The sequence below is a fragment of the Pleionea mediterranea genome (assembly GCF_003148745.1).
In the GTDB taxonomy this organism is placed as follows: domain Bacteria; phylum Pseudomonadota; class Gammaproteobacteria; order Enterobacterales; family Kangiellaceae; genus Pleionea; species Pleionea mediterranea.
The window spans coordinates 1-115,343 of the sequence record NZ_QGGU01000002.1; the positions used below are offsets into that span (position 1 = coordinate 1).

Annotated in this window: 103 protein-coding genes (1 of these 103 running past the window's edge); 69 read left to right on the forward strand and 34 right to left on the reverse strand. The window is 42.2% G+C overall.

The window, feature by feature from the left end:
- The 4 genes from C8D97_RS02090 to C8D97_RS02105 form a co-directional block, all read left to right on the forward strand.
- Positions 1-153, forward strand: a 153-nt coding sequence (locus tag C8D97_RS02090; RefSeq protein WP_280951647.1) for a transposase, incomplete at its 5' end; no start/stop codon positions are given.
- A gap of 269 nt (positions 154-422) precedes the next feature.
- Complete coding sequence (locus C8D97_RS18250) at positions 423-1,178, forward strand: hypothetical protein (RefSeq protein ID WP_210204828.1); 756 nt, start codon at positions 423-425, stop codon at positions 1,176-1,178.
- Positions 1,179-1,306: 128 nt separating this feature from the next.
- On the forward strand, positions 1,307-2,893 hold the full coding sequence (locus C8D97_RS02100; protein WP_109761690.1) for an ABC-F family ATPase: 1,587 nt from the start codon (positions 1,307-1,309) through the stop codon (positions 2,891-2,893).
- 216 nt (positions 2,894-3,109) lie between these two features.
- On the forward strand, positions 3,110-3,934 hold the full coding sequence (locus C8D97_RS02105) for a putative porin (RefSeq protein ID WP_109761691.1): 825 nt from the start codon (positions 3,110-3,112) through the stop codon (positions 3,932-3,934).
- Positions 3,935-3,963: 29 nt separating this feature from the next.
- Here C8D97_RS02105 and C8D97_RS02110 read toward each other — a convergent pair whose 3' ends face one another.
- From C8D97_RS02110 to C8D97_RS02125, 4 genes are read right to left on the reverse strand one after another with little or no spacing between them, the layout of a single operon-like run.
- Positions 3,964-4,704, reverse strand: coding sequence for a glycerophosphodiester phosphodiesterase family protein (locus C8D97_RS02110; protein ID WP_109761692.1), 741 nt, complete (start codon positions 4,702-4,704; stop codon positions 3,964-3,966).
- Positions 4,705-4,758: 54 nt separating this feature from the next.
- Positions 4,759-5,289 carry a GNAT family N-acetyltransferase gene (locus C8D97_RS02115; protein ID WP_109761693.1) on the reverse strand — a complete coding sequence of 177 codons (531 nt, stop codon included), beginning with the start codon at positions 5,287-5,289 and terminating at the stop codon, positions 4,759-4,761.
- 24 nt (positions 5,290-5,313) lie between these two features.
- The gene (locus tag C8D97_RS02120; protein ID WP_109761694.1) at positions 5,314-5,850 is read right to left on the reverse strand and encodes a hypothetical protein; all 537 of its coding nucleotides are present in this window, start codon (positions 5,848-5,850) and stop codon (positions 5,314-5,316) included.
- A 32-nt stretch (positions 5,851-5,882) separates the two neighbouring features.
- Positions 5,883-9,440 (reverse strand): hydantoinase B/oxoprolinase family protein, encoded by a 3,558-nt coding sequence (locus C8D97_RS02125; RefSeq protein ID WP_245411378.1) that lies wholly within the window; start codon positions 9,438-9,440, stop codon positions 5,883-5,885.
- 235 nt (positions 9,441-9,675) lie between these two features.
- On the opposite strand from C8D97_RS02125, the gene C8D97_RS02130 reads away from it, so the two are divergent.
- Both C8D97_RS02130 and C8D97_RS02135 read left to right on the forward strand, forming a co-directional pair.
- Complete coding sequence (locus C8D97_RS02130) at positions 9,676-11,010, forward strand: amidohydrolase (RefSeq protein ID WP_245411379.1); 1,335 nt, start codon at positions 9,676-9,678, stop codon at positions 11,008-11,010.
- A gap of 74 nt (positions 11,011-11,084) precedes the next feature.
- Positions 11,085-11,729 carry a TIGR02444 family protein gene (locus C8D97_RS02135; protein ID WP_109761696.1) on the forward strand — a complete coding sequence of 215 codons (645 nt, stop codon included), beginning with the start codon at positions 11,085-11,087 and terminating at the stop codon, positions 11,727-11,729.
- Between the two features lie 65 nt (positions 11,730-11,794).
- Here the strand turns inward: C8D97_RS02135 and C8D97_RS02140 are convergent, their stop codons facing one another.
- Positions 11,795-12,331 carry a hypothetical protein gene (locus C8D97_RS02140; protein WP_109761697.1) on the reverse strand — a complete coding sequence of 179 codons (537 nt, stop codon included), beginning with the start codon at positions 12,329-12,331 and terminating at the stop codon, positions 11,795-11,797.
- Between the two features lie 195 nt (positions 12,332-12,526).
- Here C8D97_RS02140 and C8D97_RS02145 point away from each other — a divergent pair, with 195 nt between their 5' ends.
- Complete coding sequence (locus C8D97_RS02145; protein WP_109761698.1) at positions 12,527-12,946, forward strand: DUF4878 domain-containing protein; 420 nt, start codon at positions 12,527-12,529, stop codon at positions 12,944-12,946.
- Between the two features lie 57 nt (positions 12,947-13,003).
- On the opposite strand, the gene C8D97_RS02150 is transcribed toward C8D97_RS02145, so the two are convergent.
- From C8D97_RS02150 to C8D97_RS02170, 5 genes are all read right to left on the reverse strand, one after another.
- Complete coding sequence (locus tag C8D97_RS02150; protein WP_109761699.1) at positions 13,004-13,924, reverse strand: phospholipase A; 921 nt, start codon at positions 13,922-13,924, stop codon at positions 13,004-13,006.
- Positions 13,925-14,117: 193 nt separating this feature from the next.
- Complete coding sequence (gene accC, locus C8D97_RS02155) at positions 14,118-15,467, reverse strand: acetyl-CoA carboxylase biotin carboxylase subunit (protein WP_109761700.1); 1,350 nt, start codon at positions 15,465-15,467, stop codon at positions 14,118-14,120.
- Positions 15,468-15,500: 33 nt separating this feature from the next.
- The gene (accB, locus tag C8D97_RS02160) at positions 15,501-15,959 is read right to left on the reverse strand and encodes an acetyl-CoA carboxylase biotin carboxyl carrier protein (protein ID WP_109761701.1); all 459 of its coding nucleotides are present in this window, start codon (positions 15,957-15,959) and stop codon (positions 15,501-15,503) included.
- A 74-nt stretch (positions 15,960-16,033) separates the two neighbouring features.
- A complete protein-coding gene (locus C8D97_RS02165; protein ID WP_109762199.1) occupies positions 16,034-16,507 on the reverse strand; it encodes a type II 3-dehydroquinate dehydratase in 474 nt (157 codons plus the stop codon).
- A gap of 304 nt (positions 16,508-16,811) precedes the next feature.
- Positions 16,812-17,552, reverse strand: coding sequence for a hypothetical protein (locus tag C8D97_RS02170; RefSeq protein ID WP_109761702.1), 741 nt, complete (start codon positions 17,550-17,552; stop codon positions 16,812-16,814).
- Between the two features lie 282 nt (positions 17,553-17,834).
- Here C8D97_RS02170 and C8D97_RS02175 point away from each other — a divergent pair, with 282 nt between their 5' ends.
- The 5 genes from C8D97_RS02175 (at position 17,835) to C8D97_RS02195 (ending at position 23,734) form a co-directional block, all read left to right on the forward strand.
- Positions 17,835-19,133 (forward strand): aminotransferase class V-fold PLP-dependent enzyme, encoded by a 1,299-nt coding sequence (locus C8D97_RS02175; RefSeq protein WP_109761703.1) that lies wholly within the window; start codon positions 17,835-17,837, stop codon positions 19,131-19,133.
- Between the two features lie 84 nt (positions 19,134-19,217).
- A complete protein-coding gene (locus C8D97_RS02180) occupies positions 19,218-20,234 on the forward strand; it encodes an ABC transporter substrate-binding protein (protein ID WP_170115106.1) in 1,017 nt (338 codons plus the stop codon).
- Between the two features lie 23 nt (positions 20,235-20,257).
- Positions 20,258-21,589 carry a diguanylate cyclase gene (locus tag C8D97_RS02185; protein WP_109761705.1) on the forward strand — a complete coding sequence of 444 codons (1,332 nt, stop codon included), beginning with the start codon at positions 20,258-20,260 and terminating at the stop codon, positions 21,587-21,589.
- Between the two features lie 39 nt (positions 21,590-21,628).
- Complete coding sequence (locus tag C8D97_RS02190) at positions 21,629-22,420, forward strand: alpha/beta fold hydrolase (protein ID WP_109761706.1); 792 nt, start codon at positions 21,629-21,631, stop codon at positions 22,418-22,420.
- Between the two features lie 312 nt (positions 22,421-22,732).
- A complete protein-coding gene (locus C8D97_RS02195) occupies positions 22,733-23,734 on the forward strand; it encodes a DMT family transporter (protein ID WP_109761707.1) in 1,002 nt (333 codons plus the stop codon).
- 136 nt (positions 23,735-23,870) lie between these two features.
- Here C8D97_RS02195 and C8D97_RS02200 read toward each other — a convergent pair whose 3' ends face one another.
- The 8 genes from C8D97_RS02200 to C8D97_RS02235 all read right to left on the reverse strand — a co-directional run bounded on the left by C8D97_RS02200 (position 23,871) and on the right by C8D97_RS02235 (position 33,737).
- Positions 23,871-24,482: a response regulator transcription factor gene (locus tag C8D97_RS02200; RefSeq protein WP_109761708.1), complete on the reverse strand. Its 612-nt coding sequence runs from the start codon at positions 24,480-24,482 to the stop codon at positions 23,871-23,873.
- Positions 24,479-25,582: a sensor histidine kinase gene (locus C8D97_RS02205; protein ID WP_109761709.1), complete on the reverse strand. Its 1,104-nt coding sequence runs from the start codon at positions 25,580-25,582 to the stop codon at positions 24,479-24,481. The genes C8D97_RS02200 and C8D97_RS02205 overlap by 4 nt, the downstream gene beginning before the upstream one ends.
- 10 nt (positions 25,583-25,592) lie before the next feature.
- Positions 25,593-27,500: an amidohydrolase family protein gene (locus tag C8D97_RS02210; protein WP_109761710.1), complete on the reverse strand. Its 1,908-nt coding sequence runs from the start codon at positions 27,498-27,500 to the stop codon at positions 25,593-25,595.
- A gap of 12 nt (positions 27,501-27,512) precedes the next feature.
- Positions 27,513-28,295, reverse strand: coding sequence for an ABC transporter permease (locus C8D97_RS02215; protein ID WP_109761711.1), 783 nt, complete (start codon positions 28,293-28,295; stop codon positions 27,513-27,515).
- Positions 28,292-29,215 (reverse strand): ABC transporter ATP-binding protein, encoded by a 924-nt coding sequence (locus C8D97_RS02220; protein WP_109761712.1) that lies wholly within the window; start codon positions 29,213-29,215, stop codon positions 28,292-28,294. Before C8D97_RS02220 ends, C8D97_RS02215 begins: the two co-directional genes overlap by 4 nt.
- Before the next feature lie 201 nt (positions 29,216-29,416).
- Positions 29,417-31,432, reverse strand: a complete 2,016-nt coding sequence (dsbD, locus tag C8D97_RS02225) for a protein-disulfide reductase DsbD (protein ID WP_109761713.1) — start codon at positions 31,430-31,432, stop codon at positions 29,417-29,419.
- Entirely contained in the window at positions 31,411-31,734 is a 324-nt protein-coding gene (cutA, locus tag C8D97_RS02230; protein ID WP_109761714.1) for a divalent-cation tolerance protein CutA, read from the reverse strand. The genes dsbD and cutA overlap by 22 nt, the downstream gene beginning before the upstream one ends.
- Positions 31,735-31,820: 86 nt before the next feature.
- Complete coding sequence (locus C8D97_RS02235; protein ID WP_109761715.1) at positions 31,821-33,737, reverse strand: GGDEF domain-containing response regulator; 1,917 nt, start codon at positions 33,735-33,737, stop codon at positions 31,821-31,823.
- A gap of 131 nt (positions 33,738-33,868) precedes the next feature.
- Here C8D97_RS02235 and C8D97_RS02240 point away from each other — a divergent pair, with 131 nt between their 5' ends.
- The 5 genes from C8D97_RS02240 (at position 33,869) to C8D97_RS02260 (ending at position 38,263) form a co-directional block, all read left to right on the forward strand.
- Entirely contained in the window at positions 33,869-34,372 is a 504-nt protein-coding gene (locus tag C8D97_RS02240) for an FxsA family protein (protein WP_109761716.1), read from the forward strand.
- 152 nt (positions 34,373-34,524) lie between these two features.
- Entirely contained in the window at positions 34,525-34,812 is a 288-nt protein-coding gene (gene groES / locus C8D97_RS02245; RefSeq protein ID WP_109761717.1) for a co-chaperone GroES, read from the forward strand.
- 67 nt (positions 34,813-34,879) lie between these two features.
- Positions 34,880-36,526 carry a chaperonin GroEL gene (gene groL / locus C8D97_RS02250; RefSeq protein WP_109761718.1) on the forward strand — a complete coding sequence of 549 codons (1,647 nt, stop codon included), beginning with the start codon at positions 34,880-34,882 and terminating at the stop codon, positions 36,524-36,526.
- 222 nt (positions 36,527-36,748) lie between these two features.
- The gene (locus C8D97_RS02255) at positions 36,749-37,648 is read left to right on the forward strand and encodes an adenylate/guanylate cyclase domain-containing protein (RefSeq protein WP_109761719.1); all 900 of its coding nucleotides are present in this window, start codon (positions 36,749-36,751) and stop codon (positions 37,646-37,648) included.
- 63 nt (positions 37,649-37,711) lie between these two features.
- Positions 37,712-38,263: a ParA family protein gene (locus tag C8D97_RS02260; RefSeq protein WP_109761720.1), complete on the forward strand. Its 552-nt coding sequence runs from the start codon at positions 37,712-37,714 to the stop codon at positions 38,261-38,263.
- 108 nt (positions 38,264-38,371) lie between these two features.
- Here the strand turns inward: C8D97_RS02260 and C8D97_RS02265 are convergent, their stop codons facing one another.
- The 3 genes from C8D97_RS02265 to C8D97_RS02275 form a co-directional block, all read right to left on the reverse strand.
- Positions 38,372-38,974, reverse strand: coding sequence for a hypothetical protein (locus C8D97_RS02265; protein WP_109761721.1), 603 nt, complete (start codon positions 38,972-38,974; stop codon positions 38,372-38,374).
- 245 nt (positions 38,975-39,219) lie between these two features.
- Positions 39,220-40,020, reverse strand: coding sequence for a DUF3530 family protein (locus tag C8D97_RS02270; protein WP_109761722.1), 801 nt, complete (start codon positions 40,018-40,020; stop codon positions 39,220-39,222).
- Positions 40,020-40,481, reverse strand: coding sequence for a YiiD C-terminal domain-containing protein (locus C8D97_RS02275; protein ID WP_170115107.1), 462 nt, complete (start codon positions 40,479-40,481; stop codon positions 40,020-40,022). The genes C8D97_RS02270 and C8D97_RS02275 overlap by 1 nt, the downstream gene beginning before the upstream one ends.
- A gap of 333 nt (positions 40,482-40,814) precedes the next feature.
- On the opposite strand from C8D97_RS02275, the gene C8D97_RS02280 reads away from it, so the two are divergent.
- The 6 genes from C8D97_RS02280 to C8D97_RS02305 all read left to right on the forward strand — a co-directional run bounded on the left by C8D97_RS02280 (position 40,815) and on the right by C8D97_RS02305 (position 46,576).
- Positions 40,815-41,444: an RNA polymerase sigma factor gene (locus tag C8D97_RS02280; RefSeq protein WP_109761724.1), complete on the forward strand. Its 630-nt coding sequence runs from the start codon at positions 40,815-40,817 to the stop codon at positions 41,442-41,444.
- Positions 41,441-42,109 (forward strand): hypothetical protein, encoded by a 669-nt coding sequence (locus C8D97_RS02285; RefSeq protein ID WP_109761725.1) that lies wholly within the window; start codon positions 41,441-41,443, stop codon positions 42,107-42,109. Before C8D97_RS02280 ends, C8D97_RS02285 begins: the two co-directional genes overlap by 4 nt.
- Positions 42,110-42,317: 208 nt before the next feature.
- A complete protein-coding gene (gene coxB, locus C8D97_RS02290; RefSeq protein ID WP_109761726.1) occupies positions 42,318-43,475 on the forward strand; it encodes a cytochrome c oxidase subunit II in 1,158 nt (385 codons plus the stop codon).
- A gap of 12 nt (positions 43,476-43,487) precedes the next feature.
- Entirely contained in the window at positions 43,488-45,047 is a 1,560-nt protein-coding gene (gene ctaD / locus C8D97_RS02295; protein ID WP_109761727.1) for a cytochrome c oxidase subunit I, read from the forward strand.
- Positions 45,048-45,086: 39 nt separating this feature from the next.
- Positions 45,087-45,635, forward strand: a complete 549-nt coding sequence (locus tag C8D97_RS02300; RefSeq protein WP_109761728.1) for a cytochrome c oxidase assembly protein — start codon at positions 45,087-45,089, stop codon at positions 45,633-45,635.
- A 20-nt stretch (positions 45,636-45,655) separates the two neighbouring features.
- Positions 45,656-46,576, forward strand: coding sequence for a cytochrome c oxidase subunit 3 (locus C8D97_RS02305; protein ID WP_109761729.1), 921 nt, complete (start codon positions 45,656-45,658; stop codon positions 46,574-46,576).
- Positions 46,577-46,743: 167 nt separating this feature from the next.
- Here C8D97_RS02305 and C8D97_RS02310 read toward each other — a convergent pair whose 3' ends face one another.
- The gene (locus C8D97_RS02310) at positions 46,744-46,977 is read right to left on the reverse strand and encodes a twin transmembrane helix small protein (protein WP_109761730.1); all 234 of its coding nucleotides are present in this window, start codon (positions 46,975-46,977) and stop codon (positions 46,744-46,746) included.
- A 47-nt stretch (positions 46,978-47,024) separates the two neighbouring features.
- Between C8D97_RS02310 and C8D97_RS02315 the strand changes: the two genes are divergently transcribed.
- From C8D97_RS02315 to C8D97_RS02335, 5 genes are read left to right on the forward strand one after another with little or no spacing between them, the layout of a single operon-like run.
- Positions 47,025-47,801, forward strand: coding sequence for an SURF1 family protein (locus C8D97_RS02315; protein ID WP_109761731.1), 777 nt, complete (start codon positions 47,025-47,027; stop codon positions 47,799-47,801).
- Complete coding sequence (locus C8D97_RS02320; RefSeq protein ID WP_109761732.1) at positions 47,791-48,450, forward strand: hypothetical protein; 660 nt, start codon at positions 47,791-47,793, stop codon at positions 48,448-48,450. Before C8D97_RS02315 ends, C8D97_RS02320 begins: the two co-directional genes overlap by 11 nt.
- Entirely contained in the window at positions 48,443-49,468 is a 1,026-nt protein-coding gene (locus tag C8D97_RS02325; protein ID WP_109761733.1) for a COX15/CtaA family protein, read from the forward strand. The genes C8D97_RS02320 and C8D97_RS02325 overlap by 8 nt, the downstream gene beginning before the upstream one ends.
- Entirely contained in the window at positions 49,461-50,360 is a 900-nt protein-coding gene (gene cyoE, locus C8D97_RS02330) for a heme o synthase (protein ID WP_210204829.1), read from the forward strand. Before C8D97_RS02325 ends, cyoE begins: the two co-directional genes overlap by 8 nt.
- Complete coding sequence (locus C8D97_RS02335) at positions 50,357-50,989, forward strand: SCO family protein (RefSeq protein ID WP_109761735.1); 633 nt, start codon at positions 50,357-50,359, stop codon at positions 50,987-50,989. The genes cyoE and C8D97_RS02335 overlap by 4 nt, the downstream gene beginning before the upstream one ends.
- 78 nt (positions 50,990-51,067) lie before the next feature.
- Here the strand turns inward: C8D97_RS02335 and lpxL are convergent, their stop codons facing one another.
- Positions 51,068-52,279: an LpxL/LpxP family Kdo(2)-lipid IV(A) lauroyl/palmitoleoyl acyltransferase gene (lpxL, locus tag C8D97_RS02340; protein ID WP_170115108.1), complete on the reverse strand. Its 1,212-nt coding sequence runs from the start codon at positions 52,277-52,279 to the stop codon at positions 51,068-51,070.
- Between the two features lie 182 nt (positions 52,280-52,461).
- On the opposite strand from lpxL, the gene C8D97_RS02345 reads away from it, so the two are divergent.
- The 4 genes from C8D97_RS02345 to C8D97_RS02360 are packed head-to-tail and all read left to right on the forward strand — an operon-like array spanning position 52,462 to position 55,606.
- Entirely contained in the window at positions 52,462-53,355 is an 894-nt protein-coding gene (locus C8D97_RS02345) for a glycosyltransferase family 2 protein (RefSeq protein WP_109761737.1), read from the forward strand.
- 28 nt (positions 53,356-53,383) lie between these two features.
- Complete coding sequence (locus tag C8D97_RS02350) at positions 53,384-55,033, forward strand: glycosyltransferase family 2 protein (RefSeq protein WP_109761738.1); 1,650 nt, start codon at positions 53,384-53,386, stop codon at positions 55,031-55,033.
- A gap of 4 nt (positions 55,034-55,037) precedes the next feature.
- On the forward strand, positions 55,038-55,421 hold the full coding sequence (locus C8D97_RS02355; RefSeq protein ID WP_109761739.1) for a DUF423 domain-containing protein: 384 nt from the start codon (positions 55,038-55,040) through the stop codon (positions 55,419-55,421).
- Positions 55,397-55,606, forward strand: coding sequence for a hypothetical protein (locus C8D97_RS02360; protein WP_109761740.1), 210 nt, complete (start codon positions 55,397-55,399; stop codon positions 55,604-55,606). The genes C8D97_RS02355 and C8D97_RS02360 overlap by 25 nt, the downstream gene beginning before the upstream one ends.
- A 17-nt stretch (positions 55,607-55,623) precedes the next feature.
- Here C8D97_RS02360 and C8D97_RS02365 read toward each other — a convergent pair whose 3' ends face one another.
- Together C8D97_RS02365 and C8D97_RS02370 are read right to left on the reverse strand one after the other, a co-directional pair.
- Complete coding sequence (locus tag C8D97_RS02365) at positions 55,624-55,830, reverse strand: hypothetical protein (protein ID WP_109761741.1); 207 nt, start codon at positions 55,828-55,830, stop codon at positions 55,624-55,626.
- 144 nt (positions 55,831-55,974) lie between these two features.
- Positions 55,975-56,556: an HvfX family Cu-binding RiPP maturation protein gene (locus tag C8D97_RS02370; RefSeq protein WP_109761742.1), complete on the reverse strand. Its 582-nt coding sequence runs from the start codon at positions 56,554-56,556 to the stop codon at positions 55,975-55,977.
- Positions 56,557-56,708: 152 nt separating this feature from the next.
- Between C8D97_RS02370 and C8D97_RS02375 the strand changes: the two genes are divergently transcribed.
- Both C8D97_RS02375 and C8D97_RS02380 read left to right on the forward strand, forming a co-directional pair.
- The gene (locus C8D97_RS02375) at positions 56,709-57,320 is read left to right on the forward strand and encodes an RNA polymerase sigma factor (RefSeq protein ID WP_245411380.1); all 612 of its coding nucleotides are present in this window, start codon (positions 56,709-56,711) and stop codon (positions 57,318-57,320) included.
- Positions 57,314-57,640: a zf-HC2 domain-containing protein gene (locus C8D97_RS02380; RefSeq protein WP_109761743.1), complete on the forward strand. Its 327-nt coding sequence runs from the start codon at positions 57,314-57,316 to the stop codon at positions 57,638-57,640. The genes C8D97_RS02375 and C8D97_RS02380 overlap by 7 nt, the downstream gene beginning before the upstream one ends.
- Before the next feature lie 57 nt (positions 57,641-57,697).
- On the opposite strand, the gene C8D97_RS02385 is transcribed toward C8D97_RS02380, so the two are convergent.
- Positions 57,698-58,030, reverse strand: coding sequence for an outer membrane protein assembly factor BamE (locus tag C8D97_RS02385; protein ID WP_109761744.1), 333 nt, complete (start codon positions 58,028-58,030; stop codon positions 57,698-57,700).
- A gap of 109 nt (positions 58,031-58,139) precedes the next feature.
- On the opposite strand from C8D97_RS02385, the gene fur reads away from it, so the two are divergent.
- Entirely contained in the window at positions 58,140-58,541 is a 402-nt protein-coding gene (gene fur / locus C8D97_RS02390) for a ferric iron uptake transcriptional regulator (RefSeq protein ID WP_109761745.1), read from the forward strand.
- 79 nt (positions 58,542-58,620) lie between these two features.
- Here the strand turns inward: fur and recN are convergent, their stop codons facing one another.
- On the reverse strand, positions 58,621-60,279 hold the full coding sequence (gene recN / locus C8D97_RS02395) for a DNA repair protein RecN (protein ID WP_109761746.1): 1,659 nt from the start codon (positions 60,277-60,279) through the stop codon (positions 58,621-58,623).
- 214 nt (positions 60,280-60,493) lie between these two features.
- Positions 60,494-61,381 (reverse strand): NAD(+) kinase, encoded by an 888-nt coding sequence (locus C8D97_RS02400; protein ID WP_109761747.1) that lies wholly within the window; start codon positions 61,379-61,381, stop codon positions 60,494-60,496.
- A 309-nt stretch (positions 61,382-61,690) separates the two neighbouring features.
- On the opposite strand from C8D97_RS02400, the gene grpE reads away from it, so the two are divergent.
- From grpE to C8D97_RS02560, 32 genes are all read left to right on the forward strand, one after another.
- On the forward strand, positions 61,691-62,350 hold the full coding sequence (gene grpE / locus C8D97_RS02405; RefSeq protein ID WP_109761748.1) for a nucleotide exchange factor GrpE: 660 nt from the start codon (positions 61,691-61,693) through the stop codon (positions 62,348-62,350).
- A 223-nt stretch (positions 62,351-62,573) separates the two neighbouring features.
- Positions 62,574-64,505, forward strand: coding sequence for a molecular chaperone DnaK (gene dnaK / locus C8D97_RS02410; protein ID WP_109761749.1), 1,932 nt, complete (start codon positions 62,574-62,576; stop codon positions 64,503-64,505).
- A gap of 118 nt (positions 64,506-64,623) precedes the next feature.
- Positions 64,624-65,763, forward strand: coding sequence for a molecular chaperone DnaJ (gene dnaJ / locus C8D97_RS02415; RefSeq protein ID WP_109761750.1), 1,140 nt, complete (start codon positions 64,624-64,626; stop codon positions 65,761-65,763).
- Positions 65,764-65,926: 163 nt separating this feature from the next.
- Positions 65,927-69,511: an EAL domain-containing protein gene (locus C8D97_RS02420; RefSeq protein ID WP_109761751.1), complete on the forward strand. Its 3,585-nt coding sequence runs from the start codon at positions 65,927-65,929 to the stop codon at positions 69,509-69,511.
- Between the two features lie 94 nt (positions 69,512-69,605).
- Positions 69,606-70,391, forward strand: coding sequence for a class I SAM-dependent methyltransferase (locus C8D97_RS02425; protein ID WP_109761752.1), 786 nt, complete (start codon positions 69,606-69,608; stop codon positions 70,389-70,391).
- A gap of 185 nt (positions 70,392-70,576) precedes the next feature.
- Positions 70,577-71,383 carry a 4-hydroxy-tetrahydrodipicolinate reductase gene (dapB, locus tag C8D97_RS02430; RefSeq protein ID WP_109761753.1) on the forward strand — a complete coding sequence of 269 codons (807 nt, stop codon included), beginning with the start codon at positions 70,577-70,579 and terminating at the stop codon, positions 71,381-71,383.
- A 669-nt stretch (positions 71,384-72,052) separates the two neighbouring features.
- Entirely contained in the window at positions 72,053-73,177 is a 1,125-nt protein-coding gene (carA, locus tag C8D97_RS02435) for a glutamine-hydrolyzing carbamoyl-phosphate synthase small subunit (RefSeq protein WP_109761754.1), read from the forward strand.
- A 67-nt stretch (positions 73,178-73,244) separates the two neighbouring features.
- Entirely contained in the window at positions 73,245-76,466 is a 3,222-nt protein-coding gene (gene carB, locus C8D97_RS02440; protein WP_109761755.1) for a carbamoyl-phosphate synthase large subunit, read from the forward strand.
- On the forward strand, positions 76,466-76,945 hold the full coding sequence (gene greA / locus C8D97_RS02445; protein WP_109761756.1) for a transcription elongation factor GreA: 480 nt from the start codon (positions 76,466-76,468) through the stop codon (positions 76,943-76,945). Before carB ends, greA begins: the two co-directional genes overlap by 1 nt.
- A 122-nt stretch (positions 76,946-77,067) precedes the next feature.
- Positions 77,068-78,534, forward strand: a complete 1,467-nt coding sequence (locus tag C8D97_RS02450; protein WP_109761757.1) for a transporter substrate-binding domain-containing diguanylate cyclase — start codon at positions 77,068-77,070, stop codon at positions 78,532-78,534.
- A gap of 36 nt (positions 78,535-78,570) precedes the next feature.
- The gene (locus tag C8D97_RS02455) at positions 78,571-79,398 is read left to right on the forward strand and encodes a formyl transferase (protein WP_109761758.1); all 828 of its coding nucleotides are present in this window, start codon (positions 78,571-78,573) and stop codon (positions 79,396-79,398) included.
- Positions 79,399-79,646: 248 nt separating this feature from the next.
- Positions 79,647-81,656, forward strand: a complete 2,010-nt coding sequence (tkt, locus tag C8D97_RS02460) for a transketolase (protein ID WP_109761759.1) — start codon at positions 79,647-79,649, stop codon at positions 81,654-81,656.
- Positions 81,657-81,895: 239 nt separating this feature from the next.
- The gene (gap, locus tag C8D97_RS02465; protein WP_109761760.1) at positions 81,896-82,897 is read left to right on the forward strand and encodes a type I glyceraldehyde-3-phosphate dehydrogenase; all 1,002 of its coding nucleotides are present in this window, start codon (positions 81,896-81,898) and stop codon (positions 82,895-82,897) included.
- Between the two features lie 176 nt (positions 82,898-83,073).
- Positions 83,074-84,252, forward strand: a complete 1,179-nt coding sequence (locus C8D97_RS02470) for a phosphoglycerate kinase (RefSeq protein ID WP_109761761.1) — start codon at positions 83,074-83,076, stop codon at positions 84,250-84,252.
- A 63-nt stretch (positions 84,253-84,315) separates the two neighbouring features.
- Complete coding sequence (gene fba / locus C8D97_RS02475) at positions 84,316-85,380, forward strand: class II fructose-bisphosphate aldolase (protein WP_109761762.1); 1,065 nt, start codon at positions 84,316-84,318, stop codon at positions 85,378-85,380.
- Between the two features lie 82 nt (positions 85,381-85,462).
- Positions 85,463-85,906 (forward strand): hypothetical protein, encoded by a 444-nt coding sequence (locus C8D97_RS02480; RefSeq protein ID WP_109761763.1) that lies wholly within the window; start codon positions 85,463-85,465, stop codon positions 85,904-85,906.
- A gap of 140 nt (positions 85,907-86,046) precedes the next feature.
- A complete protein-coding gene (locus C8D97_RS02485; protein ID WP_109761764.1) occupies positions 86,047-87,522 on the forward strand; it encodes a Wadjet anti-phage system protein JetA family protein in 1,476 nt (491 codons plus the stop codon).
- Positions 87,523-87,528: 6 nt separating this feature from the next.
- Positions 87,529-88,254, forward strand: coding sequence for a DUF4194 domain-containing protein (locus C8D97_RS02490; RefSeq protein WP_109761765.1), 726 nt, complete (start codon positions 87,529-87,531; stop codon positions 88,252-88,254).
- 64 nt (positions 88,255-88,318) lie between these two features.
- Positions 88,319-91,969, forward strand: coding sequence for an ATP-binding protein (locus tag C8D97_RS02495; protein WP_109761766.1), 3,651 nt, complete (start codon positions 88,319-88,321; stop codon positions 91,967-91,969).
- Positions 91,970-92,231: 262 nt separating this feature from the next.
- A complete protein-coding gene (locus C8D97_RS02500; protein ID WP_109761767.1) occupies positions 92,232-92,900 on the forward strand; it encodes an Ig-like domain-containing protein in 669 nt (222 codons plus the stop codon).
- Positions 92,901-93,068: 168 nt separating this feature from the next.
- A complete protein-coding gene (locus C8D97_RS02505) occupies positions 93,069-93,308 on the forward strand; it encodes an acyl carrier protein (RefSeq protein WP_109761768.1) in 240 nt (79 codons plus the stop codon).
- A gap of 23 nt (positions 93,309-93,331) precedes the next feature.
- A complete protein-coding gene (locus tag C8D97_RS02510) occupies positions 93,332-94,510 on the forward strand; it encodes an acyl-CoA dehydrogenase family protein (protein ID WP_109761769.1) in 1,179 nt (392 codons plus the stop codon).
- A gap of 3 nt (positions 94,511-94,513) precedes the next feature.
- The gene (locus tag C8D97_RS02515) at positions 94,514-95,443 is read left to right on the forward strand and encodes an amino acid--[acyl-carrier-protein] ligase (protein WP_109761770.1); all 930 of its coding nucleotides are present in this window, start codon (positions 94,514-94,516) and stop codon (positions 95,441-95,443) included.
- A 2-nt stretch (positions 95,444-95,445) separates the two neighbouring features.
- Positions 95,446-96,414 (forward strand): DUF1839 family protein, encoded by a 969-nt coding sequence (locus C8D97_RS02520; RefSeq protein WP_109761771.1) that lies wholly within the window; start codon positions 95,446-95,448, stop codon positions 96,412-96,414.
- Positions 96,415-96,421: 7 nt separating this feature from the next.
- The gene (locus C8D97_RS02525; protein ID WP_109761772.1) at positions 96,422-98,905 is read left to right on the forward strand and encodes a glycosyl hydrolase 2 galactose-binding domain-containing protein; all 2,484 of its coding nucleotides are present in this window, start codon (positions 96,422-96,424) and stop codon (positions 98,903-98,905) included.
- 14 nt (positions 98,906-98,919) lie between these two features.
- The gene (locus C8D97_RS02530; RefSeq protein WP_146196064.1) at positions 98,920-100,731 is read left to right on the forward strand and encodes an alpha/beta hydrolase family protein; all 1,812 of its coding nucleotides are present in this window, start codon (positions 98,920-98,922) and stop codon (positions 100,729-100,731) included.
- On the forward strand, positions 100,731-101,696 hold the full coding sequence (locus C8D97_RS02535; protein WP_109761774.1) for a methionyl-tRNA formyltransferase: 966 nt from the start codon (positions 100,731-100,733) through the stop codon (positions 101,694-101,696). The genes C8D97_RS02530 and C8D97_RS02535 overlap by 1 nt, the downstream gene beginning before the upstream one ends.
- Positions 101,693-103,456 carry an alpha/beta hydrolase family protein gene (locus C8D97_RS02540; RefSeq protein ID WP_109761775.1) on the forward strand — a complete coding sequence of 588 codons (1,764 nt, stop codon included), beginning with the start codon at positions 101,693-101,695 and terminating at the stop codon, positions 103,454-103,456. Before C8D97_RS02535 ends, C8D97_RS02540 begins: the two co-directional genes overlap by 4 nt.
- Positions 103,456-104,604 carry an acyltransferase family protein gene (locus C8D97_RS02545; protein ID WP_109761776.1) on the forward strand — a complete coding sequence of 383 codons (1,149 nt, stop codon included), beginning with the start codon at positions 103,456-103,458 and terminating at the stop codon, positions 104,602-104,604. Before C8D97_RS02540 ends, C8D97_RS02545 begins: the two co-directional genes overlap by 1 nt.
- A complete protein-coding gene (locus C8D97_RS02550) occupies positions 104,601-105,269 on the forward strand; it encodes a GDSL-type esterase/lipase family protein (RefSeq protein ID WP_109761777.1) in 669 nt (222 codons plus the stop codon). The genes C8D97_RS02545 and C8D97_RS02550 overlap by 4 nt, the downstream gene beginning before the upstream one ends.
- Positions 105,270-105,281: 12 nt before the next feature.
- Positions 105,282-106,430 (forward strand): glycosyltransferase family 2 protein, encoded by a 1,149-nt coding sequence (locus C8D97_RS02555; protein WP_245411381.1) that lies wholly within the window; start codon positions 105,282-105,284, stop codon positions 106,428-106,430.
- A 7-nt stretch (positions 106,431-106,437) separates the two neighbouring features.
- Positions 106,438-107,613, forward strand: coding sequence for a carboxylate--amine ligase (locus tag C8D97_RS02560; RefSeq protein WP_109761778.1), 1,176 nt, complete (start codon positions 106,438-106,440; stop codon positions 107,611-107,613).
- 8 nt (positions 107,614-107,621) lie between these two features.
- Here the strand turns inward: C8D97_RS02560 and C8D97_RS02565 are convergent, their stop codons facing one another.
- Entirely contained in the window at positions 107,622-108,578 is a 957-nt protein-coding gene (locus C8D97_RS02565) for a polysaccharide deacetylase family protein (RefSeq protein ID WP_170115109.1), read from the reverse strand.
- A gap of 209 nt (positions 108,579-108,787) precedes the next feature.
- Between C8D97_RS02565 and C8D97_RS02570 the strand changes: the two genes are divergently transcribed.
- Both C8D97_RS02570 and C8D97_RS02575 read left to right on the forward strand, forming a co-directional pair.
- Complete coding sequence (locus C8D97_RS02570) at positions 108,788-109,876, forward strand: glycosyltransferase (RefSeq protein WP_109761780.1); 1,089 nt, start codon at positions 108,788-108,790, stop codon at positions 109,874-109,876.
- Between the two features lie 116 nt (positions 109,877-109,992).
- A complete protein-coding gene (locus tag C8D97_RS02575) occupies positions 109,993-110,541 on the forward strand; it encodes an arsenate-mycothiol transferase ArsC (protein WP_109761781.1) in 549 nt (182 codons plus the stop codon).
- On the opposite strand, the gene C8D97_RS02580 is transcribed toward C8D97_RS02575, so the two are convergent.
- From C8D97_RS02580 to C8D97_RS02600, 5 genes are all read right to left on the reverse strand, one after another.
- A complete protein-coding gene (locus tag C8D97_RS02580; protein ID WP_109761782.1) occupies positions 110,524-111,447 on the reverse strand; it encodes a glycosyltransferase family 2 protein in 924 nt (307 codons plus the stop codon). The two genes, C8D97_RS02575 and C8D97_RS02580, sit on opposite strands and share 18 nt — an antisense overlap.
- Before the next feature lie 13 nt (positions 111,448-111,460).
- The gene (locus tag C8D97_RS02585) at positions 111,461-112,459 is read right to left on the reverse strand and encodes a hypothetical protein (RefSeq protein ID WP_109761783.1); all 999 of its coding nucleotides are present in this window, start codon (positions 112,457-112,459) and stop codon (positions 111,461-111,463) included.
- A gap of 76 nt (positions 112,460-112,535) precedes the next feature.
- Complete coding sequence (locus C8D97_RS02590) at positions 112,536-113,801, reverse strand: O-antigen ligase family protein (protein ID WP_170115110.1); 1,266 nt, start codon at positions 113,799-113,801, stop codon at positions 112,536-112,538.
- Entirely contained in the window at positions 113,791-115,041 is a 1,251-nt protein-coding gene (locus C8D97_RS02595; protein ID WP_109761785.1) for a glycosyltransferase family 4 protein, read from the reverse strand. Before C8D97_RS02595 ends, C8D97_RS02590 begins: the two co-directional genes overlap by 11 nt.
- Positions 115,038-115,343 carry the 3' end of an oligosaccharide flippase family protein gene (locus C8D97_RS02600; RefSeq protein WP_109761786.1) on the reverse strand. Its footprint extends 1,140 nt past the window's final position, so the window shows 306 of its 1,446 coding nt (coding positions 1,141-1,446); the start codon falls outside the window, past its right edge; it ends in the stop codon at positions 115,038-115,040. Before C8D97_RS02600 ends, C8D97_RS02595 begins: the two co-directional genes overlap by 4 nt.

The window sequence follows — 115,343 nt, forward strand, 5'->3', positions numbered from 1 at the left end:
ATTGAAACCGTCTTTGACCAGTTAAAAAATATAGCTCAAATTGAGCACACCAGGCATCGTAGCTGTATATCGTTTATGGTGCACTTAATCGCCGGGTTGATTGCTTATACATTTAAGCAACAAAAGCCGAGCATCAATGTAACTCGGCTTTAAATCTTATGCAGATCTGAGGTTAAGTAACACTATTTTTTAATGACGATGAAACACATTGCTGTGTTGCAGCTTAAATATAAAGTGTCCTTTGTAACGATTGTTTAAGCATTTATCGATTATACGGTCGTAATAAAAAGACTAAGTTATGCAAGCTCAAATGTTACAAAAATTGAATTATCATCGGCTAATATAGTCTGATTAGGCTAAGCGGTGTTATTATTTACATCACCTAGAGTCTGTATTCATTTAACTTTAAAAATATCACTATTATGAGCCAAGACGATAAAGATAATCCATTACCCGAGATTGTGCCGGAGCGAGATGACTTTGGTTCTCGACCGCAGCGGAAAGCTTCTTCTGCAAAAAAGCAAAGTCATAGCGAGCCAGCGCCAGCTGGGGCTATGTCCCGAGTATTGTTAAGCATTGCACTCATACTGGCTATTGCCTCTGGAGCAGCCTGTTATTGGCTTTATAACTTAAATCAGGCGCAACAAGCGGCTCTTTTGGCTTCTAACGAGCGAATTGCAGAACTGGAGCAGCGGCTTTCGGCCACAGGTGAAGAGATGGATCAGTCGGCGGTGGCTTTGCAGGTTAAAGTGACAGAGCTTGCGAAAAAAACCGATGAGTTATGGACGCAAATGGATAAGTTGTGGGCTTCCGCCTGGCGACGAAACCAGTCTGAAATAAAAGCACTGGACGATAAAGTATCCGAGCAGTCGAGTCAGTTGACGAAGAAAATGGCGATGGTATCCGACGAATTAACCGCAGTTGGCTCCAATGTTGAAGTTTTTAGCACTCAGGTTGATATTGTAAAAGAGCAACTGGAACTACAGAAAAAACAGCTCACAATACTGAGCTCGGAACTCTCATCGCTTGTTAAAACCCAAGTGTCGAGCAGTCGCGTGAATGAATTAACACAGAAAATCAATAAGTTAACTAATGAGCGACAAGAGCTGCTTGATCGCATATCGAGTCTTGAGCGTTGGCGTTATTCCACCGAGTCCACGGTAAAACCGGTTAATTAATCCTGCTAAATTTTTAAACCTTTGCCACCAGCTCGAGCGGATGCTAGGGCTGGTTGAAATTTGTCATTTCGTCGCTTTTCATTTTCCGTTACACTGCGCACCCATTTCGACTCTCTGGTGTTGTACTCGTGATTTCTACCGCAAATTTAGCCATGCAATTTGGCGCTAAACCTCTGTTTGAAAATGTCTCTGTAAAATTTAATAACGGCAATCGTTACGGTCTGATTGGCGCTAATGGTTGTGGTAAATCAACCTTTATGAAAATACTGGGGGGTGATTTGGAGCCTTCCACTGGCCAGGTGATGCTCGACTCGCAAACAAGACTTGGTAAATTGAGGCAGGACCAATTTGCGTTTGAAGACTACAGCGTAATGGACACTGTATTAATGGGCAATCAGGAACTTTGGCAGATAAAGTCAGAGCGAGATCGCATTTATGCTTTGCCTGAAATGAGTGAACAGGAAGGCATGGAAGTGGCCGAACTTGAAGTAAAGTTTGCCGAAATGGATGGTTACACTGCAGAAGCCAGAGCCGGCGAATTATTGCTTGGATTAGAGATCCCAACGGAGCAGCATTTTGGCCCAATGACCAATATCGCCCCTGGCTGGAAATTGCGAGTGCTATTGGCGCAGGCGCTGTTTTCAGATCCCGATGTTTTATTGCTCGATGAGCCCACCAATAACCTTGATATCAATACCATTCGCTGGCTTGAACAAATTTTGGTTCAACGTAATTCCACAATCATCATTATTTCGCACGATCGACATTTTTTAAATACCGTATGTACTCATATGGCGGATCTGGATTACGGTGAGCTGCGATTATTTCCCGGTAATTACGATGAGTATATGACAGCGGCAACTCAAGCCCGTGAAAAAATGCTGAATGAAAATGCCAAAAAGAAAGCGCAAATAGCGGAACTGCAAAGTTTTGTCAGTCGCTTTTCGGCAAATGCTTCAAAAGCGAAACAAGCCACATCCCGAGCGCGTCGAATTGATAAAATTCAACTGGAAGATGTAAAGCCATCGAGTCGTATTAGTCCTTATATTAAATTCGAGCAAGATAAAAAGCTGCATCGTCAGGCAGTGACCGTTGAAGGATTATCAAAGTCGTTCGACGAGAATTTATTTAACGATCTTGATCTACAAGTTGAAGCCGGTGAACGGGTTGCCATCATTGGTCCAAATGGTGCGGGTAAAACAACACTGCTGCGCTGTCTGTTGGGTGAAGTGCCCGCCGATAAAGGCAGTATCAAATGGGCGGAGCAAGCGGCAATCGGTTATGTGGCACAAGATCATGCCAGTGATTTTGAACAGGATGCGACAGTGTTTGACTGGATGAAACAATGGACAACGGGTGATGACCAATTGGTTCGTGGCGCCTTGGGCAGAATGCTGTTTTCTAATGATGATGTTAAGAAAAACGTTAAAGTTTTATCCGGTGGTGAAAAGGGTCGAATGTTGTTTGGTAAGTTAAGTTTGATCAATCCCAATGTTCTGTTAATGGATGAACCAACCAATCACCTGGATATGGAATCAATTGAAGCGTTAAACCTGGCTTTGGAGAACTATCCCGGCACTTTATTTTTCGTCAGCCACGATAGAGAGTTTGTATCATCTCTGGCGACTCGAATTATAGATATGCGCCCAGAAGGATTGGTTGAGTTTAAAGGCAGTTACGAAGAATATTTAAAAAGCCTGGGTATTGATGAGTAATACAGTCGCAATAAGCAGAAAGTAAAAGGTTGTATAAAGTTAACCGTGGCTAATTAATCTCGGCGATACTCTTAAAGGTTTACTAGTCGATGCAACAAGTAAAGCAATGAAATATTTTGTAATAAATATTATATGTAATAAATAGTAATATTCAATGACTGACTAGTCGAGCGAAATAGTCGTTCAAAATATTTAATTACTTTAAAAGGGATCATTATGATTAAAAAATTAAGTGTAACCATGCTAATTTCAATTTCTGGAGCACTATCTGCCAATGAATATCAGACATTTTTAAATACAAACTACGATACTATTGATTTTGATAATGAAAGTGCTGATTTAATTGGTTTTAGCGCACAGCATTTTTTTGATACTAAGAAGGCTCTGGGTCCATTAAGTGAATTTGAGTATATCAATACAGTTTCAAATGTTTTCGGTGGATTTTCTCGTAATTTAGATGATAGTGAGAACATATATGCACTTTCCGGTGACTGGATAGCATCTAATTTCATACTTGGCGCAACAAAACAAAGCTTTAGTTCTGGTTCTGATTATAACACCGTTCGATTCGGTTATTTATTTTCGGATAACTTTAAAGTAGAAGTTTCTTCCAGTGGCTTTGACAATGACTTCGACCAAACAATATTAATGTCTTCTTATAATCATCAAATCAATGCAAGTGACTATATTGGAGTTTCAATGGCATTATCTGATGATCTGGATTACAAACAAATATCGAGTAAATATTTTTCTCAACTTGAAAATGATAACTATGTTTCTTTATCGTTAAATTATTCAAAATATGATGATAACATTGACTCAAGTGGGTATTGGGGGGTGGGTGCCAACTATTATTTTTCTCCCTACTCTTCAATATTGCTTAATATCGATGATGAAGAGTCAGTCCAAATTGGAGGCCAGCATTTCTTTAATGATAGCTTTTCGGTAGGTATTCGTTATCGTACAACTTCAATTGATGTTGGCCCTGGGCAGGAAGAAGATGTTGATACGTTAAGCTTATCGGCTCAAGCTCAGTTTTAATGGTTTTATGTAAATCTCCTAGAAAACCACTATAACAAACCATTATCGGAAAAAATGCTGGCGCAGCCTGCTTGCCAGCATTTTTTTGCCGTGTCCAAATCATTAACCGTGTAGCACATTAAATCAAACGGCGAATAATAACACTGCTGGATCAGCTCAGAGTAAATGAGTGAGTGATGGATATGCAGCGAAGTACAACCAAGCGATTCTGTGAGCTGAACAATTTCAAGTGGTGAGTGGCTATCAATTTCATTGACCACCAGTGCGCGAGGGATACGGGGCAGTAATGCCTGGCAGTGTTGTAAGCTTTCCACAGAAAAGCTGGAAAATAGAATATCCGGGTTGCTTGCTCGCTCAGCAATTAGCTGGCTGATGCAATCAACGGTTAAGCTGTCTTCATCAAGATTGGGTTTTATTTCAATATTGATGCCCATGCTTTTTTGTAGGGCGAAATCCAATAACTGATTAAGCGATGGAATGTATTCATTGGCAAAGTTTGAGGAGAACCAACTGCCAGCGTTCATTTTACTGAGCACGGAATAAGGGTAGTTACAAAAGTCACCGTGATGATCCGTGGTGCGATCAAGCGTCGCGTCATGAAAAATCATCGGAATACGATCAGCGCTTAAACGAACATCGGTTTCGATCCATCGAAATCCATTTTGATGGGCCGCATTAAACGCCGCCATGGTGTTTTCTGGTGCCACTGCAGAAAGTCCACGATGGGTAATTATTGGCGGAAAATCAGTAAAGTGCAGACTTAAGGCCATAAGTTTAATTGAGTCTTAAAAAGTTTTGAGCCAGCAAGCGAAACACAAATAAATTTAGTTTAATGGCAAACGAAAACCAAACACAGGCAAATTGCCCTGTTGAAAATCGAGATCTTCAGAGCGAACAAAGCCCATTTTTTCGTACATGCTCCAGGCGATTTTCATGGCATTGGTGGTATGAATAATCACTTGATCACGCCCTTGTTGTTGCGCTTTTTCGATGCATTTTAACGTCAAAAGTTTTGCAACCCCTTTACCACGCGCACGAGGTTCTACCGCAAGCAGTCGAAAACCTGCCGAGTTTTTTTCTTCCGTTGCACTGCCGCCTGATCCGTAGAGCGCCATATCATCAAAATAAACAACAGAGCCGTCGAGCTTATTGTCGGGTGAAATGGCCACTAGTATTTCTACCGCCGGGTGTTTTGTCTGGTCGCCTATATTGGCGAGCATTTTGTAATAATCGGGTTGCTCTGATTTATTAGGAAAACCTTTTAGCTGAGAATAAACCTGAATCATTAAGTGACCAATTCGTTTAAACTCATCGGGCCTGGCCGTTCTGATAGTGTAGTCGCGATTATTCGGCATGATTCGTGTGTACGCGTATCAAAGTTAATGGGTTTGTAGGGCTTTAACCAGTTCAGGCAGAACTTTATTGTTTAACATGGCAAGTGCGGTTTGTTCTGAGTTGCAACCTTGGCAATGACTGTTAGCGCTATAAGGCGTTGCTTTAACCTGATAAACCTGATTGAACAAAGTTTTATTGTTTTGCTCCAGAAGATAATGTGCTTTTATTTCCAGGGGCCAACTCGTTGTCTCTTGCTGCGCATAAACAAAAGTAATGCGTAGCCGGGTGTCGTGTCCAGCAATATCCCGACTGTCGCCCTGATACTCGGTGTTGTTGAACAAATTTTTGGCTGCCAGAGATTCAGCCAGTTGACGGCCGTGTATCACTCTTAATTTTTTTTCCAATGCTTTATCGTGAGCACCATAAGTAAACAAGGATAAGTTATCTTGGTATAAAGGACCGGTTGAAACCTGAGGTGTTTTTGAACCACAGGCACTTAATAGCAGCAGTACACAGACCGCTGATAATTGTTTTAACAGAGAAGCTTGCTTAAATAACTGACTCAATAAAGGTTGCATCATTCGAAATCCGTATTTGTTTTTATATTAGGTGTTTAGTGTTCAGAGTATAGACCGTATCCGCCGCCACCGGGCGTTTCAATTTCTATTTGTTCGTCTTTTTTAACATTAAGTTCGCAGCAGGCGGCTAACTGCTGACGACTACCATCCAGTTTGATATGTCGATTGATGCCAGCTTTACCTGGTTCGCCGCCGTGCATGCCAAAGGGTTGGTTTTTTCTATTGTTGGATAAAATAGAAACGGTCATGGGCTGAGTAAACCGAAACCGTCGTATCACGCCATTGCCACCAAAAAATTGTCCTCGGCCGCCGCTGTTATTGCGTACAGAAAACTGCTCCAGAATAACAGGAAAACGTTGTTCAATTATTTCCGGATCGGTAATGCGCGAATTCGTCATATGCGTTTGAATGGCGTCAGTACCTGGGTAATCTTTGCCAGCACCAGAGCCACCGCAAATGGTTTCATAATATTGAAATTGTTGATCACCAAAAGTCAGATTATTCATGGAACCCTGAGCGGCGGCTTGCCATTGTAGCGCACCAAAAATGGCATCGGTTACCGCCTGCGAAGTTTCAACATTACCCGCGACAACCGCTGCCGGAAACTTTGGATTAAGCAAAGTACCTTGCGGGACCTTGAGTAAAACAGGACGCAAACAGCCTTCGTTTAAAGGAATATCGTCGGTCACCAGCGAACGTAAAACGTATAATACTGCCGCGCGTGTCACAGAAAGCGGCGCATTAAAATTATTATTTTGTTGTTCGCTGGTACCTGTAAAGTCAAATAACAATTGTTGCTGTTCAGTTTTTTCAATGCTGACGTTTATGGTCGCGCCATTGTCCATCGGATAGCTAAACTTACCCGGAGCAAGTTGCTCAATCGCATTGATAATGGCTTGTTCGGCATTATCTTGCACGTACTCCATATAGTGTTTAACGGTTTGATTACCGTATTGTTCAACAGCCCGTAACAATTCCTGAATACCGCGTTGATTAGCGGCAATTTGCGCCTGCAGATCCGCCAGCGTCTGGTGAAAATTTCGCACCGGATGTTCAGATCCGGTTAATAATTTTTTTAACGCGTCCCGTTGCAATTGATGTTGATCAATAAGCTTAAAGTTTTCGATGATAACGCCTTCTTGCTCAATATGATTGCTGGACGCTGGCATCGAGCCGGGTGTGGTGCCACCAATGTCGGCGTGGTGACCGCGAGACGCGACCCAATAGTGAATCTTATCGTCTACAAACACAGGTGAAATCACCGTAATATCCGGTAGGTGTGTGCCGCCATGATAGGGCGAGTTCATCATAAAACAGTCGCCAGCGTTGATATGTTTATTGCTGTTAATAATATGGCGTACGCTGTCACTCATTGAACCAAGATGCACCGGCATATGAGGTGCGTTGGCAATTAAATCACCCTGTTGATTAAACAGCGCGCACGAAAAATCAAGCCGTTCTTTTATGTTGACCGAGTGTGCTGTCTGCTGCAAAACGGCACCCATTTGCTCGGCAATGTGCATGTAGAGATTGTTGAATATTTCCAAACGTGTGGGTGTTAGTTGGGTGTCATTTTTTAGCTTTGGTTGACGCTGCTGTAATTTGGTCAGCACAAAATGATTACCCTTTATTTTTTCAGCTTGCCAGCCAGGCTCAACTACCAAGGTTGTGTTGCTGTCATAAATAACGGCTGGGCCATTTATCGCTTTGTTTAAAGCTATCGATTCGATGGGAATAAATTCTGTCTCTAACCAGCGATCGCCAAACCAGACGGCATGTTTTTTTGAGGGCTTTTGTACTGGCTCATTAAAGGGCTCTTCAAACAGGGGTTGTTCCTGAGTGGTTTTAAATACCGCCTGCTTTACCAGAATGGGTGTCTCTTGATTAATAAATCCAAACTGTTGTTCGTGCTGAGATTCAAACGCTGACTTAACCTTGTCTAACTCATCAAGCGCGACGCTGAGAGTTTGTTCCGAATTTTCATAATGCAAATACAGAGTGATCGAGCTGGTTAATTCTTCAGGTTTGGCTGAGCTGAAAAACGCTTTTTGATCCGCCAGATGTGTGTTCGCCTGCTGCTGGATTTGGCTTAATAACGACTGTTCCAGCGGTTTGCCATAAAATACATCGTCTTCCTTGCCTATGTAACTGCAGCCCATACCATAGGCGGATAATAAACTGGAATGCGCGTGCACAAAGACCCGGTTTACGCCCAGTTCTTCGGCCACCAGACAGGCGTGTTGACCGCCAGCACCACCAAAGGCATTTAATGTGAACTCATCGAGCTCAATGCCCTTTTGAGTGGAAATGGTTTTTATCGCATTGGCCATACTGTTTACGGCAATGTTTAAAAAATCCGAGGCCAGGCTGTGTGGTGTGTGTGATAAACCGGTTTGTTGATTGACCGATTCGGCCAGTTGCTCAAATGTTGTTTGGCACGCGTTAACATCGATAGGTTGCTGACCATCGTTGCCAAAAACGTTTGGAAAATATTCCGGTTGAATTTTACCGCAGAGCACGTTGATATCGGTAACCGCCAGATGCCCCTGTTTGCCGTAACTGACAGGCCCCGGGTAGGCGCCCGCTGATTCGGGACCGACACGAAAGCGCTGACCGTCAAACCACAGTTTTGAACCACCGCCGGCAGCGACGGTGTGAACCGAAAGCATGGGCACACGTAAGTGAATGCCCGCTATTTCATTATTTTGAGACAGATCAAATTCACCGGTAAATAGCGACACATCGGTGGAGGTGCCGCCCATATCGAATCCGATGACCTTATCGAAGCCTGCCTTGGCTGCAGTTCGTGCCATGGCGACAATTCCGCCAGCGGGTCCTGATAGTACGGCGTCTTTACCGCTGAACTCGGCGGCTTCGGTGAGGTCACCGTTGCTTTGCATAAACAGCATTGGAGTATCGCCGAGCTGGTTTTGCAATTGCGACAGATATCGGTTGAGCACGGGCGACAGATAGGCATCGGCCACGGTGGTTTCTGCGCGTTCCAGAAGTTTAGGAAAAGGGCTTATCTGGTGTGACAGGGATATATGCTGATACCCAATGTCGCGAGCGATTTTTCCAAGCATCTGTTCGTGTTCTGGATTGATGCAGGCGTGCATCAGAGCGATGGCGACCGATCGAAGGCCGTTATCGTAGCTTTGTTGTAGGCTTGATTTGGCGGCCTGAATATCGAGCGGCCGTATCACTTCACCATCGGCGTTAAGGCGTTCGCTAACCGTAATAACCTGATGATACACCGGCTCAGGTTTTTCGATGGATTGCTTAAATAAATGCTGACGATGCTGGCTACGGATGGTCAGGAGATCGGCAAAGCCCTCGGTGGTAATAAACAGAGTGTCTTCGCCGCGTCGTTCCAGCAAAGCGTTGGTCGCAACGGTTGTGCCCATCTTGATTTGTTCAACAACGGCTTCAGGTGCCTGCCGGGTAATGCGTTTAACACCTTCTACCACGGCATCCTGATAGTGGTCGGGATCTTCCGACAGGAGCTTTTTAGAGACGATGGTCTGATCCGGAGTAATGGTCAAAATATCGGTAAAGGTACCGCCGCGATCAACCCAGAATTTCCAAACGCCCACTATCCACTCCTTATTTGATTCAAGATTCAGTTAATACGATATCGAAAGCCGGTTTGAATTGCTACGGTATCCTGGTTCGATTTGTTGACATGCTATTGTTTAAGATGCCGCGGAAAGATTCCCCGTTAGCATCATTCGATGGTATGTTAATGTCGCTATAATAATAGGTTCAGAAGAATGTGATGGCTGGTTAAACTCGCTGAGCATCACAATTATCAACACTAGGATCAAAAAAATGAATATAAAAAACTGGATGATTAACAGCACACTTGTGTTACTCACAAGCGCTATGATTCAAGCAGTAATGATGTCGGAAATAAGGGCTTCAGAAGTTAACCTTCAGGACGTGAATATAAGTGCCGATCTGGAGCAGCAAGTGATTGAGTGGCGTCGGCATTTGCATCAACACCCTGAGTTATCCAATCGTGAATTTGCCACCGCCAAATTTATAACCGCGCATCTTAAAAAGCTGGGGATAGAGGTTACCACCAAAGTCGCCCATACTGGCGTGGTGGGTCTGTTAAAAGGGGCAAAGCCGGGCCCGGTGGTTGCTCTGCGAGCCGATATGGATGCGTTACCGGTTACCGAGCGTGTGGATTTACCCTTTGCTTCAAAAGCCACCAGCGAATACAACGGGCAAAAAGTAGGGGTGATGCACGCCTGTGGTCATGATACCCATGTTGCCATGCTGATGGGGGTTGCAGAACTACTGGCAGAGCAGCGCGATGAGCTTGCCGGTACCGTTAAGTTTATTTTTCAGCCAGCCGAAGAAGGCGCGCCCAAAGGGGAAGAAGGTGGTGCCGAATTAATGGTTAAACAGGGCGTGCTAACCGATCCTGAAGTCGATGTGATTTTTGGGTTGCACATATCATCAAAAATGGATGTGGGCACCATTGGTTATCGGCATGGTGGCATTATGGCTGCGGTTGATAACTTTAAAATAACGGTCAGTGGCAAACAGGTACACGGCTCTACTCCGTGGGACGGTATTGATCCTGTTGTGGCCTCGGCGCAAATTATTAACGATTTGCAAACCATAGTGTCACGACAATTGCCACTAACCAAAAATGCAGCGGTGATCAGCGTTGGCAGCATTCATGGTGGGGTTCGTTCCAACATTATTCCCGAATCCGTTGAGATGGTCGGAACGATTCGAACACTTGATCCGGATATGCGTCTGCAGTTGCATGAAAAAATGCGCAATGTGGTGAAACATTCTGCAGCGGTTATGGGAGCAACAGCAAAGCTGGAGCTGCCTTATACCACGCATTACCCCATTACTTATAATGATCCTGAGTTAATGGATTGGGCATTGCCGGTGATGCAAAAAGTGGCTGGAGATAATAATGTCAATCGTATGGACGCAATAACCGGTGCGGAAGACTTTTCTTTTTTCCAGCAAAAAATACCCGGGGTTTACTTTTTTATCGGTGGAAAAAGCAAAGATTTACCGATTAGTGAAGCGCCGGCTCATCATACCCCGGAATTTTTTATTGATGAATCCGGTATGAAACTGGGTGTTGAAGTGATGACGCAATTAACGCTGGACTATATGGCAAATCCAAACTGAATGAGACGCGTATAAAAGCAACTGTTAAAAAAGTATCTGTTAAAAAAGTAATCGCCTGACACTTAGAGGTAGGAATGACGCAACAACAGCCAGCAGGATCTGACTTTGCCAGCTTTTGGCAATTCAGTTTGGCGTTTTATCAACAGCCTGAGGTAAAAACACTTTGCCTCAAGCTGCAAGACGATCATGCTATGAACGTTAATATTCTGCTGTTTTTGCTGTGGTATTCTCTAACAGAGAAAAAACTGTTATTTCCATCGATGCTGGTTGAACTGCTTGAGGCTGTAAAAGGTTACGGTCAGCAGGTGGATAAGTTTCGAAAGTTTCGCCGTGCGTTTATCGAGCAACTACTCGTCACAGACGCAGCAAAAGAAAGTAAGCATTCTCATCCGATCCGTGATGCGCTGTTAAATTCTGAGCTGTTGTTGGAAAAAGAAATGCAGCAGGCGATTTTTCAGTTTATTGAACGGCAGTTATTAGATAAACAAGTAGAGCCTCAATCATCCAAGCCTGTGAGCAATATCTCTGATATTGAGTTGGAATTTATTGCCACTGAAAATCTGGAACAATACGCCAGTCAGCTTTTTGTTAATGATAAAGCCACGGAAGGTGATTCTGATAATAAAACTGCAAAGGTTAATTTAATTTCACTTGAAACAAGGCGCATATTGCAACAGATGAGTCAGAGCTTGTTGCAGTTTTTTCATCAGTCAAATTAGCGAAAGGTTTAATTTGATTCATGGGTATTAAAAGTAAACAGTCAAAGACAGTGATCGGTTAACCATTATTTTTCTGGTTCAGGTGGCTCCTCATCGTAAAAGCGGGGATCCATGGCACCTTTAGGTTTCACCATTTTGTCGTTGCGTTCAATGGTTTCAAATTTAAAGCTGTCAATATTAAACAGCATGCTCCAGTAGCGTTTATCTGAGCGACAGGTCACTACGCCTTTTTGAGATGGGTCAAATTCCAGCGAGGCCGTTTTAGGGAAAAAATTACCGTAATAGTAGGATTGGCCATCCATTTCAAAGCCTATGTACTGTCGCTTATAGTTGGACAGATCCTCAGGCACAAATGGAGCGTTTTGTTCTCGTAATTGCTGAATTTTTTTTATCAGCCGTTTTTCGATGGCACTCACCTGACCTTCGGTGACACGCCAGAAGCTGTCCGGGTAATAGACACTTCGGGTACATTGCTCTACCAGCTCCCACCCCTTATGCAACGGCATAATGTAGATGAGCTTTTCCTGATTGCTGTTGGTGTCCTGACTAGTGGCATATAGCGAACCTGTGAGTAGCAGGACAGTAATCAATAAGCGATACATGATAGAATTCCAATTTAAACGTACTGTGTAAACGAGCCGAGTCTTAAGCTGGGGTTATTTTCCCCAGCGCACTAATTTAATGGCAAAGATAGCTTAATGGATCCAAAAGCCATTTCAAACCGTAAAGTGTTACCAGTGGTAAACCAATATACTATTTTTGAGATTTTTTAAGTAGTATCCTCTAAACTAAAGGTTATGATGACTAACAAGATTTTGAAATACTGCAAACATGGCCTGTTCTATATCGGGCTGTTACTGTTATCCGCTTGCGGCATGGATCAAAGTGATCCTGAAGCGGTTGCTCTCGAATATGTGGAGTCGGTGTATTTTGCCAATTTACCGCGATTTAAAATGGTGGTGGAAGAGAGTGATTACGATGATAACGAAGATTATCGTTTATTCATCAGTAAGGATTCTACTGCAAAGAGTAATACACGAAAAAAGCGTGGTGATATTGCCCTGATTTCAGTTACCGATCGTTATGTGAATAAAGGACGTGCCAGAATTCGTATAAAGGTTGAGTTTAATAACGGCGAACGACGCATTCTTGCGATTGGATTGCATAAAAAAGATGACCTCTGGTATATCAATCCATCGACCTGGTCACGTTGGTAATCAATTCTAAAGCAATACGGGTTTAGTTTGCGTATTGCTTTAGTTGATTGGTATTTTTTACAACCAGTTGTTCAGCATAAAGCCGATACCCAGTCGGGTGTTTTTGTGGTTGTAATCCAGTAATGTTTCACCATAACCATGAAATAATTGCACATAGCCGCGAACTTTTTTGTTAAACGGGTAACTGTAGTTCATTTCAATGGCGCCCCGGTTATCGGATCGAAGGTTGTTGCGTAACATAATCGAAAGCTCATTATCGTTTATTTTACGAAAGGCTCTCAGTTCAAAATATCCAAAATAATCATCAATATCTGGATTGTCATCGCCTTTGGCATCAAACACGTCGCGTTTAGCTCGCTCAGGAATGCGGTACCAGGGTTTAAAGCTGATATAAAATTTTTCGTATTCCATTAACACATCCATGTATAACCGGTTCCAGCTGCGTGATAGGCCATCTTGCTGACCATTGCTTTGATGAGAAAATCCAAAGGTAACCAAGGGTACTTTTGCTCCTAGCCATTCGGTGTCGGTTGTAAACATCAGCATGATTTCCGGTTCATGATTGGTGTCTCGAAACGGACTCGACTCATCTGTATTGTAAGCCTGCCAGACGGATTTCGATGTGTAACCAAAAAACAGATAGCCATTGTCTTCAAACAAGGTTTCTTTGGTTACCGGCACTTTAAAGCTAACCTGAAATTTTACTTCGGTGTTCATCAAGTTGCGGTTACTTTGGCTAAACGGTGCTTCATTAGGATCATTTTGATAGGTTAAAGGCAGTATGTAATTAATCTTGTGGGGGATCAGCGAGAAGGTGTTGTTATAAGCTTTAAGTTCTTCACCCATTCTGTGTTTAATCAGACCGGCTGAGCCATCATTTAAATCCTGCTCGGTCAGTTGATTTTTTTCGGCGTCTTCTGCGGCCAACAGAGAACTACTGATACAGAGAGCGCCTATCAGGCCTATTATTGTTTTCATGGAAACATCCTTAGAGAAAGGCAATGTAGGGTGCTAAAATTTTTTAGTTAAAGTTTGAGCCAACTATCAATTAAAGCCATTGTGCTCGCCAATTATGACGACTGTCGAAGTTTGTGGTGAAAATATAAGATTGAATAAAAAAAGGCAAGCATTATAAGTGCCTGCCTTTTATCGTTGCTAGCGGAGTATTCGGTTACTCTTTTTCAATTTCCAGCTTCTTTTCAAGATAGTGGATATTGGTGCCGCCTTTATGGAAGTTTTCATCCGCCATAATGCGTTTTTGCAATGCAATGTTGGTTTTAATGCCACTGATAACCACTTCTTCTAGTGCCATTTGCATACGAGCGGTGGCGACCTCACGGGTTTCACCATAGGTTATGAGCTTACCAATCATGGAATCGTAATTTGGCGGTACTCTGTAACCGGCGTAAATATGTGAATCCCAACGCACACCAGGACCACCAGGTGCATGATAGGTCGCAATTGTACCGGGTGAGGGTATAAACGATTCGGGATCTTCGGCGTTAATTCGGCATTCGATGGAGTGACCTTTCAGTTTGATGTCATCTTGTTTGAACGACAGCGGCTGACCTTCGGCAACGCGAAGCTGTTCTTTGATGATATCGACACCGGAAATCAGCTCGGTAACCGGATGTTCCACCTGAACCCGGGTGTTCATTTCAATAAAGAAAAACTCACCTTTTTCGTATAAGAATTCAAAGGTGCCAGCACCGCGATAACCAATTTCTTTACAGGCCTGAACACAGCGCTCACCGATATGACGACGCATTTCTTCAGTGATCCCTGGTGCCGGAGCTTCTTCCACTACTTTTTGGTGGCGACGTTGCATTGAGCAGTCACGTTCACCCAGATAAATAGCGTTTCCATGGTTATCTGCCAGCACCTGAATTTCAATATGGCGAGGGTTCTCAAGGAATTTTTCCATGTAAACCATATCGTTGTTAAACGCTGATCGCGCTTCATTTTTGGTTAACGCGATGGAAGAAATCAGCTCGTTTTCGCTGCGCACAACGCGCATACCACGACCACCACCGCCACCGGATGCTTTTATGATTACCGGATAAGCAATGCGCTTTGCCATGGCTTTGTTTTCTTGTTCATCTTCGCCTAATGGGCCGCCAGAACCGGGTACGCAAGGTACACCTGCTTTTTTCATGGCGTTGATGGCCGATACTTTGTCACCCATTAATCGAATGGTTTCGGCTTTAGGTCCAATAAAGGTAAAGCCTGACTTTTCCACTTGCTCGGCAAAGTCAGCATTTTCTGCTAAAAAACCGTAACCGGGATGAATAGCAACTGCATCGGTCACTTCGGCGGCAGCAATAATTGCGGGAATGTTTAAATAACTATCCGTTGGCGAAGGAGGGCCAATACATACCGATTCATCAGCAAGTTTTACGTGCATTAAATTTTCGTCTGCTGTGGAATGCACGGCCACAGTTTTGATACCCAGTTCACGGCAAGCGCGCAATATTCTTAGCGCAATTTCACCGCGATTGGCAATCAGGACTTTTTCTAACATGAGTCCACCTAATTCGTTTGGTTGAGCGCTAAATTATTCGACAATGAATAAAACTTCATCATATTCCACTGGTTCGGCATCTTCGATCAAAATCGCTTTGATGGTGCCAGAGACTTCCGATTCGATGTGGTTCATCATTTTCATGGCTTCTACGATGCAAAGCGTGTCGCCTTTGCTGACTTTGTCGCCAACTTCAACAAATGGTTTGGCGCCTGGAGAAGGTGCTCGATAAAACGTACCCACCATTGGCGATTTAACTTGCTCACCAGAAGGAACCTGCTCGCTCGCTGGAGTCGCCTGAGTTGCCGCTTCAGCTGCTGGAGGCGGAGTAGGGGTTGATGCCATAGGTGCGGCAACCGGTGCAGGCGCTGCTGGAACAACAGAGCTGCCGCGCGAGATGCGAACGCTTTCTTCGCCTTCTTTTATTTCAATTTCTGAAACACCAGATTCTTCAAGTAATTCGATGAGCTTTTTAACTTTACGAATGTCCATAATGATGACCTTTTTATTCGAGTATTTAAGTAAAGGGTTTAATGTTTCTTAATCGCCCGACTGCTGCGATCCATTTATTTCGATAATGTTTGTTTCGACAATGCTTGCTTCGACAATATATATTCGGCTGCCTGTTTTGCGGCTATTTCGTAGCCTTTTGCGCCTTGTCCGGATATTACCGAGTGAGCAATGTCCGAAAAATACGAGTGATGGCGAAACGGTTCACGTAATTTAGGATCCGTTAAGTGAATTTCGCTAAAGGGGATGGCAACCGCCAGTAACGCATCACGTAAAGCAACACTTGTATGGGTGTAAGCAGCCGGATTAAATAAGATATAAGCAATATCGTTATTTTTAGCGGCATGGATCTTATCAATTAACGAATGTTCGGCATTGCTCTGAAAGCAATCCAACGCTATCTGGTAGCTTTTTAAGCACTGCTCGGTCGCCTGTTCAATGCTGCTCAACGTACTATGACCGTATTTTTCTGGCTCACGGCTGCCAAGCAGATTGAGGTTGGGTCCATTGAGCAGTAAAAATTTAATCATAGCTTTATTCTGTTGAACTAAATACGCCAAAATGCGCCGATAATCGATAAAACCGCTCAATTTGAGCTTGATGGTAATTTTGCACAAGGGATGGGATGAAGTCTAGGGTAATTCTTAAGAAATCGCATTTATTTTGGTATTTTGCGACAAATAGCCGCATTTTATCGCGATATGTGGTCGGATGAGCAATAGAGAATAAGCTTTACAGTGAGTAAACAGCTTTTCTAGGCTAAATAATAACCACTTGTCACCATTGTAGTGTCGTTTCGAAACTGCCAAATGCGCTGCACCCGGCAGTTTTGACTTAATGGGTGAAAGAAAGAGTATCGACACCCGTGTTACTGTTGTGTGGATCGTAGGCAAAAGTAACTATCTGGTAGTTACCCTTATCCGATAATTTAAACTCAACCGAAAACTCACTGGTTTTAACGAAATCCATGGTTTTTCTCGCAACTTCCTCACCATTTTTTAATAAATAGGCGACAATTTCGTAGCGATTGGCGTCCCAAAGGCCATCGGGCTCGATAGGGCAGCCACACATCATTCTGATTTCACTGGTTACCGCTATCATAGAGCTGTTTTTATCATGAGTTAGGCTACTTTTGATGAAAAATCCGGGCATTTCCAATTTTATGGCATCATTTTTATCCAGATGCTTCCCCGGAATAAGCCAGTATTCGGCAGAAACCGTCGAACTATTGTCGTCAAGGTTCATGGGACCCCGAGCGGTAACTTTAATTTTGATCGGTTTGGTAATATTTAAAGTGGTCTGGTAGCTGGCAGAATTGTCGCTGCTTAACACCTGATGTCGTGAGTGAGGCGTTTGCATAATGGTTTTTGTATCACCGGTGGCGCCTTCGGTTAACCCCTGTGCCAGTACTTCGGCGGTATCACTGTTTAAAATGGTGATTTGTGCGCCATCCATACTGCTACCAATAAACTTTGCGTCTTTCGCCAACACGGTAACTTTTACCTTGGTGGGCTCTGCCTGCAGCTGGGTGATGCTCATCAGCAATACACTAATGACGATGATTAATTTATTCATGGTTTTTTCCTTTAACAATAGGCTTGCTCAGGCGCAATATAAGCGAATAGTCATGTGAATGTAAGTGCTCATTGAGTGCTTATTTTGTCATGCGATATTGTATTTACTGCAGGTTAAGTGTTTGTTGCTGGACAAAATATAGCCAAGTGCTTTACATTGGTTTGGCGTTAACTGCTGACGTTAACTAAGAGAGTTGATGTTTAATAATAAATGGTCAGGAGCTGGTTACATTTTGCTTCAGCTATTGAGCAGAACAGTCGATTTATACAGGAGGGAGTTTCTATGCAACGACGTGCATTTATTCACAGTGCTGGAGCAGCGCTGGGAGCAGCGGCGGTTACACCGGCCAGTGCACTGAGTTTAACCTCAGCAAGTCACAGCGTTAAACCTGCCGACTGGGGCGGATTACGAAAATTATTTCCTTTAACCTATCAGTATATCCATTTGGCAACTTTTCTTTTGGCCTCGCACCCCAGGCCCGTGAGCGAAGCTATTGATCGACATCGTCAGGCGTTTGACAATAATCCAGCCGATTATTGGCACGAAAACTTTTTAACCATTGATGGCAAAATAACCCAGGCTGCCGCCAATTATATGGGTGGCAAGGCGCACCAGATTGCATTGACGGACAGCACCACAATGGGATTGGGGTTAATTTACAGTGGGTTAGCACTTCGGCCTGAGGATGAAGTGCTTCAGACAGAGCACGATCATTATTCTACCGATTTGTCGCTCGAGCTACGGGCAAAACGCACCGGTGCGAAAGTGCGGCGAATTGCGTTATACGATGACCCGGCACTGGCATCGACGGAACAGATACTATCGCGCCTGAAAAAAGGCATTACGCCAAAAACCAAAGTGGTTGCCGTAACCTGGGTGCATTCCAGCACGGGTGTAAAAATTCCTATTAAAATGATGTCAAAAGTGATTGCCGATATTAATGCCACAAGGGACACGGCGGATCACATCATTTTTTGTGTTGATGGCGTGCATGGATTTGGCATTGAAGATGTTGATGTGTCGACACTGGGCTGTGATTTTTTTATCGCCGGGACACATAAATGGATATTTGGACCAAGAGGCACCGGAGTGATTTGGGGATCGGACAAAGGTTGGAATAATTGCAATGCCATCATTCCAAGCTTTAGTCGTTCGTACGATGTCTGGCTTGGTAATTCAACGCAAGATCAGGTACCTATTGGTGAGCACATGTCTCCCGGTGGCTTTCATTCTTTTGAATATCGCTGGGCGTTACCGGAGGCGTTTGCATTACATTTACAGTTGGGTAAGGCGAATGTTGAGTCGCGGATTCATCAGTTAAACACACAAACAAAACAGGGACTGGCCAAAATGAGTCATGTGACGCTAAAAACGCCGATGGATCCAAACTTGTCATCCGGCATGGTCTGTTTTGATGTTAAGGGTATGCACCCAGAAAATGTCGTTAAACACATGCATAAAAAGGGCATAATTATGAGTAACACACCGTATCGCAAAACTTATGCCCGGTTTGCACCCAGTTTAATTAATAATGAACTGGAAATTGAAAAGGCATTATCTGAGATAGCGCAGCTTGCATAATGACACCGTAGCTTATGGATTATAGTTGAGCGAAAGGAAAAATAATAATCTATACTTTTTGAAGTGTTGTAGAGGATGTTGTCGGTGTATAGATTTAACTATTTGTTGGCAGGCGCTGCTGTCGCTGCGCTTTTTGTACTGATATTTTGGCTGGGAAGCCAGTTTTACGGTAAAAAGGAAGATACTCCTTCATTGACCATAGCTGTTTCCAGAACTCCATTGTCTGCGCCGGTATACATTGCCGACGAGCTGGACTTGTTCCCTTCAAGTTGTAACCACATTACCCTGAACGAAGTTATCGGCGGGGTAAATAGTTTTCAACAGGTGATGAATGGCGAAGCGGACTTTGGAACCGTATCCGACTCCGTCATTGCCTTTAATGCTTTTACACGGAATGACTTTGTCAATCTGGCTACCTTTGTTCAGTCGGATAACGATGTAAAAATCATTGCTTTGGAAAGCAGTGGAATTTATTCCTCGGATGATCTGATCAATAAGCGAGTTGCTGTAGTAAAAGGCTCAGCCAGTGAATATTTTTTAACGACCTTTTTAGCTCTCGAAGGGGTGAAGCTGGAAAATTTAAAAGTAATAAATGAGTCGCCTGATAAAATGCAGCAAATTTTATCAGAAAAAGATGCAGATGCTGTTGTTTCTTGGGAGCCTTATGGTTATGAAATTATTAAATCATTAAAAGGCAGTGCCAAGTTATTACCAACAAAAAACCTTTACACCTTAACCTTTAATTTAATTGCAAAGCAGGAGTTTGTACTGAACCGCGAGCTATTAACAGAATGTGTTATGGCGGGTTTAAATAGAGCTATTAATTTTATATCGGAAAAACCAGAAAAGGCACAGTCGATTTTAATGGAACGATTAAAATTAGAGCCCGATTTTATTCGTTGGGTTTGGAATGATTATATTTTTAAGTTGTCGCTCAATCAGTCGTTACTGGTAACATTGAACAATCAGGCTGACTGGATCATCGAAAACAAGTTATCAAAAAACCAACAGCGCCCAAATTTCAAAAAGCTATTGGATCCGGGCGCTTTAACTTCAGTCAAGCCTTCTGCTATATCTGCCAGTCTTCAAGTGGATAACTAGCGCAGTGATAGGGACGTCAATAAATGAAAGTTAATAAGCGATTTTATCTCTTCTCAATATTATCGTTTGGTTTGATGGTATTGGTTGCCATGACATTGCTTTATTCTTGGCGACAAATTAATCAAGCGCTCGATAAAGAAAAGTTTTCGAATAATGTGAGCCAAATAACACTCGAGCTACAGCAACAGTTGCATGAACTGGAAGCTCATAAAAACTCAGCGGCCATTGAAAACTGGGAAAAGCTGCAGTTTAAATTAAGAAAAATTCTTGCTGATCCACCTGGGTTATCTCCGGAGCAAAAAACACTACTCAACAGTATTGTTAGAAACAATACCAGTGCTGTGGTTCTGTTTGAACGATTAAACGCATTAAACTCAGGTCTTGCCAATCAATCCATTATTCGTCATCTGGAAGAACGGTTGCGTGCTCAGGTTATGGTTATTCAGGAAGACAGTCAGGAGCTGGCTTTATTGGCGCGGCAAAGCTTAAGTAATATTTTATTTAATCAAACAATGTATGTTATGACCATGTTGTCAATCGGCTTAATATTGCTAATTTTTATATCGCACCGTTTTTTTCGTTGGATTCAGCATGCGACACAGTTATTGATGAAAGGGCTTAATAAAATCGAACAGGGACATTTTGAATCAATCGATTTAACAACTACAGACAGTAATGATGAAGTGTATGATATTTTAATGAAGTTTAATCGTATGAGTGAGCGATTAAAAGAGAATACAATCACACGGGATGTGTTGCAAAAGATTGTTGATGAGCGTACCCGAGAATTAACAAGGGTGGCTAATACGGATTCGCTAACATCGGTGCCGAACAGGCGGGCATTATTCGAGCGTGGTGAAATGGAGTTTTCTAGAGCGCACCGACATCATCAGCCCTTTGCCATGTTAATGATTGATGCGGATCACTTTAAACATATTAATGATCAATACGGTCATATGGTGGGCGATAAGGTGTTGATTCACCTATGTCGTACGATTGAAAAAGAAGTTCGAAAAGTTGATTTTTTTGCACGATTTGGTGGTGAAGAGTTTGTATTAATACTGCCTCATAATGATGAAAAAGGTGCTTATGAGTCCGCTTGTCGCATCCAAAAGGTGGTGAATGAAAATCCCATGAGCTGTGATGGAACGAGCATACGACTAACAGTGAGTATTGGCGTGGTAGTATTACATTCATCTCACAAAGATTTTGGTGATATGATTAATGACGCTGATAAAGCGCTATTGTTGGCAAAGAAAAACGGTCGTAACCGAATAGAATTTTATCAAACACCATCGCTATCTTTGGTAAAGCCAGAAAATGCCAGTCAGATAAACGACAATAATAATGACTAATCCGGTTACCGGATTGTTAACGGATAATTTTGTACTAAAATGCGTATTATATTAATTAGAGGGCTGGGTCGTGATCAGCTCCATTGGGCACCGCTGTTAAAATCTCTCAAACTTACTTTCCCCGGTGTTCATATTGAGACACCCGATTTACCTGGCACTGGCATTCTGCATCGGGAAAAAAGCCCTCTGGTTTTAGATGACTACCTGCCTTTTCTTGAACATCAGCTAAGTGATTCTAACGAACCAGCCATTGTGATGGGCCTGTCTTTGGGCGGAATGCTGGCGTTAACCTGGGCGTCAAAATACCCAGACAAATTCACTCATGCCATTACCATAAACAGCAGCAGTAATTTAAGTTTCTTCTTAAAACGGCTATTTGTTTATAAAGTATTTCGATACCCGGGAATCTTTTTTCGATTGTCAAAACGTATGAAGGAAACCGCGGTCTACCAGTTGACCTGCAATACTCGGCCTATCGACTGGTCAACCATCGACTTTTGGGTCGACGTTCAGAAACGACATCCTGTCAGTCCTTTAAATCAATGCCGACAGGCCTATGCCGCACTTGGGTTTAGTTTGCCTGACAATCTAGTCAACTTGGCAAATAACTTAAAAGAAAATAAAACACATTCTCCGCAGGCCGCCATTATGTATGCCAAGGGTGATCGAATGGTATCGCCCAGTTGCAGTGAAGTTATGGCGGCTTATCTAAATGCCCCCAGTTATGTGCATTCCTGGGGCGGTCATGATTTAACGCAGGATGATCCCGACTGGGTGGCGACACAACTGAAACACTTTATTGAGAAAATATCCGACGATTCAATAGCTTAGTATATTGAATCCTTATCTGGAGGGCGCTTAACTTCAGCAATGTAAAGCATGGTTATAGATTAAAAAATTATTACCTACTTTATTGGTTGTCTCTGCTCTCGATTTTTTGTACATCTCTGCAGTGCTTATTAAACCTGGCCTTTTCGACATTGTTATAAACAAGTCTACATAGATTCGCATTAGTTTAACTAATGATAAACCCTAGAAAGTTTCGTTTTAATCATCCATCACATATCGATATCATCACCGCTCTGAAATTGAATTACTTATCGCGTCAGTGGACGTAACAAAAGAGACAGGAGGGTGATATCTATGACCGCTAATACTGCACAGCGAATGGCGTTGCCAGCGTTGATAGTTGCCATTTTAGTTTGGGCAAGCTCTTTTGTGTATATGAAAATTGCCGTCGCCGAGTTTGGCCCTATGTTAACGGTTTTCTTGCGCATGATATTAGCCAGTGCCGTACTGTTCTTTTTTATTCCGGTATTTCGAAAAGAAACCTATCACAAGGGTGACTGGAAATGGTTTTTGGCGTTAGCGCTGTGTGAGCCTTGTCTTTACTTTGTGTTTGAGGGCTTGGCGCTTACCTACACAACGGCTTCTGAAGCGGGCATGATTACGTCATTACAACCTTTGATGGTTGCCGTCGCTGCGTATTACTTGTTGAAAGAATCAGTATCGAAACGACTGATTGCCGGATGTCTGGTTGCCGTCGCTGGCGCTATTTTATTGTCGGTAACCGGTGAAGCCTCTGAAAGTGCGCCTAATCCTTTGCTGGGTAATCTACTGGAGTTCTTTGCGATAGGTTTTGCAGCTGCTTACAGCATTATTGCGCGTCGATTGATGCATCGGTATTCGCCGCTATTTTTAACCGGCATTCAAACATTTGTCGGCAGTGTGTTCTTCTTGCCGGCGGTGATGCTAAGTGGCGATACTATTCCTGCATCGGTGAGTTGGGATGGTGCCATGGCGATTTTATTTTTAGCCTGGGGCGTTAATATTATAGCCTTTACCTGTTACAACTTTTCGCTCGGTAAAATGCCCGCCAGTCAGGCAGGTGCCTGGTTAAACTTGTTGCCGCTAGCGTGTTTGTTCTTTGGTTGGCTGTTGTTGGATGAAACATTGACCATGTTGCAATACCTGGGCGCTTTAATTGTGTTGGCTGGTGTCATTGTTAGTCAGAGTAAGCCGAAGCAAAAGACAGTATTTATAGAGCAGGAGATGATAGAGACCCCTCTTTCAGAAACTTCTGCAGAACCCGTTTCTGTTCGTGATAAACAATCCACTATTCTCCCTGGTTTAGTTGAGCATTAATCACATCACCCGCCGCAAGGCGGGTTTTTTTTAATATCCGTTAAGCATAAAGTCTTATTTTGCGTTCAAAATAGAAATCCTTTATTTTTACAGAATTAAAAACTCCAAGTTAGTCCGTTATCATCAGTATTGTTTATTACAGCCAGCCTTTTTGCCTGGCAATTCGTGCAGCTTCAATGCTATTTTTTGCATTTAATTTGCTGGCAGCATTAGACAGATAATTACGAACTGTACCGGGAGATAAATGCATTTTTTTTGCAATGGACTCGGTCGAGAAGCCATCGGAAGCAAGTTTAAGTGCCTGTCTTTCTTTATCGGTAAGAGGATCCACTTGATCCCAGGCTTCTGTTATTAATTCTGGGTCAATAACTTTTTTTCCCTGATGAATGCGACGAATAGCTTTGGCTAACTCTTCACTGCTGGAATCTTTTAGTAGGTAGCCTTTGACACCTGAATCCATAGCGCGACGTAAATAGCCTGATCGTGCAAAAGTGGTCATTATGATGACTTTGGTGCTCAGGTCTTGTTGTTTAATATACTCGGCTAAATCCAAACCTGTTTTTTCTGGCATTTCTATATCGGTTAGCAAGATATCAGGTTGATGGTGTTGCAGTTCAGATAAGGCGTCTTTGCCGTTGTTTGCTGTGGCAACAATATTAAAGTCAGGTTCCAGTTCCAGTAAGCTTTTTAATGCGCCCAGCAAAAGGGTTTGATCTTCTGCAATAAGTATTGATATGGATGAATTCATGTTAGCGGAAACTCCATTAATAAACTAACACCTTTATTCGTATTAATCGTTAATTTACCTGACAGGTTTTTAACTCGCTCTTTAATGCCATTGAGTCCGTTACCAGACTTGATAATTGGACAGTGTCCATTATCAACAATGGAAAGATAAAGTACTTTAGAGTCTTGTTTAAGTGTGACATTGCAATGATCAGCATTAGAATGTTTAACGATATTTGTCATGGCTTCACGAACAATAAACCCGAGCGACTGGTTAAGCTGGTTATTGTTAAGATTATTGATAGCTTGCTGATCAACCTGGTGATCAAAAGTAATGTCAGCTGCACGGCAGAGTGCTTTAGCGGATGCTAATTCAGATACAAAGTCAGTTTTACGATAACCAGAAACAGCTTCGCGTACTTGTGTTAATGCTTCTCGGCTTTCTCGTTCTATATCTGCAATCTCCTTTTTTGCCTGTTGAGGCGAGCGATCAATTAATTTAGCAGCTAACTCTGACTTTTTGCTGATCAAGGAAAAAGTGTGACCAATAATATCGTGTAAATCTCGCGCAATACGCTCTCTTTCTGCTTGCGCGGCCATGTGTTTAATGTCTTGTTGCGACTGCTTAATAACTTTGTTTTTTCGGCCTATCTCACTCATATAAATGTTGGATAGCCCGATAATTAAGCTAAAAAATATAGCGGGAAAATAAAAGTAGGGTTTAAAATCAAAAATATAAGCTTGCACGGCAATCAATAAAATAAGTATTGCAATTGTAATGACACCTTTTCTTATGCTGTCTAGTCCAGCGCAAAAGGAAGCGGCATAAACGAAGAAAACGCTGGCACCAAAATGATAATGGGCCATAACTGCACCGATAAGATAAATAAGAAATATATGCAAAAAAAGGCCTGCTTGACTGCGATGAAAGGCAGAAAAATAAACCAATAAAAAAACAGGAATAGCAATTGATGTGGCTATCACAACTTCTTTACTGGGAGGCATAAAAATAAAATTGAAAAAGAAAATCAATAAGTAACATAACCATAAATACGGCATATACCCGAGTGATTTCTCTTGCGGTAATAGAAAGTGATGCAATTTAATAAGTGGGTTATTCATGGTTATACAATCAATGCTTCTTAGTTTTAGCTTTGAAATGAATATCGTCTAACATAAACTCAAATGCTTTATGTTCTTTATTGGCGACCCAGGCAAGGCCGGTTACCAGTTCCCAGTTTATCGATGAATGCTGTTCAAACACAACGGATATTTGCTGACAGGTATTATCGGTAGGTGAAATGGTATAATTTATTTCTGCTGGTCTTTGCAGTCCCTGGGTGAAAACCAGTAACCGATATTGCCCTGGCGTTCCTGACACGTTAAATTCCAGTTGCTTATAGTCGGCATTTAAATCCACGGGTATTTCCATATTTTCGCTGAAGGTTAGCATAGCGCCTGCCCAGGGATACGGGAAAGACTGTCCTATAGAGCCTGTTATTAATGCGGAACCCATAGTGTCGCAGCCTATATTTTGCCATTTAATGTTTGCCGCGGAGTTTCCCTGAAATCTATCATCACTGGTTGAAAAGAATGGGTTCGACGTTAATTGATTGGATAAGTCGTGCTTAAAATCGGCAAGCTTGGCCGGTAACTTTATGTTAGACGCTTCTGTATGGTTAACGTTTATTGGATAACCATTCTTATACACGTGCTCGATGAATTGAGTGTTGTTAATGGATTGCATAGGGTTTTTAGAAAGCACTAAAAAATCAGCTCTAGCCCCGTCAATTAACTGGCCGCGTTTTGCCACAGGAAAGTATTTTCCGGGTAATGAAGTCGCTGCTTTCAGGATGGATAATACAGGCATCCCGGCTTGTTGGAGTAACTGCATTTCATTATGGATACTGACGCCGTGTGCAGTACCTGGATTAGGAGCATCGGTACCTACTAAAATATCAATGCCAGCTTGATGCATTAACTGAACATTTTTTTGAGCAATATTAAGCGCATTTTTTGATGGAGTATGGGCATCGAAAGATTGTTCCAGTTGATTAATGATTGCTGGGGTTAATCGATCCTGTAATGGACTATTCGATAGAATAAAGTTGGTTCCGGCTTTTCCGAACATGGATGAAATAACCGAAAGTGTTGGAATAACAAAGGTATTTTTCTGCTTCATTAATAACAGAAGATCATTGCTTATCAATTGATCATGAAACACATGAACCAGCCCATCGGCGCCGGCAGAAACCGCATGGTATGCCGACTCATAATCAGACGTATGCACCACCGCCATCACGTTCATTTGATGAGCGGCTTTAACTAATGCATTTAGAGTGTCTCGGCTTATTGATGTAAAGGGTGTTTTTTTATTGGCTTGTATGTAAACAATCTTTATGTAATCGGAACCTTCAGCCAGACGCTGTTTAACAAATTCAAGCGCCTGTTCGGGTGAGTCGATGGTTGGAATGTTAATGCCATATTCGGTGCCATGCCCGCCTTCGCTTGTTGCCAGAATACCGGAAGAAAAAATATCGGCCTGCTGTCGATCAGCAACATCGGACTGTTGTTGTTTGGCCTGGGTAACAAATGTTGGCTGGGTGAACATATCGAGCTCGGTGGTTACGCCAAATCTTACTGCTTGTTGTAATGCAGAGCCCCAGGTATGGGTGTGTGCATCAATCAATCCGGGGATGATATATTTTCCAGAAAAATCAATAACGGGTAAATCGCTTAGCTCTTCTGAGAAATCGGAAGAAAAATTTACCCGACCATCAATGACGATAAGTGGTGAGTCGTGATGCCACGTATCACCATCAAACCAACTGGCCCCTTTAATGATCAATTGATGGTTAATTTTTTTTTCATTAAGACTTAACTGGCTGTCATCTGACTTATTGTTGGATAAACGGTTTTGTTTGGATATAACTTGTTTGTTCAAAGCATCTGTAGATGACACATCGGGAGGCGTTGGTAGCGCCAGCAGAAGGCCAACAATGATTAATATAAAAGCGGCCATAGCAATTAATCCTTTCATGATATTACCTCGTTATTTTTCTGCCTGATGGCGAAATGCGCGAGTCGCCAAAAATAAGAAAATCACTGTCATCACAAGTAAAATCGTCAAGTGCCAGAGTACACCGATTCCAGAGTCAAGACCTTGGATCGCCAGGGTTAACTGTGCCAAATGAAATGCCGGAAACATCCAGGCAGTGTTCTGCATTATTTCAGGAAATAATTGAATTGGTAGCCAGAGCCCAGATAAAAAAGCCATTGGTAAATAGATTAAATTGACGATAGCCGGTGCCGCCTGAGATTTGGCTAACAGCCCGAACCATAAGCCTAGTGCACAAAAAGGTAGCATGCCGGCTAACAAAACCGTCATAGTGAGCAGCCATTGCCAAGTGTGCATAGCAACATCACCAAATATAGCGCCTAATAAAAATAACCCCAGGATGATTAAAACACCAAAAACCATTGCACTTAAAATGCGGGCAATGAAGTAGGCAGAGATTGGCATGGGGCTGCACTGTTTCATGGCTAACCAGCCCTGATCCTTTTCAATTGAAACACCCACACCAAATGAAAAAAGTGCAGGACCAATAACACCAAATACGCCATAAGTTGCCATTAAATAACTGGGCATCTGACCGTTCATTGCCGATTGATTAAATATCAGGCCAAAGAAAATATAAAACATCAATGGAAATAGTAGGCTGGGAATGGCAAACGCAGGCATTCGCATGGCTTTCAAAAATTCTGCACGGGTTTCATAGTAATAAATACCGAAAAGATGAGTTTTACTTGTGTAAAGTGCGCTATCCGTTTTCATGCAGCATACTCCTGTGTAGTGGGATTATTATTCGACAAAGATAAAAGTGCATCTTCAAGCGAAACCTGCTCAACTGATAAATCACGGATTTTGAATTGTTGAGTAAATAGATCTTTAAGAGTTTCTTCGGCATTGCTGGAAAACAGTTCAGTAAAGTCACCTCGGTGCTGAATTTGAGTGACAAAACTTAACGCTTTAAAATGGCAATCAGCCATGGCTGTTTTAAAGCGAATTCGCTTACCACCAAGTTGACTTTTTATTGTTTCACTTCGTCCCTGTTTGATAATTTTTCCATTGTTTAATAGCAATATTCTATCGGCCAGTGCATCGGCTTCTTCCAGATAGTGGGTCGTCAGTAAAATACTGGTTCCTTCTGCTTTTAATTGACGGATACATTGCCAAAAATCGCGTCTGGCTTCTACATCAAGACCCACGGTTGGCTCATCAAGAAAAACAATTTTAGGTTGGCCACAAATCGCTAAAGCAAAAAACAGTCGCTGTTTTTGTCCGCCGGATAGTGTGTAAAATTTTCTGTGTTGTAAATCGGATAATTTAACAATACTTAGGATTTCTTTAAGCGAAAGAGGAGCCGGATAATAGCGTCGATACAGTTCTATGTGCTCCTTAACAGTAAGATTGCCGGGCATTTGTGCGGATTGTAAGATGACACCAATGTTTTGTCGCGCCGCTAAACTTCCAGGAGTGTGACCTGCAATCGACAGTTCGCCAGAGTCGGGTGTAAGTTGACCTAATAGATGGCTGATTAAGGTTGTTTTGCCAGCCCCATTGGCACCAAGAAGAGCCACTACCTCACCGCGAAAAACTTCAAGTGAAACGCCGTCTAAGGCTTTAATGTTAGAAAACTTTTTTTCTATATTACAGGCTTTAATAATTGGATGAGTGCTGTCTTGAACAGTCATTATCTACCACCTTTTTATCGGAACGGTTTCGTTTTGTGTTGCATCAGTATCGCCAATGCCCGATTTAAAAAGTAGAAAGTATTGTCACTAATATTTGATGACAATTGTCATATTGAAAGGAAGATAAAGCTCTGTCGGAGAGACAGAGCTGGAAAGTTATTTTAAACAGATAGTTGTTTTTGGGTTACTGTAGCTAGACCGTTAATCACCAATAGCGGCATCAATTCGTGTGGCAAAGGTTTCTGCGTCTTCAAACCCTTCGGCACGCAGGCTGGTTATTTCGTTGCCATTACGGTCAAAAAATAATATCGACGGCAAGCCAAAAATTTTAAAGCGTTCCATCAGGGCGCGATCATCGGCATCGCCTTCGGTTACGTCGGCTTGCAGTAAAATGGTATTGGCAAGCGCCTGCTGTACTTTGGGATGAGGGAAGGTCAGCTCGGCAAACTCGTAACAGGCCGCACAATATTCAGCAAAAAAATCCAGCATCACGGTTTTGTTTTCTGCCTTTGCCTGTGCCAGATATTTATCCAGATCATCAGTGGTTTTGATAAGTATAAAGCCGTCGTGGATGGAGGCATTTTGTTGTTGCTCAGTCGTATTAGCAACACGGTTGCCAGTCAAAGCCGGTTGCGAATGTGATTGTGTTGAAGCTAAGGGCTTCATTAACGACTGACTGCCCTGAGCGGCGCCAATGATTAACACCACACCGTAAACCATCAAACCAATGGCGACGCCTTTCCAAAGTGTAGGCCAGCCTGCTTCAACTTGCCTTAACGCGCCCATATAGGTGGCACTGATAATTGCCAGCAAACCCCATAACACCAGATTTATTTGACCCGGGATCAAATGCTTTGTGATGTAAAGTGCGACGACTATCATCAGCACACCAAACACGGCTTTTACTGCATTCATCCAGTTACCAGCTTTGGGCATTAATTTTCCGCCGCCGACACCAATCATAATCAGCGGTATACCCATGCCCACTGCCAGGCCATAAAGGTAGATGGCGCCTGTTACCGAGTCGCCAACCTGGCTTATCCAGGTAAGTACCGCAATTAATGGAATAGTGACGCACGGGGAAACCACCGTGCCGGATATTGCACCCATAATGCCTGCGCCAATATAGGTTCCGCTCTGTTGTTTTTGACTGACCTGATTCAGTTTATTTTGAACCGAAGTCGGTAGCTGAATTTCGTAAAAGCCAAACATACCGAGAGAGAGCAATAAAAACACAACGGCAGCGCCAATAACAAACGGCGGTGATTGCAGAGTGGCTGTTGCACTGGCTCCGACACCAGCAACAATAAAGCCGATGATCACATAAGGGATCGCCATCGCTTGCGTATAAGTGAGTGATAAAAAGAAAGCTTTAGAGGTGGTAATGTTTTTGCCCTGTCCGGCAATAATGCTGGAAATAATCGGCATCATTGGAAAAACACAGGGCGTAAACGCCAATCCAATGCCGAGCAAGACGAGTGAGAAAAAGCCAATGATGACGGAAGAGTCATTCAGCGTATTAATGATTTTATCTTTTTCCGAAACAAAGGCTTGTTTGTCTTGTGTCGCCTCTGCGTCAGTTTCGGGTGAGCTATTTTGTTGGTTGTTGACGGTGCCGGATGATTGTTCATTAGCGGCGGAATCGGCTGATGGTTGAGAGGTTGCGCTGGCAAGCGGTGGCGCTGTCCAGCGAGCGGTTTGCGCGGCATTAACTTGTTCAAAGTCAGACTGCTGAATTTTTTCGGCGCTGCCATTATTGCGATCGATATTAAAGTAACGGCTGGTGGGCGGGTAACATAGTCCGGCGTCAGCACAGCCCTGAAATTCTATTTCAACAACAAAACTATCGTTATTGCTTTGGTAGGGCAGACTAATTTGTACCGCTTTGGTGTAGGTTTCTACCTCACCAAAATACTCATCTGTTTTCCGCTTGCCGTCTGGCAAAAAAGGCTGCTCTAAGGTTGCGTTTTTAAATGTCGCCGCAAACCGATGTTGGTACAGATAATATTCGGGAGCTATTTTCCAGCTGGCGATCAATTCGTTATCAAAAACATCCACCGATAACTGGAATGCATCGTCTACATCGAGAAACTCATCACTTTGGCCAAACAGTTTATTAAGATCAACCGATTGTTGAGCCGGTAATGACAAGCTACTAAGCGAGAAGAGTAGAACTAAAAATAATTGCTTCATAATTAAATTGAATCGTTTAACCATTGTAGATAATCCTGACTGCTGTCTGAAATGGGCAAGGTGATCAGTTCAGGTACATCGTAAGGGTGATGATCAGTCAGCCACTGTTCAATCGCGTCGATTTTGTCTCGACGGGTTTTGATCAGCAACTGTTGCTCGCTGTCACACTCAACTTTTCCCTGCCATTTATAAAAAGATGTCATGGCTGGGAGCAGGTTTATGCAGGCGGCAAACTCTTGATCAATTAATCCTTTCGCCAATCGTTCACCCGTGTTGGCGTCAGGTACTGTGGTGAGTAGGACGACAAAGGCGTCGGTTTGTTGCATTTAATTGGCCACTTTTTTAAAACGGTACAGTGCAGACTATATCATTGAAACAATCGCTTCATTCTAATGGCTCACATTATAACCAATTAACGCGCTTCATGGGCCCAGATTAAATGCGAAGTATCGTGATTTTTGGCTTCTGACAGGGCGGCCTCGGCTCGTTTCACCAATCGCTGAATATCAAAGTCTTTACCGAGTCTGGATAGACCCACTGACAATGAAACTTGAATACGCTGGCCCTCGTAGGCGACTGGCGTATTGGCAAAGGTTTGTGTCAGGTAACTCATTACGGATTCGGCTTCTTGATCGGCACAGTGGCTGAGTATTACACCTACGCGGTGGCTATCAAAAAAGCCAATACAATCGGTTTTTCGTAAGCGTTGTCTTAATAGTCGGGCCAATTGTTGGACGGCACGTTCACCAAAAGCGTAACCATGGGTTTGGTTGAGTTCTGGTAAGTCATTCATCTCAATTAACGCCAGAAACATGGAGTCGTTCTGGCGCATCGCGCGCTCGGCTTCAATGGTGAGCTGTTCTTTGAGCAGCGATGACGAATTAAGTCCGGTCTGGAAATCACGGGCCAGATGAGGTTGTAAGTTACGGGAACGGCGAGCATAAAGCTCGGCGGTAAACAGCAGTTGATCTTTTTTTACCGGTTTTTCGATAAAAGCGGTGCCACCGGATGTCATGGCCTCACGTTGTTTGTCGTGATTTTCTTCGGCCGATAAAAATACAATAGGAACCGTTTGAAAGCGCTCTTGCTGACGCAGAATGCGGGTCAGTTCAATGCCATTGCAGCCCGGCATCTGCATATCCATAAAAATAACTTCCGGATCAAAATTACTCAGCGAGTTAAGCAATTCGGTTGGCTCTATTATAATGCAGGTTTCAAAACCGGCCGTTGATAAAACTTTATCATTAAACTTTGCCTGTGCTTTGGAGTCTTCCATAACCGCGACTCGAAACGGCTCCATTTTACTGCAGGACTCCAGTTGATCCAGTTGCTCCATCAGTTTGATGGTATCAATGGGTTCGGCAAAAAACAGGGTGGAGCCAAGCCGAATGCCCTTAAGTCGTGATTCCAGCGTATCGTGCTCCGCCAGTACTATCATATAACTGGTTTCATTCACCGGTTCGCTAATATTGTCGTCAAAATCTTCCAGTCGGGTAATCACCACTTTTTGAGAATTACCCGAAGCTTGTTCAATGGCGTTTTCTAAGGATGAATTTTCCACTTCGTAGCCAAAATCCTGCATCTGTTCTTTTAGCCGTGTATGGGCATTGGCGTCGTCAATGCACCAGTAGATGATCAGTTCGCTGCTGGATTCAAAAATCGTTGGAGCAGAGGAAACATCATCCACAATACTGTGTTTAAACTCATATTCAGGCTCTATAACCGCTGATGTAGAGCGTTCATCAAACGCAATCGGTTGATCTTGATAGTGATCGGAAGCTGCTGTTTGGTTTGTCTGGCCTTTGCTCTCCATGTCGTCTGCTTTCGTTTCTGGTGCAGCCGAAGAGGATGCTGTTGTAGGGTCGGGTGTTTCTGTTTGGCTGCCAGAGGTGTTGTTATTTTCAGTAGCAGGCTGACTATCCGTTTCAGGCGCAGATTCAGCGAGCTGATCTGCTTCTTGTTTGCTTTCTTTGATGGCCTGGGTTGAACCTGAGTCTATTTGCCCCAATTTTAATCGTTCAGCATGACTTTGCAGTCGCTGGGTGAAACGTTTGATGAGCGGCTTTTGAGAGTCCAGGGTTTCCTCATCAAGTTGCAATTGCGACTCTATCCGCGATAACAGGTTACCAGTAGATTCCACGCCGTATTCAAAGCAGGTTTCTTTGGTTTTTCGGATTTGGCTCTGCATTGCCTTGATACGCACCGAATCAATATCGGTTTCTGTAATATCATTCAGCAGTCGGGCAAATTGCTGTAATTTGATCGGCACTCGTCGACATATGATTTTTTTAAAGTCGGCATTGGAATGTTCGGTCAATGATTCAGTCATACAATATAGTCGTCTTATTTGCTCGTCATCGCAGCCGTATTTCTATAGGATCGTAGTGCCATTAGCTATCGACTGCGTCGTAAATTTGGTTTTTTATCAATATCTTTTGAATTATTAAGGTTAGTGTTTCTATGCCATGGTTGCCAGTGCTTTTTATCGTCATTCCATTTACCGAGTTAATGATACTTTTAAAGGTCGGCGCGGCGTGGGGCGTTTTTCCTACACTGGCGCTCATTATCACTACGGCGATGGTCGGTTATCAACTATTTAAACGTCAGGGGCTCGCGACCTGGCAGCGGGTGAATCAAAAGTTATCACAAGGGGAGTTGCCGTCAAAAGAAATGGCCGATGGCATCGTTATTCTGCTGGCTGGAGCATTAATGATTACTCCCGGGCTTATTACCGACAGTATTGGTCTGTTCTGCCTTATTCCAGTCACCAGAAAGCTCATACTTACGGTCATTATGCGACGATTTAAAGACAGAGTAACGGTATATTCTGCTCACTCATACCACACAACGAACACCTCACAGGAGTCATCAAACAATCGCCCCACGAATGACTCGGGACGCACCTTTGAAGGTGATTATCAGGAACAAGATAAGCCTTCATCCGGTCGACTGGACGACAAATAATTGCCTTGGCTCTTTTCTGAACAAAATTCTGCCAGAAATTTTTAAATTTTTAGCGTTTTATGGGTTGAGTGCTAAAAAATTGCCCCCATATATTCCGCCATCACAATAATTAGTTCTTTTATCAACCAACATTTATTAGGAGAGATGAGTCAATGAGCATTCGTCCACTACACGACCGAGTGATTATCCGTCGCTTGGAAGAAGAAACAACCTCAGCTGGCGGTATTGTTATTCCAGATAATGCCAAAGAAAAGCCAAGTCGTGGTGAAGTCATTGCGGTAGGTAATGGTAAGCCGCTGGATAACGGCGAAGTTCGTGCCCTGGCAGTCAAAGCAGGCGATAAAGTTCTGTTTGGTAAATTTGCCGGTACCGAAGTAAAAGTTGAAGGTGAAGAATTGCTGGTGATGCGTGAAGACGACATCATGGCCATCGTTGAGTAAGTTATAGCTGACTAACAGTTATAGAAACGTATTCAGTTATAAAACGAATTTTTAAGAGGATAACCAAATGTCTGCAAAAGAAGTTCTATTCGGAGACGACGCTCGCTCAAGAATGGTGGAAGGCGTCAATATTTTAGCAAATGCAGTAAAAACAACCTTAGGCCCAAAAGGCCGTAATGTTGTACTGGATAAATCATTCGGTGCACCAATGATTACCAAAGACGGTGTTTCTGTTGCAAAAGAAATTGAGCTGGAAGGCAAGTTTGAAAACATGGGCGCGCAGATGGTTAAAGAAGTTGCGTCTCAAACTTCTGATGTGGCCGGTGATGGAACAACCACTGCAACAGTTCTTGCTCAGGCCATTTTAGCCGAAGGCATGAAAGCGGTTGCTGCTGGTATGAACCCAATGGATCTAAAACGCGGGATTGATAAAGCCGTTACTGAAATCACTGCAGAATTGCGTTCATTATCGAAAGATTGTGATGATGAAAAAGCATGGGCGCAAGTAGCCTCTATTTCTGCAAACTCCGATAAAGCGATTGGCGACATCATTGCTAAAGCAATGAAAAAAGTTGGCGCTGAAGGCGTTATCACGGTTGAAGAAGGTTCTGGTCTGGAAAATGAACTGGACGTAGTTGAAGGTATGCAGTTTGATCGCGGTTACCTGTCGCCTTACTTCATTAACGATCAGGACAGCATGTCTGTTGAGCTGGAAAGCCCATACATTTTATTGTTCGATAAGAAAATTTCTAACATCCGTGATTTGTTACCGATTCTTGAAAACGTCGCCAAATCTGGCAAGCCATTGTTAATTATTGCTGAAGACGTTGAAGGCGAAGCTCTGGCAACTCTGGTCGTTAACAACATGCGTGGCATTGTTAAAGTTGCTGCTGTTAAAGCGCCTGGTTTTGGTGACCGTCGTAAAGCCATGTTAGAAGACATTGCTATCTTAACTGGTGGAACCGTGATTTCTGAAGAAGTTGGCCTGTCGCTTGAAGGCTCAACTCTGGATGATCTGGGTACCGCTAAAAAAGTATCCATTACAAAAGAAAATACTATCATTGTTGATGGTGCTGGTGATGCGAAAGACATTGAAGGTCGCGTTGGCCAAATCCGTAAGCAAATTGAAGAGACTTCTTCCGACTACGATAAAGAAAAGCTGCAAGAGCGAGTGGCCAAGTTGGCCGGCGGTGTTGCTGTAATTAAAGTTGGTGCAGCCACTGAAGTTGAAATGAAAGAGAAGAAAGATCGTGTTGATGATGCATTGCATGCAACACGTGCTGCAGTAGAAGAAGGTGTGGTACCTGGTGGTGGTGTTGCGCTGGTTCGCGCGGTATCTAAAGTTGACGGCTTAAAAGGCGACAACGAAGATCAAAACGCCGGTATCTCCATGGCATTACGCGCAATGACTGCGCCTTTGCGTCAAATTACCTCAAACGCTGGCGGCGAAGCCTCAGTTGTTCTGGATAAAGTTGTTAGTGGTAAAGGTAACTTCGGTTACAACGCAGCAACTGGTGAGTACGGCGACATGATTGAAATGGGCATCCTTGACCCAACTAAGGTAACGCGTTCTGCACTACAGCACGCGGCATCCATTGCAGGCTTAATGATCACTACCGAAGCCATGGTTGCTGAGTTACCTCAAAAAGATGCGCCAGCTGCTCCAGATATGGGTGGCATGGGCGGTATGGGTGGCATGGGCGGTATGATGTAATCGTCGCTACTCATCAAGTCTTAAAAAAGCCCCGATTTCGGGGCTTTTTTTTGCCATAAAGAAAGTTGCCGTGATTCTATAGATGATAATAGAAGGTGTTTCTTTAGAAAAACTGCTACTGAAAGGCTATCGGCTATAGCGGATTAAACAGGGATTTGTTAAATTCGATGTAACATGTCAATTATCTGACTATTATAAGAATTTAAACGGGTATAAAAATCGATGCTGTTCACTCGGGGCAAAAAGCGCACCATATTGTTTGCTGATGTATCTGGCAGCTCCGCGCTGTATAAGTCCGCAGGTAATGAAAAAGCTAAGCTGACCATCGATAAAATAATCAGTATCATGGAGTATTACACTCGCAAATTTGAAGGTCGAGTGGTCAAAACCATTGGTGATGAAATCATGGCTTGTTTTGACGATAGCGAGAAAGCTTGTCAGGCTGCCATGGAAATGCAAATTGAAGCAGAAGCATTTGTTCAAGCTCATTCGTTGGGTGTGCGCATTGGGATTGGCTATGGCAAAACTTTGGAAGAAGGATCGGATTTGTTTGGTGAAGCCGTCAACGATGCCGCGTTTGTCACAGGCATTGCAAAAAGCTCACAAATATTACTGACTGACAGTGTAATTAGCCAGCTCCCTGAAAACCTGAAAAATGCGACTCAAAAGTTTGACCAGGTGGCAATAAAAGGCGCTCTCGATCATTCCACCATACATCGTTTATTCTGGAAAACACCTTCAGCTGGTTTTTCAGAAACTCAGGTTTTCTCGTCACATGACATGAGCAATCATATCGATGATAACTGCATTAAGTTAAAAGCGAACAACCAGAGTTTTGTGATACATCCATCCGATACCCCTTTTACCATTGGTCGAAATAACAAGCAGGTTTCTCTATTTATTGATAGTGAGCTAGTGTCGCGTGATCACTGCCATATTGTGTATAGGCGAGGTAAGTTTGTTTTGATCGATCACAGCACCAATGGCACTTTTATCCAACCCGATGGCGCTCAGGAAATTTATTTGCGCCGTGAAGAACTGCCTTTATTGGGTGACGGTACGATTACTTTGGGAATTTCTCAGTCTGCCTCGAATAAGGATATTATTCAGTTTGAATCATAGAGCAAAGCAGTTAAAAGTGTTGTTAAGCGTGAGTATAGAGTCAGCCGTAGTTGTTAGCCAACAATGAAAACCATTGCATTATGGTCACCGAAAGGTGGCGTCGGTAAAACCACTCTGGCATTAAACCTTGCAGCAGCAGCTTACGCCAATGGCGATAAAGCCATATTATGTGATCTGGATCCACAGCAATCAGCGGTTGATGTTTTTAATGATAAAAAGCTGTCTTTCACTGTATTAAAAGGCATGCCTCCCGTCTCGCCACGAGCGGATGTAATGTTTCTTGATTTACCACCACGAACAGATATAGACGTAACCGGGGATATCGTATTAATACCATTAAGGGCAAGTATTCTTGATATACGGGCGGTTAATAAAGCGATACGTCATGTTCGACATAAACGCCTTGTTAAATGTGTTAATGCTGTGGATGTACGACGACAGGATGAACGAATGTTGGCGATGCGAATGTATTCTGAAGGTGCTTTCCTGGTTAAAGATAGGAGTATTTACTCAAGAGCCATTTCGTTAGGTAAGACGGTATTTGATCTAGATTTATACGGCGCACGAGAAGCAAGACAGGAAATGCAGCGGCTGTATTCGATTTTAACGGATTAAATGACTGGATGTATTAATCATTGCAGTAAGTGGCAAAGACAGATAAAAAGACTAGACATTAAAAAAGGGGCTGAAAGCCCCTTTTTTAATGTCGGAAGATAAGAAGGATTACTTCTTCTTAGCAGCCGCTTTCTTTTTACGACGTGCTTTCTTCTTCTTAGGCTTAGAAGCCGCTTTAACTAATTTAGCTTCTAATTTTTCCAGTTGAGCATCCTGTTTTGCACGGAACTTCTCAACCGCTGTAGCCGCTTTAGCCGCTGCTTTGTCCATTTTATTGGCTACGCCTTGAATGGACTTAACAGAAGCACTGGCTTCTTTAGAGCTTTCTTTAGCTGCTTTAGCTGCTGCACGAGCTGCTTTTACTGCTTCAGCTGCTTTTTTCTTGGCAGTAACTGCTTTAGCCGCTGCTTTTTTTGACGCTGCAGTTTTACGCTTTTTCGCTGCATCACGCTTTGCTTTTAACGCTTTATTTGCAGAGTCAGCTTTCTTCTGTGCGTCGGCCAGTTTCTTTTCAGCTTTTTGAGCAGCCGCATTTGCTTTTGCCGCTACTTTTTCTGCTGCAGTTAATGCTTTTGCTGTTGCACCAGTTGCTGCCGCTTTAGTTTTACGCACTGCTTTTTTAGTCGCCTTTTTTGCAACTTTTTTCGTTGCTTTTTTGGGTGACTTTTTCGCAGATACCTTGCGTTTCTTTTTAATAGCACCTTTAGCCATTGTTAACCTCCAAAATTAATGAGTGAACGAGCTCAAAACAAAGTTTATAGCGTAAGTATGTGAATTTCAAAAAAAATCAATAAAAAAAAGCTAAAAAGGGATAAAAAGTGACTATTTTTTTTGTTTTTTCACTTTTTACTGCAAGTAATGCAGAAACTGACAAAAAGTGGCACGAAAAATAACAAAGAAAAGAATTACCAATTTACAAAAAACTTAATGGTACGCGATCGCAATAACTATCAATTCTATTGTGAACTTTGCGTTTGAGTTTTTAACCAGCCATGAATTCTATTTGCAAAGAAAGCGGCATCTGAATCAATTAAATAGTGATTTGGTATTTTGTAATGAGTAAATGGCTGCTTGCTGCGTTTTTTCAAATTAATCAGCCAGGACTTTGTCTGATCTGAAGTATTCGATGGCGTATAAACATAAATAGGCACCGTTAGCTTAATCAGGTTATTAAGGTTTTTTTCGCTTGAAAAATCCATTGATTGAGAAGCGACGATGATAACGCCATCGATTGTTGTAGGCTGACTATCAATTAAAGAGAAAAAAGCTGTAATAGCATCGTTTTTTACCAGAATATAGGTTTTGTAGTTTGAAGACTGCAACACAATATTAAGTGCCTGGTTCATTTGAACCTTAAAATCTACTTGATTGGATATTGATGAATTGTCGAGTTGATCCGTTTGAGGCTGATATAAGTGATACACATTCCATCCTAAACTTGGTAGATCCTGACTGATCTTTTTATTAAATCCAGGTGTTTTGGTGGTTGAGCCAGAATCGGATACTACCAATATTTTTCCGTAATTTTTTTCAAATGTGTTTGGGTGATGTATTAATAACCCTTGTTGAGTGTCCGCATTTAGCCAGATAACTTGTTCGTCCGGGTAATTACTAGCAATTAGTTGTTCCCTGCTGGGCAGTGGTTTGGTAGTACTTGAATTAGATTGATTGGTGGACTCTGCCGCATAAAGAGAAGTTACATGCAGTAAGAAAAGGCAATTTAAAAACAAAGTGGTTAATACTTTCATAGATGGCATCAGCTTATTTTCTTTATATAAAAGGTAGCTGTTATTTTGGCAGATACAATAGCGTCATGACTGACTTCTATTATTAAAGGTTGTTTTGCGGACTTGTTGAGTGACCATGATTGCTGCCAATTAATGAGTGGCGATTGATTATCAAACTGACAGTTTGCAATTAAATCACCAGCGATGGGTCGTTTGTAGGAAATATCGGCCTGACCAGCAACCACTGAGGCCTTTATATTGTTGCTTTTCAAAAAAGCAGAAATTAACGTCCAGCCCGATGTGATTCCTAAGGTATAAATGCTGCCAGCAAATGCAGTTTGATGACCGTTAATGTTTTGTTCCAGAGGAGCGGTAACCTGAATGGCTTGCTCGCTTAATGATTGTATTGTAATGCCTAATAATTTCGTCGCAGGAATATCCTGATGAATAGTGGTATTCCAATAATTGATGGGATCCATAAACTTACTCATAAACATATTTACATTAGCGGTATTTTATTCGTTTCTCGTTAAATTTAATACCGGCTGATAAATATTGGAATTCCTGAGCCAGCGTTCGATACTAATCAAGCGAGTGAAGTGAATGATGCGCGCAAGGTTAATTGAATATGAGGCTCTATTTATTCTGTAATATAAAATCCAACGGTTAATCGATTAACCCCTCTTATTATTAATGGTCGTTTGTATGGATGATCGAAAAAAGAAATTAGCTTGTTAGTTGAGTGGGTGTATAGGGCCATAGCCATTGATAGTTTTGAGCTATGACAGTGAGTGCTAATTATTAAATCAGGAAGACACTGATCGGTGAATTCTATATTATTAAAAATCAATAATACTTTTACTGCCGATGTAGGTGACATGGAACAGCAGGTCGATCCAGACAGTGATGAAGCGTTAATGATCCGGTACTGCTCAGGTTCGACGGCAGCATTTGATTCGTTGTATTTACGACATAAAGGCGGCCTTTATCGTTTTTTCTTGCGACAGTGCGGACAGAAAGAATTAGCCGAAGAGCTGTTTCAGGATGTCTGGATAAAGCTGATTAATGCGCGACACCATTATGAAAAGACAGCAAAATTCACCACTTATTTATACCGCATCGCTCATAATCGTTTGATCGATCATTATCGCCACATGGGGTCATCTCAATACGCACTTCGAGTTGATGGCGATAATCAGGCCGTGGTTGAACGTTCCGGCGATAACAATTCGGCGACGACCCTGCTTGAACAAATGGAAGTACACCAACAAATAAAAGTGGCAATTGCCGAGTTGCCTTTTGAACAGCGCGAAGCTTTTCTTATGCAGCAAGAAGGCCATTTATCGCTAAATGATATTGCCGAAATAGCCGGAACCACCCGAGAAACCATTAAAAGTCGTTTGCGATATGCCATGAAAAAGCTGCGTGAACAATTAGGAGAGAAAGCATCATGATCCAATCTAACGATGCTTATAGTGACAATGACAAGTTGCTCGCACTCTATAAGCAAGTATCCAACGAGCAGCCTGATCAAGATATTAATAAGCAGATAGCCGCTGCGGCGCACCGGAGCTCACTTGAAGTGAGTAAGGATGAAACGACGAACAGAGGTGAAAATGCTGCCAACGTCTGGAAAAATAGCTCAATATGGCGTTATATGAGACTCCCCGTTTCATTTATGGGAGCTTTGGTGATGACCGTTACCTTGGCCCATGTAATGTGGCCGATGATTAACCCTTCTGCTGACTCAGCCATTTCTGAGGCCTCAAAGCAGTCTGCACAACAAAGGATCACCGATATTCAATTGAGTGTGCAGCAATTATTGCAAGCAGATGATGTTGATCGTGACACCGATCCTTCAGAAACGATGGCTTTAACGGATGTACAAGACACATCATTACGGGTTCCAGAGCAACTAATGCCAGGCAATGAGCCCATTCTGGCGTTATCGAATACAGATTCTGAGGCAAACATAACACAACGGGATCGTTGGATAACGCGTATATTGTTGATGGCTGAGCAAGGGGATTTTCATGAAATGAACACCGAATTACAGCAATTTACCAAGCAGTATCCTGAATACCCTATTGGCGCTTTGGTACGGCCGTATTTAAAATAGCGATAAAAAACATCGGTTAAATTGTCTAAAAATCCATCAATAGCGGATAAAATTGCCTTATCAAGCCATTTGGGGATAGCCAGAGAACCCCCTTTTAATGTATGGTTACGCATTGTCTGAAATCCGTTCGGGCAACAATAAAATCATCTTGTTTACAATATAAAAATGGTCAATTCCTGACCAGGGTTGTTGATGGAGAAAGCACATAATGTCATTACTCAAAAAAGTAATGTCAGGTTTGGTGCTGTTCGTTTCTATGATAATGGGCAGTTTATGGGCAGCCGAGCCTGAATATTCCACACTTAATCTTCGTCCCGGAGTAACCGACAATTCGCAGTTAGTCTACGATCTTCATATGGAAGTCGTTGTGATTATGTTTGCGGTTGCCGCGTTAGTGTTTGCAGCAATTTTATTTGCCGTAATCCGTTTCCGTAAGTCGAAAAATCCTAATCCAGCAAAGTTTAGTCACAGTACGACTCTGGAAATCATCTGGACGGTTGTTCCGATGTTAATCCTGATTTACTTGACCAAGCCAGCCATAAGCTTGTTGTTGGATATGGAAGATACTTCTAAAGCCGATATGACCGTTCAGGTAACGGGCATTCAATGGAAATGGAAGTATAAATATCTGGATAGCGATATTGAGTTCATCTCATCGTTATCGACTCCTGCAGAGCAATACAACGATTATGAGCGTAATGCTGCAGAAAAAGGCGAAAATTATTTGTTGGAAGTGGATAACGAAGTTGTTCTGCCAATTGGTAAAAAAATTCGTTTTTTAATTACAGCAGATGACGTTATCCACTCTTGGTGGGTGCCTGACTTTGCCGTCAAAATGGACGCAATCCCGGGTTTTGTTAATGAAACATGGGCAAAAATAAATGAACCTGGCATCTATCGTGGTGTTTGTGCTGAATTATGCGGTCGTTTGCACGGATTTATGCCCATCGTTGTTCGAGCGGTACCACAAGCAGAATACGATCAGTGGGTTGAAAAGAAATTGGCCGAAAAAGCTGAGGCCGAGCGTTTAGCTGCTGAAGCCGCTGCAAGAAGCTGGTCGATGGAAGATCTGATGGCTCAAGGTAAAGAAGTTTATGAAGCCAAGTGTGCCGTTTGTCACCAATCAAATGGTGAAGGTTTAGGTACTTTCCCTGCGTTGAAAGGCAGTAAAGTCGCAACGGTTGACTCTGCTGACGATCACGCCCGACTGGTTATTTTAGGTTTAAACGCTATGCCGAAATTTGGCGAAGAGCTGTCTGATGCCGACTTAGCTGCGGTAGTCACATACGAGCGTAATGCCTGGGGTAATGACACAGGCGACACGGTACAGCCGGGTCGTATAGCTGAACTCAAAGCCGGTAAATAAGGAGACTGAATCATGGCACACGATCATCATCCAACCGGCCTTTCACGCTGGTTATTCACAACTAACCATAAAGACATAGGTACTATGTATTTATGGTTCTCATTTATTATGTTTTTGATTGGCGGTTTAATGGCTCTGGGCATACGCCTTGAGTTGTTCCAGCCAGGATTACAATTTTGGGATCCAAACTTCTTTAATACTCTAACCACCATGCATGGTTTGATCATGGTATTTGGTGCGGTGATGCCCGCCTTTGTTGGTTTGGCTAACTGGTTGATTCCAATGCAAATTGGTGCGCCAGATATGGCTCTGCCACGGATGAACAACTGGAGCTTCTGGATTCTTCCTTTTGCTTTTGGCTTATTGTTAAGCTCGTTGTTTATGGAAGGTGGCGCACCTAACTTTGGTTGGACTTTCTACGCACCACTATCAACCAAGTTTGGTCCACCGAGTACTGACTTCTTTATATTTGGTGTTCACTTAATGGGTATTTCATCCATTATGGGAGCCATTAACGTTATCGTGACCGTATTTAATATGCGTGCACCCGGTATGACGTTAATGAAAATGCCTATGTTCGTCTGGACCTGGGTTATCACGGCATTCTTGCTAATAATGGTTATGCCAGTATTAGCCGGTGCGGTAACCATGATGCTGACCGATCGTCACTTTGGTACATCGTTCTTTGATGCAGCCGGTGGTGGTGATCCCGTTATGTTCCAGCACATTTTCTGGTTCTTCGGACACCCTGAAGTTTATATTATGATTTTACCGGCATTTGGTATCGCTTCGCATATCATTCCGGCTTTCAGTCGCAAGCCTTTGTTTGGTTACTCGTCAATGGTTTACGCGACCGCTTCTATTGCATTCTTGTCGTTTATCGTATGGGCTCACCATATGTTTACCGTCGGGATGCCAGTGGCGGGTGAGCTTTACTTTATGATTGCTACCATGATTATTGCGGTACCAACCGGGGTGAAAATCTTCAACTGGGTTGCCACTATGTGGCGTGGCTCGTTAACGTTTGAAACTCCAATGTTATTTGCATTGGCCTTTGTTGTGTTATTTACATTGGGTGGTGTTTCAGGGGTTATGCTGGCGATGACACCGGTTGATAAGCAATATCATGATACCTATTTTGTGGTTGCTCACTTCCATTACGTACTCTTCCCGGGTGCTATTTTTGGAACCATTGCGGCGGTGTATTACTGGTTACCTAAATGGACTGGTAATATGTACAGCGAGTTCTGGGGCAAAATCCACTTCTGGTTCTCCATCATTGCCGTTAATCTGACGTTCTTCCCGATGCACTTCTCCGGGTTGGCAGGTATGCAGCGTCGTGTTCCAGATTACAACATGATGTTTGAAGGCTTTAACCAGATGTCTTCGATTGGTGCCTTTATGCTTGGTTTTGGTCAAATCATCTTCTTAGGTGTATTGATCCACTGCATTAAAGGTGGCAAAGGTAAAGCGACGGATAAAGTTTGGGAAGGCGCAGAAGGGCTTGAGTTTACTCACTTACCTTCACCTGCTCCGTACCACTCGTTCGAGCAATCACCTGAAGTTAAATAATTTGTGGCCTCGAAAGAGGCCGTTGTTCCGGATGGCATTATGAGTAAGGCAAATAATAAAAACGTTTTATTTAAGGCTATTGGTATTACAGCGCTAATGACTGTATTTGCGTTTGCGATGGTGCCTTTATATAACGTTTTTTGCGAAATTACTGGGATCAATGGCAAGGTAGTGGTGAGTGAAGCTTTGTATGACGAAGTTGAAACGGATACCAACCGAACCGTAACCATTGAATTTATCACCAGCATTAATCGCGGAATGCCTTGGGAATTTAAGTCCACCATCAACAAAATTGATGTGCATCCGGGCGAATTAAAAGAAGTGATGTTTTACGCGCGTAACTACTCGCAAAAAACCATCACAGGACAGGCGGTACCAAGTGTTGCACCCGGTCAGGCATCGTTTTATTTAAATAAAACCGAATGCTTTTGTTTCGATCAACAAACATTGAAACCCGGTGAAGAAATAAAAATGCCGATGAAGTTTTATATCGATCCAGAACTTCCAGAGCATTTACACACGGTAACCATGTCGTATGTATTGTTTAATGCAACGTCCAAAGGCTCTGATTCAGTTGCCGCTAATTAGAGTCTTGAGGGAGACAAACAATGACTGAAAAAACAACTAAATATTATGTACCAGAACAAAGCAAGCTGCCGTTTATTGGATCAGTAGGCTTGTTTTTAACGGTTTTTGGTGCAGGTAACTTTATACACAATACCACTGATGTTGTAACACCTGGTCCATTCGGTAGCATGGGCGGCTGGATTATGACTGCGGGTATTGCGGTTCTTATTTATATGATGTGGAGCTGGTGGAGCGCTACGATTCGCGAGTCGATGAATGGTTTGTATAGCCACCAGATGGACCGGTCGTTCCGTTATGGCATGTTATGGTTTATAACATCTGAAGTAATGTTTTTTGCTGCATTCTTTGGCGCGCTTTGGTACATCAGAACCTTCGCATTGCCTTGGTTAGGTGGTGAAGGCGTGGATGGACACAAAGCGATGACGTCCGTTATCGAATGGCCGGGTTTTCAGGCGTTGTGGCCATTAACCATCACACCGGAAGAAGCAAAGCAGGGGCTTAAAGCATCGTTTGAAACTATGGGTGCATGGGGTTTACCGGCTATTAATACGGCAATCCTTCTTACCAGTTCCTGGACATTGACCATTGCGCACCATGCGTTAATCGAGAAAAATCGTCCTACCTTGATCTTGTTCACCTGGATCACCGCTGCACTGGGTATTATTTTCCTTGGTTTACAGGCTCTGGAGTATGTTCATGCTTATCAAGACTTGGGTCTGACATTGGGTTCAGGGATCTACGGCAGCACATTCTTTATGCTGACAGGATTCCACGGATTACACGTAACGGTAGGAACTATCTTTCTGATTATCCTATCAATTCGTTGTTCCAAAGGTCACTTTACACCCGAGAATCACTTTGCCTATGAGGCGGGTGCCTGGTATTGGCACTTTGTTGATGTGGTTTGGGTATTCTTGTTTATCTTTGTTTACGCACTGTAAGCGAAGAGACGGTAAGTAAAAAAAGCCGGGTAATCCCCGGCTTTTTTATTGCTCATGTACGATGAGTAGAGTTGCAAGTAGAACGAGGTTAAAGATTTATTGCTGTTGTAAAAACTAATAGGTATTACTAAATCGATTTACAGCTTTTATTTTGACTGTGGAGTCGATCAACCGTTAGTTTCAACCGGTGCTTGAGGCAGTGAATGTAGCTCAATAATGCCAAAATAGTTAAGCACGAAAATCAAGATAAACAACACTATTGAAAGACCAATACGCCAGCTTAAAGAGTTTACAACACGCTTACTGCCTCGATCCTGATCCTTAACCAGAAAGTACAATCCTCGAAACAGGTTAAAAGCAATTGCCAAAAGTAATACAATGATAATGATCTTGCCGAGCATACAATTTTCCTGAATGTTAAGTTTAGCCTTATTATACGATGCCTTAAATGATAAAACACCTTAACAAACTGAGTGTCACCATACCTATTCCCTTTACGAAGCGATGCCTCCGCTTCAATGTATTGCTGGTGTTGATTTTTATTGTTATGGAGTACGGTCTTTTTCGTTTAGGTTTCTGGCAACTGGATCGGGCTGAGCAAAAGCGTCAATTACAGCAAAATTATCAGCAACTACAAAAAAACCAACCGGTAAACTTGTCCAAAACTAATCTAAATGTTGATGATTATCAGCCAGTAACCTTTCAGGGTGAGCCGATATCTGAATTACAGGTGTATCTGGCAAATGAGCCTTACAAAGGACGAGATGGTTATCATATTTTATCGGCGGTTAAGTTACCTGGCGGCAAAATTGTCTGGGTAAACCGTGGCTGGGTTGCTGCATTGGCCGATAGGCGTCAGTTACCGGAAATTTCGGAGTTGCCAGAGCGATGGGCAGGTAATGGCTACGCTTATTTTAGTAAAGGCGATCCTATTTTATTTGATCATGCGCTTTTAGAAGTAGAAGAAAATCAATGGCTTATTCAAGGGCTGGATTATGACTTGTTATCAAGTGTACTGAAGACTAGGAAATCAAGTGCCTTACCCTTTATAATTCGCCTTTCCAAAGAGTCTGACCACGGTTTTATACGTGAATGGACTTTGATTTCGATGCCTCCAGATAAACACCTGGCGTATGCCGTGCAGTGGTTCGGACTGGCCGCTACTTTGTTTATTATTTTATTATTGTTAACTGTGAAACGAAAAGATACCGAGTATGGACTTTAACGAAGCGCCCGAAAAAAACGAAGCTGCTAACAACAGCAAAAATAAGATAACGCTGCTGGCGTTGGCCGTTGTATTTATAGCCCCTGTTTTATTTGCTTATTTGGCCTACTTTGGTGGTTGGTTTCAAGGTGGCAGTAAAAGTAAAGGTGAAGTCATTGCCGAGCCATGGCATATCGATGATTTAAGAGTCACCGATTCCAACTTTGGTAAATGGGTAGACAGTCCTTATATGGGCAAATGGAACTGGTTGTTGGTAATGGATGACAATCAATGTCTGGAGCAGTGCCAAATTAACTGGTTTTTATTGCAGCAAACGCACTTGGGTCTTGCTAAAAATGTTGAGAAAAATAACTTTTTACTGGTTTTAAATGATTCAGAATTGGAGCTTGAAGGTGAGTGGGCATCAATAGATGTTATGCAGACAGAAATGAGTGGTCAGCGAATTTTACTCAACAAAGGTGATTTACAAGGATTCAACTCAAAACCAATGCCGGTAAATGGTATTTATCTTGTGGATCCTCTGGGTAATATATTTATGCGCTACGATTTAATCACCAATAAACAACAGGCGCCATTAAAGAGTAAAGATTTACGTTCGGACATTAGCCGTGTTATGCGAGTTTTAGGGGTTAGTGTTAAAGATGAATAAAGCGATGCAAAAAAAATTAACGATGGCCGCCATTGTACTTGTGGTAGTGGTGATTGGCCTGGGAGCATTTACCCGGTTGGCGGATGCCGGCCTGGGCTGTCCAGACTGGCCTGGTTGTTATGGATTTGTGGGGATCCCACTTAAAGCCGAAACCATCGAAAAAGCCAATCAGGCGTTTCCGGATCAACCTTATGAATTAGCAAAAGCCTGGCCAGAAATGGTGCATCGCTATTTTGCCGGTGCACTTGGGTTAGTGGTATTCGCCTTGTTTATTATCGCAATGAAACGTCGTCAATATAGTGATGCCTGCGTCAAGCTATCCACCGGTTTATTGATTCTTATCACTTTTCAGGCGGCACTGGGTGCCTGGACAGTTACTGAAAAATTACATCCGGTTGTGGTGATGGGCCATTTGCTGGGTGGTTTTGCTACATTCTCGTTATTAGCTGTTTTAACTTTAAGATTGTATCAACCCAATATAAATATTGCGCCAGAAGTTATTCGCAGTAAACGGCTTATTAGTATTGGTATTATTGCCGTAGCGATACAAATAGCCCTTGGCGGATGGACCAGTGCCAATTACGCGGCATTGGCGTGCACAGATTTACCGATCTGTTTTGCAGGCTGGTATGAACATACCGATTTTGCTGAAGGTTTCACCTTGTGGGGACATAATGCAGAAACCTATCAGTACGGTGTATTAAGTAATGAGGCAAAAATTGCTGTGCATGCCGCGCATAGAATTGGTGCAATAGTGGTGACGGCAATTCTATTGAGCATCTTATTTATACTGTTCCGTAAAAGTCGAACAAAAACAGTAAAAACATTTTCAATCGCATTACTTGTGTTGCTCGTTCTGCAAATTACACTGGGCGTTGTCAATGTGACTATGAATTTACCTTTGTTAAACGCTGTTGCACATAATCTGGTTGCTGCTTTTCTGTTAGTAACCTTGGTTGGATTGCGCGCATTAATCTGGGTGAATGAAACCAACAAGACGGAGCCTGCTCATGTCTAATGTTTCAACTTCTCGTGCTGTGTGGCAAGACTACTTTGAGTTATGCAAACCGAAAGTGGTTGCGCTTATCTTATTAACCGCCATTGTAGGTATGTTTCTGGCTGTACCTGGAATGGTGCCAGTGGATATTTTAATTCTTGGTACACTGGGTATTGGAATGGCTTCTGGTGCCGCGGCTGTGGTCAATCATGTGGTGGATGCCCAAATTGATGCGAAAATGGCCCGAACACTTAATCGACCGGTTGCAACGGGTACGATTAATCCGAAAAAAGCATTAATTTTTGGTGCAATATTAGCAACCGCTTCTATGGCAATTTTGGCCATATGGGTTAATTTACTAACTGCGGTATTAACGTTTTTTGGTCTGGTGGGCTACGCCTTTGTTTACACCATGTACCTAAAGCGAGCAACGCCACAGAACATTGTGGTTGGTGGATTATCTGGTGCTATTCCACCATTATTGGGTTGGGTTAGTGTGACCGGCGATAATGGTCAAATTCCAGCACAAGCTCTTCTTTTGGTATTAATTATCTTTGTCTGGACACCACCGCATTTTTGGGCGTTAGCCATACATCGTCGTGATGATTATGCGAAAGCTGACATTCCCATGTTGCCAGTGACCCATGGGATTGAATTTACTAAAACCAATATTATTTTTTATACCATTTTATTGCTATTGGCGACCATTCTTCCTTTTCTTATTAAGATGTTTGGCCTGATCTATTTATTAGGCTCAACCGTACTTGGCGTGATATTTTTGATCTATGCTTTACGTCTTAAATTTGCCGATAAACCTGAGTTGGCGATGCAGACATTTGGGTACTCGATTGTCTATCTGATGCTGCTGTTTGTCATTATGTTAATTGATCACTATTACACGATTTATTTATGAAATATTTAAAACAAACACTTCTCTATACATTAATAACCGTTGCTGTAATCGCAGCAGGACTGGCTGCTTACTCTTTTGTTGAGAAACCAAAAGAGCAGCCAAAAAATGCCATGGTATATCCTAAGTTTCGAGCTGTAAAAGATTTCGAATTGAAATCAGGTGATGCAACTATCAGTTTAAATAGCTTACAGGGTAAATGGAGCTTTATTTTTTTCGGTTACACTTATTGCCCGGATGTTTGCCCTACTACTATGTCGGCGCTAAAGCAGTTTATGAATAATTTACCGGAAAAAACACAGCAAGATACTCAGATTATTCTGGTTTCTGTGGATCCGGAACGTGATACGCCTGAGCAGTTGAAGCAATACGCACACGCATTTGATAAGCGCTTTATCGGCGCTACGGCAGAGCACACAATTTTGGAAGATTTTGCGAAAAGTTTTGGCGCTATCTACTATAAAGTCGGTGAAGGCGAAGACTATCTTGTGGATCACACGGCTAAAATATTTTTGGTGGATCCTCAGGGCAGACGGCACGCTATATTTAGTAAGTCGATGGAAAATCCAACAGAAGGTTACGAGTACAATATTGAGCAAATGGTTAAAGACTATTTAATCATTCGCTCTTAACGACTCTCTTAATACTTGAAACCAAGATAAGTAATAATTCGTTTATCTGGAATTATATTAAAGAAGATTTGTTTAACTTTAAGATGATAATTCCAGATAAACCAAATCACACTTTTGCGATGGACAATAACGGGTTAAGCCCTGAAATTTGAATGTCTGGTTGTCGATGGTTTCACTGTCCAGTGTTTCACCCCAGGCTTTAGCGTGTTTTCCCAATTTATCTGCAAACAGCGTTTCTTTACGGTAGTAAAAATAAATCAGCGCTTCTTTCTCTTTAAGTCGATAAGGCTTTCCATCTTTTTCTTCTATCCATTCAGCCGCTTCAATGATATCTCGATAGCGATTAGGTGTGACTTGACGGCCTTTTTTCTTTTTCGGGTAAAACGAGGGTGAGCTCAGCGTTGGTCGAGTTTTAAAACGACGATGTATCCAGAGATAATCTTCAGGGTGTTGCTTTAGGTAGTGTTCCAGAAAACGGTTTATGGTTATGGCATCTTGCTCGGCATCGGTACCCATATTTTCGAGCGGTGGGTGCAATGTGACTTTAATTTTTTTGCCATTACCGATCCGCTGCTGGGTCATAGGAATAACCGGTGCTCCGGTTAATTTTACGAAACGCGTTGTCGCAGTAATGGTGGCCGTTGGTATATTAAAAAAGGGCACAAAAATACTTTGTTTCCGACCATAATCTTGATCGGCCGCATACCAGACAAACCCATTTTTTTTGATCCATCGAACCATTGCCCGGGTATTTTCCCGTGCAATAGGGTGAACGTATTGTCCACGACCTTTTGTCATTTTATGTTCAATCAAGGCCTTTTCATTTTTACGATAAAGGGCAGCTAGTTCCATTTGTGTACCGAGCAGAGAACCGCCTATTTCCAGACTGGTTAAATGAAACGACAATAACAGGCCGCCTTTTCCATTCGCCTTGGCTTGTTCAAGGTGTTCCATGCCTTCAATAATCAGACGGTTATCCCAGTTGCGTTTAGGACCAAACCAGAGCATGGCGGTCTCTAACATACCAATACCGGTGGAAATCAGATTTTGTTTTACCAGATTTTCTTGTTCAACCTCACTAAGATGCGGAAAGCACTTCTTGATATTAATCTGGGCAATTCTAACGCGTGATTTAGCCAGTCGATACATGGCTTTACCCATTAAAATACCGAGCCGATGGATCGCAGGATAAGGCAGAAAAGCCAGCAGTCGCATAATTAAAAAGAACAGTTGGCTTGGCCAATAGACAGGCGACCAGAAAGGTTTGCTGTTATTTTGCTTTGTACTCACCGAATCTCTCACATAGAGACGAGTCATTGATAACTCGTATTAATTATTTACTGTGGTTGATTATATCGTAAAGACAATATTCTTTAATGCCGGATTTATAGAACTTAACTTCGATATATCGATATTAAGGCTTATGGTATGATGCGAGCATTGTTTGCACAACCGTCATGACGAATACACCTATGCCTGAAATTAAGTCATTTAAAAAACGTTGGTACGATGAAGCTGCGAGTCTTTTTTATCGTATTGCTTCTGCGGGTACCTTGCCACCGTCATGGTTTAGAGATGCGCTTCCACCAGAGAAAAAACGTAGCAAAGTGTCAGGGCCATTAACTCTTGAAATGGTTAGCCATTGTTGGAATTACTCTCATTTGCTGGCTTACCAGTTGAGCTCTTATTGTTTGTTTCCCCCCACAAAAACTCAATTAACGGTTACTGTTTTTTATTGTCCGGAAGATAAAGCTACTGAAAAACTGCTCAACTTTTTTAGTACCCAAGAAGTGGTAAATGTGACCTGGAACTGGCAACCTCTGAGCCGAACACAACTGTTTCGACGCAGTATTGGCCGCAATCATGCCGCAAAGCACACCAAAGCGGACTGGATCTGGTTTACCGACTGCGATATTTTGTTCCGTGAAGGCTGCCTTGATGCGCTGAGCGAAGAGTTACAAGACGTGACAACAAGTCTTGTTTTTCCTCGTCATGAAAGCACTACTTCGATGCTGGATGATGATAATCCCTTATTAAAGCAGGGTGCAGAACCTGCCGTAGTGGATATTGATACTTCCGATTTTACTCAGCACAGTCGAGATAAAGCCAAAGGTGCGTTTCAAATAGTACACGGTGATGTCGCCCGTGCCATAGGCTACTGCGACAAAATACGTCTGTATCAAACCGAAGAACACAGTTGGCGTAAAACTTACGAAGACAAAGTTTTCCGCTGGTTATTGGGTAGCCGTGGAACACCAGTTGATATTCCCAATGTGTTTCAAATCCGGCATGTGTCGAAAGGCCGCTACAAAGAAAATTCCAAAGTATCTGAACTGCGCAGCAAAATAAGGCACCTGCAGGAATAGTGTTTGCAACCATTTAGACAAGATTATTATGACCAACAAACAACGAAAAACAATCGCTCAGCGAATTAAGTGGTGGTGGAATACCCGGGTAATGGGCTTGTGGCGGGTTAAACTTGGCGGCGCTTCACAGCGCAAAAAGTTGGCCAGTGCAGGTACTGTCGAGTTTAATCAGAAAGCTACACCTATGCCTGAGGCGAAAAGCTCTGGTATTACTGTGATTTTAACGGCTTATCGTCGAGCTGAATATTTGGCCGATCAAATCAAAGCACTTAGAAATCAGAGCGTACCGCCAGATGAAATTTGGGTATGGTCGAATCAAAGTGAAGAAGATTTACTCGATGTATCCGAATTAGCTGATCGGGTGGTTGCCTCCAACACCAACTGGTTATTCTGGGGGCGCTTTGCGTTGGCGCATTTGGTAAGAACCGAATTTGTGGCTTTTTTCGACGATGATATTTTGCCGCAACCACGTTGGTTTGAAAATTGTTTAAACACCATTAAGGCGGGCAACGATGGTATTTTGGGCGGCTCAGGAGTTCTACTGCCTGAGTCTGGTGGTTATTCGAGTAAACAAAAAGCTGGCTGGAATGGTTTGCATTCTACCGAAACTCAGGTGGTAGATCTGGTTGGCCATGCATGGTTTTTTCGTAAGCGTCATATCAATTTTATGTGGCGAGAAGAGCCCGCATTTTGGGATAACGGCGAAGATATACATTTAAGTTACATGGCGCTAAAGCATGGTGGTGTTGAAACCTTTGTGCCGCCGCATCCCGAGCACGATGAAACCTTATGGAGTTGCCGTCCAGATTTTGGCAAAACCGTTGGCCGAATGAAAGTGGCGACTTATAAAACCAAGGATCATCGTGATACACGGTCGCAAATTGTTAATCGATATTTGGCGGATGGTTGGCAACAGGTGTGGCAACGGGTCTCTAAATCCGATACCCGGCAACGACAATTTAAAACCGAACTGGAGTGGTTCAACCAAAAACTTTCGGATCATCAATCCTTTTCTTTGGTGCGTTTTGGTGATGGTGAAATGCTGGTGATCAATGGTGAAGCGGTTGATCTGTCTGAAAAGTGCAACGGCGAACACAAATACACTCCGGGTGATGAGCGTGACGAAAGTTATCGTTCTGTTTTGGAGCAATCGTTACTGTTTCGTCATCCGCAATATTTTATTGGTTTGCCTTGCCGTTGTTGTGTGGGTGATCAACATTGTGAGCGACTGAGGGCTCAGTCACAACAGCCTGATGCGCAGCTTACCTGGGCGAACCTGTTTGTGAATGCAAACTACCCAAGATTTCTTGAGTCGACCCTTCCCTTATTAAATGATCGACAGGTGGTGATGGTGTGTCATGAACAGGCAACGTTTGATGACTTGCCGTTTAAGGTGACAGAAGATTTTCGAGTCGGAAAAAATGCCTGGACCGAAGACTTTGATCGATTGTTGAAAGAAATCACCCTCTTTATTGAAGACAACAACATTCAAAATCATGTGTTTATTTTTTGTGCCGGTGTGCTGAGTAATATGCTGATCTATAAATTAACTGAAACTTACCCAAACAATACATACCTGGATACAGGCTCGGTATTTGACGATATGATGGGGCTTGGTCAAACCCGAAAATATTTAAAGGGTAGCAAGCGACGTTTAACCAAAGAGTGTGTGTGGTAATTTTATGACGGCTAAATGGGCATTAATTTTTGCATCACTGTCCGGCTTTTTCACGGTTGTTTTAGGGGCTTTTGCGGCACATGGCTTAAAGCACCGGTTGGATCAATACGCCAAAGGGATCTGGGAAACCGCTGTGCAATACCAGATGTTTCACACACTGGTATTACTGGTTGTTGGTTTATTACTTTCTCAAGCTCAATTTAGCGCTGCGCAATCTTTAAAAGTATCGGCAGTAAGTTTTTTAATTGGCATTATTATTTTTTCAGGAAGTCTATACACTTTAGCTTTGACCAATATTAAGTGGTTGGGTGCGGTTACTCCATTGGGAGGTTTGGCATTTCTAGTGGGATGGGCAGCGCTATTATGGTTCGCAATAAAAGCGGCTTAATCATTTGGCTGGCACGTGCGCTGATGTTCGCCGGCATTCTATTATTGGTAGCGCCCAATTTATTATTTGAAGCGTCAACGAAGCAATTCGATCAACATTTTTATAGTGGTATGATCGGCATGCTTCTGATTTTTGTCGGCGTTACTGTGTTAAAAGTAAGGCGACAAAAATCAAAAGAAAATTAATGCTTTAAGTTTTAATATTAGTCAATTTTAACGCGTTTTCGGGGAGGGTTAACCCAAATAACATCAACATTGGTTGAAGAAGTTTTTGCAGCCTTCTCTATGGCATAAACTTTATCACTGTCTACGACATAACTTTGACCAGGAGTTGAGTTAACGCAACCCATAAGTAATAGAGTTGTGACCGCTAATGCCGATACCGAAATAAATCGAATGCGTTGTTTCATAATGATTCCCCTTACCCGAAGACCTTATTTAATATATAGCTCAAAAATCAGTCAAAGGTAAGAGGGCAAGACCAAAATTCAAGTTGAATTTTGGTCTTAAGACAAAGTGATTTTTAAAACGAATTTGTTAAGAGCTTTTTTGAATTACTGCTGTTGAAATCGTTTATTTAACCAATAATCGACACTGGTGTATCTGCCTCCACCCGTAAACAGTAGCGATAGCAACATTACAAAGTAAGTGGCTGCAAACTCGATTCCGTTATTCAATACCACAAAAGAACCTTTGGCGGTTAGCCAGTCCATTTTTCCGTGCTCTTGCAATATAGATCGGGCAGCCTCCAACCGGTTACCCACTTCCGGATCCGATGATTGAGCAATGGCATACCAACCATTATCCCAATGTACGGTTACAGCCGCGACTATCATGGTGATCATCAACGGGATCGCGATGAAGCGTGTGGCAAAACCAGCAATCAGTAAAAATGCCCCAACAAACTCTGTTGTGGCCGCCAGATAAGCCATCAACTCAGGAAAAGGCAACTCAAGTGAATGTTCGAACCAGGCTATAGTATTGTCCATGGCACCAAATTTTTTACTACCCGCCAGATAAAAAGGCAAAAACAGGTAAATTCGAATGGCCAGTGGCGCAACCCCGGATAAGTGTTGAAGTTTTGTTATCAGAGAGTGATAGGTTGTTATTATGCTGTTGAGTTTATCTCTAATCATGACGTTCTCAATGTTGTGTGTCTGTTCAGTTAAGATGAATCAATTGGCTAAATGTTGCAAATAAATTAAAAAATAACGCTAATTAATTGTTTTTAGTGCAAAATTTTGCTTAAAATCTAAATACACAATACCACATCAACCTAGGATAGTTTTTGCCAGAATCAATTCCAGATGATCAGGAGCTGATCAAAAAATTGCTTTTGAAAGATTCGCGCACATTCCAGTTATTAATGGATCATTGGTATGGCTCCATGTTTTATGTGGCGTCTTCCATTGCCGGGGAAGCGATCGCCGATGAAATCGTACAGGAAACCTGGGTCTCGGTGATGCGTGCTCTGCCTAAATTTGAAGGGCGTTCCAGCTTAAAGAGCTGGGTAATGCGTATTTTGGCAAACGAAGCAAAAACCCGCCGTCGCAAGGAGTCGCGTAACGTTTCGTTGGATCAAATGGACGATGGCTGGTCGTCGGATCCCCGTTTTACCGAAAACGGCCACTGGCAATCGACCTCAAAGCAATGGCATTCCGACTCGCCTGATCAACTTATGCAAGCAATTGAGCTGGAAGATTGCATTAAAAAACACATTGAGAAACTGCCGGATAATCAAAAATCAGCTTTAATGCTGAAGGAAACAGAAGCTTACACTTTAGAACAGATCTGTAACATTTTAGAGGTTTCATCATCCAATGTAAGAGTTTTGTTGCATCGAGCACGGGACAAAGTATTAAAAGTTATTGAACGGTTTGAGCGTGAGGGAAAATGTTAGGATTGCCCAGTTGTAAAAAAGTAAGTGAGCAAAGTAGCTTGCAGTTGGATGAGAATTTACCTCTGGCGCGCCGTGTTGGTTTTAAATTACATTTGATGATGTGTGTACGCTGTCGCCGTTATGCTCAGAAAATGAGGGTCACCAGTCAATCGTTAAAAATATGGATGACACGTAAAACAATGCCGGAACCCATCAAACGGCAATTACTGGATGATTTTGAGCAAACAGATTTTAATCAACAGGACGTTAAACAGAAGGACGACAAACAGAACGGTGATAATGTGGTAAAAAATAACGGGAAGTCAGATTCCACGATCTAGGTCTCTTCAATTACTTGCTGTAAACATCAGAGACCTTTCACAATATTATAGCCAGTGTCAGCCATTAAACCCTTCTGGTAGCTCAAAGTCACCGCTCATGTTAATGACCTTGTCGTTGTCAAAGGTAATGAATAATTGGGTACGGGTCTGTTCACCGGTTTGGCCACTCTTAAAAGTATTCACATAATGCCACTTGTTGTCGCCGAAGGTGTCATTGACCAATGGCTTGCCAAGAAGGTACTGAACCTGAGCTTTGGTCATGCCTTTTCTGATCTGAGAGACATGTTTTTGCTCGATGATATTGCCTTGACGAATATTGATTTTGTAAATGGAGCAACCTGAAAGTGACAGCAAAACAATCGCTGCCACGATTAAATTAATAATTCGCATTTTTTACTCTTTTTAATAAATTCATTTGGGCTTCGACCACTAATCTGCGTATTATATCCGTAATTTCCGTTTGAAGACATAGATTACTTGTTAACGTTTGGAGCGATCCTTGGATAATCAACAACTTAAAAAAGCCGGGTTAAAAATCACCCTGCCTCGAGTCAAGATTTTACAGATTTTAGAGAACAGTGAAGATCCGCACATGAGCGCTGAAGATGTCTATAAGGCATTGATGGAGGCTGAAGAAGAAGTGGGTCTGGCAACTGTCTATCGGGTGTTGACACAGTTTGAGCAGGCCGGATTGGTAGCTCGTCATAATTTTGAAGGCGGTCATTCTGTTTTTGAACTGGAGCGCGGCGATCATCACGACCATATGGTGTGTATGCAATCTGGCAAGGTCATAGAGTTTCATAGTGAAATCATAGAGCAGCTGCAAAAAGACATTGCCGAAGAGCACGGTTATAAACTGGTGGATCACTCTCTGGTACTCTATGTGGAGCCAAAAGACTAACCGCCGTGTGATTAGATTCGCTCAGAATCGGTTGGTTCGTTCGAGCGATTGTCGGGTAGTTAATTGACAGCTGCGTTAACTATCCGGCCAACAATTCTTTAGCGTGCTGTAAGGTGGAGTCGGTTATATCCTGACCACCGACCATTCGCGCAATTTCTTCGATCCTTAATTGACTTTCAAGCGACGCCATAGCGGTTTCTGTGGCGTTCTTGTGACGGGTTTTTATGGCTCGAAGATGGTGTGCACCACGAGCGGCTACCTGAGCCTGATGCGTCACACAAATGACCTGGGCGTGTTGTGATATATTTTCCAGCATACGCCCGACAATATCGGCGGTTTGTCCGCCAATACCCACATCCACTTCATCAAATATAAGACAGGGCGTCACCCGTTTTTCAGCGGTAATAACCTGAATAGCCAGACTGATGCGTGAAAGTTCACCACCAGAAGCCACTTTTGCTAAAGGTTGCAGGGGTTGCCCCGGATTTGCGGTGACCAGAAAAGCCACCTGCTCATTGCCGTGACGAGAAAAGTTTTCGTTATGCGGTTGCAATTCAATGGTGAGTTTCCCGCCGTCCATACCGAGTGATTGCATACGCTTGGTCACATCCGCTGACAATTGCTTGGCAATTTGCTTACGTTGCTTGGTGAGTTTTTCGGCTGCTTGCCGATATTCCTGCTCAATCTGTTTCAGTCGTTGCTCAAGCTCTTCGGTATTTTCACTGGCCTGCTCAAGTTGGGTGAGCTCATCTCGGATCTGCTGTTCGGTGGTCGGAAGTTCTGCCATATCCACCTGATGCTTTCTGGCTAAATCAAATAATGCGGTTAAGCGTTCATCCAGTTCATTCAATTGTTCAGGATCCATATCAAGTGAATCCTGATAATGTCTGAGCTCCGACTTCACCTCTTCGAGATTGCTGTTGGCTGAAAGCAGTAATTCATAGGCAGCAGTAAGCGCCGGATCTTTTTCCGACAGGGTCTTAAATTGTTCCTGAAAATGCAGTAGTTGACCAAATAACCCTGGCTCCTGATCAAATATATCGTTCATCGCCTGCTGGGTAGACTGGGTCAGTTGCTGCATATTGGATGCTCGAGCATGATCCTGTTCCAGCTGCTGAATGGAAGATTCCGTTAAAGACAGGGCTTCAAGTTCGCGTAATTGATAAGCCAGTAATTCGGATCGTTCCTGTCTTTGGCTAGTATCCTGTTGTAATTCATGCAGTTGACTGGCAATTTTTCGGTGTTCGGCGGCTAAAGATTTGACCTCTTGTAGTGGCGCGGTATCGTCAGTTAACTCATCCAGTAACAACAGCTGTTGCAAGGGTTTTAACAAAGATTGATGAGCGTGCTGGCCGTGGATATCCACTAGTAAATCACCCAGTTCACGCAGCATTGACAGAGTTGCTGAGCGACCATTGATAAAACATCGCGAGCGGCCTTCTTTGGCGATCACACGGCGTAAGATGCATTCATTGCCATCATCCAGCTCCTGTTGTGCCAGCCATTGATTAGCCAGTGAGTCAGCAGCAATAGTAAAGCTGGCAGATATGTCGGCTTTTTCGGCACCAAATCGGATTGAGGCGGCATCGGCACGTTCTCCCAATGCCAAACCCAGTGCGTCAATAACAATCGATTTACCGGCACCGGTTTCACCGGTAATAACCGTCATGCCGGTGTGGAAATCCAGCTCAAGCTGTTCAATAAGCGCAAAATTTTTAATTTGTATGGATGCGAGCATAAGTTTTTTTGCCGAGATTATTATTCAAATGATGGATTTTATTTAAATAATGTATTTTGCCGTTAAATGTGTCTGCCAGTGTAAAGGCTTAACCACTAATTGTCAGTTGTTTTACTAACTATATAAGTAGTTGTCAGGGAAAGTGCAACCATTATTTGATGAAACGGTGCGATCAGCCGAAATAACTTTACCTAGAATGAAAGATAAACACGCTCTAGAGCTTATGCCCCCAGCCCAGTTTATTACGCAGCACCTTGTAATAATCGTGGTTTGTCGGGTGTAAAATGCGCAGTGGTAACGGATGCTTTTTAATGCGGATGCGATCACCCGGTGCCAGTCCCATATTTTCCTGACCATCACAACTGACCATGGGGGAATGGCGATTGTCCTGAGCGATAACCAGCTCAACCACGGAGTTGGCATCAATAACAATTGGACGGCTGGATAAGGTATGAGGAAACATTGGCACCAGTACCATGGCATCGACTTGCGGCGAAATTATCGGGCCTCCGCCAGAGAGCGCATAAGCGGTAGAGCCGGTAGGTGTGGAGACGATAAGACCATCGGAGCGTTGGCTGTAAACAAACTGATTATTAATAAACAGCTCAAATTCAAGCATTTTTGAAATTTCGCCGGGGTGGATAACCACTTCATTGACCGACGCAGAGTCGCCAATAATGTTATCGTCGCGTATCACTTCGGCATTTAAAATAAAGCGTTTTTCTTCGGTGTATTGACCGTGCAAAATTTCATGGATGCGCTCAACCACTTCGGTCGGTCGTACATCGGTTAGAAATCCCAGATGACCGCGATTGATGCCAACGGTGGGTACCTGATGCTGTATTTGGGTGCGTCCAGCATTTAGCATGCTGCCATCACCACCAACCACAACCATCAAATCGACCTCTTTGCCAAGCTCCTGACGCGGTAAAAATTTCGCAACCTCTGATTCAAAATCACTGGCGAGCGAGTCCTGCACCCAGATATCACAGCCTTCTGCAACGAGATGATCGTGTAATGTTTGTATCGATTCTGCGGCTTGTGGATTTTGCGGCTTGCCAACAATACCAATATTTTGAAAAACGCGCGCTTTGCTGTTCATGAGGTGTCCATTGTAAAGGCGTGCTGTTAAGCACAAAGTCTTAGTCACTCTAACCGCTAAACCCTAGGCAATTCAAGGGGTTCGTTGTGTTTTGATTGCCGTCAAGGGGGCTAAGCGTTTAAACAATTGGCCAATCGCTGAGTGTTATTATTACTCTTGTATAAGGGTTGTTCGCCGAATCGGTAAATTTACATATTTTACACTTGAATCACCCTGAGTTACCCCCATATACCTCCCAACCAAATTTTCATATCTCTTTTTATTAAGAGACAAGTTGTCATTCTGACAATCAGCAGACGGGGTAACACTATGTCAGAGCAAACGCAAAAAGATACTGCCGCAGGCACAGCAGATGAAGCGGTTGAGCAAAATGCACAGGAGCAAATGGTAGAGGAGCAATCAGCCGATACTGATACAACCGCAGCCGAAGATATCTCCGGTCAGCAACCGTCAGAATCAGAGACTGCCGGTTCAGAGGTTGAGCAGTTAAAAGCTCAGTTAGAACAGGCTGAAGCTTCATTAACCGAACAGAAAGAAGCGGTGCTTCGAGCGCACGCCGAATCCGACAATATTCGCCGACGAGCAGAACGTGATGTTCAAAGTGCGCATAAATTTGCTCTGGAAAGCTTTGTTGAGTCATTGCTGCCAGTGATTGATAGCCTTGAGCAAGGTCTGGCGCAACCGGCTGAATCAGAAGAAGCAAAAGCCTTGAAAGAAGGCATGGAGCTAACGCTTAAAATATTCCTCGATACTTTAAGCAAAAAGAATGTCGAGCAGCTGGATCCCGTTGGTGAGTCATTTAATCCGGAATTGCATGAAGCCATGTCGATGCAGGAAAACGCCGATTTTGAAGCCAATGCTGTGATTGCGGTATTCCAGAAAGGTTATGCGCTAAATGGTCGTCTGGTTCGCCCTGCTCGAGTGGTGGTGAATAAAGGTAAAGCGCCAAGCATTGATCAAAAGGTTTAGATTTTTTCAAGGCAGTGGTTTATCTGAGAACCTGAAATTAACCGGGGGCTTAGAAAAATAACGGCAACAAAGTTGAAATCCTAGCGCTTGAATTGATCAAAAAAGCCCCAAGATAAAGAAACAAGACAAATTATCCGGTTATTGCTTTTGTTAGCGCTGATTCATCAGCCTCCGGGCAGTAACCCTCAGTTTTAAATTTAATGTAAAAGATTGGAGAAGTACCATGGGTAAAATTATCGGTATCGATTTAGGAACCACCAACTCTTGTGTGGCGGTTCTGGATGGTAAAGATGCGCGTGTTATTGAAAACAGCGAAGGCGCACGTACCACACCATCTATTGTGGCCTTTACTGATGACGGTGAAACGCTGGTCGGTCAGTCGGCAAAACGTCAGGCTGTAACGAATCCTGAAAACACACTGTTTGCGGTAAAACGTTTGATCGGTCGTCGTTTTGAAGACGACGTCGTACAAAAAGACATCAAAATGGTGCCGTATAAAATTATCAAAGCGGACAATGGTGATGCCTGGGTTGAAGTAAAAGGCGAGAAAAAAGCCGCACCACAGATTTCAGCTGAAGTATTAAAGAAGATGAAGAAAACCGCGGAAGACTTTCTTGGTGAGAAAGTTACCGAAGCGGTTATCACGGTTCCTGCTTACTTTAACGATTCACAACGTCAGGCAACCAAAGACGCGGGTCGTATTGCTGGGCTAGAAGTTAAACGTATTATTAATGAGCCAACTGCTGCGGCATTAGCGTATGGCATGGATAAAGCGAAAGGCGATCGCACCATTGCGGTATATGATCTGGGTGGTGGTACCTTTGATATTTCCATCATTGAAATTGCAGAAGTTGAAGGCGAGCATACCTTTGAAGTGTTATCGACCAATGGTGATACTTTCCTTGGTGGTGAAGATTTTGACCTTCGTGTTATCGAGTACTTGGCGGCAGAGTTCAAAAAAGAAAGTGGCATTGACTTGCACAGTGATGCACTAGCATTGCAACGTCTGAAAGAAGCGGCCGAAAAAGCCAAAATTGAATTGTCTTCTAGCCAGCAGACTGATGTGAACCTGCCTTACATTACGGCAGATTCAACTGGCCCTAAGCATTTAAATATTAAACTGACCCGTGCAAAATTGGAGTCTCTGGTTGAGCAGTTGGTTGAGCGCACTCTTGAGCCATTAAAAGTAGCGTTAAAAGATGCCGGACTGAATGTGTCCGATATCGACGACGTTATTCTGGTGGGTGGTCAAACCCGTATGCCTAAAGTTCAATCAGCGGTGACTGAATTCTTCGGCAAAGAACCTCGTAAAGACGTTAACCCTGATGAAGCCGTTGCTATGGGTGCTGCTATTCAAGGTGCTGTTCTAGCGGGTGATGTGAAAGACGTATTGTTACTGGACGTAACGCCTCTGTCTCTGGGTATTGAAACCATGGGCGGCGTGATGACTTCGCTTATCGAGAAAAACACCACGATCCCGACAAAAGCATCGCAGACCTTCTCTACGGCAGAAGACAATCAGACTGCGGTAACGGTTCATGTGCTGCAAGGTGAGCGTAAACAAGCCGGTCAAAATAAATCATTGGGTAAATTTGATTTACAGGACATTCCACCTGCACCGCGTGGCATTCCGCAAATCGAAGTATCCTTCGACATTGATGCCAACGGTATCCTGAATGTTTCGGCAAAAGACAAAGCAACGGGCAAAGAGCAGTCCATCGTGATCAAAGCTTCATCGGGTCTGTCGGATGATGAAGTGGATAAAATGGTCAAAGACGCCGAAGCTCATGCCGATGAAGATAAAAAGTTCGAAGAACTGATTGATGTTCGTAATAAAGCTGACGGTCTTATTCATGCGACTCGTAAAAGCATGAACGATGAGAACATCACCATGGAAGATGGTGAGAAAGAAGCCATCGAAGCCGCTATTACCGATCTTGAAGCAGTTATAAAAGGCGACGACAAAGCAGAAATCGAAGCAAAAACAGAAGCACTATCTCAGGCCTCTGCGAAAATGGCAGAGCGCATGTACGCTGCAGCACAAGAGCAAGCGCAGGCCGCTGAAGGCGCTGACGCTTCAGGTGAACAAAAAGCATCAGGTGAAGATGACGTTGTTGATGCTGAGTTTGAAGAAGTGGACGACAAGAAAAAGTAATTAGTGACGACTAATTATCGAGTAAGAAGTACGCGGACCTTGTTGTCCGCGTCTTCGTCTGTACAGAATCTATTTTGTATCAACAGAATTTTGCATGAACTGAAGTGGACAAAGCGGTATGTCGAAGCGTGATTATTACGAAATATTAGGGGTAGATAAATCTGCCAACGATCAGGACATTAAAAAAGCCTATCGTCGATTGGCGATGAAATACCATCCCGATCGTAATCCTGATTCCAAAGAAGCAGAGGACAAGTTTAAAGAAGCCAAAGAGGCTTTTGAAATATTGTCGAGTGCAGAAAAACGACAAGCCTACGATCAATTTGGCCATGCCGGTGTGGATCCCTCTCAAGGCGGATTTGGTGGTGGTGGCGCTGGCGGTGCCAGCTTCAGTGATATTTTTGGAGATGTCTTTGGCGATATCTTTGGTGGCCGTGGCGGTGCAGGCGGTGGCCATCGTGCTCGTCGTGGCGCCGATTTGCGTTACAACCTTGAGTTATCTCTGGAAGAAGCGGTTCACGGCACTCAGGCTAAAATTCATGTGCCCACTTATGTGACCTGTGAAACTTGTAACGGTAATGGTGCGAAAAAAGGCTCCTCCCCCACCAGCTGTGACATGTGCGGTGGTGCCGGTCAGGTTCGGATGCAACAAGGTTTCTTTTCGGTACAACAAACCTGTCCACAATGTCATGGTCAGGGCACCATGATTAAAGATCCATGCGGCAGTTGCAGTGGTCAGGGGCGTGTCCGCAAGGAAAAAACACTATCTGTTAAAATTCCGGCAGGTGTGGATACTGGTGATAGAATTCGTCTTTCCGGTGAAGGTGAAGCGGGTGGACCAGGCACTCAGCCGGGTGACTTGTATGTTCAGGTTCATGTCAAAGAGCACGCTATTTTCACCCGGGATGGTAATGATCTTTATTGCGAAGTTCCCATCAGTTTTACAACTGCCTGTCTTGGTGGTGAGCTGCAAGTGCCAACCCTTGATAACCGGGTTAACCTAAAAGTCCCTGCTGAATCTCAATCGGGTAAACTGTTTCGGTTAAGAGGTAAAGGTGTTATGCCGATGAGAGGTGGACACGCTGGCGACTTGTATTGTCGGGTAGTGGTAGAAACCCCGGTGAATCTTAATAAAGAGCAGAAAGATATTTTGCGTCAGTTTGAAGAATCATTGAAGAATGGCAACAGTCGACATAACCCAAAATCAAAAAGCTGGTTTGACGGCGTGAAAGATTTTTGGGAAGGCATTACCAAGTAGGTTTTTAAGAATTATTTTAGTAACACCATAAAAAATGGCGCATTAATGCGCCATTTTTTATGTTTTAAAGACACTCAAATGTGAGATTGTCATCGTAAATTTCCCCCACTTCTACAAATATTTGGGCTAGACTTATCCAACCTATTCATTTTAACTGGGCTGTATGCGAATAATAATTAGTCGTTTAATTGCGAGCCTGCTGTTTATTTCTTCTTCCTTTGCCGCCGATAAAGTGGTGCTTCAACTTAAGTGGGAGCATCAGTTTCAGTTTGCCGGGTATTATGCCGCCCAGTGGCAGGGGTATTACAAAGAAGCCGGTCTTGATGTCGAGATCCGTCCGGTCACACGGCCAGACGGCTCTATTGTGAATCCGGTTGCAGAGGTCGCGAATGGAAGTGCCCATTTTGCAGTGGGCGCGCTGGATATTTTGATTGCACAGGATCAAGGTGTTGGACTCACGGTATTGGCGCCGATATTCCAGCGTAGCGCGACGGGCATATTTTCATTGAAGGACACGTCAATTGAAAGCTTGTCTGAACTGGCAAAGCTTAAAATTGCCACCAGCCCAAACGACACCACTCGGTATGAGCTGTTAGCGTTATTTAAGTCTCGCGGGTTTGATCTGAATGAGTTGAAGTTGGTGGATGAGCCCGTCACTGTTGAAACCTTGGTATCAGGGAAAGCTGATGCGATTGCAACTTATGGTGTGTCTGCAAAATTTGAAGCCCGCGAAAAAGGTGTGGAATTAAATGAGCTTTATCCGTCAGATTATGGCATTAATTTTTACGGCGATACCCTTTACACGTCTCAGCAATTAAATATTAAGCGTCCCGAACTGGTCAGTCGTTTTGTAAAGGCCAGCCTTAAAGGTTGGCAATACGCCATTGCGAACAAAACAGAATTGGCAGAAAAAATTACCAATACTCTGCCGCGCCATCGTTTTAAGTTTAATAACCAGCTGACGTACAATCTTTCTTTTGCACGGGCAATAGATGATCTTTTACGTTATCCGGCAGTCGCTCTAGGTGATTTAAATGTTGGGCGCTGGATGCATATGAATACTCAGTTAAAGAAAATTGGTTTGATCAATACTGAGCATGAGCCATCCGAAGTGCTTTATGACTCATTTGCATTGGATAATGAATATCTTAATATTTACGTGTATACGATACTTGTATTGACACTGTTAGTTTTAAGCTTTGTTTTTTGGAGTAAGCGTCAATTACTACTAACACTACTGTCAATTGCTGGTCTTTCAATTTTAATTTGTTATCAAATTGAATTGCGGATTAAAAGTGATCATGTTCAGGAGCAGCGTTTAAATGCAATGCGGCATTTAAGTTCCATTTCAGCAAAGCTTAAAGGCAACCTTCAAACCAATTTATCCATGCTAAGGGGATTTGCTGCGTTTATATCGGCAAACCCTGAGCTGACCGAGCAGGAGTTTAGAAATTATGCGCGTGAAATATATAAGAAAGAAACATTGCTGATTAATTTTGCGGCGGCTAAAGATCTGGTTGTTAACTACATTTATCCATTACAAGGCAATGAAAAAGTCATTGGCCTCGATTATAAATCTAATGCTGACCAATCAGACATGGTGATGCAGGTGGTTAATACTGGGCAGCTAATGGTGGTTGGTCCGGTTGATCTGATACAAGGTGGAGTGGCGTTTATTGGACGGGCGCCTGTTTTTACTGGCTCGGCGAGTAACCGTAAACTTTGGGGAATAATTTCTTCACCGATTGATGCGGGTGCATTGTTTCGACAGTCGGGCGTTCGGGATGATTTATCCGATATACACCTTGCGATTAAAAGTTATGATTCTCTGGGACGGGAAGGTAATGTCTTTTATGGCAAAGATGAAATTTTCAAGTCGCCAAATCACATCAGCTTGATGATAAATGTAGGTGGTGGCAGTTGGTTAATTGCGGCAGAACCAAAGTTGAATTCTCAAAGCTTAAGTACATTGCTCTGGATCATTCGAGGGATAATTACATTTACCACCTTGCTTATTATGTTCTATGCGGTTATTCGCTATCGACAGGAGAGAGAAAAGCGCGCCATACAAAACGAACTGGTTGATAATAAGAATTTATTGCAAAAAGTTGGACATGTGGCAAAAGTTGGTGGCTGGCGAATGGATCCCGCGCTTAATTTTTTGCATTGGTCAGAGCAAACTTCTCGGGTTATAGGTCGGCCACTAAATTACAGTCCGGCCAGCCTTCATGAATTAAATACTTATATTACGGCCAGTAGTCTGGAGTCCTGGGTTGAACATGTTGAAACGGCTTTTGAAGATAAACGTTCCTTTGATATTGAATTAGAGTTAATGGAAGCTGATAGGTGGATTCGGGTCATCGGCAACTATTCTATTGAAAGTAATGAGTCGGCGATTACCGGAACTGTTCAGGATATCAGTGACAAAATAAAAAGTTCTAAAATCATTGAGTATCAGGCGACCCATGACGCACTTACCGGATTGCCAAATCGTTTTTTGTTCAACGATAGACTGGAGCAATCTATCGATAAGGCGTGTCGCGATAATGAAAAAGTCGCGGTGTTATTTGTGGATCTCGATCGGTTTAAGCCCATCAATGACAACTTTGGTCATCATGTGGGCGATAAAATATTAAAACTTGTGGCCGATACTCTGCTTACCTGTGTACGAGAGAGTGATACGGTTTCACGGTTAAGTGGTGATGAATTTGGCGTAATTCTACCGGGAATTGAAGACTTTAATGATGCGCTTAAAGTTACGGAACTGATTTTAGCGAAGCTGGATTCATCGCACACCATTGATAAATTTTCAATGTACACCAGCGCCAGTATTGGTATTGCTGTTTTTCCGGAAGATGGTCTTGATGCCAATAGTTTATTACGAAAAGCCGACCAAGCCATGTATGAAGTAAAACGTGCCGGTCGCAACGGCTGGCAGTTTTATACCCGGGAAATGCAAAAAAAATCCGAGTATCGACACACCTTATTAACCAATTTGATTGATGCGGTTAATAAAGAAGAGCTCCATACCTATTTTCAGCCTATTTACGATATTGCCAATAATAAAGTGGTGAAATGCGAATCACTGGCAAGATGGTTTAAAGAGGATGGGTCTTTGATTTCACCCAATGAATTTATACCCATTGCAGAAGAGTCTGGATTGATCAATCGTATCGACATGCAGATGTTTGAAAACTCCGTTAAATTGCTTGAGCAGTTGAAGCAGCATAATGTCACAATGGGATTATCAGTGAATATATCGCCGCGTTTGTTCCAGACAAAAGATCGAGCACTAGAGCAATGGTTCAATACCGTTGAATCTTGCAGTCAGCATTTTGATTTAACCGTTGAAATAACCGAACGCTTATTGACTGATGAGTCTGAAAAAGCGGTGGAAGTATTGACCAAGTTGCGAGAGCTGAATGTCAAAATCGCCATTGATGATTTCGGTACCGGTTATTCATCGCTCAGTTATCTGGTTAAGTTTCCTGTTGATATTATCAAAATTGATCGTGCGTTTGTCAGTGCGATTGGGGTTGACTCATCGGCAGAAACATTAGTGGACACTATTTTAGTTATGGCCAGGCGATTAAATATTCAGGTGATTGCCGAAGGCATCGAAACGGAACAGCAACTGGCATTTTTGGCCAATAGACATTGTGATTTTGGTCAGGGATTTTTATGGGCAAAACCCATGGCCGTGGATGACTTTTACCGACATCTTCAAATTAAACAGTTAATGCAATAAACTGTTGCGCTAACTTTATTCGCTCGAGTGCGATCTTTTTTAGCTTTAATAATTATTATTTTATTCATACCTATTCTGCTGGAAACCAAAAAACATGGACTATCTATCGGCCAATAAAAAAATATGGGATGGGCGCGTTGAAGCGCATATGGCGTCCGATTTTTATGATAATGATAGTTTTTTAAAAGGGCGAAACAGTTTAAATAAAATAGAACTGGATGTTTTAGGTGATATTCGCAATCAAACCATAGCGCATTTGCAATGTCATTTTGGGCAAGATTCATTGTCCATGGCGCGCATGGGAGCAAAAGTAACCGGTGTGGATCTGTCGGAAAAGGCGATTGAACAAGCCAACAACTTAAATCAGCAACTCCAACTTGATGCTGAATTTTATTGCAGTGATATCTTAACTTATCAAGGTCAAAAAGAAGCCTTTGATATTGTGTTCGCTTCTTATGGAGTATTAGGTTGGCACCCGGATATTACCGCCTGGTTTAAGGTGGCAAGTCAGTTATTAAAACCTGGCGGACGAGTTGTTCTGGTAGAGTTTCATCCGGTCCTCTGGATGTTCGATGCAACATTCAATCATATTGAACACAGCTATTTTAATCGACAGGCGATTGTTGAGCAGGTAACCGACAGCTACACCGATGGCAGTGACCTCGACGAGCCATTAACCGAATATGGGTGGAACCATAGTTTAAGCGATGTGTTTAATGCGCTTAAAAAAAGTGGGTTGCAATTGCAACAGTTCGAAGAGTTCGACTATTCGCCCTATAACTGTTTTCAAGGTTGTGTCGAAACACAACAAGGCTTTCAGATAGAATCTTTGCAAGGCAAGTTGCCCATGGTTTACGCCATTGAAGCCATAAAACGCTAACCTTCCGCTTGGACTTTCATGATGATTTATTTTGTAATTAAGTCTAGAACGAAACATAAACACGCTCTAGGGTAACGGTTATTTAATAGTATCTGGCACTATTCATTCTTGTTATCAAATAAAAAATTAAGATTTGATACAATTGGTTTAATCAATATTGTTAATACGAACAAACGGAAAAATTTATGACACGCATAGCCATTAACGCCTGTACCGGAAGAATGGGACAACAATTAATGTACGCCGTAGACAGAGACAGTCACTGTGAACTGGCTGCGCCATTATTAAGGAAAGGCCATAACTGGACAGGTGATCCGGTCAGTCAGCAGTTTCCTGATATTAAAACTAATATTGCATTGGTGGATGATCTGTCAAAGGCGTCTGAGTCAGCCGATGTGTTAATTGATTTCAGTTTGCCCGAACACTCGGTGGAAACCGCAAAACTTTGTGCAAACTTGGGTTTACCGGTGGTTATTGGTACCACGGGATTTAGCTACCAACAAAAACAGGCCATTGAAACCCTCACCGATAAAATTCCGGTATTAATGGCACCCAATATGAGTATCGGGGTTAATGTGATGCTTTCTCTGCTTGAAGGCGTTGCCAGAACGCTCGGTGATGATGCCGACATTGAAATCATTGAGTCGCATCATCGATATAAAAAAGACGCGCCTTCCGGCACGGCGCTCAGAATGGGTGAGTCTGTGGCAAAAGGGTTGGGAAAGGTGTTCAGTGAAATAGCAGCCTTTGATCGCTGCGGTAAAGACGCGGTTCGTGAAAAAGGCTCGGTGGGTTTTTCCGCTATTCGTGCCGGTAATATCATAGGTGAACATACGGCGTTGTTTGCGCTTGCCGGGGAAGAAATTGAAATAACCCATAAGGCACGCGATCGCCAAACGTTTGCTCAGGGTGCGGTTCGCGCGGCACGATGGTTGGTTGATCAACCTCCCGGGAGCTACGACATGATGGATGTGCTGGGTCTAAAACAGTAATGCCAGCTTTCCATAGTGCTAAGTACTACTGAGATTGTCGCATCGCCGTGTAAGAGATATCTCAAACCAGCTAAAGAGAACGACGAGCTGTATAGCCCGAGATGCGATAAAGCCAACTTGAGTATTTTGGTAACTTACTGAAATATATCAATTAATTATGTCTTTGATTTTTCGTCTTAATCATAAAGGTGAATATTACACACTTGTTGGTTTGCCTCAGTTCCGTAGTATTTAACTCATGCGGCACGGAATGGCTGCAAAGGATTGGGTCAGGAAGACTGAGTATGGACTTTATAGGTTAGGAACGCAGGACTTTTGGATAAGTCCTCATGGATGATTAAGGATTGAGTGACGGATAACTCGGCAAGGATGTAACAGGGACATTGGCTTCAGGACGAAGACAAAAAGGATAGTGAGGCGGCTCAGGCCGCCTTTTTTTATGCCAAGCTAATTTTAAGTCAAGTTAACTCTGCAGAATAATTGACCTTCCATTTGCGAAAAGAAATCGTGAATCCTGCCGTCTCAAATGGACAAATGAGCCTCAGATCGCTTAAAATACACTGATTTTGTCCAAAGCGGGCAATTTCAGTACGAACTTTCTTTTAAAAAGCGGAATCCAATTTTTGAATTCCGCTTTTTGTGTATCTGGAGCATTACTGGAGGTCCCTTTTGAGTCAACCCGCCATACTCATCCTGGAAGACGGAACACTGTTTAAAGGCACTGCCATCGGCGCGACAGGTTTGTCGGTTGGTGAAGTCGTATTTAATACTGCCATGACAGGTTACCAAGAAATTCTCACCGATCCCTCATATGCGAAACAGCTGGTTACACTGACCTATCCGCACATAGGAAACACAGGCACCAATGATGAAGACAAAGAGTCGTCCAATGTCTGGGCAACGGGTCTTATCATTCGTGATTTGCCTATACTGGCCAGCAGCTGGCGTAACCAGAAATCATTGCAGGATTACCTGAAAGATAACAATATTTTGGGTATTGCTGATATCGACACACGAAAACTAACGCGCATTTTGCGGGAAAAAGGCGCTCAGGCCGGAGCCATCATGGCAGGCGATATTGATGAAGCAAAAGCGTTGCAGGCGGCTAAAGATTTTCCAGGCCTTAAAGGTATGGATCTGGCCAAAGTGGTCTCGCAAAAAGAAGTCACGCAGTGGAAAGATTCCACCTGGACCATTGAGCAGGGTTATCAGGCTGCGCCAGAGTTGTCGTATAAAGTTGTGGCTTACGATTTTGGAGCCAAGAGCAATATTTTACGCATGCTGGTGGAGCGCGGTTGTGATCTTACGGTTGTACCGGCCGAAACGCCTGCTGAAGATGTACTGGCAATGAATCCTGATGGTGTCTTTTTATCCAATGGACCGGGCGATCCCGAGCCTTGTGATTACGCCATCGAAGCCATCAAAACCATTCTTGATAAAAACATTCCCATATTTGGTATTTGTCTGGGTCATCAGTTATTAGGGCTCGCCAGCGGTGCTAAAACCATGAAAATGAAATTTGGTCACCATGGTGCCAACCATCCGGTGAAAGATTTAGAAAATAACCGTGTGATGATCACGTCGCAAAATCATGGGTTTGCCATAGACCCGGATACTTTGCCGGACACGTTAAAAGCGACCCATGTTTCGCTGTTTGATGGCACATCACAGGGGATCCATCGTACCGATAAACCAGCGTTCAGTTTTCAGGGACACCCTGAAGCCAGTCCGGGACCGCACGACGCTGCACCATTATTCGATCACTTTATCGAACTGATGCAGGCCAACCGTTAATTCTACGGTTGTCGTTTCACAGGTCACGTAATTGAACAACGAATTAAATTCAGGGGTGTAACACACTATGCCAAAACGTTCTGACATCAAAAGTATTCTGATTCTCGGTGCCGGTCCAATAGTCATCGGTCAAGCTTGTGAGTTTGACTATTCAGGTGCTCAAGCTTGTAAAGCGCTGCGAGAAGAAGGGTTTCGAGTAATTCTTGTGAACTCGAACCCGGCGACCATTATGACTGATCCGGAAATGGCGGATAAAACCTACATTGAGCCGCTGCACTGGGAAGTCGTCGCAAAGATTATTGAAAAAGAAAAGCCTGATGCTTTACTGCCAACCATGGGCGGGCAAACGGCACTCAACTGTGCGCTTGATTTAGCTTCTCGCGGTGTACTGGAAATTCATGGCGTTGATATGATTGGCGCCAATCGTGAAGCCATCGATAAAGCCGAAGATCGTGATTTGTTTGCCAAAGCCATGCGCAAAATTGGCCTGGATATGCCACGCTCGGGTATCGCTCACAGTATGAAAGATGCCAATGAAGTACTGGAGAATGTTGGCTTCCCTTGTATTATTCGTCCTTCGTTTACCATGGGCGGCACTGGTGGTGGTATCGCTTACAACCGGGAAGAATTTGAAGAAATATGTACTCGCGGTCTCGATTTATCACCAACCCATGAACTGTTAATTGATGAGTCATTAATTGGCTGGAAAGAATACGAAATGGAAGTGGTGCGTGATAAAGCCGACAACTGCATTATTGTCTGCGCCATCGAAAATTTTGATCCAATGGGTGTGCACACGGGTGACTCGATAACCGTAGCGCCTGCACAAACGTTAACGGATAAAGAATATCAAATTATGCGTAATGCTTCGTTGCAGGTATTGCGAGAAATTGGTGTAGAAACTGGCGGTTCCAATGTTCAGTTTGCGGTTGATCCAGAAAACGGCCGATTGGTCGTGATTGAAATGAACCCACGAGTGTCGCGATCATCGGCACTGGCCTCCAAAGCCACGGGTTTCCCGATTGCCAAAGTAGCGGCGAAACTGGCTGTGGGCTACACCCTGGACGAATTGCAAAACGAAATTACGGGTGGCAAAACTCCGGCCTCTTTTGAGCCCAGTATTGACTATGTGGTCACTAAAATTCCTCGGTTTAACTTTGAGAAATTCCCTAATTCAGACGCAACGCTCACCACACAGATGAAATCGGTTGGTGAAGTAATGGCGATTGGTCGAACTTTTCAAGAGTCGATGCAAAAAGCATTACGAGGATTGGAGCAGGGCAACACAGGTTTTGATCCGATAATAGATGTCAGTGATGAAAAAGAGAAAGACATTCTGCGACAAAAATTAATTGTGCCCGGTGCTGATCGTATCTGGTATGTCGCCGATGCTTTCCGTGCAGGTTACAGTCTGGATGATGTCTTTGAATTAACCAATATCGATTGTTGGTTCCTGGTACAGATAGAAGAGTTGATTAACCTTGAGTCTGAGTTTGCCAAATTGTCGCTGGGTGATGTCAACGGCGATATCTTATATCAATACAAGCGCAAAGGTTTCTCCGATGCTCGCCTCGGTGATTTGATTGGTGTTTCAGAAAAAGAAATTCGAAAGCTGCGTCATTCATTGAATGTTCACCCGGTTTATAAACGCGTGGACACCTGTGCAGCAGAGTTTTCAACCAGCACGGCTTATATGTATTCCACCTACGAAGAAGAGTGTGAGTCGGATCCTTCGGATCGCGACAAAATCATGGTGCTTGGTGGCGGCCCTAATCGAATCGGTCAGGGTATCGAGTTTGATTACTGTTGTGTTCATGCGGCGTTGGCGATGCGTGAAGACGGTTACGAAACTATAATGGTGAACTGTAATCCAGAAACGGTTTCTACCGATTACGATACTTCCGATCGACTTTATTTTGAGTCGGTAACACTGGAAGATGTGTTGGAAATTGTGAATAAAGAAAAGCCGAAAGGCGTAATTGTTCATTACGGTGGACAAACACCGCTTAAAATATGCCGCGCTCTGGAAGCAGCAGGTGTTCCCATTATTGGTACCTCTCCTGATGCCATCGATCGCGCTGAAGATCGCGAGCGATTCCAGCGGGCGATAGACAAGCTTGGTCTTAAGCAACCGCCAAATCGCACGGCGCGTAACATGGAAGAAGGCATTCGCCTGGCCGATGAAATTGGTTACCCTCTGGTTGTTCGTCCATCCTATGTTCTGGGTGGCCGTGCCATGGAAATTGTTTACACCGAAGAAGAGCTCAGACGTTATATGAACGAAGCGGTGAGTGTATCGAATGAATCACCGGTACTGCTGGATCGTTTTCTGGATGATGCCATCGAAGTGGATGTGGATTGCATTTACGACGGCAAAGACTGCTTAATTGGCGGCATTATGGAGCATATCGAACAAGCGGGTGTTCACTCGGGTGATTCGGCTTGTGTGATCCCGCCTCATTCCTTGAGCAAAGAGATTCAGGACGAAATGCGTAAACAGGTTGCGGCAATGGCAAAAGAACTGCGGGTACGCGGTTTGATGAACACCCAGTTTGCCATTAAAGGAAACGATATTTACGTACTGGAAGTTAACCCACGTGCTTCGCGTACGGTGCCATTTGTGTCCAAGGCAACTGGTGTGCAACTGGCAAAAGTAGCCGCCAGAGTCATGGCTGGCACCTCACTGGCAGAGCAAGGGATCACCAAAGAAATTATTCCACCGTTTTATTCGGTGAAAGAGCCGGTATTCCCATTTAATAAATTCCCCGGTTCGGATCCACTGTTAGGACCCGAAATGAAATCAACCGGCGAAGCCATGGGAGTTGGTGACAACTTTGGTGAAGCTTACTATAAAGCACAACTGGGTGGCGGTTCACAAGCGCCTCAAGGTGGTCGAGCGATTATCAGTGTTCGTGATGCCGATAAAGTAAAACTTGCCGAAGTTGGACGAGCATTAATCGATTGTGGTTTTGAGTTGGTGGCAACATCTGGCACGGCGCGTTCGCTGGTTGAAGCCGGTGTGCCATGCAAAAAAGTAAACAAGGTTAATGAAGGTCGTCCCCATATTGTTGACCTGATCAAAAATGAAGAAGTGAATTACATTGTGAATACCACAGAAGGGCATAAAGCCATAGCCGATTCATTTTTGATCCGTCGCTCGGCGTTGCAACATAAAATTGCTTATACAACCACGCTTGCGAGCGCTTTAGCCACCACACAGGCAATTAAACGACAAACTCGTGAAACCGTTGAGTCTGTTCAGGAATTACATAAAAGGGTAGTGTCATAATGCAAACTCGAGTTCCAATGACCAAAGAAGGGGCTGATAGTCTTCGTGACGAGTTAAAGCACCTTAAAATGGAAGCACGGCCAAAAGTGATTGCCGCTATCTCAGAAGCGCGTGAACATGGCGACTTGAAAGAAAACGCTGAATATCACGCAGCCCGGGAGCAGCAGGGCTTTATTGAAGGTCGTATACAGGAAATAGAAAGCAAATTGTCGAATTCGCAGATTATCGACATTGCCAATATGACGAATAATGGCAAAGTGATTTTTGGCACAACGGTGGATCTGGTCAACATTGAAACTGAAGAAGAAGTCAGTTATCAAATTGTTGGTGACGATGAAGCCGATCTAAAAATCAATAAAATTTCCGTTTCTTCACCAATTGCCCGAGCATTGATTGGTAAAAGTGAAGGCGATGAAGTGGTGGTTCGTGCCCCTGGCGGTGAAGTAGAGTACGAAATTGTTGAGGTTAAATATATTTAGCGAAAGTTTTCACCAATGAGTTAACCTCACTCAATGAAAGTCTAAAAAGCCGGATTTATTCCGGCTTTTCTATTTAACTATGACAATTCATCGAATTACGGGATGAAACTGGTCTATACTCATTGAAAGAATTCAAACGATACCGCGTCCTGTTGCAACGATTTAGCATTCTACTTCTAATTTGTTTTTATTTGGCTAATGCTTTTGCCGATATTAAAGCGGTTAATGGCAGGTCATTACGTGCTGATTTAGAACGCCCGATAAAAATTGGTATCACCGAAACGCCTCCATTTATCATTATACCCGACGATCATCCCCCAAAAGGTTTTATGATGTCGCTACTGCGCATGATGGAAAAGCATCATGACGCTGGTTTTGACTATATAGAGTACAACAGTTGGTCAGAGTTACTGCAAGCGGCAAAAAAACGCGAAGTTGATGCTATTTTCCTAGCGCAAAAAACGGCCGATAGACTGGAATATTTCGAGTTTACCCGGCCAATAATCACAGTACAAAATCATTACATAGTTCATGATAGCTACATTGGAAAAGTGGCACCTAATAGCCTTAATGAAGCTCAAGTGGTCGCGTCAAAAGACAGTGCGAATTACACTCGGCTGGTAAAAAAAGGGGTATCAGTCAATGGTGCTTACTCGGCACGTGAGGCTTTATTACAAGTTGCTAATCAGGAGTCTGAGATAGCCATTGTTGATGCCCCCAAGGCTTCTTATTATATGAATAAACTGGCCATCGATAATATTAAAATAGCGGGACGTTCGCCTTACAGTTATCATTTAGCCATCGCAACACGTAATGATATGCCTAAGCTTAACCTGTTTTTTGAAAATGCCATTGTGTTAACTCCAGAGTCAAAACGTGATTCGCTCAAGTTAAAGTGGGGCTTGGTAGATGAGCCTGTTTTTAGTTGGTACATTGTTTACTATGCCATTGTTGTAATCGCATCTTTGTCACTCATTACACTATATGTCTTGAGACTGAATCGAAAATTAAAGCGTGAAATTGATAATCGAATTCAATTTGAAACGTTGCTTGCCAAAGCAAACGCAAATATACAGACGGAGAGAAATAAGGCTCAATACGAAGCGCGAACCGATTCTTTAACAGGCGCGAATAATCGTCGTCGTTTCCACGAGTTATTGTCATCCGAGTTGTCGTTATTTAGTCGAGAAAATCGTGTATTCAGTCTGATAATGCTGGATATTGATTTGTTTAAATCTATTAATGATGAGTATGGGCATGACGCTGGTGATAATGTTTTGGTTGCGGTCTGTCGGTCAATGATGAATGCACTAAGACCTTATGATTTAATGGGGCGAGTAGGCGGCGAAGAGTTTGCGGTTATATTGCCCGGTATTCATTTGAAAGAAGCCGAGTCAGTTGCTGAGCGGATACGGGAAAATATAAATTCGTTATCGTTTAAGGATATGGACCAAAAGAACGTAACCGCGAGTCTAGGTGTCACCCAAGTTAAAAAAGAGGATGATAAAAACAGTCTGCTGAAACGTACCGATGAAGCCTTGTATCAGTCCAAGGAAAATGGTCGAAATCGTGTTACTGTCATCGAATAATTCCATAGACTATTTTAACAAGGTAAATGCTAAGCCATGAATATAGTCTTTCTGGTGAATCGCGATTTACCCGCAAACCTGGCTGTTAATCATTGTTTACCCGCTCTTTCACACCATAAAATTTGGCTGTTTATGTCGTCATCGGTGGGAAAAACCGAGCAGCCCCCTTTTGCATTAAGGCAACTAAAGTTTTTTGAGCAACAGCTTTTTACCGAGTTGTTATCTCCGTTATTAAAACAAACGGCTGATCCTGCTAACACTGATATACCGAAGAAGCGCTCTGGATTAATGCGTTCGTTTGAGCAAATGACGCCATGGTTGCAATCTCCCGCGCAACTTCTAAACGACATAAAATCTGAGCATGGCTTGGCAACACTGGCCAGGTGTCAGCCGGATCTTATTATTAGCATTCGGTATGGCGTGATATTAAATAACGCTGTTATTCAACAGTCTCGACTGGGTGTGCTGAATTTGCACTCGGGTAAATTGCCGGATTACCGCGGGGTGATGGCAACATTTTGGGCCATGTTAAACAGCGAAGCCTATGCAGGTACCACTTTGCATTACATCCAGAACAGTCGAATTGATGAAGGGGATATTATTGCCAGTACCGAGTTAGCAATCGATAATAATAAATCATATTTATGGCATCTTTTAGAATTGTATCCCGATGGATGCGAAGCGATTCTTACGGCGGTAAAACGGATTGAGCAATCTGAGTCCATCATAACCAGGCCACAACCCGATACCGGTCATTATTACAGCTACCCCACAATCGATGATCTTGAATTATTCAAAAACAAAGGGTTGAAGTTGTATGACGCGACCGAAGTGATGCCATTTTTGCGTCGATATTTAGACTAAGCCGTAACTAACCTAATGTAACTAAAAGAGTTTTTCTTCACGAGTTAGATATTTGTTATCGGCTATGGCCTATAGGTTTTGGGCCAGTCGTTACAGGGTTGCAGCAACAAGCGCTAACCAAGGATCGCGTTTTTCGTTAAAAACCGGCAACTTTGAATAAATAATACGCGAAATGGTTTGATTTTTGCCCCGTCTGTTTGAGAAAATACGCGCCATTTCAAAATGGGCCCCCAGCTCAGGAGTGTTATATGCCAACCCGATTTGATTTAGCCAATGCTATTCGTGCGCTTAGCATGGATGCCGTGCAAAAAGCTAATTCTGGCCACCCCGGTGCTCCATTAGGCATGGCAGATATTGCCGAAGTCTTATGGAACGACTACTTAAACCACAGCCCGAAAAACCCACAGTGGGTCAATCGTGATCGGTTTGTGCTATCCAATGGTCACGGCTCCATGTTGATCTATTCGTTATTGCACCTGACTGGATACGCGTTAACCATTGATGACTTAAAACAATTTCGTCAACTGCATTCAAAAACACCCGGACATCCGGAATACGGTTACACCCCCGGTGTTGAGACCACTACCGGTCCTTTAGGTCAGGGTCTTGCCAATGCGGTTGGTATGGCGATCGCCGAAAGAACATTAGCGAGTCAATTCAATCGTCCTAACTTTGAGATGATCAACCATTACACCTACACCTTTTTGGGCGATGGTTGTTTGATGGAAGGTATCTCTCATGAAGTCTGCTCACTGGCAGGCACTTTGGGATTAGGCAAGCTCATTGCGTTTTATGACGACAATGGCATCTCCATTGATGGCGAAGTCGAAGGCTGGTTTACCGACAATACACCTAAGCGTTTTCAGTCTTACGGTTGGCAGGTTATTTCTGCGGTTGATGGGCACGATCCTGATGCGATCAAAGCCGCCATCGAACAAGCGCGTTCAGAAACGTCTAAACCAACGTTGATTTGCTGCAAAACAACCATAGGTTTTGGTGCCCCCAATAAAGCCGGTAAAGAAGATTGCCATGGCGCGCCATTGGGTGATGAAGAAATTATTGGCACTCGCAAAAATTTAAAATGGGATCACGCAGCGTTTGAGATCCCGAAAGATATTTATCAGGGCTGGGATGCGCGCGACAAAGGCGAGCAACTTGAAGAAACCTGGAATAACCAGTTTATTGCTTACCGTGATGAGCACCCGGAACTTGCGGCGGAACTTGAGCGGCGACTGAATGGTTCACTGCCTGCTGATTTTGAAAGCAAAGCGATGGACTACATTAATGCCACTCAGGCGGAAGCTGCAAAAGTGGCCACGCGTAAAGCGTCGCAAAATGCCATTGAACATTTTGCTGCCGAGTTACCGGAATTGCTCGGTGGATCAGCGGATCTGGCTGGCTCTAATTTAACATTGTGGAGTGGTGCCAAGGGTATCGATGCCAAAGATGCATCCGGTAATTATTTGTATTACGGCGTGCGCGAATTTGGTATGGCAGCGATCATGAATGGTATTGCCCTGCACGGTGGTTTCATTCCTTATGGCGGCACTTTCCTGATCTTTATGGAATACGCCCGTAACGCATGTCGTATGGCCGCATTAATGAAACAGCGCGCTATTTATGTGTTTACCCACGATTCTATCGGACTGGGTGAAGACGGCCCAACCCATCAGCCCATTGAACAGCTAACCAGTTTACGCACCACGCCAAATATGTCGGTGTGGCGTCCTTGTGATGCAACCGAAACGGCCGTTGCCTGGAAAAGCGCCTTAGAACGCGAAGACGGTCCAACCGCATTAGCGCTTTCGCGTCAGGGGTTACCCGGATTAAAGCGCTCGCAGGAGCAATTATCGAATGTTGCCAAAGGCGGTTACATCATTCGTGACTGCAGCGGTACGCCAGAACTGATATTAATGGCTACCGGCTCAGAAGTAGAGCTGGCACTTAAAGCTGCCAGCGAGCTGGAAAAAGACGGTCATCAAATCCGTGTTGTTTCCATGCCATCAACCAATACCTTCGATCAACAGTCCAGCCAGTATAAGGAAACCGTATTACCCTCGGCGATCACCAGTCGCATAGCGATTGAAGCCGGCTTCCCCGACTTCTGGTACAAGTACATTGGACTAAATGGCAAAGTGTTGGGCATGCCGACATTTGGCGAGTCAGCCCCGGCCAGTGATCTGTTCGAAGAGTTTGGTTTTACAACGGATAAGTTAGTCGCCATGGCTAGCGAGTTTTTATCGGACAACGAAGCGTAATTCGAAAGCAACACATTTCGTTAGATGATATCTGTGGTGTCGGTCGATTTTTTTGACTGGCACCATTGAGCAGCACTTGGTGTTGCACCAATAACCAATTTCAAAACACAAGCTTAAGCACTGCTTTGGCATCTACCACTTAATAATTAATTTATTAAGGCCATTGAGCAACGGCTTATGCAACAAGTTATGAGGCGAATGACTGTTCGCTTCAGCCAGTCATAACAGTGAGGTACACAATGACAGTTAAAGTTGCCATTAATGGCTATGGTCGTATCGGTCGCATGGTTTTGCGCGCCATCTATGAATTAAACCGTCAGGATGAAATTAAAGTTGTGGCGATCAATTCGTCGCACCCAATTGAAACCAATGTTCATTTAACCAAATACGACACTACACACGGACGATTTGAAGCTGATGTGACTGGTGATGATTCCCATATGTACGTTAATGGTGACAAAATTGCCATGATCGCCGATCGTAATCCAGAAAACATTAAGTGGAGTGATCACGGTGTCGATCTGGTGATGGAATGTACCGGCGTGTTTAAAGATAAAGCCGGTGCTTCGAAGCACTTTGTTGGCGGCGCCAAAAAAGTATTAATTTCCGCACCCGGTGGCGACGATATCGATGCCACGGTTGTGTTTGGTGTGAATGATGACGTACTGACTGCGGATCACAATATCGTATCCAACGCATCCTGCACCACTAACTGTCTGGCGCCGGTTGCTAAAGCGTTGCATGAAGGTCTGGGGATCGAAAGCGGCTTAGTGAATACCATTCATGCCTACACCAATGATCAAAATATCATTGATAACCAACACAAAGATTTGCGCCGTGCCCGTGCAGCAGCGCAATCGGTAATCCCAACTAAAACCGGTGCTGCCAAAGCAGTTGGTCTGGTACTGCCCGAGTTGAACGGCAAACTGGACGGTTTCGCCATGCGAGTCCCAACACTTAATGTATCGACTGTTGATTTGACCTTTACCGCCAGCCGTAACACAACGGTTGAAGAAGTGAATCAAATCATTAAACAGGCTGCGGATGAAAATGTGCTGGCGTACAACGATGAGCCGCTGGTATCTATCGACTTTAACCATCACGCTGCGTCGAGTATTTTTGATGCAACACAAACCCGAGTGATTGGCGGAAACCTGGTGAAAATTGTGACCTGGTACGACAATGAGTGGGGCTTCAGTTGCCGCATGATCGACACCGCTTTAGCGATGATGAAAGCCTGATAATCCATCAGCTTTCCTGCAAACGGCGCTTTAATGCGCCGTTTCTGGTTTTACAACAGAAAACTTGTCTGATGACTGTTGTTGACGACGGTTAGACGCCACAAAACCGCCGTTTTCAGTTACAATAGCGCATAATTTTTCAATCCTACTTGATGACGTATAAGGGTTTATAACGCATGTCCGTATTACGAATGGCTGATCTTGACCTTCAGGGAAAACGGGTATTAATCCGGGAAGATCTTAATGTGCCGATTAAACATGGCAAAGTGACTTCCGATGTTCGTATTCGAGCCGCATTGCCCACCATTCAACTGGCGCTGGAAAAAGGCGCCAAGGTCATGGTGATGTCACATCGTGGCCGACCCACCGAAGGCGAGTTGTCGAGTGATGACTCCATGGCACCTATCGCAGAACATTTAAACCAACTGCTGGACGCACCGGTACGGTTAGAGCCTAATTATCTCGACGGCGTTTCGCTGACTGAAGGCGAAGTGGTGTTATTTGAAAATGTACGTTGTAATCTTGGCGAAAAGAAAAACGACGATGCTCTGGCAAAACAATACGCGGCCTTATGCGATGTGTTCGTTATGGATGCGTTCGGCACTGCCCACCGCGCTCAGGCATCGACACACGGTGTCGCCAAGTTTGCACCTGTAGCATGCGCCGGTCCGCTTTTAGCGGGTGAACTGGATGCATTGGGTAAAGCTCTGGATAACCCGGCGAGACCTATGGTGGCTATTGTGGGTGGTTCTAAAGTATCAACCAAGCTCACAGTATTAGACGCCTTATCAAAAGTGGTTGATCAGCTGATAGTCGGTGGCGGTATTGCTAATACCTTTATTGCTGCAAAAGGGCACAATGTCGGTGGCTCTTTGTACGAAAAAGATTTGATCCCGGAAGCGCAGCGATTAATGGCGCAAGCTGAATCTCGCGGTGGCAGCATTCCGGTACCGACGGATGTTGTGGTGGGAAAAGCCTTTGATGAAGCAACCCCCGCTACTTTAAAGTCCGCTTCTGACGTAGCCGACGATGATATGATTTTTGATATAGGTCCAGAGACTGCCAAACAATTAAACGATATTTTAGCCAGCGCTAAAACCATTGTCTGGAACGGACCGGTGGGTGTGTTTGAGTTTGATCAGTTTGCTGAAGGCACCAAGTCGATGTCACTGGCGATCGCAGACAGTGATGCCTTTTCAATCGCAGGCGGTGGCGATACGCTGGCCGCAGTGGATAAGTTTAATATTCAAGACAAAGTGTCTTACATCTCAACCGGAGGCGGCGCCTTTCTGGAATTTCTGGAAGGTAAAAAACTGCCCGCCGTTGCGATCTTGGAACAACGCGCTGCCGAATAATCGTCAGCGTATTTTGAATACCGATAATTTGAACATTTAATTTCAGGAAGAGAGGAAAATCTGATGGCTTTAATTTCAATGAGACAGCTACTGGATCATGCCGCCGAGCATGGTTACGGTGTGCCGGCGTTTAACGTAAACAATCTTGAACAAATGCGTGCGATCATGGAAGCCGCCGACAAAACCAATTCACCGGTTATTGTGCAAGGCTCGGCTGGCGCACGTAAATACGCCGGAGCACCTTTCTTGCGTCATCTTATCTTGGCGGCAACCGAAGAGTTTCCTCATATCCCTGTGGTTATGCATCAGGATCATGGCACCAGCCCGGCGATTTGCCAGCGCTCTATTCAATTAGGCTTTTCATCAGTCATGATGGATGGTTCATTACGTGAAGATGGTAAAACACCGGCCAGTTATGAATACAATCTTGAAGTCACCAAGAAAGCCGTTGAAATGGCCCATGCCTGCGGTGTGTCCGTTGAAGGTGAGCTGGGTTGTCTGGGATCACTTGAAACCGGTGAAGCGGGTGAAGAAGATGGTGTTGGCGCTGAAGGTAAATTGTCTCACGATCAGCTGTTGACCGATCCGGATGAAGCGGCAGATTTTGTTAAACAAACTCAAGTGGATGCATTGGCCATTGCTATTGGAACATCGCACGGTGCGTATAAATTTTCTCGTCCGCCCACTGGTGATATTTTAGCGATTGAGCGTATCAAAGCCATTCATAATCGAATTCCGGATACTCATCTGGTTATGCATGGTTCCTCTTCGGTTCCTCAGGACTGGTTGGCCATCATCAATGAATTTGGTGGTGAAATTCCGGAAACTTACGGTGTGCCTGTGGAAGAAATTGTTGAAGGTATCAAGTACGGTGTTCGTAAAGTTAATATTGATACTGACTTACGTTTAGCGTCAACCGGTGCGATTCGTCGTCATCTGGCGCAAAACACCAGCAACTTTGATCCGCGTAAATACTTTGCCGAAGCAACCAAAGCGATGACCGAGATTTGTATTGCCCGTTACGAGTCATTTGGTACCGCGGGTAATGCCGATAAGATCAAACCGATTTCTTTGGAGAAAATGGTAAGTCGTTACGACAGCGGCGAGCTTGCTCCTAAAATTAACTAATTTATTATTACTATATGTCCGACCATAAACTTATTATGGTCGGATTTCTTTTGCTGCAAAGCTTGATGGATGGGTGGTATTAATGGATTCATTCGATCCTTATAAAAGTACCGAAACTACCGAGATCCCTCTCGAACAAAAGCTAATTGCGGAGCAAAATATATTTGGAACCATCCTTGGTTCATTAGTAGGTGCAGTCCCCGGCTTTCTCATATATCTTTGGCTTTTGTCTTTCCCTTTCTACGCAGTACTGGGTTACTTTATTCCCGGATTGTTTATTGGCTTATTTGCAGCTTTTATGGGGCGTGGGATTGATAAAGTGCATCGCCTCGCCAGCGCTGCCGTTACGGTGATAATAGCCAGTGTCATTGTTATCGTCTTTGATACAGATTCATCGATAATAGCCCTTTCTTTAGTGAACGCTGTGGTCGCAGCCTTTAGTGCTACAAGATGGCTCTCAAGAGAGCAGGAAGACGCCATTTTTGATTATAAAATAGGCTATCGTAAGACAAAAAAGCAACAATAAGATGATGCTAATAACTCTGAGCCTGTTCTCTGGAAAAAATCCAAATTAATGCAAGCATTTGCCGATCGCATCTGTTAAATTTTGCTATTCATTATTGCAAATAATTGCGTTCCTCATATTAGTTGGGCTAGCCATAACGAATGTTTTTTGAGCATAAACAAAAAGATTTTTTTCGGCCATTTATTAGTAAATACCGGGAGCAAATTGCCGATTGTTTACAGGCTTTATACGCTCAGCTTTACACCATTCAGGCTGACTACGAATCCATCAATACCCGTGAAAAAATTATTGCGCTGTTTCAGGAAACCGTAACGCGATCGCCAGTTATAGAAAGTAATCTGGAAGACGATACTAATCTACCCACTAAAAGTGATCGGGAACAGGCTAACTGGGTTATGAATTCGTTATTGGAATATGGTTGGCTAGAAAAACAGGTAGATGAAGCCACGTTACAAAGCTCTTATGCATTTACCCGGGTAGGGCGTTTGTTTACTCAGGCGATTGTTGAAACAAACGGCGCTGCCTATCGAACCAGGCACCGTAATACCCGTAATGTAAGAAATGCGCTGAATATGTTTGTTGAGCAGGGCGATGTATATGATTTGCTTGACGCTTTTGAATATTCGGAACGAATTATTTCAGACTTCAGTGACACGATAGCGGAACTGGATGAGCGAAAACGACAGTTGGTGAAAGAGGTAGAAGCACAGCAGTTGGTGGAAAAAGCCAGCGAAGAATTTTTTGAGTTTATGGAAAAACGCTTTATGCCGGATTTGTCAATTCGGCTTTCAGCAGACAGTGTTGAAAAATGGCGTGATGAAATACAGGAGTCGATCAATAAAGCTCGACGTAAGCGCAAAGAGTTTAAAACACAGGCTGAAACAAGTTTAAGAAAAGTCGCGCCTGAACTTATCGAACAAGACAATACATCGGTTTTCTTAAATCTATTAGAACGTATAGAACAGCGCATCCACCGTGCATCAGAAATTATGTTGCCGGCACTGCGTCAATCACTGCATGGTTTTACCCGACGTGCTGATATTATTATGAGGCAATTAAGTTTTTCGGCACAAGGTCGACAAAGTGATATTGCCGAAATTTGTCAGTCGCTTTCACAACAACCAGAACAAGTGGTTGATCAAAAATTAGAAGCCGCCGGGAATGTACTGGCGCAAATTAATGTTGGCTTTTTTGATCCTCAACAGGTTCGACTGTTTCAACGACATAAAAAACGTGTGGTGGATTCACGTGCCGAAGAATCTGGCAGCATGGATGAGTCAGCACGCAAAGATTTGTACATACGTCAGTCGGTTGAACGTGCCTTTGCATTGAGTAATCAGGATATGGCCGACTATCTGCTTAAATCATTAGGCAGTGGTCATCGTATCTACTCCCATCAATTGCCTGTCAACACTGCTCGAGAATTGCTGATGAGAGCACACGCCATTGAAGTGGGATCCGCCGGACGGCAATCCAGTGAGTATCAGTTTATTGTTGAAGATACCGGCAAGCGTGTTGTGGATGATTATTTTGAAGCGGATGAGTTTACTATTCGTGTTGAAAAGATAAGCAATCAAACTAAACCCACCGATCAATTAGTCGAAAATAATAATTAAGTTGTTATGAAATTAACCCATAGTCTAGAACAGTCGTTGGACGATAAAAAAGTTTCTTTAGCTGAATTTCAAGAATTAATTGTTCGGCTTTTAAACTATACCGTGTTAAGTCGACATGAAAGTGCAACAGAGCAGATATTGTATGATCGTTTTGTTCGTGTCGAAGAGCTGATCAATGAGTATTTAGCGATAGCCCATATTCGCTTACATCATGATCATCATTTTCAATACATTCGTTTATTTCCACCCGGATCAGAAATACCAGGTATTCAAGAGCCCGATGACTCTCAGTACAGTGGCAGCTTGAGGCAACGACTGAATCAAAGTGAAGTTGCATTAGTATTGATTCTGCGGTTGCAGTATGACAAGTCCCTACGAGAAGGAAAAATAGATGACATGGGTTTTGCTCTTGAATCTCTTGAGTCATTATCCATTGCCATGAAAAATATGTTACGAAGACCACTGCCAAAAAAATTAACCGATCGAAAGCGATTGTTTCAACGGCTGCGTCAGTTGCGATTGATTCAATTTCGACAGGATGAAGAATTTGAAAGCGGAGAAACCTGGGTGAAAATACACCCAATGATAGTGAGTTTTGTCAATGAGGATGCACTTGACGTTTTAATCGAAAAAACAACAGATGAATCACTGGATGACGTAAAAGATAGTCAGCTGGATAAGACTAATGAATCCAGAAAGCTACAGAGTGTAACTGCATCTGACGCAGAATAATAAATAATTCAGCGCCAAGCCTGATAGTGATTTAAAAAAGTGATTTTAAAAGTGAATTAAAAATATGTATTTAAAAAAACTGATATTGGTTAACTGGGGTAACTTACCCAACTCTGAGTTTGAATTTGGTCCGCTGAATTTATTTTCTGGCGGCAATGGCTCAGGAAAAACAACCGCGGCGGATGCAATACAAACGTTAATGACGGCAGCTCACGAAAACCTGTTTCAGTTTAACCCTGGTCAAGATGAAACGACCCAGCGCGGGAGAGGCGGTAAAAAAGTACGGACGTTGGCATCCTATATTTTAGGGTGTGATGATGGCAGTTATGCCCGTCTTAATCCCACAGATGGGTATATAGTTGGAATTTTTCATCCCACCGACAATGAAGATAATGCACCTTTTGCCGCCATGCTATCGGTTAGGGCATATGTAGAGAAGTCTGGGCAACATAAATTAGCAAAACAGGATAGCCTGCAGTTTTACATAGTGACCAACCAATTTGAAAACAAAGAATTATCACTTAACCATCTGATATTAGATATGGGGAATAATAAAAGTATTCTAACCATTGAAAATTGTTACACATCTCTTATTCAACAATTTGGCAATAACAACGTCGAAAAATACGATACTAAACGGGCTTATCTTCGTCGTTTATACGGAGCATTACGAGGTAAAAAAGACGCCGTATCAGAGAGTGAAGCATTAAACAGTGCAAAAGCATTTTCCCGATTTATGGCTTATAAGCCGGTGCAAAGTATTGATCGTTTTGTTTCCGAAGAAATACTGGAGAAAAAAGATCTGGGTGAGGCCATTCGTTCAATTTCCGGACAACTAAAAACGATACATGGAATGGAGCGAGATGCCGCTCGTCTAACGGCATCGATTGATATATTGCAGCAATCGAGTGGCTACGCACAAAATTATATTGATAACTGGAGTGAGTTGCAGTTTCAACATTATTTGATTGCTCAATATGAATTTAATACTCGACAAAAAAGCTATCTTAATAACAAAGAGCAGCAACAACATTGTCAGGATCAAATTAAACAACATCAGCAATCCATCGATATTACTCGTGACAGACGCGAGCAAATGCATGAGCAACGAGTAGCATTAGAAGCACAGCGCCTTGGGATCAGCGCGCTTCAGGAAAAAGACGAGCTGGCAAAACGGATCAAAGAGCAGGAAAAGCAGTTATCAAGACTGGCACAGGGATTATTGATAGAAGATAAACAGTTGCAGCAATCCGCCAGTGCGTGTGAAAAAATTATGAACGCTCTGCGTTCGCAATCGCTACAGCAAGCCATGCCAGAACTGGTTAGCAGCAATGCCTTAAAATTAACGCGTCAATTTGAAAAGTTTATTAAACAAGATGCATTAGATATACAGGCTTTGTTAGGCAAGGATTTAATGAATGATATTCAGATGCTGGAAAAGCAACTGGATGCGGTGCGTGAATTACAAAGTGAACAGCACCAATGGATTAATTTTTGGCAATTCGGGAAAAATGATACTCAGTCAATGATGAAGAAAGTTTCTGCAAAACTTTCCCGGCTGGAAATGGATTACGAACGGATTGCCAGAGAGCGGCAAACTAAACAAAAAGAAATTGATAAGCTGGATCAGTCTCAGGTCAGTTATCCTGACTATGTGGTCAGGGCAATAGATGCAATTCGCAATAGTTTGCCACATGCCGAACCACGAGTATTGTGTGATCATGTAGAGGTGACCGATGAGCGCTGGCAAGCCGCCATCGAAGGTTATATGGGCGGTGCTCGCTTCTCAATCATCGTCCATCCTGAATACGAAGCCGATGCCATTAGAATCATTCGACAATTGCCAGGACGCGCCAGTAAAGCACGTATTATTCAGGGCGATAAAGCGCAGCGCGATTACGAACGATTATCGCTTGATGATAACAGCATTCTAGGAGTGCTTGAGTTTTCCCATGCAACGGCAAAGCATTATGTGGCTGCCAGCTATGGTGCTGTTTTATGTGTTGAGGATACCGAGCAGCTTAAGATGACACGACGAGGTGTGACGCAAAACTGTTTGGCATCGGGTAATTATTCAATGTGGCGTTGTGACATTGACGAATCCGATCTGGTGTTTGGTATTGAGGCAAGAAAACGCGCTACCTTAGCGAAACAAAACGAGTTAAGTCGATTAACCGAGCAGTGGCAGATGGCTAATGATCGAATGCAATCATTGAAACAATTATTACACTTGATCGAACCATTAAAGCATTTAAATGTAGCGCATGTGCTGGCACAAATGTTGAGTTGTCATCGTGAACTGCAAAAGCTCGAGAACCTAATACAACAAATTGATTTGGGCGATCATCACGAACTTGAGGATAAACTGAACGAGTTTAAACAAAAAGAAGATGAATTAAGACAAAACGAAGATCAGTTAATAAAACAAATTGGGCAATACGAAGAAAAGCTATCCAGTTTGAAAAAAGCCATTAATAAAATAGCGGATGAACAGGATAAAACACAGGATACGGTTGAACGCTGTGAGCAATCGTTACAGAAAATATCAGAAGACTGGCCCGATATTGATTTTAGCGCACGCTTAGAGCTTGCTGATCAACAAATTAAAGGACTTGATATTGCGCTGGCATATCAGCAAAGAGAGTCATTTGAACAGCAGTTGCATACTGCCGAGCGTAAACTGGATGAGTCGATTAAAGCGCATAATCAAAATGCTTTGCCAGGTGATTCCGTTGCTTACGATGTATTTAATGGCGAATATAATCAGGCGTTATTTCGAACTGTTTGTCAGCTGCAACGGCAGATGGACTCGATTTATAATCGATTGAAAAATAATATTTTGGTTGAAAAGCATGGTCAACTGCAAAAATTAAAAGACAGTTTTAACAATGCATTTGTCAGCAACTTATGTCACTCCATCCATCAGGCCATAAATGATGGAAAGCGACAGATTAAATTGTTAAACCATGAGCTGAAATTTCATAAATTTGGTGATGATCGAGAAACCTTCCGCTTTGACTTTGAGTGGCTACCCGAATACAAAGAGTATTCAAAGTTTTTTGAGGAAATTATTCGTAACCCAGAACTGGGCGATGGGCAAACTCTGTTTGAGGCAAAACTCACCAAGTCGTCGCAACAGGTACGCGATCGTCTAATGAACATGTTACTGGATGACGATGAAGACAAAGCATTGCGTGACTTGGATAGAATAGCCGATTATCGTAACTATCACCGCTATGAAATTTATAAGGAAGTGGAAGGTAAACCCGCTATTCCTTTATCGGAATACGGAACAGGCTCTGGTGGTCAATTAGAAACCCCTGCGTACATTATTCGTGCTGCGGCCATCACCAGCGCTTTTCGTTTTAGTGAAGGTAAAAGTCACCTTCGAATGGTATTGGTGGATGAAGCTTTCTCAAAAATGGATGAAACTCGCAGTCGAGAAGTGATCCAGTATTTAACCGATTCTCTGGGTCTACAGCTGGTATTTATTATGCCAACCAGTAAGTGTGGGCCTTATATGGATTTAATCACTAATGAGTTTGTTTACGCCAAATGCCCAAGCTCAGTACCACGCGGAGAACTTAATACGCGAGTACTGGTGGATCGAAAAGTATGCAATCAGGATAAAATCCAGGCGCTCTGGCAGAATCATAGAAATACCATTTACCAGCAAGCGGAGCTGGATTTTATGCAGTCTATTGTGAATGCATGATCAGAAACCTTTAAACAGTAGATGATAATTAATTGGTCTTAATAAGTGTTTGAATCAGTATTGTTTTTTTATTGTGTATTCACTAAAGTGCCTTCAATTATTAAAAATATGTTTAATAGGATGCAAGGACGGCAAGTATTGTGACTTAAGTCACACTCTTGGTGCGATGGAGTACTCAGATTTTATTATTGCTTATCAAGATTTAGCAACTGTGCCGATAGATCTCCTGTCTCAAATTGAAATAATGTTTTAAGGTCGTGCTATGACTCAGATTAAAACCCTAATGTACCAATACTTGCTGGCGCTTATAGTCTGCTTGATGCTGGTCGCCTGTGGTGGCGGTAGTGTTGATAGTCTGGATAAAGCGCCTGATGACGGTGACGATGGTAGCGAAAATAGCACACCAACATTGACCATAATCTCACCTGAAGCTAACCAAAGTTTTTCCGATCAATCGGTGATTACATTTTCAGCAACCGCATCTGATACGGAAGACGGCGATATTGGTAGCGATATCGAATGGAACTCAAATTTGGATGGCGTTATCGGTTCAGGTAGCGAATTTAGCGCGTCTTTGAGTTCTGGTGAACACACTGTTACCGCTTCTGTCACCGATTCTGATAATGCTTCATCAAGTGATTCCATAGAATTGACAATTCGTATATCACAAGGCTTTGCGACCATTAACTGGGTACCACCATCGTTAAATACGGATGGCTCTAATTTAAATGATTTGGCTGGTTATAAAATTGAGTTAGGGCAATCGGAAGACAATTTAAATCAATATCAAATAGTTAATGGCTCATCGAGCAGTTCATTACTGGAAAATCTGATCGTTGGTGAAACTTACTATTATGCGGTAAGGGCTATTAATCAGTACGGTATTGAAAGTCAGTTGTCAGCAGTAAGCTCATTTAGGGTGGTTGAATAACCTTGTTTGATTAATTTGAGACGTTCGACAGGCTTTGCTCAAGAGGTCTCCAACACCATACGGTAAAATTTACGCCTTTTCTGAATGACTTATGAATTCTGGGTCTAGGATTCATCTCACAATTAAATTATAATTTGCCTTTTAGACGGAACCTAATAGGCTAAAGCTATGGCAATAGAAAAAGTAAGGGACATATTATCCACTCATGGTCGTTTGACCACTCCTGTAGACTCTCTTGAAGATGACAGTGACCTTTATCAGGCCGGCTTAACATCATTGGCCACTGTAGGTTTGATGCTGGCTTTAGAGGATGAGTTTGATATTGAGTTCCCCGATTCGGCATTAAGCCGAAAAACATTTGGTAGTATTGAGGCAATAGCGGATACTGTAGACGACCTACTAGAATAATTCGGCCATTCAAGGAGTGAAAAATGACCAAGCAGACTGTCAGCGAGAACGAATTTTCTCAACTCATTAAAGAAGTTCATAGTATTGGTGGTGAAATTGTTGCTCCTAATGCTGAAGATGTCGATGTAAAAGCGCGATTTCCCAAAGAAGGTATCGAGGCTCTTAAATCACTGAAGTTGATGAGCGCCTATGTACCAGCTGAGCTGGGTGGTATGGGCTTGAGCTTGAAGCAGGTAAGCAAGGTATGTGAAGTATTGGGTGGATACTGTGGTTCCACGGCAATGGTCTATGCCATGCATAAAATACAGGTGGCCTGTCTTGTTCATCACTGCCTCGAGGTGGATTATTTTAAGGATTATGTTCAAACGCTGGTAAACGAGCAGCGGTTGATTGCATCAGCAACCACTGAGATTGGTAAAGGCGGCGATTTACTCTCAAGCTTTTGCGCAGTAGAGGTGGAAAATGGTGATTTCACGCTTGAAAAGAAAGCCCCAGTTATATCCTACGCCGATTACGCCGATGATTTATTGTTAACGGCTCGTCGAAGTCCTGATGCGGCTAAAAGCGATCAGGTTGGTGTATTGGTCAGTAAAAGCCAGTATCAGGTTGAGCCAATTTCTGACTGGGATACCTTGGGTTTTCGAGGCACTTGCAGTTCCGGATACGTTGTTACGGCGAAAGCATCACAAGAACAAATCACACCTGTACCATTTACCGAAGTATTAAGTCAGACAATGCATCCTTTTTCGCATATTGTCTGGGGTTCTTTATGGACTGGTATAGCCGCATCGGCGGTAGCAAAAGCACGACTATTTACTAAAAATGCCATGCGCAAAAATCCTAATATGCCGCCTATATCGTCCATTCGCTTGGCAGAAGTAGAAACCCAGTTACACACCATGCGTAACAATGTGCTTGCGGCAATAGACGATTATCAAAGCTTGTTAGATAAGAACGACAGTGATTCATTTACAAACTTTGGTTTTACCATTCGTACTAATAATTTAAAAATTAACAGTTCAAAATTATTAATTGATATTGTGGGTCAAGCCATGATGATTTGTGGTATCGCAAGTTATCGCAACAATCACGATTTATCTTTAACACGTCATATTCGTGATGCTTATGGCGCTTCGTTAATGGTTAATAATGATCGTATTATCATGCACAATTCATCGCTGGTAGTGATGCATAAGGAGTAAAAAATGTGTAATTTACATGGAGAGTTAGTCGCGTCCTACGATAAATATCGTACAGAATTGATAGAAGCCGGTTTGTTGCTGGAGTCTGGTGTTCAAGGGGTTTACGGACTCAGTGGAACCTTTGAAGGGATCATTGAAGCCTTTGAGCGCTATGTAACCCGAGCTGGTGCTGAACTTAACCCTGAAGTTGTCCGGTTTCCACCTATCTTGAATCGTAAAACCTACTTGTCCACCGATCATATAGAAACCATGCCTGACTTAATGGGCTCCATCCATACGTTTAAAGGCTCGCAACTTGAGCATCTGGATATGGTGGATAAAATGAACAAGGGCGAAGATTGGACCCGTAGTTTAGCGCCTGCTGATGTCATGATGATTCCGGCAGCCTGTTACCCATTGTATCCAACAGCAGCGAATACTGTGCTACCCAGTGAAGGCCGATTAGTTGATTTACGATCTTTTGTATTTCGTCATGAACCATCGCCCGATCCCGCACGAATGCAAATTTTTCGGCAACGAGAATATGTTCGACTGGGAACGCCAGAGCAAGCCCATGCCCACCGGGATTACTGGCTAGGCAAAGGTCAAGAAATGCTTACGGCTCTTGGGTTACCGGTAAAAGCCGAGTTAGCCAACGACCCATTTTTTGGCCGCGGCGGAAAAGTAATGGCGGCGACACAAAAAGAACAAGAGTTAAAGTTTGAGTTGGTGGTTGCCGTTGCCAGTGAAGAGAAGCTCACGGCTATTTCATCGAGTAATTGCCATTTGGATCATTTTGGTAAAGAATTTAATATTACAACAGAAAATGGCGAGTTTGCGCACACAGCCTGCATTGGTTTCGGTCTGGAGCGTATAACGTTAGCGTTATTGAAAACTCATGGCCTGGATCCTGAGCAATGGCCATCAGAAGTTAAACAACAGCTGGAATTATAGTTATGCATCAGGTGCTTGATTTAACACCAGAATCTTATCAGCGCCACACCATTCATCTTCAAGAACGCGATTGGGCCGAAACCAATTGTTATGTTGATGTCTGGATTGAACAGTTGCATGCATTAGGACTGGATCCTATGGCGTCAATGGCGTTTTCTGTTACGCCTGATTTTGAAGGCGATCAATGGACTTTCTTTAAATTTCAGCTTAACGATCTTTATGATTTATACGGGTTAGAAGTTCAAGAGCTGGTTATTTGGAAAACGCTACTTGATAACGTTGAGCAGCAAGTTAAATTAAATCGCCCGGTATTGGTTGAACTTGATTCAATGTTTTTGCCTGATACAGCCGGTACGGCGTATCAAAGAGAACATGTTAAATCGACGGTTTCAGTAAATAAAATTGATCGAGAAAATAAAATTCTTGGTTATTTTCATGCACAAGGCTATTACGAATTAACCGGTACTGATTTTATAGAAGCATTTGCGCTACCTGAAGCAAATAATCAACTCACACTGGCACCTTATGTCGAATTTGTTAAGCTCGACGGTATTAAAAAGCTAAGTAAAGATAGTTTACGCAGTAAGTCAGAAGTAATACTAGCAAGGCAATTATCGCAACTACCAAAAGCAAATCCATTTGAAAAATTTCGTCACCAGTTTGAGCGTGATTTTGCCTGGTTACTTGAGCAACCCATCGAAACATTTCACGAATACGCATTTGTCACTTTTCGACAGTTTGGCGCCTGCTTCGAGCTGGCCGCGAATTATTTGAATTGGTTAGCGCCGGAAAAGTACTCAACAATTGCAGAGCAGTTTTCTGGTATTTCGAGCGCAACTAAAGTTTATCAGTTTCAATTAGCTAGAGCGTTAAATCGAAAAAAAATGGTTGATTTAAATGCTATAGATAACATGGCAGAGATGTGGCTGAAGGCGATCGAAAAATTAAAGAAAATGGTTCATTCAGAATAATGCTTATATGACGGGTTCGATTTCATTAAACCAATGGCAAGTATATGTCTCTAAGCCGTTAGAGTTTACAGAGCTGGAAGACTTTAATCGAAACTCCAGCTCACTCGACAATTGTCAGGTTGAGTCATTAGGTGCATTTTCTAATCTATTTAAAAATACCAAGCTCGACTCCTATGTAAGCAATCATAATGATTTTGATTGGTGGTTTATTTGTGAGTTCGATAAACCAGCGATAAACTTTTTGAGTAACGGATTAATTGATTTTCCTCCTATCGCGACAATTGCAGAAGTCTGGTTAAATGAACGACATATTTTGAGTTCTCAATCTATGTTTATTTCGAATACGATTGCCGAGTGTGAATTTTCAGAAACAAACCGCTTGGTTATTTGTATACGCGGATTATCAAATTACCTTAATCAAAAACTGCCTCGTCCTCGATGGAAAACAAAGTTAGTGAAACAACAAACTTTGCGTTGGTTCCGTACAAGTTTGTTAGGACATATACCTGCCTGGACGCCAAAGCAGCCCATTGCGGGCATACTAGGCCCAATTACAATTGGAGCAGATTATCAAGTAGTTAATAAATCCATTTCTGCAACAGTGAAACAGTCCAAAGGTTTTATTGAACTGGCTGCAGAAATATTCAGTCGAAAAAAGATCAGTTCACTTCAATTATTAGTTAATCAGCAAACGTTCGATTTAGAGTTTACCCAAGAAAAATCAACTATCCGAATAGACAGTAGTATCGAACTGGATGATTTTGAGTATTGGTGGCCCCATACCCATGGTTCGCCTCACTGTTACTCGATAACACTGCAAATTGGCCAGGGCAGCGAGATAAAAGAAATTGATTTAGGCTCTATTGGTTTTCGTCAAATTAATGTCGATCAAAGCTCCGATAAATTTGAGTTTGTTGTTAATCATAAACCCGTATTTGTGCGAGGTGTTTGCTGGACTATTTCATCGATGGACACCTGGCATCAGAACGAATCCTTGATGCTAAGTCAATTAAAAGCAGTTCAGCAATCCGGTGCGAATATGATTCGCGTGGTGGGAACCGGTGATTATCAGTCTGACTTTTTCTACGAAACTTGCAGTCGTCTGGGTTTGTTAGTATGGCAAGACTTTATGTTTGCCAATATGGATTATCCGGTAAATGAGCCAGAATTTTATGCTTTTATTAAAAGGGAAGTTGAATTTCAAAGTGCGCGTATTGCACAGTTTCCCTGTTTGGCATTGTTTTGTGGCAACAGCGAAGTTGAACAGCAAGTGCGAATGCTTGGATTTTCAGCGGATGAATCGTCAAATGAATTTTTTGATCAAACTCTGCCAACAATAATAAATGAAATAGCCGGCGATACTGCTTATATTTCAAGCACACCGACGGGCGGCGCCATGCCTTTCCATTTAAATGCCGGGCCTTCTCATTATTACGGAATAGGCGCTTATCAACGACCGTTGCTTGAAGTGAGAAGGCACGATGTTCGATTTGCAGCTGAAACGCTTGGTTTTGCTAATGTCCCCCATCAATCAACACTGTCCGAATTGTTTGGCGGTGATCTACCTGTGGTTCATGATCCTCGGTGGAAATTAGGTAGCCCCAGAGATAGTGGAACTGGCTGGGACTTTGACGACATCAGAGATTTTTACTTTAAACAACTGTTTGGTAATGACCCCAATGAAATTCGGTACAGCTCTCCAGAGCAGTATTTAGCACTTTCTACTGTCACTAGCGGTGAAGTAATGTCACAAGTTTTTGATGAGTGGCGCCGTGAAAAAAGCAACAATAGTGGCGGCTTAATATGGTTCTATAAGGATTTAATACCCGGAGCTGGATGGGGAATTATTGACTCAAATAATCAGAAAAAGGCGACCTACTATTATTTAAAAAGAGCGTGGCAACCAATCCATGTATCCATAACCGATGAGCTTTTTCATGGGGTAAATATTAATTTGATCAATGAGACTGAACAAAGTTTTCAAGGAACGTTAAAATTAGTTGCTCTAAATGAATTTAATAATCCGATCATCGATCATCAAATGAATATCGAGTTATCGTCGAATCAAAGTATAGCAATTAATGCAGACGAAGCATTAGATCAGTTTTTTGATATAACCAATGTATACCGATTTGGGCCCAAAAAGATTCAAGTTTTTTGCGCAATACTTATTCAAGATGGTCAGGAACTGAGTCGTGCTTTTTATTACCCTGATAAGATACCATTAGCATTAGGCACGCCCGAAATTACCGCTGAACTGGAGCAGTTAACAAATGATAGACTTGAGTTAAGTATTCAGTCGAGCGGATTTATCTATGCTGCGGATGTTCAGATATCAGGTTACGAAGCAAACGATAATTATTTTAGTTTACTACCGAACAGGGTAACCAAAATACAGTTACATCAAGTTAGTGATGTGAGTCGTATTAAAGGTTTTTTATCCGCCGCAGGGTTAAGTGACAATGTGCGACTTAAATTATCAAAGAAGTAATAAGAGATAATATTTTGACTGATCATAAGGAAATGAATGTTAACCGGCATGCGGTATATTTTGGTACCGATGACCAGCCTATGTTGGGTTGGTTACACCTTCCGCCTACAGGCATAGTGTCAAGTAAAGCTATTATACTGTGTCAGCCATTAGCGTTGGATTACATGAGCGCCTATAGAAGCATGCGGTATCTCGCGGATTATTTTGCAACTGCTGGATTTCTTTGTATGCGATTTGATTATTATGGTACTGGAGACTCTGGTGGATTTACTGAACAAGATAAAACCATAGAGTTCGCAGAATACTCTGTCGAAGAAGCCATAAAATGGTTAGATTTAAGTTATGGTTTTAAATCATTTTCATTGGTGGGATTCCGGTTTGGGGCTTCTATCGCAGCGAAGGTCAGTGAGCATACCAAGCTAGAACAATTAGTATTATGGTCACCAATTGATAATGGCAAACGCTATTTAAGAGAGATAAAAGCGCTTCAGGCAACCAGTCAAGTATCTTCAAGTTTTCATCAATTAGAAGCTGCGGGCATGGTTTATTGGGATAATACTCAAAAACAGTTAGCGGATATTGACTTCACCAATCTAAAGCCACTTGCCAAAAAAATTGTTGTCATTCCCAGGGATGATTCTAAACGAATTCCAAAGTTCTATGAACACTGGCAACAAGAGAAATTGTCAGTAGAGTTATTGCCGTTATCTGGCTCTGTGGATATGTTGAAGTTAGCTGAGGATACACGGGTTCCTCATAATAGTTTTGATACTTTGGTAAATCATTTAAATGTTGATGATACAAATAAGCTAGACTTGAATAAATTAATTGATAATAAAAGCAAATTATCGTCACAAATTAAAGTCAATTATAAACGATATACAGACGAACAATTAAAGGATGTTTCAGACATTACTGAAAAAATCGTTGTGTCTGATCAATCCGGTGTATTTGGTATTTTAACTGAGCGTGACAATAAAGGCTTAAGGCGCCCTTGTATTATATTGTTAAACTCTGGTGCTATTCACCGGGTAGGATCAAACCGATTACATGTTTTGTTAGCACGCCAACTAGCGGATAAAGGTTTTTCAAGTTTAAGAATGGATATTCCGGGTTTGGGAGATACGATTACCAATAATCCTGAGTTAGAAAATAAAGAGCACTTGCCATCAATTCAAGTTTATATTTATGAAATGATCGAGCAACTCAAATCAAAAGGTTATCACTCTTTTATACTTGCTGGACTCAGTAGTGGAGCATTCTACGCTTACAATGCTATGCTTCATAATAAAGATGACTCAATCATTGATAGTTTAATCATTAATCCTGAACAGTTTTATGTCAATCAAAACGAAAATAATAATGCTAATCTTGCAGCACAAGAAGGGGGGTGGTTGTATTACATAGAGCAGCTGAAGAGTCCCAAAAAATGGAAGAAGTTAATTTCTGGAAATGTGAACTTTAAATATATAGGCTCAATTGTATTAGGAAAATCCAGAGCAATAACGAAAAAGATTACCAATAAATTTAAATCGATAGAAACTACCAGTGCAACTAGCATAAAAAATGCACTTGATCATGATTTACAATATCTCGCTAATAATAATCGCCAGGTAACCTTTTTATTAAGTGAACAAGATCCCGCTAATGAAATCATTAAATTACTTGGTGGTTCCTCATTATCAAGGTTAGAAAAGTCTGGATATATCAAGCGCATTAGAATTGCTGGAGCTGATCATACTTTTTCAAAATATATACCCATGACACGAATGATCAGTATGGTGACTGATTATATTTGCAATACTTACACTAATGAGGAGTATTGATGACTTCTCAAAATAACACGTTGAATATTATTATATTCGCCAATACTAATCTTGAGATCGTTGAGCCATTATTTAAACAAGGCGTTAATATTGTTGGTGTTATAGAATCTGAAGATAGAACGACCATTAACAATCCAATTAAGCGTAGAATTGTTAAATTCAATCGATTGTTAAAAGGCATGCCGAGCTACACAAGCTTAAGAGAATTCGCTAAAACAAAAGATATACCATATCTCGAATATAAGAAGACAGATAAAGAACAGGTAGTTGAGTGGATAAAAGCACTGGGAGTCGATTTACTTTTATCTCATCAAGCTCCCATTTTACCGGAAGAGGTATTTCTAGCACCTAAATTTGGTTCAATTAATATTCATCCTACTTTGTTACCTAAATACAGAGGATCAAATCCTTTTTTTTGGATGTTTTATGATGAAGATATGGTGTGTGGTATCACATTACACTGGATTGATTCAGGCATAGATACCGGAAAAATTATAGAGCAACGTTCTTTGCAAATTCAGTATGGAACCGATGCTGATCAACTTGAGCGTCGTTTGGTTGCAGAACTGGCTATTCCAGCCGTTTTAAAATTCTTAAATCAATTTGAAGAAAACTCAAAAACGGAAGAGCAACCTGAACAAAGCCCGACTCCCTACGCTGGGCGAGTTACTGACGAAAAATATCGTTCGATGTTAATGAATAAAAGTGTCTCAATCAGAAGGTTTTGGCATGTGTTGCATGCAAATCAACAATGGCACACGGCATTATTACCTAAGAAGCCGGATCCTGCTTTTCATTGGGTTTTGTCTCACTATAAAGAGAAAGAACAAGCAGATTTACATGGAGAGGTCGAGTACAAGGCAAAGAGTATTAATATTCACCATGCCAATGGAACAGTTGTTATTTCTCGAAAATTTAATTTAAATCGATATATTGCGCATCGTTTACTGGGTTGGTTGAAATGATTGAAAAGCACTTTTTTACAATAGATAGTGATGCTGGACAAGTCTATTGTATAGCGCGTTACTCTGTGACTAATCATGACGATGAAACGATACATATATCTGGTGCATCCATAATTTGCCCACCAATAGGTACCGATTATAACAATAGCTATCAAAATTTACGGGTACTCGGAGAACAACTGGCCAATAAGGGACAACTGGTTATTCATCTTGACTATATCGGATTTGGCAATTCATCTGAGAAAGCTGAAGATACAGAACAGTTAGAGTCGATGGTTTCCAGTATTACTTCCGTACACAGTTGGTTAAAGGATGTTGGTATTAATCAGATAAATATTGTTGGCTTACGGTTTGGCGCAACATTGGCGGCTTTATCCGCTAACTCGGTAGTGATTAATAAGCTTATTTTATGGTCTCCGGTTGTGAAAGGTAAAAGCTTTATACGAGAAATTAAGATGTTAGCGCAGGCATCTGAACAAACCATTGAGTCTTCAGAGAGCCTTGATATATCAGGCTGGACGATAGAACCATCTACATCACAGGCTATTTCATATATTGATCTATTAACTGGTGAACCATCTGCGAAAAATATTTTTATTTTACAAGACGGACAAAAAAGACAGCTAAATAAATTAGCTGATTATTACGCTAAAGAAAAATCTATTAATGTCACTATAGAAGAACAGAGTGAATTGGTTGCTTTATTAGTTGATGCCCATGAAAGTCAATTAGCAACCGAAAGCAATCAATCTGTTGTCGACTTTATTGATGAAGATATTGGTAATACTTCAAGTCTATTGCTTGAAGATTTTAGGGCAAAGTCGATCTGTCGTGGCGATAACTATAAAGATAGTTATCACTATGATGAGCAAAAATATATGATTAAAACGGACTCTTTAATCAATAACAATGATTTACCTACCTTAGTCTTTTTAAACTCAGGCAGTAACCATCAAGTTGGTCCTCATCGATTATATGTTACTCTAACAAGAGAGTTTGCTAAGTTGGGTTTTAATTCTTTTCGTATTGATCTTCCTGGCTTAGGTGAAACGCCAGCAGAAATTGATAACGAAGATAATAAACCTTATCCTAAAAATGTTGTCGCAACCTTGTCATCAATGTTAAAAAATATGGGGCTGCATAGTAAGCCACTGATCATGGTTGGATTATGTTCTGGTGCTTATCATAGTTTAAAGTTTTCCGCAGAAGCTGAAAATATAAATATCGATGAGTCAATTATAATAAATCCTTTAACATTTTATTGGCAACAGGGCATGACAATTAATGACTCACCATCGGTTACATTTGGCCATTGGAACTGGTACTTAAAGTCAATGAAAGATTGGCATCGTTGGAAAAAGCTATTAAAAGGTGATGTTAATATAAAGCCAATATTAAAAACTATTCAACAGCGCTTCTTTATTAAACCGGCTCAAGTATCAAGCAGTAAGCCAAAAAATCACAACGGGTGGGAGATTAATGCTGATATAAACAGAACACTGTTTAAAATCAATCAAAGAAATATTCAGCAAACATTTGTTTTTTCTGAAAGTGACCCTGGTTTTGGAATGTTACGGTTTTTAGCTAAAAAAGCGTATAAAAAACTAACCAAAAACAAGGCGTTAATAGTTCATCATATTAGTAATGCCGATCACACCTTTTCAAAAATGCACGCTCGTCAACGATTGATAGAATTATTGACTGATCATTTGACTAAACACTACGTAGAGTCGCAGTTAAAATCTAAGGAGTCGTTATAATGGTAAAAAATAAAGTATTTTTACCGCAGTTAGCGTGGCTTAGAGCTTTCGCAGCACTTGCTGTTGTGGTGTATCATATTCGACGGGCATTGGCTCCCAGTTATACCGGAACTGACGCAGTCGTCGATCCTGGCTGGCTACAAGCAATAGATTTTGGCGATTTTGGTGTACTATTATTTTTTGTATTAAGTGGTGCGACACTTTATTTGAATCATCAAGACTTTGATACAAAAAATCGATTATCCCATTTTTTTACTAAACGATTTTTTAGAGTGTGGCCAGCATTTGCCTGCTCCTTAATTATCTATTTAATTTTTAACTCATTTTTTGCAAGCTGGTACACAATTGCACCCCAGGGTTATTGGGTTGAGGCGCATATTGATACCGCTTATACATTATCAGATTTATTTCATTATCTGACATTCACCTTTAATATTACAGGACCCTATGGCAAGTTTAATGCTGTCTATTGGTCATTGCCGATAGAGTTCCAGTATTACCTTATTTTTCCATTGCTTATACTAAGTCTGCGTTATTTGAATTTGGCAGGGCCTATTTTATTAGCGGCCGTGATTTATGCAATGTTGCATACGCCTGTTAGAGATTACATTGATAATGCCTGGACATTGATGTTGGCTTATACATTTTGTGCAGGCGTTTGGTTGGGGTATCTATATAAACACGTATTGCCATCATTTAGATTATTGCCAATCACTGGTTTTATATTATCGGCAGTGGTTTTAGTCGTTCTCAGTGTATTGAACCAAACGTATGATAGCTTTCCTTCCTGGATTCAATCATTACCAATTATTGGTATAAAAACCAACATGTTTGGTTTGTTTGCCTGTCTTTTAGTTGCGGTGGTTTTATTTACCAACTTTCAAACACTTAAAGCCAACCGCTTAACTTCTTCACTGGAGTTTTTAGGCGAAATTTCGTACAGTATTTATTTGTATCACAGCTTATTTATTTGTCTGAGCGTGGTTGTGTTGCTTCAGCTTGGTATTATTGACTACTGGTTAAAGCTGATAAGCTTTTTTGCAATCACTCTATCAGGAACATTGTTGGTATCTTGGATAAGTTATCTCAGTGTTGAAAGACCTTCTATAAAATTAGCTAAAAAAATAACAAGGAAACAAACGGTATGAAAAAGATTATCGCGTTAATTTTATTGATAACGACTACCGCCTGTACATCTGAACAGAATAACTTTGATCATGAACTTACGGATCACTATCATAAATTACACGGTCAACATATGGCTGAACTAAAAAGCTTACCTGAATTACCTATTCTGTTTTTAGGCGATAGTCTTACTGAAGCAATGCCCATTACTAATATCACGGATCGCGGTGTAAATTATGGTATCAGTCAAGATACGACATACGGACTTAAGTTACGTGTTGAAGATTACCCTCACTTAGCAAATGCAGAAGCCATTTTTATTTGTATAGGTATTAATGACTTTTGGCGAGGTCGTGATAATGACGGTATTCTCAAAAATATAAAGGCTATCATTCAACAGCTACCTAACGATAAACCGGTTTTTTTAAATGGCCTATTACCCGTAGATGAAGTTGAACGCTGGATTGGTTGGCCAAAAAGAATTCAGTTACTTAATCAAAAATTGGCTGGCTTAGCTGAACAGCAAGGTGTTTATTTTATTGATGCTCATCCAAAAATGGCCGAGGCTAATGGCTTTTTAAAGGCAAGCTATCATAATGGAGATGGCGTTCATTTAAGTGAGCAAGGATACAAAGTATGGACAGACATCATTCGAGAAGCGATGGCACAACAACAGGTCTCTTTATAAGGTAATAAAGTAATGTGGCAAGAGATTTTATTTTGGTGTGTGATGGTTGGCGTTACCTACAGTTATTTTCTGTATCCGTTATTTTTAAAGCTGCTTCCAAAAGCTAGACGCATAACCACAGTTACACCTGCTTCTGTGGACAGTGACCTGCCCTCACTATCCTTTATTATTACTGCTTATAATGAACAAACAGGCATTGCCGATAAACTCGAGAATACGCTACTCGCGAACTATCCAGAGCAACAGTTAGAAATTATTGTTGCATCTGACGGGTCTACGGATAACACCAATTCAATTGTAGAGAAATACTCAAGCAAAGGTGTCAAGCTGGTAAATGTTGCCGAGCAAAAGGGAAAAGAGAATGCTCAAAAAGCAGCTATTGGATCTGCAAAAGGTGAAGTTATTGTCTTTTCAGATGTTAGTACCCGTATTGAGCCCACTGGACTACTGATAATTGCGAGTGCCTTTCAAGATAAAAGTATTGGTGCACTGTCCAGCGAAGATCGTTTTATTACTAAACATGGCGAAGTGGCTGGCGAGGGTGCATATGTTAAATACGAAATGTGGCTCCGCAAGCAAGAGAGTCAAGTTAAGTCTTTAGTTGGATTGAGTGGCTCCTTTTTTGCGGCACGCAAGCAGATATGCAATAACTGGGATATTTCGGTTCCTAGCGACTTTAATACAGCGTTATCCTGTGTAGAACAAGGTATGGCGGCTGTTACCGTTCCGAACTTATTAGGCTTTTACCCTAATATTTCAGATGAGTCGAAAGAATATCAGCGCAAGCTTAGGACCGTTTTACGAGGTATGGCAGCGCTGGCTGTAAAACGACAAGTTCTTAACCCTTTTCGCTTTGGTGTATTTTCGTTTCTAGTGATAAGTCATAAGTTAATGCGATGGCTGGTGCCTGTATTTTTATTGTTATTGATCCCACTTAATATGGCTTTACTTGAACAATCAGTTATCTATGAAATTATTTTAATGGGACAGGCTGTATTTTATTTTATAGCTCTAACGGGCTGGTTATCGAAATCGTTAAGGCAAAACACAGTCGTTAAAATAATTTATTTTTTTACACAGGTTAATCTGGCGATTTTTCACGCGACAATTATGTTTGTTCGAGGAAAACGAATTACTCGTTGGAAGCCGTCACAACGGTAGCTATGAAATGGCAACAACAATTTTAGTTCTTGATGGTGAGCAACGAAGTGCTTTAGCCGTGACCCGATCATTAGGTAGCGATCCGGAAGTGGTGGTTCATGTTGCAAGTAAGCTGAGTGAATCCATTAGTGGAGCGTCAAAATACTGTTCGTTATCGTTACAGTGTCCAGATGAAAAGACAGAACCAAATAAATTTTTAGACTGGATCAATAACAATACACAAGACAGTCAATACGATTATGTGTTTCCTTGTACAGAAACTACTAGTCAGTTATTGGTAATGTCATTAAAAAATTTGCCCAAGGTTAACATTCCTTTTGCGCCTTACAATACGGTTATGCAGCTTGCGAATAAGTCGCAATTAATGAGCTTGGCAGGTGAGCTCGATATTAAAATCCCCAATACTTCCTACTATGCGAGCAGGCAAGAAGTTGATTTTGCTTTGGTCGAAAATTATCCGATAGTGGTTAAACCCAGCTTGTCGCAAATATGGACTGGCACTGAATGGATTACTACTAAAGTACACATTGCTCGGTCTCAGCAAGAGTTAGAGGATATTTTGCTGCGCTATGATTATTTTGAAAGCTATAGCTTTATGCTTCAAGAATTTATTGAAGGGCATGGTGAAGGCTATTTTTGTTTGTTTGACCGAGGGCAACTAACGGCTCAATTCTGTCACCAGCGGTTAAGAGAAAAGCCGCCACAGGGAGGTGTCAGTGTTCTTTGTCAAAGTAGAGAGATTAATCAACAGCTGCAGACGATATCGGAAAAACTGTTAACACATGTTAACTGGCACGGTGTGGCTATGGTGGAGTTTCGTGTCGATAATCAACAAAATGCCTATTTAATGGAGGTGAACACTCGGTTCTGGGGTTCGCTTCAGTTGGCGATTGATTCAGGCGTAGATTTTCCGTGGTTATTGCTTCAAGTTTCTGAAAACAAAACGGTTAATGCCACTGATGAGTATCGAGTTGGTCAAAAAATGCGTTGGTTATTGGGGGATCTGGATTCACTTTATCTTACGTTTCGGGATGCAGAGCTTTCATTTGTACAAAAGTTGAAAGTAGCTTTCATATTTTTATTGCCAGACTTTTTAAATACTCGGCATCAGGTGGCCAGATTGGGCGATCTCAAACCTGGCCTTATTGAGCTAAAGCAATATTTGCAAGCGTTTAATCGTTAATACAGCTTTTACGACCGTAACAGCTCAAGCCAACTAACGTATTTTTTAAAGGTGGTTAAGTCATTCGGAAAACTAAATCGATTAATAGCAAAAGGATCATTCGATCGGGTTAAATTTAAGTACCCCGGATCAGCCGATACTGCGGCATCAAATCCCTGCTCTTTAACCATTATTTTTTCTCGTTCGCCAAAGTCTTTTGTTTCACGCCCTGTTGGATAACAAAAGATATTAACAGGATTCCTTAACTCTTGTTTTAAGCGCTCCATACTGCCGTTAATTTCAGCAAAAGCTCTGTCATCATCCAGCTGTGATAAAACCGTATGAGATTGAGTATGTGGCCCAAATTGAATCAAGTCCGACTCGAGTGACTTTACCATTGGCCAGGTTAATGTACGGTAAGCATCTGGAGCTTGTTGAGGAACATTTATTTTAAGATGAGCGGATATTTCTTTTACAATCTTTTCCGTTGATGCAATAGGCAGTTTCTTAAGTAGTGTTTGAAGTGAGCGTTTGCACAAAGTTTTTTGTGCACTACCGGTTAATGCCCAATTATGAGGTTGCCCATTTATAGTAATGGTTAATTCATCAGACGTTGTTTTATTAATGATGTACTCAAGTTGATAATCCCAGGACCAATGACCTTTATCGACCATATCGGTGGCCAAGAAAAAGGTTAATGGGGCGCTTTTTAACTCGAATAGTTTAGCAATGTACTCGCCCTGATCGTAGAATCCATCATCGATAGTAAAGCAAACGTAGCGTTCACGATTTAAATAGGGTTGTCTTGAGAGGTGTATGGCCTGTTCAAGTGAAATTATCTTATACCCATTAGCCAGGCAATAATCGAGTGCTTGTTCGATTAAGTCTAAACTATGGCCTCTAATACCTGCGTCCACATTAGCAAGGCGGTGCAGCATAAATATCGGGACTTTATTGCGCCGAACAGGATGCGTTGCTGACGTCACAAGTGGAGAGGTCAAGAGGTTTATTAGTGTATGTTTCAGTCCTTGAGTCATATAAAAAGCGAGTTCCCAGTGCTCTACTCCTTGAATGTACCTATTATAGCCAATTTTTCAATGATTAATGTATCTCAGAATGCTTTTTCATGTCTAGCCTTATTTAATGATTCATCTGGTTTAGGGTAAAATAACGAAAACCGCAAGGAAGCAGCCGTATGCACAAAAAAATAAATATTCTTCATGTGATAGATACCACTGGCCCAGGAGGCGCAGAAACGGTCTTTGTGACCATGTGCGTAGCCACAAAGAATCAAGGGTACCCAACTCGAGCCTTATTGCGTGGAAAAGGTTGGCTATCACAACAGCTCGAAAACGCCGGTATTGACGTTGACTATTATGAGTGTAAAGGGAGTTTTAATGTCTCCTATTTACGATTTCTCCGTGGTTATATCCGCAAGCACTCTATTGATACTATTCATGCGCATTTGTTGGGCTCTTCTGTTTATTGCTCGCTTGCCGCAATGCTTACAAAAGTGACTGTGGTTTCGACTTTTCACGGTTTGGTGGATGTTTCGGAAAAAGAGCGGGCATTGTGGGCAAAAATGAAATTAATTGAATTTGGTTCGACGCACATTGTTGCCGTTTCGAATAACTTACTTGAAATGCTACAACAACGTCTGGGAGTGACTGGTAATAAAAAACTGAGTCTGATCAGCAATGGAATAGATACCGATAAATTTTCTGCACAGCAGCATAGTGAGCAATATCCTGATACCATTCGATTTGGTTGCCTGGGTAATGTGCGGAAAGCCAAGAATTACAGCTTAGCGGTTGAGTTTATTAAACTGTTGCAGGATTCCGGGATTAACTGCCATCTCTCAATTGCCGGGGATAACACAAATACACTAGCGAGTGATCTTTTAGCTTATATCAAGCAACTTAATATAACTCGTTATATTGATTTAAAGGGGTTTATCAGTGATACACCCGAATACTTATCAGAAATAGATGTGTTTTTATTAAGCTCATCCAGCGAAGGCCATCCGTTAGCGCTTAATCAGGCACTTGCTATGGAGTTACCTATCTTAACAACACCCTGTGGTGTGGAGCAGTTTTTCCCCGACAATCTGTTAACCGTGTCAAGGGACTTTACCGCAGAGGGTTTAAAGAAAGCCTTTAATACGATGGGAATAAAACCAGGTGATAAACGCACCGTTAATACTGAAGGGCGAAAGCAGGTTCTTCAGTACTACAGTGAAACGGTTATGATTCAGTCGTATTTAAATTTTTACGGTGCAGCATGAAGCGGTATTTTATAGCAGGGGCAGAATCTCATTAAAATTGTCGGTTTGTTGTCAGTTGCGATTTATTGAGAGAAACGCTTAATCTAAGAAATTTATATTCAGACGAGTAGAGCTACATGTTAAATAAAATACGTAATAACTATGGAGGTATTAAGGCTTTCCTAAGGCATATGAAATTTAATGCTACTGGTTATTTTACTCAAAAAAGATTAAAGACAATAATTTTTAACTCAAAAAGTCGAATTGTATTTGTATGTAAGGGCAATATTTGTCGGAGTGCATTTGCACACTGGTACATGAAGGGTAAGGTTAAGAATACAGTCATTTCGTTTGGTTTGATTACGGACACAGGAAAGCCGGCTAACAATCGTATTTTAAAGCAGTCAGAGCAGATTGGCATTGATTTAACATCACACTTAACCACCGCTGTTGAAGATTATCAACATAAAGAAACTGATATATTAGTTTGTATGGAGCCTTGGCAATTTAAAGCGCTGAGAGACAGGTTCCCAGGTGCAACGATTACTATATTGTCAGCTTACTTAAATAAACCTCGGCTTTACTTACACGATCCCTATGCCTCGTCTGAGGCGTATGTTAAAACGTCGTTAGATCTAATTAAAGAAAGTGTCGACAATTGGATCGAGTTATCCAAAACGAGTTGAGAGTACCTTTTTTAGGCTGTAGGTTCTTGCGATAAGATAGAGCGTACACAAGGGTATACGAAATAAAAAATTACCGATGCTTTTGTCCATTCTAAAAACCATAAGGTTTATAAGTACGACTAAACCTAAGCTCATGCCTGCAAAAGCTACGGACAGCTCAAAAGCCATAAGTAGTAAGCTAACAACTGATGCTGTTATTAAACTAAAGAAAGCCATCGAAATTAGAGCCACTTTAGAGGATAGGAAAGTTTTTAAGTTGGTAAAGTCGCCTTTACCATGCCAAGCTTCTCGTTTAAAGAAGTTTACGCTATCTTTTGGAAAGCCATCATGGATGGCTACCAATCCTTTATTGAATACAATATTAGCACCATTCTGTTTTGCTCGGTGGCAAAATTCATAGTCCTCGCCAGTTTCCAGAGATTCTGAAAACCCTCCAATTTTAGAAAAGCTTGTTTTACTAACCAAAATATTCCCGCCATTAATGTAAGTAGCGGGTTTTTTAGATAGAGGTTCAAACCAGGAGCTTTCTACCCAGGTAGGGTTTTCATTGATTGCATACTTAGCGCCGAGAACTTGAAATTCACTGAGCGTGTTGTGGCAAGTTAATTTAACCGTATCAAACCACTCTTGTGTGAGAATAATATCAGCGTCAATAAAAGCAATTAATTCATAAGATGCTTTTTCGACTCCAGTGTTCCTGGCTCGTGATATCGAACCTCGATCCAGCTTATGGACTTTTGCACCATTATTTGACGCTAACTCACTGGTATTGTCTGTGGAACCATTGTCAATGACTAATATTTCAACAACGTCGTTCTCTTGAATTGAAAAGTTGTGAATGGATTTCAATAAGTTTTCAATATAGCGCGTTTCATTGTACGCAGGTATAACAATAGACAATTCCATTTTTTCTTAAGTCCTAATTAGCGTCTGGTGCGTTTGGTGTTTTGCAGTTTGTTGGTGGTTGTGAGCTAAGTCTAAAGTTATCAATGTATAGACTCTGTGTTTGTGGTGCATGCCCATTCCAATAAGTAAACAATAAGAAATGATACACTAAATCGGAGGCATTAATTAGTGTAGGATCGCTCTTAGTTTGAAATAAAACGTGGCAGTTCTTTCTAAATTCAACTTTCGGATTGTCATCGCTGAATCTAATATGAAAAATATAATTTTCCCATTGACCTTTTTGTACAGTCTTAATGTTATTGTCAAAATTTTCACCGAGCGGTGTTACTACGCTATTAGATGATGCGGAAGAGACATATCCAACACGCTGACCTCCCGAAGTTAGCTCTTCACCATCCCTCAGATTTAAATTATCTTCGCCTTTTTTCTTAATTACTAAAGAACCTTGGGTCGAGTTTAAGGCTTTTTTAGTGCGAAAAACGTCATAAGTTTGTCCGGACTCAGCGCCAACGATACCTTGGTTAGAAATAGCTCCAGGATTAAAGTCGTTAATCACAACTTTTTGGCTGGCATAAAGTTCGCTTTGGTAGCGGAAAGTGCCATCTCGATTGATATAAATATCAATGTAACCGAGATGCTGATTATCATTAGTAGCGATGTGAAAACGTAAGAATTTAAGGGAAAAGTTTGTCTCAAGTGAAAAGCTATTGGGAACGAACATATCCAGACTTAGCCAAATATCACTTCCCTTATCGAGTTTAGGATCCAATATTTCACGAAAACCAAACTGACCCCAACCATCTGAACCACCATCTATGGTGAGTTTAGCGGAATAACTTCCGTCTTTTGCTTGTTCATTACTGTAAATTGTTTGAAAAGGCTCATCGATATCATTGATAACAGCATTATTAGGGCCTGATTCAAAACCTGTGTTTAGTGTTGGGTATTCAGTTGTAGCACTTGCAAAGCAACAGGCAACACTTAATGATGTCATTAGTTTGATGTATTTCATGGTTCACTCCTAAAGCTAGATAGCTAATACAGTAATTCTAGCTTGTTTTTTTATCACATCACTCAATATCTCAAAATTATGATGCTTTCTCTAAATTTGCGTCATAAACGTGTTTTAGCGCAAAAACCAACATAGCCTGCACCCATATAAAAGGGTAGTAGGCGACACTGATGAAGCAGCTTGCTATGTTAAAGGCAACTAGACCAAAACCTAGACCTAAGGCTAAGAATTTTACTTGGTAACTGTCAGTATTATTTTGAAGTTGATAGCAAGTCTTGTATATTTTAAAGACGAAATAGTAATAAATAATGAATCCTATAGAACCTAATTCAGCAAGTACGGTGATAGGCGTACTGTGGGCGACTTCTTGAATAGGGCCGCGTAAAGATTCACCTGGAAAACGTGAAGAGTAATAGGGGACCCAGTTTTCATAACCAATACCCAACAAAGGGTTTTCTTGCCAGAACTCTATACCTCGTGCCCAGTATGTTAGTCGAGATACTGAGGTTGTGTCGGAGCCAATCGTATAAAACCGTGCAATAAATTCATCGGGTAGCAACTGGTATATCGCAAGCCCAATAACAGCGATCAGTAAAATCATTTTAAAACTCTTTTTCTGTAAGAGCACGGTAATTAAGCTTGCGCCAGCTAAACCAACTAAGGTGCCTCTTTGTCCAGTAGCGACTATAGCTAATAAACCCGTAAGTGGCATTAAGCTGGCAATGGCAAGTTGCCAGGGACGCATGTATTTTTTAAAAGCTAAGACAAAGGCAAGAGATAGAGGGAAAAATATCAACATTTGGGCGCCTAAATCAGCCGCATTACCAAACCAGCCTGGTGTTCCGGCAATGCCCCAGCGCTCAAATGAAAAGCCACGTGCTGCCCAGCTAATGGCTGCATGCTGAGACATCTTGAATGAAAAAAGTAAGAATAAACAAAGGAAAATAAAATATTTATATTTGTTGTCAACAAGGCGTATAAAAAATAGAAATAGAAATGTCCAGTTAACTATGACTTTTAATCGTTCAAATGAATGATCTGTATAATATGAAAAAATAGAGCTTGCTATACAAACAAAAAACAACAAAAATACAACAACTAGACCATTGTTATTCTTAATTTCTTTAGAGTGGCTTGTTATCCACAATAAACCTAATAGTATAAATATAGATTGAGACCATGGAAATCCTGTTAGCCCTGCATAAATCGATTGAGGTCTTACATATTCAAATAAAAAATAGATTGTAAGTACTATAAAACTTAAGGGAAGCGAAAAATAAGTATTCACTATTTTTTTTAGGCTGAACTTATCATTAGTTAAATACTGTTGCTCAATAAACATGATCATCAACCTTGAGCGAAAGGTGGCTCCGATAAGCTTGAATAACTTTTCGTGTTATGGCGTCAGTTAAATATTCTTGAGCAGTATTATAAGCTTCATCACCAATTTTTTGTCTTAGTTCAGTATCGTTAATCGATTTTTCCAATGCCTTTTGTAGTGACTTGCTATCACGAGGCTCAAATAATAAACCATCTTTTCCATGACTAATGATTTCACTGGGACCACCTTCGTTAGCAGCGATAACCAATTTTTTGCATATCATGCCTTCAATAATCACTCGGCCAAAGGGTTCTGGATGCAAGCTATTATGGACAATCACATCGGATGCTGAATAGTAGGAATAAACATCGGATTGAAACCCTGTGAGAATAATTTGCTGTTGTAAATTATTTGATTCGATATGGCTCAAGATGCTTTTTAAATAACTGTCATCGGCTGAATCGGTTGCATCACCAACAATCAATACTTTAGCTGTCTTATTGGCTAACAAAATAGGGGTGATGGCTTGACAAAATTCGAGTTGACCTTTCCATTGCGTAATACGGCCAAAAATAGAATAGACTAACTCATTGTCCGATACGGAATATTTGTTTCGTATACTCTCTCGGGCTTGCTCAGATATGGATGGCTGAGTAATGGGGTTATAAATGGTTGCAATTTGTTGCTTTGGTATACCAACACTTTGAATTGATTTGGTAACGGCATTGGAAATACCAATACAAAGGCAGTTTTCAGGGATCTTTGTATTTTTTTCATTGATTTTTCGGCTGAAGTCAGACTCAGAAGCAAAGCCTCTATAATGAATTACTACAGGTATCTTTGCCCACTCAGCGGCTCTAATACCGTCATACATATAGCCATTATTCAAGTGAAGAAGGTTTATTCGATAGCTTTTAATAACACGGTATATTTTATAACTCATTAGATAGCTGTATAAATAATCAAGAAAGCTGTAGGTTATAGCGCCAACTTTTCTCATTATTTTCAATCCATTAAAAAAGTTTAACCAACGACTTTTCAATAAATAATTAAATCGGCGTTTTCGATTAATTATATGCTCTTTAGGATAGAGGGCATTAACAGAGTCGCTATTTTGGAAAAGTAAAACTTTATTGTCAGTTAGTCCAGAATCTTGAAGTCCTTTATAGAGCTCACTTAAGCTGCGCAGTGATCCGCCAAATCCGACAGCGTATTCAACAAACAATATGCGCTCTAATGGCTTTTCTGATTGATAACTCATGTAACACCAATCCGTGCTTTGATCTGACTTTTAAAAAGCTGCAGCTTTTGCTTTCCTTCTTCTGACAGATTGCTGATAACAATTAACCAAATAAATAAACTGACAACAATGAAACTAGCGATAGCGATGATTGTATTGATTAACGATAATTCAAATAAATAATAACTGTATGTCTGAGAAACCAAAAAAGTGATTGTAATTACCATTTGCATGGGCAGTGTTTTTATTATTAATGGGAAAAACTGTTTGGCGAAAAAAGTTTGAGCAATTGACTTTATTGAAAGCGCAATTAAAGTCCCTAA

What these genes read in the sequence shown, in the direction of transcription:
- C8D97_RS02320 (WP_109761732.1), top strand. Translation starts at nt 47,791, where the DNA reads ATGGACTTTAACGAAGCGCCCGAAAAAAACGAAGCTGCTAACAACAGC.
- C8D97_RS02135 (WP_109761696.1), top strand. Translation starts at nt 11,085, where the DNA reads ATGACGCAACAACAGCCAGCAGGATCTGACTTTGCCAGCTTTTGGCAA.
- C8D97_RS02545 (WP_109761776.1), top strand. Translation starts at nt 103,456, where the DNA reads ATGGTAAAAAATAAAGTATTTTTACCGCAGTTAGCGTGGCTTAGAGCT.
- C8D97_RS02190 (WP_109761706.1), top strand. Translation starts at nt 21,629, where the DNA reads ATGCGTATTATATTAATTAGAGGGCTGGGTCGTGATCAGCTCCATTGG.
- C8D97_RS02285 (WP_109761725.1), top strand. Translation starts at nt 41,441, where the DNA reads ATGATCCAATCTAACGATGCTTATAGTGACAATGACAAGTTGCTCGCA.
- C8D97_RS02115 (WP_109761693.1), bottom strand. Translation starts at nt 5,289, where the DNA reads ATGCCGAATAATCGCGACTACACTATCAGAACGGCCAGGCCCGATGAG.
- groL (WP_109761718.1), top strand. Translation starts at nt 34,880, where the DNA reads ATGTCTGCAAAAGAAGTTCTATTCGGAGACGACGCTCGCTCAAGAATG.
- C8D97_RS02495 (WP_109761766.1), top strand. Translation starts at nt 88,319, where the DNA reads ATGTATTTAAAAAAACTGATATTGGTTAACTGGGGTAACTTACCCAAC.
- C8D97_RS02365 (WP_109761741.1), bottom strand. Translation starts at nt 55,830, where the DNA reads ATGAAACAACGCATTCGATTTATTTCGGTATCGGCATTAGCGGTCACA.
- C8D97_RS02555 (WP_245411381.1), top strand. Translation starts at nt 105,282, where the DNA reads ATGTGGCAAGAGATTTTATTTTGGTGTGTGATGGTTGGCGTTACCTAC.
- C8D97_RS02205 (WP_109761709.1), bottom strand. Translation starts at nt 25,582, where the DNA reads ATGAATAACCCACTTATTAAATTGCATCACTTTCTATTACCGCAAGAG.
- C8D97_RS02500 (WP_109761767.1), top strand. Translation starts at nt 92,232, where the DNA reads ATGACTCAGATTAAAACCCTAATGTACCAATACTTGCTGGCGCTTATA.
- C8D97_RS02235 (WP_109761715.1), bottom strand. Translation starts at nt 33,737, where the DNA reads ATGACTGAATCATTGACCGAACATTCCAATGCCGACTTTAAAAAAATC.
- accC (WP_109761700.1), bottom strand. Translation starts at nt 15,467, where the DNA reads ATGTTAGAAAAAGTCCTGATTGCCAATCGCGGTGAAATTGCGCTAAGA.
- C8D97_RS02335 (WP_109761735.1), top strand. Translation starts at nt 50,357, where the DNA reads ATGAAATATTTAAAACAAACACTTCTCTATACATTAATAACCGTTGCT.
- C8D97_RS02540 (WP_109761775.1), top strand. Translation starts at nt 101,693, where the DNA reads ATGATTGAAAAGCACTTTTTTACAATAGATAGTGATGCTGGACAAGTC.
- C8D97_RS02240 (WP_109761716.1), top strand. Translation starts at nt 33,869, where the DNA reads ATGCCATGGTTGCCAGTGCTTTTTATCGTCATTCCATTTACCGAGTTA.
- C8D97_RS02370 (WP_109761742.1), bottom strand. Translation starts at nt 56,556, where the DNA reads ATGATTAGAGATAAACTCAACAGCATAATAACAACCTATCACTCTCTG.
- C8D97_RS02590 (WP_170115110.1), bottom strand. Translation starts at nt 113,801, where the DNA reads ATGTTTATTGAGCAACAGTATTTAACTAATGATAAGTTCAGCCTAAAA.
- C8D97_RS02120 (WP_109761694.1), bottom strand. Translation starts at nt 5,850, where the DNA reads ATGATGCAACCTTTATTGAGTCAGTTATTTAAGCAAGCTTCTCTGTTA.
- C8D97_RS02310 (WP_109761730.1), bottom strand. Translation starts at nt 46,977, where the DNA reads ATGCTCGGCAAGATCATTATCATTGTATTACTTTTGGCAATTGCTTTT.
- C8D97_RS02380 (WP_109761743.1), top strand. Translation starts at nt 57,314, where the DNA reads ATGTTAGGATTGCCCAGTTGTAAAAAAGTAAGTGAGCAAAGTAGCTTG.
- C8D97_RS02175 (WP_109761703.1), top strand. Translation starts at nt 17,835, where the DNA reads ATGCAACGACGTGCATTTATTCACAGTGCTGGAGCAGCGCTGGGAGCA.
- C8D97_RS02165 (WP_109762199.1), bottom strand. Translation starts at nt 16,507, where the DNA reads ATGATTAAATTTTTACTGCTCAATGGACCCAACCTCAATCTGCTTGGC.
- C8D97_RS02520 (WP_109761771.1), top strand. Translation starts at nt 95,446, where the DNA reads ATGCATCAGGTGCTTGATTTAACACCAGAATCTTATCAGCGCCACACC.
- C8D97_RS02195 (WP_109761707.1), top strand. Translation starts at nt 22,733, where the DNA reads ATGACCGCTAATACTGCACAGCGAATGGCGTTGCCAGCGTTGATAGTT.
- C8D97_RS02510 (WP_109761769.1), top strand. Translation starts at nt 93,332, where the DNA reads ATGACCAAGCAGACTGTCAGCGAGAACGAATTTTCTCAACTCATTAAA.
- C8D97_RS02350 (WP_109761738.1), top strand. Translation starts at nt 53,384, where the DNA reads ATGACCAACAAACAACGAAAAACAATCGCTCAGCGAATTAAGTGGTGG.
- C8D97_RS02535 (WP_109761774.1), top strand. Translation starts at nt 100,731, where the DNA reads ATGACTTCTCAAAATAACACGTTGAATATTATTATATTCGCCAATACT.
- accB (WP_109761701.1), bottom strand. Translation starts at nt 15,959, where the DNA reads ATGGACATTCGTAAAGTTAAAAAGCTCATCGAATTACTTGAAGAATCT.
- C8D97_RS02345 (WP_109761737.1), top strand. Translation starts at nt 52,462, where the DNA reads ATGCCTGAAATTAAGTCATTTAAAAAACGTTGGTACGATGAAGCTGCG.
- tkt (WP_109761759.1), top strand. Translation starts at nt 79,647, where the DNA reads ATGCCAACCCGATTTGATTTAGCCAATGCTATTCGTGCGCTTAGCATG.
- C8D97_RS02490 (WP_109761765.1), top strand. Translation starts at nt 87,529, where the DNA reads ATGAAATTAACCCATAGTCTAGAACAGTCGTTGGACGATAAAAAAGTT.
- C8D97_RS02220 (WP_109761712.1), bottom strand. Translation starts at nt 29,215, where the DNA reads ATGACTGTTCAAGACAGCACTCATCCAATTATTAAAGCCTGTAATATA.
- groES (WP_109761717.1), top strand. Translation starts at nt 34,525, where the DNA reads ATGAGCATTCGTCCACTACACGACCGAGTGATTATCCGTCGCTTGGAA.
- grpE (WP_109761748.1), top strand. Translation starts at nt 61,691, where the DNA reads ATGTCAGAGCAAACGCAAAAAGATACTGCCGCAGGCACAGCAGATGAA.
- C8D97_RS02145 (WP_109761698.1), top strand. Translation starts at nt 12,527, where the DNA reads ATGATGACTAACAAGATTTTGAAATACTGCAAACATGGCCTGTTCTAT.
- cutA (WP_109761714.1), bottom strand. Translation starts at nt 31,734, where the DNA reads ATGCAACAAACCGACGCCTTTGTCGTCCTACTCACCACAGTACCTGAC.
- C8D97_RS02480 (WP_109761763.1), top strand. Translation starts at nt 85,463, where the DNA reads ATGGATTCATTCGATCCTTATAAAAGTACCGAAACTACCGAGATCCCT.
- gap (WP_109761760.1), top strand. Translation starts at nt 81,896, where the DNA reads ATGACAGTTAAAGTTGCCATTAATGGCTATGGTCGTATCGGTCGCATG.
- C8D97_RS02355 (WP_109761739.1), top strand. Translation starts at nt 55,038, where the DNA reads ATGACGGCTAAATGGGCATTAATTTTTGCATCACTGTCCGGCTTTTTC.
- recN (WP_109761746.1), bottom strand. Translation starts at nt 60,279, where the DNA reads ATGCTCGCATCCATACAAATTAAAAATTTTGCGCTTATTGAACAGCTT.
- C8D97_RS02425 (WP_109761752.1), top strand. Translation starts at nt 69,606, where the DNA reads ATGGACTATCTATCGGCCAATAAAAAAATATGGGATGGGCGCGTTGAA.
- fba (WP_109761762.1), top strand. Translation starts at nt 84,316, where the DNA reads ATGGCTTTAATTTCAATGAGACAGCTACTGGATCATGCCGCCGAGCAT.
- C8D97_RS02580 (WP_109761782.1), bottom strand. Translation starts at nt 111,447, where the DNA reads ATGGAATTGTCTATTGTTATACCTGCGTACAATGAAACGCGCTATATT.
- dapB (WP_109761753.1), top strand. Translation starts at nt 70,577, where the DNA reads ATGACACGCATAGCCATTAACGCCTGTACCGGAAGAATGGGACAACAA.
- C8D97_RS02150 (WP_109761699.1), bottom strand. Translation starts at nt 13,924, where the DNA reads ATGAAAACAATAATAGGCCTGATAGGCGCTCTCTGTATCAGTAGTTCT.
- C8D97_RS02110 (WP_109761692.1), bottom strand. Translation starts at nt 4,704, where the DNA reads ATGGCCTTAAGTCTGCACTTTACTGATTTTCCGCCAATAATTACCCAT.
- C8D97_RS02270 (WP_109761722.1), bottom strand. Translation starts at nt 40,020, where the DNA reads ATGCCATCTATGAAAGTATTAACCACTTTGTTTTTAAATTGCCTTTTC.
- C8D97_RS02255 (WP_109761719.1), top strand. Translation starts at nt 36,749, where the DNA reads ATGCTGTTCACTCGGGGCAAAAAGCGCACCATATTGTTTGCTGATGTA.
- C8D97_RS02215 (WP_109761711.1), bottom strand. Translation starts at nt 28,295, where the DNA reads ATGAAAACGGATAGCGCACTTTACACAAGTAAAACTCATCTTTTCGGT.
- C8D97_RS02420 (WP_109761751.1), top strand. Translation starts at nt 65,927, where the DNA reads ATGCGAATAATAATTAGTCGTTTAATTGCGAGCCTGCTGTTTATTTCT.
- C8D97_RS02485 (WP_109761764.1), top strand. Translation starts at nt 86,047, where the DNA reads ATGTTTTTTGAGCATAAACAAAAAGATTTTTTTCGGCCATTTATTAGT.
- C8D97_RS02575 (WP_109761781.1), top strand. Translation starts at nt 109,993, where the DNA reads ATGTTAAATAAAATACGTAATAACTATGGAGGTATTAAGGCTTTCCTA.
- C8D97_RS02560 (WP_109761778.1), top strand. Translation starts at nt 106,438, where the DNA reads ATGGCAACAACAATTTTAGTTCTTGATGGTGAGCAACGAAGTGCTTTA.
- C8D97_RS02265 (WP_109761721.1), bottom strand. Translation starts at nt 38,974, where the DNA reads ATGGCTAAAGGTGCTATTAAAAAGAAACGCAAGGTATCTGCGAAAAAG.
- C8D97_RS02505 (WP_109761768.1), top strand. Translation starts at nt 93,069, where the DNA reads ATGGCAATAGAAAAAGTAAGGGACATATTATCCACTCATGGTCGTTTG.
- C8D97_RS02550 (WP_109761777.1), top strand. Translation starts at nt 104,601, where the DNA reads ATGAAAAAGATTATCGCGTTAATTTTATTGATAACGACTACCGCCTGT.
- C8D97_RS02470 (WP_109761761.1), top strand. Translation starts at nt 83,074, where the DNA reads ATGTCCGTATTACGAATGGCTGATCTTGACCTTCAGGGAAAACGGGTA.
- C8D97_RS02170 (WP_109761702.1), bottom strand. Translation starts at nt 17,552, where the DNA reads ATGAATAAATTAATCATCGTCATTAGTGTATTGCTGATGAGCATCACC.
- C8D97_RS02525 (WP_109761772.1), top strand. Translation starts at nt 96,422, where the DNA reads ATGACGGGTTCGATTTCATTAAACCAATGGCAAGTATATGTCTCTAAG.
- C8D97_RS02585 (WP_109761783.1), bottom strand. Translation starts at nt 112,459, where the DNA reads ATGAAATACATCAAACTAATGACATCATTAAGTGTTGCCTGTTGCTTT.
- C8D97_RS02400 (WP_109761747.1), bottom strand. Translation starts at nt 61,381, where the DNA reads ATGAACAGCAAAGCGCGCGTTTTTCAAAATATTGGTATTGTTGGCAAG.
- C8D97_RS02130 (WP_245411379.1), top strand. Translation starts at nt 9,676, where the DNA reads ATGAATATAAAAAACTGGATGATTAACAGCACACTTGTGTTACTCACA.
- dnaJ (WP_109761750.1), top strand. Translation starts at nt 64,624, where the DNA reads ATGTCGAAGCGTGATTATTACGAAATATTAGGGGTAGATAAATCTGCC.
- C8D97_RS18250 (WP_210204828.1), top strand. Translation starts at nt 423, where the DNA reads ATGAGCCAAGACGATAAAGATAATCCATTACCCGAGATTGTGCCGGAG.
- C8D97_RS02385 (WP_109761744.1), bottom strand. Translation starts at nt 58,030, where the DNA reads ATGCGAATTATTAATTTAATCGTGGCAGCGATTGTTTTGCTGTCACTT.
- C8D97_RS02315 (WP_109761731.1), top strand. Translation starts at nt 47,025, where the DNA reads ATGATAAAACACCTTAACAAACTGAGTGTCACCATACCTATTCCCTTT.
- dnaK (WP_109761749.1), top strand. Translation starts at nt 62,574, where the DNA reads ATGGGTAAAATTATCGGTATCGATTTAGGAACCACCAACTCTTGTGTG.
- C8D97_RS02570 (WP_109761780.1), top strand. Translation starts at nt 108,788, where the DNA reads ATGCACAAAAAAATAAATATTCTTCATGTGATAGATACCACTGGCCCA.
- C8D97_RS02105 (WP_109761691.1), top strand. Translation starts at nt 3,110, where the DNA reads ATGATTAAAAAATTAAGTGTAACCATGCTAATTTCAATTTCTGGAGCA.
- carB (WP_109761755.1), top strand. Translation starts at nt 73,245, where the DNA reads ATGCCAAAACGTTCTGACATCAAAAGTATTCTGATTCTCGGTGCCGGT.
- C8D97_RS02185 (WP_109761705.1), top strand. Translation starts at nt 20,258, where the DNA reads ATGAAAGTTAATAAGCGATTTTATCTCTTCTCAATATTATCGTTTGGT.
- C8D97_RS02210 (WP_109761710.1), bottom strand. Translation starts at nt 27,500, where the DNA reads ATGAAAGGATTAATTGCTATGGCCGCTTTTATATTAATCATTGTTGGC.
- C8D97_RS02455 (WP_109761758.1), top strand. Translation starts at nt 78,571, where the DNA reads ATGAATATAGTCTTTCTGGTGAATCGCGATTTACCCGCAAACCTGGCT.
- C8D97_RS02360 (WP_109761740.1), top strand. Translation starts at nt 55,397, where the DNA reads ATGGTTCGCAATAAAAGCGGCTTAATCATTTGGCTGGCACGTGCGCTG.
- dsbD (WP_109761713.1), bottom strand. Translation starts at nt 31,432, where the DNA reads ATGGTTAAACGATTCAATTTAATTATGAAGCAATTATTTTTAGTTCTA.
- greA (WP_109761756.1), top strand. Translation starts at nt 76,466, where the DNA reads ATGCAAACTCGAGTTCCAATGACCAAAGAAGGGGCTGATAGTCTTCGT.
- C8D97_RS02275 (WP_170115107.1), bottom strand. Translation starts at nt 40,481, where the DNA reads ATGAGTAAGTTTATGGATCCCATCAATTATTGGAATACCACTATTCAT.
- C8D97_RS02260 (WP_109761720.1), top strand. Translation starts at nt 37,712, where the DNA reads ATGAAAACCATTGCATTATGGTCACCGAAAGGTGGCGTCGGTAAAACC.
- C8D97_RS02325 (WP_109761733.1), top strand. Translation starts at nt 48,443, where the DNA reads ATGAATAAAGCGATGCAAAAAAAATTAACGATGGCCGCCATTGTACTT.
- C8D97_RS02595 (WP_109761785.1), bottom strand. Translation starts at nt 115,041, where the DNA reads ATGAGTTATCAATCAGAAAAGCCATTAGAGCGCATATTGTTTGTTGAA.
- coxB (WP_109761726.1), top strand. Translation starts at nt 42,318, where the DNA reads ATGTCATTACTCAAAAAAGTAATGTCAGGTTTGGTGCTGTTCGTTTCT.
- C8D97_RS02200 (WP_109761708.1), bottom strand. Translation starts at nt 24,482, where the DNA reads ATGAATTCATCCATATCAATACTTATTGCAGAAGATCAAACCCTTTTG.
- C8D97_RS02300 (WP_109761728.1), top strand. Translation starts at nt 45,087, where the DNA reads ATGAGTAAGGCAAATAATAAAAACGTTTTATTTAAGGCTATTGGTATT.
- C8D97_RS02305 (WP_109761729.1), top strand. Translation starts at nt 45,656, where the DNA reads ATGACTGAAAAAACAACTAAATATTATGTACCAGAACAAAGCAAGCTG.
- C8D97_RS02515 (WP_109761770.1), top strand. Translation starts at nt 94,514, where the DNA reads ATGTGTAATTTACATGGAGAGTTAGTCGCGTCCTACGATAAATATCGT.
- C8D97_RS02140 (WP_109761697.1), bottom strand. Translation starts at nt 12,331, where the DNA reads ATGTATCGCTTATTGATTACTGTCCTGCTACTCACAGGTTCGCTATAT.
- cyoE (WP_210204829.1), top strand. Translation starts at nt 49,461, where the DNA reads ATGTCTAATGTTTCAACTTCTCGTGCTGTGTGGCAAGACTACTTTGAG.
- ctaD (WP_109761727.1), top strand. Translation starts at nt 43,488, where the DNA reads ATGGCACACGATCATCATCCAACCGGCCTTTCACGCTGGTTATTCACA.